This window comes from Natrinema sp. 1APR25-10V2 (assembly GCF_031626495.1).
GTDB lineage: Archaea > Halobacteriota > Halobacteria > Halobacteriales > Natrialbaceae > Natrinema.
Window position 1 is genome coordinate 112,276 of the sequence record NZ_JAMQOJ010000003.1, and the last position, 113,325, is coordinate 225,600.

Sequence of the window (113,325 nt, forward strand, 5' to 3'; positions counted from 1 at the left end):
ACTCACCATAATCATGAGAGATATGAGCCAAACCGTACGACTCGAACGGAATTCTACTTCCCGACGAGTCCATTCGTGTTTTCTGCCATCTCCAACTAGTCTCGAAGATCCATCGGTAGCACATCTGCGATCGGCGCCACTCGCTACCGACTGTAACTGCACACGTACTCGAGTAAGGGCTTACTCCGTGGGCTGTTCCTCGGGCGCTTCGAAGACGTCGTCTTCGTCCACGACGCGAAGCGAGGGATCCGCACACGAACAGTCGTTGTGCGGGCTGATCGGCCGAACCGTGCCGTCTCGAGTCACCCAGACGGGGAGCAGTTCCCCACAGTTTTCGCAGACGCCGGGGGCTTTCTCGCTGTCGTCGGAAGCTGTCATCGATTCGAACTCATTTGCGATATGTTACCAATGCTCTCTACACTGAAAGCACCTCGGGTTGGAAATCGACGGCTTCCTCGCCTCGTCGCGATAGTAACAACTGAACCGATGTACACACCGATCGCACAGTCAGCGGGTCTCGCTGCTCGCTGCTCGCTCCGAACCGCGCTTCCCTCGAGCGATCGGGTGTGCAGTGACGTTCAGTGGCTACTATCGTCCAAGATTCGGTATCTGCGCCAACGCGAGGGTGCATCGACTACGAGGCGGAGGAAGTGTCGATCGATCGAAGCGATGTGGACCAGAGACTCTGGCCAAGTTCCAGAATACACCGTACCACAGTGTATTTTGGTTTAAAATTTATGTTATGGCTTTGATCTGGCGATAGAGAGCTGATAAGATACCCTATTAGATGTTTGAGGGATAGAACATCATCTAGCCGATAGATTTTCTATAGTGGAAGAGAGCGCTATATAGAGAGCTAATAGGTACTGGCGCGAGGCAGTTGAAAAGCCAATCAACTCCGCTTGCGGCGGCTTCGACACACGATTCCCATGAGTTACCCAGCACACCCGATCCCCCACCGATCGACGAACCGGTCTCCGGTCGATCGTCCGATCTCGACCGATCGCGACGGTCTCTGTAATGAAGTGGTACGCGGTTTCGAGACCTGGATCGACAGGTACGACACGGGATCGCAGGAGTACGTCCGGTACAGCCTCCGGCGCTTCATCCGCCAGTACCTACGCGACACGTCCTACCAGCCGTTCGCGGAGACCATCTCGGTGCCCAAACGGACGGCGAAATGCGATCTCGTCATCGACGACAGCATCGGCGTCAAGATCATCCACAACCTCAACGCCGGCTCGAAGGAGTGGATTCACAAGCAACTGCGGTCGATCTTCCAGAACTACGATCACCTGATCATCTACGGTCACCAGATCGCGCCGGCGCATCTCGATATCTGGTATCAGATCAAGCGATCGCTCGGTCGCCGCTCGAGCCGTCGGGGATCGATCGCCGTCCTCCAGACGGTTCAGCGGATCGAGTACCGGACTCCGCTTACCAACAGGCGGGTACGGAAGGCCGTCGTTCACAAGACGTTCGTCTACCTGCTCTTTACCGCGTTCGTCCTCGCTGGTGGACAGTTCCTGTCGCTGACCGAGGGGTCGAACGTCATGGCACAGGCGTACGTTGGAGCGCTGATCGTCTTCAACGTCGTCGTCGTCCTCATGGGTGCGTTCCTCGTTCGTTCGCTGTAATCGCTATCGACGTCTGGCTGCGGTGCGAAACTGGTCGGCGGTCGTTACCGTCGTCAGGGCACGTCATAATCGACGGACTACCAAATAGGCGGCCCGTTCTGAAGGGGAACAATGGCACAAAAGACCGGCGGCAGTGCTCGCTCGAGTCTCCAACGGATCGGCTCGCTGTTCGCAAACCAGTACGGGCGATCCATCGGAAACGAAGGGTCGAACCTCGAGGTGCAGGTCGTCGACTCGGTCGACGCGGTCGGCAAGTCCGAGTGGAACGGGATCGTCGAACGATCGAGCCGTGGAAGCGTCTTCCACCGCTACGAGTGGGTCGACGCGATCGAGACGGGACTGGGGTATCCGGCCAGACATCAGGTGGTGAGGAAAGACGGGAACGCGATCGGCCTGCTGCCGAATTTCGTCGTGGGGATCGAGAAGACGCCGTTCAACCGGCTGTCATCGCTGTATCCCGGCTTCGGGGGACCGTTGCTCCCGACGGACACGAAAGCGTCCCTCGAGCGCGTGATCGAAACCGCTCCGGAACTCTGTCGCGGGCGGACGATCGTCCATCAGCTCCGCGGGCTCGATACGAGCTATCTCCGGTACAACGACGAACTGCAACGGCACGGCTATCGTCCGTATCGCCGCGAGTGTCGGTTCCTGCTCGATCTCACCAAGGGTCACGACCGGATCCGCGGGGAGATGAGCCGGAGTCGGCGGCGGGGGATCGAGCGCGGTCGAGAGACCGACTACGAAATCGTCGAGGAGGAACTCACGCGCGAGAACCTGCGTCGTTTCCATCGGACGTACGAGCGCGTGATGGACCGCGTCGGCGGGGACGTGTACCCGTTCTCGTTTTTCGAGGAACTGCAGGCGATGGACGATCGGCTCCTCTTGCTGACGGTCCGGATAGACGGCGAGTACGCGGGTGGCATGCTCGAGCTACTCGACGACGAGCGCGATGCGATCCACGGCTTTTTCGCCGCCGTTCCTCGAGAGTACTTCGACGATCACGCCTCGGAACTTCTCTACGATCACGTCTTTCAGTGGGGAATCGAGAACGGGTATGCGACCTACGACTTCGGGAGCACGAATACGGACTTCGAGGACGGCGTCTTCCGGTTTAAGGAGGGGTTCGGCGGGACGGCCGTTCCGGTCCTCGTGTGGGAGCGTGGTTGTAGCCCGCTCTGGAAACTGGTGAGAGCGGGTCGATCGTTCTATTGGCCCTACTACACGTAAGCCACCGTTCCTCGTCGCTCTGCGCCGGTAGTTCCCCTTCTACCCGACGAACGACGGTCACATGAGTATGCAGGTGATACCGTATCAGACTATATTTAAAACTGATATTCTGATATTCAATTAATTATAAACAGTCACAACTGTTTTCTATTAGCAGAGCATAATTAGGTAGCATGCGATACGTGACGTATGTTATCAAACCACCGCGGGGATACTTCGACCGGGGGGCGGAGCGTCTCCGTGAATCGGGGGTCACGTTCGAGTCTATCCAGAATATCGACCAACTGAGCGATGATACGATTATCACACACAAGGTCGTCCGTGGGGATGAATCGGCGGTCCGGGATACGCTCGAGGAGAGCGGGCCGGACGTCGTCGATTACCAACTCACCGACGCCGGCGAGATGACGATCCTTCAGTTGCACTACCGGCCCAGTGACCTCTCCCACGAGTTGCTGGCGGTCCACCGGCGACACGCGGCAGTCTTGGACTATCCGCTCAAGTACACGGGGCCTGAAAACCGGAGGCTTCGGGTTACGGAGATCGGCCGCGAGGAGTCGCTGCGACACATCATCGAGGAAACCGAGGCGCTCGTCGACGTCGAAATCGAGGCGCTCGGGAACTATGATCCGTCCGACAACCGTCCGTTCGCGGACCTGACGGACCGCCAGCGGGAGGTGCTCCGCGTCGCCGTCGAGGAAGGCTATTACGAGGAGCCGCGGCAGGTGACCTACGAGGACATCGCCGCCCGCCTCGATTGCTCTGCGGGGACCGTTGGACAGCACCTCCGCCGGATCGAGGCGCGTCTCATGTCGACGCTGATCACCGGTGAGGGAGCAGAGCAGTCCACCGAGGCCGAAGAGACTCGAGGGCCGACGCCGCCGAGTCCGTCACAGTAACGACCGGTTCCAGTCGACGGTGAGGTCGGGCGCACAGGGTGGACGCCCGATCCACCGATTCGACGCGACGACTCATCCGGCGGTGACGGCTCCGCAGCCGACAGCAGGACGGTCGTTTCGCTGCGGGTACCTTCTCGAGAGCGAGGTCGCCATCGGTCGCCGGCCCGCTCGGTTCGTCGTCACGTCCCGTCGATCGGGATTCTCGAGGCCGATCAGCGCGACTGTCGACGCCCGAGCGCGATCGGAACCGCGACGTGACTGGTATTCGGCTCGGGCACATAGCCGCTCTATGGCAACGGCCTACGTCGCACTCGACGACCGGTTGCTCGTCTGTACCGGCGACGGCTCCGAATCCGACGACTGGACGACGACAAGCCGTCTCGAGGGGGTCGACCTCGAGTGCGTCGCGACCGGTCCCGATGCGTCGGAACGGGTCTTCGTCGGCACCGTCGAAGACGGTCTGTTTCGAAGCACCGACGGCGGCGAAACGTTCGAGCACCTCGAGACCGAGTTCGCGGCAGCGGCTGGGACCGGCCGAGCGGACACGGACGAGGAACACGACAGCGACGCGGCTCCCCGAAACGACCGCATAACGTCAGTGACCGTCAGCCCGCACGATCCGCAGGTCGTCTACGTCGGCACCGAGCCCAGCCGAATCTATCGGTCGCGCGACGGCGGCGACTCGTGGACCCGCCTCGAGGGGCTGACCGACCTCCCGTCGGCCGACGAGTGGTCGTTTCCGCCCCGTCCCCATACCCACCACGTCCGCTGGCTCGCGGTCGATCCGTTCGATCCCGACCGCCTCTACGTCGGGATCGAGGCCGGCGCGTTCGTCTACACGCCCGACGGCGGCGAGACCTGGCGCGAGCGGCCCGACGGCTCCCGACGGGACAACCACAGCCTCGCGACCCATCCCGATCGGGAGGGCCGGGTCTACGCCGCGGCCGGCGACGGCTACGCCGAGAGCGACGACGGCGGCCGGTCGTGGCGACGACCGCAGGACGGCCTCGAGCACCGATACTGCTGGTCGGTCGTCTCCGATCCCGCTGACCCGGACCGGGTCATGGTCTCGAGCGCACGCGGCGCGTGGTCGGCCCACACCGCGAGTCGAGCGGATTCCCACGTCTATCGGCGCGACGGAGCGGGGAAGTGGGAACGGCTCGACGGCCGCGGGCTGCCGACCGGCGAGGGCGTCGTTCGAGCGACGTTCGCGACGACCGGCGAGTCAGGAGTCGTCTTCGCGGTGACCAACTGCGGACTGTTCGTCACGCGGGACTTCGGCGATTCGTGGGATCGAGTGGGAATCGACTGGGGCGAGGAACTCGAGGGACGGACGCCCCGTGGACTGGTCGTTGTGGACGACTAACGAACCGCATCGCGCATATCCGAGCACGGAGACGCGCAGACAGTGAGGGTGAGCGCTTCGAAATCCTTTTAGGCGCTACACGGGGATAGTAGGGTAACTGAGTGATATCATGGACGTCGACATCATCTCCGAGGAGGAGAACCCAATGTTGCATCGAACCGACGTGACCTTCGAACTGTCCCACGAGGACGCCACCCCCGAGCGACTGCAGGTTCGGGACAGCCTCGCCGCGAAGCTGAACAAGGACGCCGACGAGGTCGTCATCCGCAAACTCGACACCAAGTTCGGGATGCGCAAGACCGTCGGTCAGGCGAAGGTCTACGACACCGCCGACTACGCCCGCGAGGTCGAACAGGACCACATGCTCGAGCGCAACAAGATCGGTGCCGAGGAAGAGGCCGAAGCCGAGCCCGAAGCGGAGGAAGCCTAAATGGCGCACTACGACCTCTACGGCGACGACGGCAGCACCGAGGGCGAACTCTGCCCCCGCTGTGGCGACGCCTTCCTCGCCGACCACGGCGACCGCAAACACTGCGGGAAGTGCAGCTACACCGAGTGGGAGTAAGGCGATGTGCCGAGCGCAAGCGAGGCACATCGGAACAGCGAACGGTGGAAGTGAACCGTAAGCGAGGGGGCGAGCGAAGCGTCCACCCTCGAGAAATGCGAACGGTGACCGAAGTGAACCGTGAGCGAGCGATCGGCAACCGATCCGTTCTGACGCGGGCCGTGACCGTGCGGCCGCGGTAGCAAAAACGTGAGTTCCGACACCCGAATCCTCGGCATCGAAGGCACCGCCTGGGCGGCCAGCGCAGCGGTTTTCGACGCCGGAACCGACGACGTGTTCATCGAGAGCGACGCCTACCAGCCCGAAAGCGGCGGCATCCATCCCCGCGAGGCGTCCGAACACATGCACGACGCGATTCCGCAGGTCGTCGAGAGTGCCTTAGAGTACGCCCGCGAGACCCACGACGGGTCGACGACCGAGCCGCCGGCCGACGTCGACGAGCGGGGCTCGTCGGGCCAACAGACCGCGCCTGTTGACGCCGTCGCCTTCTCCCGCGGTCCCGGACTCGGCCCCTGCCTGCGCGTCGTCGGCACCGCCGCCCGAGCGCTGAGCCAGGCCCTCGAGGTGCCGCTGATCGGCGTCAACCACATGGTGGCCCACCTCGAGATCGGCCGCCACACCTCCGGGTTCGACTCCCCGGTCTGTCTCAACGCGAGCGGGGCGAACGCCCACCTCCTGGCCTATCGTGACGGGCGCTACCGCGTCCTCGGCGAGACGATGGACACCGGCGTCGGTAACGCGATCGACAAGTTCACTCGCCACGTCGGCTGGTCCCATCCCGGCGGCCCGAAGGTCGAGGCGGCCGCGGAGGACGGCGAGTACGTCGACTTGCCGTACGTCGTCAAGGGGATGGACTTCTCGTTTTCGGGCATCATGAGCGCTGCCAAACAGCAGTACGACGACGGCGTCCCGGTCGAGGACGTCTGTTACTCCCTCCAGGAGACGATCTTCGGGATGCTGACCGAGGTTTCGGAGCGCGCCCTCTCGCTGACCGGCAGCGACGAACTCGTCCTCGGCGGGGGCGTCGGACAGAACGCCCGCCTGCGAGAGATGCTCGAGGACATGTGCGACCAGCGCGGCGCCGCGTTCCACGCGCCCGAGCCTCGATTCCTGCGGGACAACGCCGGGATGATCGCCGTGTTGGGTGCGAAGATGTACGACGCCGGCGACACGCTCGCGCTCGAGGAGTCGCGGGTCGACCCCGACTTCCGACCCGACCAGGTTCCGGTAACGTGGCGCGCGAGGTCAGAGCGAAGCGAGGACCTCGGAACGGCGAGCGGTGACGGGAGGAACCGCGAGCAGACGGACGAGCCCGAACTCTCGGCCGGCCGCGGTGCCGGCGGAGACGACGAGAGCCACGTCCGCGGTGCCGAAGCCCTCGTCGACTTAGCGCCCGACGCCGGCCGCGTCACGAAACGCCGGGTGGCGAAACGCTACCGCCACTCCGAACTCGACGACCGACTCCGCCGCGAGCGGACGACCCTCGAGGCCCGCCTCACCAGCCTGGCTCGACGCGAGGGGGTCCCGACACCGGTTCTCGCGGACGTCGATCCGCACGAGGCGCGCCTCGAACTCGAGTACGTCGGCGACCGCGACCTCCGCGCGGGGCTGACCGCCGAGCGGGTCCGCGACGTGGGACGGCACCTCGCGCGGCTTCACCGCGCGGGGTTCGTCCACGGGGATCCGACGACGCGGAACGTCAGGGTGGGGCGTGCGGGACGCGACGACCCACCGGACGAGCGAGCGGCCGACGGCCGCGAGCACGACGACGAACGGACCTATCTCATCGACTTCGGCCTCGGATACCACACCGACCACGTCGAGGACTACGCGATGGATCTGCACGTTTTCGATCAGAGCCTCGTCGGGACCGCCGACGATCCGGAACCGCTCCGAACGGCGGTCCGGGAGGGCTACCGCGAGGTCGGCGAGGAGCGGGTCCTAGAGCGACTGCTCGAGGTCGAGGGGCGCGGCCGGTATCAGTCGGAGGCGTAACGGCTCTCTCCCGTGTCGATGGTCACGCCGCTCTCGGTCCCTCGCAGTCATCGTCACAGCACATAATACTCTTATCAGGGGAGGACGTATCACCTGTCATGGCAGACAAGCCGACTTCCGGTGAGATTCTCGGGGTACCGTACAACTTCGAACGACCGAGCATCGGTCGCATGCTCTCGTCGTACTGGCAGCCCGGCGAGGGGATGCTCGTCGAGAAACCGTTCGGCGTCGGCTACACCCTGAACCTCGCCAACTGGCGCTCGTGGATCGTCGTCCTCGTCGCCGGCGGCCTCCTCTGGCAGCAGGAGCAGGGATCGACCGACGGCGACGAGGACCGCGCCGACGAACCCGTCGAGGTCATCGTCGACGATACGGACGACTGAACGGCGTCCGATTCGATTTCTCGCGGCACCGACACCTCGATCAGCGATCGACTTCGCCCATGATACAGTCGAGACTACCGATCGCGGCGACGAGATCCGGGATGTACTCTCCCTCCGCGAGTTCGGGGAGTACGGAGAGATTCGAGAAACACGGGCTGCGGATCTTGAACCGGGCTGGCGTGTCAGAGCCGTCCGCGCGGATGTAGATCCCGAGTTCACCCTTCGCACCTTCGACGGCGCGATACGTTTCGGCGTCCGAGTCCGGCTTGAGCGTCCGCGGGACGTTGCTTTGCACCGTGCGCTCGTCTTCGGGCCAGTCCTCGAGCAGGTCGAGACACTGCTCGATGATCTTCGCGGACTCCTCGACCTCCTGCATGCGAACGAGCACGCGGCTGTAGTTGTCGCCGTCGGGTTCCGTGACGACGTCCCACTCGAGGTTCTCGTAGTAGCCGTACGGATCGTCGCGCCGGAGGTCGTAATCGATGCCGGAGGCCCGGGCGACCGGCCCGGTGCAGCCGTACGCTTTGGCCGTCTCGGGCTTCAGCACGCCGGTGTCGATACAGCGGCGCTGAAAGATCTCGTTGGTGACCAGCAGGTCGTGGTACTCGTCGATCTTGGCCGGGAGGCCGTCCAGAACGTCCCGCGTTTCCGCGATGAACTCCGCACGGGGTTCGGGCAGATCCCAGGCGACCCCGCCCAGCCGGAAGTAGTTGTACATCATCCGCTGCCCCGTCAGGTCCTCGAGCAGGTCGAGCACGAGTTCGCGGTCGCGGATGGCGTACTGGAAGGTGGCGGTGAACTCGCCGAAGACGTCCAGCGCGTAGGTGCCAAGCGAGATGAAGTGGGAGGCGAGCCGCGAGAGTTCGGCCCCCATCGTCCGGATGACCTGCGCGTACTCGGGGACCTCGAGGTCCGCCAGATCCTCGGCGGCGCGGGCGTAGGCCCACTCGTTGCACAGCCCCGACATCCAGTCCCAGCGGTCGGGGTAGGGCATGATCTGGTGGCGGTAGGTCCCCTGTTGGCACAGCTGCTCCTCGCAGCGGTGGATGTAGCCGATGTCGGGGTCGACGTCGACGACCGTCTCGCCGTCCAACACCGCTTTCACGTGCATGACGCCGTGGGTCGACGGGTGATGCGGGCCGATGTTGAGAAACATCGTGTCCGTGGCGGCGTCGCGTTCGTCGCCCGCGAGCGGGTTCGCGTGCTCGGAGAGGGTCACGATCTGCGATTTCTCCTGATCGTAGGCGGGCGAGAGCGGATGCCCTTGCCACGTTTCGGGCAACAGGATACGCCGGAGGTCCGGATGGTCCTCGTACTCGATACCGACGAGGTCGTAGGCCTCGCGCTCGTGCCACTCCGCGGTCCGGAAGACCGACTCGGCCGACTCGCTGACCGGTTCGTCGACCGGCGTCGGAACGACGACGCTCACCTCTCGCGTCGGATCGTCGTAGGATTTCAGGTGGTAGATCGTCTCGAACCGGTCGGGATACTGCTGGGCGGTGACACAGGAGCAGTGATCGAACCCGGCCTCGTCGCGCAGCGTCGCGAGCACCGCCTGCACTTCGTCCGGCCGGATCACGACGCCCGGCGCGTTCAGGTGGTCGTCGCGACCAAGGACGGCTTCGCCGAGCAACTCCTCGAGGTCCAGCATCCCCGCCGACTCTCCCGCGGCCGGTTCGGACTCGAGCGTCGAACGTGGCGACATACCGAGAGTGTTCGCACGCGGGGGCCGAATCGGTGCTGCGACAGCCGCTAGGCTATTTATATACCGACGCGAGAATTCCCGCTCGTGAAGACCGTTCGGCTCACCCTTCAGTACGACGCGGAGACGATCCATCCGATGCACCGGTTCGTCGCCGACAGCGACGCGTTCGACGCCTACCGGATGGTCCACGGGAACTTCACGGGCGACGACGGCGACAACGCCTTCATCTTTCACGTCGTCGGCGACCCCGACGTTTACGAAACCGCCCTCGAGGAGACAGGCCGGGTGAGCGACTACAAACTCACGCGGACCGGCGACCGGTCGTTCACCGTCTACGTGCGCGACGTCCCCGACGACGTGGACGACCGGCTCCTCGAGATCTTCTCCCGCGGGAGCCTCGTCGCCTTGCCGCCCCTCGAGTACCGCTCCGACTGGACGGTCCGTTTCTCCGTCGTCGGCGAACCGGCCGACCTCCGGCGCGCGCTCGAGGAGATCCCCGAGGGCATCGAGACGAGCGTCGACCGCGTCGGCGAGTACGACGGCAGCGACGCCGCGGTCGGGGCGTTGACCGCGCGCCAGCGCGAGGCCCTGCGGGTCGCTCGCGAACTGGGCTACTTCGACGTCCCGCGGTCGGCGAGCGTCGAAACCGTCGCCGCGGAACTCGACTGCGCGCCGGGGACGGCCGCCGAACACCTGCGGAAGGCGGAGTCGGCGATAATGGACAGTCTCGAGCTGTGAGCGGGCGCACCGATCGGTCTCGGACGCAACCGACGACGCTTTGCCGTCCCCGGTACGTCGCTCGAACATGGCCATCCGATTCGTCACCGGAAACGAGGGCAAGGTCCGCGAGGCGCGTGACTACCTCGAGGGAGTCGAGCCCGTCGAACAGCTCGAGTACGACTACACGGAGGTCCAGAGCGACTCGCTGGCCGAGATCGCGACCCACGGTGCGCGCGAAGCCTTCGAAGAACTGGGGAGTGACGAGCCGGTCCTCGTCGACGATGCGGGGCTGTTCGTCGATGCGCTGGGCGGGTTCCCGGGCCCGTACTCGGCGTACGTCGAGGACACCGTCGGCGTCGAGCGCCTCTGGCGGCTCGCGGAGACGGAGGAGAACCGCCGCGCGCACTTCCGGACCGTGCTCGCGTACGCGGACGCCGAGGGGACCGAGACGTTCGAGGGATCGGTCGCCGGCACGCTCGTCGCGCCCCGCGGCGAGGGCGGGTTCGGCTACGATCCTATCTTCGAGTACAACGGGGCGACGATGGCCGAGATGAGCACCGAAGAGAAGAACGCAATCTCCCACCGCGGACGGGCGCTCGAGCAGTTCGCGGAGTGGTACGCCGAGCGCGACCGGTGAGCGGACGGCCCGATCGAACGCGTCAGTCGCCCCAGCCGGAGGCGTGGCCGAGACAGTAGAGGAACGCCATCCAGCCGGTGAACAGCCCCGCGATGATCACCACGAAGTCGGCCAGTTTCGTCCCGACGACGAAGTCGTAGCCGATTCCGATCGTCAGGAGTACCAGCGCGACGCCGATGAGTACGTGACAGCGCCGTTCGCTCTCCGGTGAATCCATATTCCGACGGAAGACCACATCGAATAAATAATCCTGTCCCGGCGGTCCGTGAACCTACCCCGAGAGATCCCGGCGCTCGAAGTATTCGCTACTGACGACGACGAGAACGACGACGGCGACGAGGAGGACGGAGAGGTCGGCCCACGCGATTTCGCCCTCGACGAGTATCGCGCCGGGATCGAAGTACCGCGAGAGGGCGACGTCGCCGAGCCACTCGTAGTCGGTGTCGAACGTGAACGTGTCGAGGAGAAATAGCCCGAAGACCGCGCCGGCCCCTGCGGTCTGCGCTCGCCGGACGGAGTCGAACGCGACCGAGGCGAGCAGCCCGATCCCGGCACAGGCGAGCAGGTAGGCGATCGAGTACGCGTGGACCGCGAAGAGGTCGATTGTGTCGATCGACTCGTCGACGAGCGCGACGCCGAGGGAAACGCCGAGGAAGGTGATCGCGTTGACGAGGACGGCTCCCGGAACGAGCGAGAGGAACTTGCCGACGACGAACCGCGTCCGCGTCACCGGCAGCGAGAGCGTCAGCCCCACCGTTCCGCGTTCGACCTCCCCTGCAACCGTCGAGGCGGCCGCGTAGGCGTAGTAGATCGCGAGCAGCAACACCCAGCCGAACTGGTAGAGCTGCGAGACGAGATACCCTTCGATCGTCGTCAACGTGGTCACGTTGCCGACGAATGCGCGCGTCGCCTCCGGCGGCAGCGACTCGAGGTACGCGTCGAGGTCGGCGCCCGTCTCCCGAATCGACGGGAAGAGCCCGACGGTGAGGGCGATCAGCGCGAGCAGCGCACCCGAGAGTACCAGCGCGCCCCGCAGCCGACGGCCGGCCTCGAACGACGTGATCTCGAGCATAGCGTCTCGTCGAGGGGAGCGACGAGCGCCCGCGACTTATAGGCGGATCCCGATCCAGCGGGAACGTCCGGAGTAACTACCAGTTGTCCCGGAGACGGCCCGGTAAGCCGGTGATTTGAGCGCGGAACGGGGCCGTTGCTTTATTCCGTTCACCCCCGTCTCGGCGCGAGCATGACGGGACAGGCGGACGGCTCGAGTCGGAATCGGTCGCGTCGCGCCGTCCTCGTCGGCTGCTGCGTGCTCGTTGCGCTGGCGACGATTGGCGGGTCCGTGACAGTCTCAGGCTCCATCAGCACTCCGACAGCGGCGCTGCAGGACGAGCCGTCCGGCAACGAGACCGGCGGGGCGGGACCGACCGCGGCCGAAACCGCCGGTCAGCGCGCACCGTCGAACGAATCGCCTCCCGGAGCCGACGCCGAACCCCAGCCACCGACCGGCGGCGAACCGCCGGGCGGTGTGGGTGCAGACGCGGCCGCGACGGACGGGCCGATCGTGCAGGCGGCCGAGGCGAACGTCACCGTCGCCGTCGCGGACAACCAGTCCGTTCGGGCGGGCGACGCCGCGACCGTCGTCCTCGAGGTGACGAACGACGGCGACCAGCAGGCGACGGATATCGTCGTGACGCTACGAGCGCCGGCCGGCGCGCTGTCGTTCGGATCGGTCCCGCCACGGGCGACCCAGTCGGTCTATCTCGAGGAGGTCTGGCCCGGCGACACTGAGTCCATCGACGTCGATATCGCAGCGGCCGGGGTCGAACCGGGGCGATACCCGCTGTACGCGAGCGTCCAGTACGCGGTCGACGAGGACGCTGCCGACGAAACCGGCGCCGACGTGAACGAAACCGATGCGGACGACGCCGAAAACGACGACGAGGACGACGAGACCGTGGAAACCGGCGGTCCGACCGTGCTCGGGATTCCAGTCGCGGAATCCCGGTCGTTCGACGTCGAACCCGTAAACGGAGCGATTCCGGTCGACGGAACGGGGGTCTACGAGGTACGGATCACGAACGACGACGACGAGGCGGTTACGGGCGTCGTCGCCGCACTGAACGTCAGTCCACCGCTGTCGACCGAGTCGCCGACGGCGTACGTCGGAACGCTCGAGGCCGGCGAGTCGGAAACAGTCCGCTTCCCGCTCGAGTCGTCGACGGACGCGATCGAGACGACCGCCAGCGCCGCGATCACGGTCACCTACGACACCGGCACGGGCCAGCGGACGGGCGCTGATCCGGTTCCGGTCCCGGTCTCGATCGCCGAGACCGACGAGGAAGCCGACGTCGACTCCGTCGCTCCGTTCGCCGCCGTCGCGGTGGCTTTCGCCCTCGCGGCGGGCTGGTGGATCCGCAGGCGTTGATGGGAGTCAGTGGCTCCCTGCGGATCCGGTCAGGGATCGTCTTCGTCCGGCGCGGACGTGCCGTCCTCGGTGTCGGCATCGCCGTAGAAGTGCATGAACACGTCCTCGATGGATGCCTCGCGAACCTCCAGGTCGAGCACCGTGTACTCGTGGAGGTGGTCGATCAGCGCGTCGAACTCCCCCGCGAGGGCGAGCCGGTAGCGCCCGTCTCGGCGCTCGACGCGGGCGGTTCCCGGGAACTCGAGCGCCGACGGCGGCGGCTCCTCGGCCAGCCGCACGGTGACGATCGTCCCGCCCTCCGCGAGGATGTTCTCGACGGTATCGAGCTCGATCAATCGACCGTTCCTGATGATCCCGACGCGGTCGCAGACGCGGCGCACCTCGCTCAGGACGTGTGAGGAGAAGAAGTTCGTCCGTCCCCGCGCTCGCCGCTCCTCGAGCAGTTCGTAGAACTCGTTCTGGACGAGCGGGTCCAGTCCCGAGGTCGGCTCGTCCATGATCGCCAGTTCGGGATCGTGCATGAACGTGGCGACGATGGCCAGCTTCTGCCTGTTTCCGCTCGAGTAGGTCTTCACGTCTCGATCGAGGGGGGCGGGAAACCGTTCGACGAGTTCCGCGCGGCGCTCGTCACCCCGCAGTCGGCCGAAGTAGTCGAGGATCTCCGCGCCCGTGACGCGGTCGTAGAAGGTGACGTCGCTCGGCAGGTAGCCGATGTGTTCTTTCAGTTCGCGCAGTTCCTCCCGGTCGGTGACGTCGCGGCCCAGTAGAGTCGCCTCGCCGTCGGTCGGTTTCAGCAAGCCGAGTAGGACCTGTATCGCGGTCGACTTCCCCGCGCCGTTCGGGCCGAGGAAGCCGAAGATTTCCCCGGGATCGACGGCGAACGTGAGATCTTCGACGCCCCGAACGTCCCCGTAGTACTTCGTCAGGCCGTCGACCGCGATGGGGTGGGTACCGGCACCGCTCACGGCCGAGACGACGACGGCTCGAGGCTTATACCTGTCAGGGGCCGCGGCCGGCGCGGCGGATCGTTCGATCGCGCCCCGTCTCGTCGAGATTCGATCGCACGCCGGGAGAGTTTCGTTCCGGTGAACGTACCCCGCGAGACTTTGACTCTCGGCGTCGTCCGGGACGTATGCGATCGATACGGCGACTGTTGATCGGCGTCGGCGGCCTGCTGGCGGCGTGGATCGGCTGGGGCGTCTACGTCAGCCGGACGACCGAACGGGTGCCCTCGGAGACGCTCGAGCGATTCGACGGCGTCGAAATCCGACGGTATCCCCAACTCGTCCTCGTCGAGACGACGGCCGACGACGAGCGGGCGGCGTTCCAGCGGCTCTTTCGGTATATCTCCGGCTCGAACGCGCAAAGCGAGGACATCGCGATGACCACGCCGGTAGCGACGCGCGGCGAATCGATCTCGATGACCGCGCCCGTGCGGACGGAATCCGACGAGGGCGGCGTGACGATGTCGTTCTATCTCCCGGCGACGTACTCGCCCGCGACGGCGCCGACGCCGACCGATCCTGCGGTACAACTCGTCGTCGAGCCCCCGCGAACGGTCGGGGTGCGGCGCTTCTCGTGGTACGCGACCGACGACCGCGTCGACCGGCAGCGCGACCGCCTGCTCGAGACCCTCTCGAGGGAGGAGCTCGAAACGAGCGGCGAGCCGGTGTTGTTACAGTACAACGATCCGTGGACGCCGCCGTTTCTGCGAACCAACGAGGTGGAAGTCGAGATCGAGGTACCGAACGACCGCCCCTGGGGCGATCGACGACGGCTCGCCGTGGGGGACGAATCCGACCGATCTCCGTTCGGAAACTGACGGCGGTCCCGACGCGCCGGACACGCCGATCCGACCGCGCCGAAACCGCGGTTTCTTTTCACGTCCATCCCAGTACCGTTCAATACGATGGACCGAGATTCGAGGAAGGATATCGATCCGAACGACGCGGATCACCGCGAGATCGGACGCGGTCTCTTGGAGGAGGAGATGGGGCCGAGTTCGAGTCTGGCACACCTCTACCGGGGCGAGATACACCGGATGAAGTTCTGGCGAGAGCGCCTCGACCAGACCACCTACTGGGCGATCGTCATCATGAGCGCGGTCCTGACGTGGACGTTCTCGAGCCGGAACAACCCCCACTACATCCTCCTGTTCGGGACGGCCGCTCTGACCGCGTTTCTGGTCATCGAGGCGCGGCGCTTCCGCGGATACGACATCTGGCGCGGCCGCGTGCGAACGCTCCAGAAGAACGTCTTCGCCTACGGCCTCGACCCCTCGACCGGACTCGAGGATCCGCAGTGGCGCGAGCGGTTGAGTTACGACTACCGACGGCCGGTGATGAAGATCAGCACCGAGGAGTCGATCGCACACCGGCTCCGGCGGATCTATCTGATGTTGTTCACGATCTCGCTCGGCGCGTGGGTCGTCCGCATCGCGGCCTTCTCGACGAGGCCGTGGCCGGAAAGCGCCGCCATCGGCGATATCCCGGGGCTGGCCGTCATCGCGGTGGTCGCGGCGTTTTACCTCCTCGCGGCGTTCGTCGCCTTCCGTCCCCGGACGTGGAACGTCGAGGACGAACTCCGTACGGAATCCATCGGCCGTCACCGCTGAGCCGTTCACCGGTCGAGGTTACCGATCGTCGGCCGGGTTCTCGTCCCGGATGATCGTCACGGAACCGGGCGCTCGTTTCATCACTCGTTCGGCCACGCTGCCGAGCAGGAACCGCGAGAGGCCGCGACGCCCGTGACTCCCGAGGACGATGTGATCGATATCGTGTTCCTCGGCGTAGTCGATGACCGTCTCGGCCACCATCCCCACCTCGGCCGCCGTCGTGACCGCCGCGTCGTACTCCCGGGCGATTCCCTCGGCGTCCTCGAGCAGCGCCTCTGCGGACTCCTGAGACTGTTCGAACGCGTCCTGTGAGTAGAGGAACCCGTCCATTCCGTCCGCGGTGGACCACTCCCGCGGGTCGTTGACGTGGAGGACGTGAATCTCCGCGTCGTCGTAGGTCGAGAGCGCGTGGCGTAACGCGGCGGTTGCCTGTGGTGATTCGTCGAACGCGACGAGGATCTGCTGTGCCATACGGGTCCTATCGCATACCACGGATAAATCGGTACAGGTCGCTCCCACCGCGTGGCAGTCGGTCGTTCGGTCGATATCGCCCCGGAGTCCGTCCGGCGTCGTTCTGGCATTCGGCCCGAAATTCTCAATGTTGTGAAAAGGGCTTAAGCGCCACTCAATGGTACGAACCCCGCCATGACGGCAATAAAAGTCATCAAAGTACTGGGAACGTCCGAGGAATCGTGGGAGGCCGCGGCGGAAGAGGCGGTCAAGAACGCGAGCGAATCCGTAGAGGGAGTCCACGGTATCGAGGTCGAGGACTGGACCGCGGAGGTCGAGAACGGCGAGATCGTCGAATACCGCGCGACGACGGAGATCGCCTTCCCGGTGAAAGACGCCGAGGAGTGATCCAGTCGGTCCACTGGCGCGGCCGTCCTATCGCCATCGGTGAGCGCGGTGCCGACACTGGGCTCCGGGATCGCGAGCAGTCAGAGAGCTGAAACTCGCGGTATCGCCGCGAGAACTAATCGTGAGCGGCGCGTACGACCACCTATGCCGTCCGATTCCACGTCCGACGATCGGCTCCCCGCCGAAGCGATCGTCGAGTCGATCCGCACCGCCCCGATGCCGGTCGTGAACACGCGCTATCTGGCGGACGAGTACGGCGTTCCCCTCGACGAGATGGGCGATCGACTCGCCGAGCTGGCCGCCGACGGCGTCCTGGAAACGCACGAAATCGAGGGTCGCGGTCGCATCTGGTGGCTCTCGCTCGAGGCCGACCTCCGAGAGTGATCTGCTCGGCCCCCGGCCACCGCTAGTCGTCGCTCTCGACGGCGCCGTTCGCGCGGTCCTCGGCGAGGTCCGATTCGGTGACGGTAACGGCTTCGCTGTCCACGCTGACGCCTTCCCAGTCCTGGTCGGCGTGGTAGCCTTCGCGTTCCTTCGCGCTGGGAGCGACGCGGATGAACTCGGCCTCCTCGCGGGCGGCCGGGATCGTGTGGCCGCCGCAGTAGGAGAGGCCGGACTGAATTCCAGCGCAGAACTCCGCGACGACGTCGGCGACCGATCCCTTGTACGGCGTCAGCGCTTCGACGCCCTCGTCGGCGCGCACGTCGGCCTCCTTGTCGTCGCGCTTCTCGGCGGCGGTGGTGGTCGCCATCCCGCGGGAACGCTTGTACCGCGTCCCGTCGACTTCGACTACCGCACCCGGCGCTTCTTCGGTACCGGCGAAGAGGCTTCCGAGCATCACGGTGTCGGCCCCCGCCATCAGCGCCTTCACCGCGTCGCCGGAGGTGCGGATGCCGCCGTCAGCACAGATCGTTACGTCCAGCCCCTCGGCGGCCGTCGCACAGTCGTCGACGGCGGTCAGCTGGGGGACGCCAGCGCCGGCGACCTTTCGGGTCGTACAGTGTGATCCCGGGCCGATGCCGACCTTCACGCAGTCGGCCCCGGCGGCCGCGAGATCCTCGACGCCCGCCGGCGTCGCGACGTTGCCGGCGACGAGATCAGTCTCCGGAAACTCCTCGCCGAGCCGCCCGACGGCCTCGAGCGCGCTCTCGAGGTGACCGTGGGCGACGTCGACCACGAGCGCGTCGACCCCGGCGGCGACCAGCGCGTCGCTGCGAGCGACGTAGTCCTCGTTGATCCCGACGGCGGCGGCGACGCGTTCGTCGGCGGCTTTCACCCGTTCGGTCTGTGCGGCCTGCTCCTCGGGCGTGAGAAATCGGTGGAGGACGCCGATCCCGCCCGCGCGGGAGAGTTCGATCGCCAGCTCGGCCTCCGTGACGGTGTCCATCGCGGCGGAGACGAGCGGCGTCTCGAGGTCGACGCTCGGCGTGAACGCCGTCGAGAGGTCCACGTCGCTGCGGCTGTCGACCGGTGATCGATTCGGCACGAGGAGCACGTCCCCGTAGCTTAGTCCGGTGCGGAGTTGGTTCATTACCCCTCACTAGTCAGTGCTCGCGTCGCATAAGGCTCTCGGGATGCACTCACAGCGTGCGAGCCCACTCGTCCTGGGACAACCGAGAGTCTCGAGCCCAGCCTACGCTCGAGGGTCCCGATCCGGTCCCGGATATTCGCCGCCTTCGACGACTTCATAGAGGCTCTCGGGATCGAACAGCCGCGCGAACGCGTCCGGTGGGCGAATGCTGACGGACACGCGCGGCTGGAGCGTGAGGCCCGCTTTCGCCGATCGCAGCCGCTCGTCGTACGACAGCAGGTGCGCCGCCTCGCCCCGATAGGCCGACGCCAGCGCCGGGTGGTCGCCCTCGGGCTGGTCGACCGCGACGCGCTCGGCCGCGAGGCGTTCGCGGTGCTCGGCGGCGAGTTCGGCGTCTGCCAGTTCCGTCACCAGCCGTTCGGTCTGTGCGAGCAGCGGGTCGCTGGCGACGAGGTCGACCCACGAGTGTCGCCGGACGTGGTCCAGCGCCTCGCGGGCCTCGCCTCCGACGAGCAGATCCGCAGCGAGCACGTCGGCGTCGGCGACGACGCGGGCCGGATTCGGCCCCTCGTCCTCAGCCATTGCTCTCCTCCCGGATCGCCTCGAGTTCGGTTCGAATCGACTCGAGGTTGCCGTCGTACGCCGCCGCGCGGTCGAACAGGTCGCCCCAGCTCGCGGTCATCGGTGGCCGTTGGGTCGCCGGGATCAAAGGTCGTCCGACTCGAGCCGCCGACCGCTCACGCCCGCCGCGAGGCGAGCCAGAACGCGACGGCTCCGAAGACGAACGCGACGCCGACGTTGACCGCCAGCCCGACGACGCCGACGGCGGCGACGAGCGCGAGTGATCGGGCGTCGGAGACGGGGTCGAACGCCGCGCGGGCGAGCTCGAGCGCGACGACGACCAGCAGGACGCCGAGGACGGCCGTCGGAAACGCGGCGAGCAGCGCGCCGGTGGCGACGAGCGCGAGTGCGAGGTAGCCGATCCCGAGCAGGACGTTCGCGCCGCCGGTCCGCGCCCCGAAGGCGTACTTCCCGGCGAGGCCGCCGCTGCCGTGGCACATCGGCACGCCGCCGAACGGGATCGAAGCGAGGCAGGTGACGCCCATGCTCCGCGAGAGCGCGTCCGCCGAGACGTCTCGGCCGTAGAGGTCGCCACAGAGCAGCGCGGTCGCGATCGCCGCGTTCCCGACCGTCATGCCCAGCTGGGCGACGGTCCCCTCGAGCGCGGCTCCGCTGAACGTCGGCGAACCGGCGGGAAAGAGCGTCGGTTCGGGCACTGCCGGCGTCGGCACCCCGGTCGTCGCGACGGCGACGATCCCGCCGAGCCCGAGGACGACCAGCACGCTGGCCCGCCGGTAGCCGACGACCGCGAGCAGGCCGACGACGGCCAGTCCGGCCGCCGCCACGGGCGGGTTCCCGACCGAGAGACCGACCGCGGCCTCGAGCAAGAGCAGCGCGACCGCGAGCTGGACGCCGCGAATGACCGGCTCGCCGACGACCCGCTCGAGCCGACCGACGAGACCGAACTGGCCGACGACCAGCAACACGCCGCCGGCGAGCAGCCCGGCCGCGGCGAGTTCGGCGTACGAAAGCGTACCCACGATCGCCAGCCCGATCAGCGCCTTCATCGGCTCGACGGAGAGCGGCAGGCCGTAGTAGAGCCCCCAGACGATCTGGAAGACGCCGAATCCGACGAGGACGTGGGGAAGCGAGACGCTCGTCGTCGCGGCCAGCGCCACCAGTAGCGGGAGCACCGTAACCGAATCGCCTAGCGCGCCCGTGAGCTCGCTGGCGGAGAACTCGAGGTCGGTGTCGGTCCTCGAACTGACGGAGTACGCCATCTACACCGGCTAAGCGAGCCACATCCTTGACTCTTAGCGGTAACTGTCTTCGGGTTCATCGGGCGTCGAACGATGCCTGTTTCGGTTACGTCGATGGATCGGCGTCCGGCGCGCTCGCCGCTTCGAGCGCGTCCGCGAGGGTCGACTCGAGGTCACGTCGCGCCGCGTCCTCGAGGGGGCGGAGCGGTCGTCGGAGCGAGCCGGCCGGTCGATCCCGCGCCGAGAGAGCGGCCTTGATGCCCGGCACGCCGTAGCGCGTCGTCACCGCGTGGTTGAGGTCGACGAGCGCGGCGTTGCGCGATCGCGCCTCGTCGCTCTCGCCGTCCGCGTGCCGGCGATAGATCCCGTTCGCCCGTTCGGGGACGACGTTCGCCATCGCGAGCACGCCGCCGTCGGCACCCGCCGCGAGACCGGCCGCGTAGACGCTCCCGCTACCGACCAACACCGCGAACGACTCGTCGGCGGTCCGGTCGACGAGCCGTTGCAGCGATTCGAGGCTGCCGCTCGAGTCCTTGATCCCCGCGATGTTCTCGTGGCCCGCGAGCGACGCGACGGTGCGCGGCGAGAGCGCGTGACCGGTGAACTTCGGCACGCTGTAGAGGTAGATCGGGACCGGTGAGTCGTCCGCGAGATCCCGGTAGTAGGCTTCGAGGGCCGCGTCGTCGGACCTGTAGTACGACGGCGTCACCACGAGCGCCGCGTCGGCCCCGACCGCGGCGGCGCGTTCGGTCGTCTCGAGCGTGGGTTCGTACCCCTCGCAGCCGGTGCCCGCGAGCACCGGACGGTCGGTCGCGTCGGCGACCGATTCGACGACTCGGACGCGCTCGTCGGTCGTCAGCAGCGGTGCCTCGCCCGATGAGCCACAGGGAACCAGGAAATCGACGCCGCAATCCGTGACCCAGCGGACGAGTTCCTCGAGCCGGGCGTGATCGACGCGGCCGGACGTATCGAACGGCGTGACGAGTGGAACGCCGGTTCCGTGCATGACCGGACGAACGTTCGGCACGCTCCTAAACGCCGGCGGTTCCGGCGGCGGTCGACTCCCCGACGGCCCGTGCCGACGACCTGTGCCGACCCGACTGCCCGTACCGACGACCTCGTGCCAATCCGACGGCTCACACCGCCGTGACTCGAGCGAGCGCCCCGTTATCGGCTCTCGTTCCCGCCGCCGATCGTCTCCGTCGTCGGTTCGGCGGTCGAGACCGCTTCGGGATCCATGTCGCCCGCGGTCCGCGCCTCGGGGAGGTCGTAGCCGCTCTCGGTGTCGTATCGCTCGAGCTGGGCGTTCAGCTCGCCGGCCTGCTCGGTGAGGTCGGTCGCGCTGCGGGCGACGTGGGAGAGCGCGTCGGCCTGGGCGGACGCCCGCCGGGCCGCTCTGGCGGAGGTCCGGGCCGTCTCGGCGCTCGTCTCGGCGGCGTTTTCGACCAGTACGACGACCTCCTCGGTCGCGGCGGCCTGCTGTTCGGTCGCCGCGGAGATTTCCTGAACCCCGTCGTTGGTCCGCTCGGCGAGGTCGGCGATCCGCTCGAGCGCACCCGCGGCCGCCTCGACGTCGGCGACGCTGTCCTCGATGCGACCGCGACTCGTCCGGACCTCGTCGGCCGCCGCGATCGCCCGGTTCCTGAGCCCCTCGAGGCGCTCTTCGACGGCCTGGACCGACTCGTAGACCTCCTCGGAGAGGTTCTGGATCTCGTCGGCGACCGCGCCGAACCCCCGCTCGCCGCCGTTGCCGGACCGCGTCGCTTCGATGTTGGCGTTGAGCGCCAGCATGTTGGTCTGCTCGGCGATGTCGCTGATCGACTCGACGAGGTCGTCGATCCGCTCGGCCTCCGCCTCGAGCGCTTCGATCTCCTCGAGGGTGTGCTCGGTCTCCGCGTCGATCACGTCCATCCCCTCGATCGCGTCGTCCGCGGCACGGCTCCCTTCCTGGCCGACGCGGGCGGTCTCCTCGGCGGTGTCTGCGACCTCCGAGGCCGTCGCGGCGATCTCCTCGATCGTCGTCGAGAACGACTCCATCTCGGCCGCGACGCTCCGCAACTGCTCGTGTTGCTCCTCGTTGTCCCTGACGACCGCGGTCAGCGACTCGCTGGTCCGCTCGCCCTCCGCGCGGACCGTCTCCATGCTCGTGGTGAGCTCGCGGCTGTACGTGACGACCTCCCCGGAGAACGACTTCAGCGTCCCGAACTCGTCCTCGATCTCGGCGAGCATCGCGTTCGAGTTGTCGGCCAGTTCGCCGATCGCGTCGTGGCCGTCGGCCCCGTCGAACCGCCGGGTGAGATCCCCCTCCGCGACCGCCCGCGTCGTCTCCGCGTGGGCTTCGACCGTCCGCTCGAGGTCGTCGAGCGACCGACCGGTCCGCTCGCTCGCCGCGAGCCGTTTCTGTATCGAGGCGAGGGCCGTCTCGAGCGCCCCGAACTCGTCGTCCCGCTCGGTCGTGAAGGACACGTCCGGCTCGTCCTCGGCGAGTCGCGCCGTCCGGTCGGTCAGTTCCGCGACCCCGTCGCGCAGGTTGTCGCGCTCTCTCGGCGCGACTCGAGCGTCGGAGACCGCCGCGATGGCCCCAGCGCCGGTGCCCGTCGCGACGACGCCGACGAGGCCGACGCCGACGACCGCCGGCGAAACCGCTCCGAGCGCGACCGCGGCGGCGCTGACGGCGACTACGCCCAGACAGACGATCGCTACGGCGAACCCGAAGGGGCGCTGCGACTGGATCGACGCCGGTAGCGGCGACTCGCCGTCGGCGGCCGTCGCGGTCTCAGTCATGCTCGCCTCCGGTGGCACCGTCGACCGCCGATTCGAACTCGAAGCCGACGTCCGTCTCCGGGTCGGACTCCGGGTTCGATCTCGTCGCCACGCTCGCTCCCGCGTCCGCGGGCACGGTCCGCCGGATATCGAACCGGCAGGCGTCGTCCCCCTCGTGCATACACGTCCGCTCCTCGGCGACCAATTCCTCGTCGAACCGCTTTGCCACGCCCTGAATCGCTCCCCGGGCGATATCACAGAGCTTTCGGTCGGAGTCGTAGGTGATCCGAACGCGGTTCTCCTCGAGGCGCTCCGAGCGGATCCGCGGCGTCGTCAGCGTCGTCATATCGCGCGTCCGGAGCGACGTGTGGAACTGCTGGATGTTCGCGATCAGTTCGAGCCCCTGCCACTCGTCGTCGATGTGGAGGTCGTAGGTCTCGAGCAGCGCCGGAACGACCCACTCGCCGTACTGGGTCAGGATCGTTCGGGGACTCTGATCGGTGAGTTCGCCGGCCGTCCGGGCGATCTCGTAGACGTCGCCGTCCGGATAGACGGTGACCGGCACGTAGACTTTCTCCTCGACGTCGGCCTCGCGCTGGATCGACAGCCAGGCGTCCTCGCCGTAGGTGTCGACGACGAACGCCTGCAGCGTCTTCAGGATGATTCCGTGCATTCGACCCCTCTTCGCTCCGTCCCTTCGACGACGATCGGTGCGAAAATATCAGATTTCATTACAAACATGCCATTTTGTAACTCACTCGAGTTAGCCGTTCACCCTGCACTGTTGGGTACGGCACCGCCCGTGTTCCGCTATACCACACTTGTTGAAAGGTCTGGTAGCTTACATTGCTGCCGGAACGGATAGTCGCCGTCGGCTGTCGATTGCAGCGGTGGACCGCTACGGATAAGACGACCGGCCGGAATCGATCAACCGTGACCGACCTCGGAAAGATCGACCCCGCGTTCTTCGATCGCCACGTCGCGTCGAACCTCGGCGCCGACCGGGACGACGTCGCGATCGGCCCCACGCCCGGCGTCGACTTCGGCGTGCTGGACGTCGGCGGCCGGGCGCTCGTCACGGCGACCGATCCGCTCTCGATCCTGCCCGATCTGGGGTTCGAACGGGCCGCTCGGTTCGCCCTCGACCTCGTGCTCGCGGACGTGGCCGTCAGCGGCGTCGCACCGTCGCACCTCTCGCTGTGTTTTACGCTCCCCGAAAGCATCACGAACGACGAGTTCGCGACGATTCAGTCGACGATCCACGCTGAATGCGCCGCTCTCGGCGTCGCGGTCGTGACCGGCCACACGGCGCGCTACGCGGACTCGTCGTATCCGTGGGTCGGCGCGGCGACCGCCATGGGCGTCGGCGAGCACGACGAAATCGTCCGCCCCGACGGAGCCAGCCCCGGCGATCGACTGCTGCTGACGAACGGCCCCGCCGTCGAGGCGGTCGGGCTGTTGAGCACCCTCTTCGGCGAGCGAATCGACTGCCCCGACGACGTGATCGCCGACGCACAGGACCGCCTCGAGGAGGTGTTCGCCGTCCGGGACGCCCTCACCGCGGCCGCGGCGGGGCCGGTGACGGCGATGCACGACGTGACCGAAGGCGGTCTCGCCGGTGCGCTCTCCGAGATGGCCGAGGGCGCGGGCGTCCGGTTCGCTATCGACCGCGCTGCCGTGCCGCTTCGCCCCGGCGTCCGCGAGGTCTGTGATGCCCTCGCGATCGACCCGTGGGCGGCGACCAGTTGCGGCTCGCTCGTCGTCGCCGTCGATCCCGACGGCGTCGACGACGTGCGCGGGGCGCTCGAGGACCGCGACACGCCGGTCGCGGAAATCGGCACCGTCGAAGCCGCCGACGGCGAGGACGGTGCGGTGTTCGTCGACGGCGAAGCGCTCGAGCATCCGCGCGTCGATCCGTCGTGGGCGGCCTACGCGGCGCTGGCGGACGAGACGAATTCGTGACGCCGACCGCTACTGGCTCGCCGCGTCGACCCACGACGGCCGTTCGACCGCGATTTCGCCGAGTTCGGTGACCGTGCCCGACTGCTCGCGCGTGATCGCCGTTCCGTCGACGCTTCCCTCGAACGAGAGCGTCGCCTCGAAAACGACGCCGTCGTCGGTCGCGAGCACCGTGCCGCTCGCGGTCGAACTCGCTGCACCGGACTCCTGAAGCGAGACCGACTCGAGGTCGAACTGTCGGAGTTCCCGACCGTTTCGCGTCGTCGTCCCCGCTGAGACGTAGGTTCCGGCCTCGAGAACGCCACCGAGGCTCCTCCCCCGGGAGAGGTGGTCGGGCGTGTGGATCCGTTCGAACGATTCGTTCAGTTCTCGCGTCGACGACTCCGTTTCCCCGCCCTCCATCGTCTGCTCGTAGTAGGTCCCGCCGTCGACGTACGCCCGGCTCGTCGTCGACGCGGTCTCGAGGACGTATACCTGTCGCTCGTCCGTCAGGCTGCTCCGCGTCCGCTGCGAGCGGTCGGTCGTCTCGATACCCGTCGACGATAGCTCCTCGGCGAGTTCGTACCCCTGTGTCGTCAGCGCGCTCCGGGTCGCCGAGACGAGGGCCGATGCGTCCTCGATGCCGTCGTCGCTGAGGCCGGCCGAGTTACCGTTCGCTTCCGGGTCGTTCGTTCCGTCGCCGTTCCCTGATCTGTCCGCGTCGGTTTGGTCTTGACAGCCGGCCAGCGCGGTCGCACCGACTGCTCCGATGGCGGTCAAATAGTGCCGTCTCGTTCCCGATCGTTCGTTCACACCACTCCGTTCCGTTCTGAGATGATAATTATAATTTTTATAAACATTAAATTAGGTGGGGGCATAGTTTCGCTCGTCTCGCTGAAAACAGGGACCCGACGCGGCTACTCGGACCACCTATTGCCGCACGTGCTGATGTACTGCTCGACTGACCATTATCGCTTAGTACAACCGTGGAATACGATCCCGTATGAGAACACCTGCACCCGAACACCGGCCGGTCGGACTGACGATCGCGGGCAGCGACTCCGGCGGCGGTGCCGGGATTCAGGCCGACCTCGCGACGATGGCCGCCCACGGCGTCTTCGGCACGTCGGCGATCACCGCCGTCACCGCCCAGAACACCCGGGGCGTCGAGTCCTCGCACGTCCTCCCGATCGGGGAGATCGAGGCGCAACTCGAGGCCGTCACCGACGACTTCGCGGTCGGCGCGGCGAAGACGGGAATGCTCGCGACGACCGATGTCATCGAGACCGTCGCCGAGCGCGCCCGCGAGTTCGACTTTCCGCTAGTGGTCGACCCCGTGATGGTCGCGACCACCGGCGACCGCCTGCTCGAGGCCGAGGCCGAACGCGCCTACGAGGACCTCCTGAGCCGGGCGACCGTCGCGACGCCGAATGCCGACGAGGCCGAGGTGCTGACCGACGTCGCCGTCACCGACGAGGAGACGGTCCGCGAGGCCGGCGCGGCGATCCTCGAGACGGGCGTCGACGCGGTCCTCCTCAAGGGCGGCCACGTCCCCGGCGAGCGGGTTCGGGACGTGCTCGTCACCGAGGAGACGGTCCGGACGTTCGAACATCCCCGCGTCGGCACGGACGCCACCCACGGCTCCGGCTGTGCGCTCGCCGCCGCGATCGCGGCCCGCCTCGCGAAGGGCGAGGCGCTCGAGCCCGCGGTGGCGGGCGCGACCGATTTCCTCGCGCGGGCAGTCCGCTACTACTACGACGTGGGCGAGGGCCACGGCGCGGTCAACCACATGGCGCCGCTCCGAAACGAGGCCGCCCGCGAGGTGACCGCCGAGGAAGTGCAGGCGGTCGTCGAGCGGCTCGTCGACGCCGACGTGTCGGCGCTCGTTCCGGAGGTCGGGATGAACGTCGTCGGCGCGACGCCGTACGCCGAGTCCGTCGCCGAGACCGCCGCCGTCGAGGGCCGGATCACCCGCACCCTCTCGGGGATCCACCCGAATCGCGGGGTTCGGTTCGGGGCCTCGAGCCACGTCGCCCGATTCCTCCTTTCGGCGCGGGAGTTCGTCCCCGACCTGCGATTCGCCGTGAATTGCCGGTTCGACGCGGACGTGGAGGCGGCGCTTTCGGCCCTCGAGTGGCCGGTCGCGGAGTACGACCGCACCGACCAGCCGACCGAGGTCGAAGAGACCGAGGGCCGTACGATGGGGTGGGGCGCTCGACAGGCGTTCGCGGATCGTGACGAGCCGCCGGTGGCCGTCGTCGACCGCGGCGAGGTCGGGAAGGAGGCGCTCGTGAAACTGGTCGCCACGGACGCCGAGACCCTCGCCGATCGGACGCTGGCGCTCGACTCGGAGGTACGCGAATGAGCGCGACCGACCTCGACGTCGGGTACATCCTCCCGCAGTACGGGACCGACGCCCCGACGGTCCGAGCGGCCGCACTCGAGGCCGAGTCGATCGGCTACGACGCGGTCTGGCTCGAGGACCACTTCCAGTCGTGGATCGGCGACCCGCGCCGGCCGACTCAGGAGTGCTGGACGACGCTGAGCGCGGTCGCCGAGGCGACCGATCGCGTTCGCGTGGGTACGCTCGTGACGAGTCAGGACTACCGCCATCCGGCACTGCTCGCGAAGATGGCGGCGACGGTCGACGGCGTGAGCGACGGCCGGCTCGAGCTGGGGCTGGGCGGGGGGTGGTACGAGGACGAGTACGATCGCTTCGGCTACGAGTTTCGGGAGCCGCCCGCGAAACGGCTTCGGCGACTGGCGGAGACCGTCGAAATCCTGCGGGGACTCTGGACGAACGACACGTACAGCCACGAGGGCGAACACCTCGAGATCGACCTCGAGGAAGCCTTCTGCGAACCGCAGCCGGTACGGGATCCCCATCCTCCGATCTGGATCGGCGGCGGGGGCGAGGAGTTCACCCTGCGCTACACCGCCGAAATGGCCGACGGCTGGAACTACGGCACGCTCGAGCCCGAGGGCTTCGCGGAGAAGCTCGACGTGCTCCGCGATCACTGCGAGAACGAGGGACGGTACGACGAGATCCGCAAGTCTGCCGAGCTGTTCGCCTTCGTCGGCGAGACGACCGAGGCCGCCGAGGAGAAACGCGCGGCGTTCCGAAACGAGTTCCTGCCTGACGAGCCCAGCGAGCCCCGCGAGTTCTTCCTCTCGGGGTACGTGGAAACCGCTCCCACCGGAACGCCGACCGAGGTCCGCGACCGGCTCGCCGACTACGCCGACGCCGGCATCGAGGAGGTCATGCTCGCGGTTCCGGACGCGGCCGCCGACGGGGACGACAGCCTCGAGCTATTGGCCGGCGAACTGCTCGCGTAGCCGACTCGAGAGCCGGCAGTTGCGCTCGCCGGTGCGATACGTCGGGAGAGACTTCGTTCATCGTCCCGCTCGCGGTCGTCTGTGGGTATCGTGCCTGTGATCGTCGGTAGACATCGTCCCGACCGGCTGTAGTATGTTCCCGACGACGGATGTCCGAACGTAACAGTAGTACTAACACTCTGGCGGGCGTAGTACGACGGTATGGATGGCCCGCCGTCGTCGACCCAGGGTGCCAATATCGAGGGCGAATCGCCGCGGGTCGAGCCGACCATCGAGACAGACGAGGCGACGATCACCGACGACGCCGAACTCGAGCGAACGCTCGGGCTCTCCGGTGGGCTCGCCATCGGCATCGGGACGATGATCGGTGCCGGTATCTTCGTCTTTCCGGGGTTGGCGGCCGGACGGACCGGTCCCGCTGCGTCGGTGTCGTTCGCTATCGGCGCGCTCGTCGCCCTACTGGTCGCGCTGCCGGCGTCAGAACTGGCGACGGCGATGCCGAAAAGCGGCGGCGGGTACTACTACATCTCGCGCGGACTCGGGGCGCTCGCCGGAACCGTCGTCGGGCTGTCGCTGTGGTTCGGACTGGTGTTCGCGACGGCGTTTTACCTCGTCGGCTTCGGCTACTACGCCGTCGATACGCTCGCGGAACTCGGCGTCACGGTCGGCGACGGACTCGTCATCCCGCTGGCCCTGCTGTTCGGTGCGGGCTTTACGGTGCTGAACGTCACCGGAACGGAGAACGCGGCCAAACTCCAGAACGGGATCGTCGCGTTGCTGCTGTCGATCCTGATCGCCTTTCTGGGGTACGGCGGCCTCGACACGGTCGGCCTTTTCGGTGAGCCGACCGCACCCGAGCAGTTCGCGCCCTTCGGGTCGATGCCCGTGCTGACGACCGCGGCGCTCGTGTTCACCTCGTATCTCGGGTTCGCACAGGTTGCGACCGTCGCGGGGGAGATGAAAGCGCCCGGCCGGAACCTGCCCCTGGCGATGGTCGGCTCCGTACTCGTCGTCGGCGTCCTCTACGTGGTGACCATCTTCGTCGCGACGAGCGCGTTCGGGAGCGAGCAACTCTCCGAATTCGGAGAGACGGCGATGGTCGAAGTCGGCCGCCACTATCTCGGGCCGGCCGGCGCGTTCGCGATCGTCTTCGGCGGGCTGCTCGCGACGATGTCGAGTGCCAACGCGTCGGTTCTCAGCACCTCTCGAGCCATCTACGCCGTCTCGAAGGACGCGCTGTTGCCGCGGCGGGCGAGCCGCATCAACCTCCGATACGGCACGCCGCACGTCGCGCTGGGGTTGGCCGGCGGACCGATCCTCGTCCTGGTCGCGACCGGCCGCGTGGAGCTGCTCGCGGAAGTCGCCTCTTTCCTCCACCTCGTCATGTACGGGCTGCTCTGCGTGGCGCTGGTCGCCTTGCGCCGGGACGAACCGGAGTGGTACGATCCCGACTTTCGGGTCCCCGGCTACCCCGTCGTCCCGATACTGGGCGCGCTCGCCAGTTTCGCTCTGATCGGCTTCATGCAGCCCGTCTCGCAGATCGTCGGTGTCGCAATCATGATCGTGACTGCCGGGTGGTATGCCTACTACGCTCGAGACGTGACGCTCAAGGGGGTGCTCTGATGACGCGCGTCCTCGTTCCGCTGGCGATCTTGGAGGGGGAATCGGTGTCGACCGGACTGCCGACGCTGCTCGCGCCGATAGACGTGACCGTCCTCGGCTACCACGTCCTGCCCGAGCAGACGCCGCCGGATCAGGCGCGACTGCAGTACGAGGACCGGGCGACCGCCGCGCTCGACGACCTCGTCGCACAGTTCGAGGCGGCCGGCGCGAACGCCGATCACCGCCTCGTGTTCACTCACGACCGGGAGCAAACGATCGATCGCGTCGCGGCGGAAACGGCGGCTGACGCCGCCGCGATCACGGGCGTGACCGGCCCCGTCGATCGACTCCTCGTGTCGCTGACGGGCGACGTCGCCGTCGACCGGATCACCTCGTTCGTCGCGGAACTGGTCGGCGACCGCGATATCGGCGTCACGCTCTTTCTCGCGACCGACGACGAACCCGGCGGCCGGGAATCGCTCGAGGCGGCCGCTAGAACCCTCTCCGAGCGCGGCATCGACGCGGAGACCGAGCTCGCGGTCGACGGGTCCCCGTTCGAGGTGCTCGTCGACGCCGCGGCCGACCACGACGCCGTCGTCGTCGGCGAGCGGGCCCCGTCGCTGCAATCGTTCCTCTTCGGCGAGGAGCCCGAACGCGTCGCCGCCGAGTCGGTCGGGCCAGTACTCGTCGTCTACGAGGACCGCGGCGACGCGGCGGAACACGGTGATCGACCGTCGGACGTCACCTGAGGGGGTAGCAGTTCGGAACCGGATCCGGGGCCTCGGCGAGCGCCGGTCGACCGCTCGAGACGCGCTTGCCGGCCAACTGCGAACGAACGATCCGCGTTCGCCTCTCCCGCGGCAGTGACCTCCCGCTTTTGTAGCTCGATTGCTTAAAACGGTACTGTGACCGCGCGAGACAACGGTCGGAGCACGAGTGGTGAGGAGACGTCATTGGTCGGTGAGAGGACGGCTGAGGACCGCACCGACAGCGTCGCAGCCTCGGCTATCGATCGTACCGAGGGGACCACAGCCGCCGACACTCGCCCGGACAGCCTCGAGTCGTCGGCGGCGGACGACCGCGATATCGCCGTTTCGGTGACCGGGCTGTCGAAGCGGTTCGGTGACGGAGAAACGGCGGTCACCGCCGTGAACGACGTCAGCGTCGACGTGGAAACCGGATCCATCGTGGGGCTGCTGGGGCCGAACGGTGCCGGGAAGACGACGCTCATCAAATCCATTCTCGGCATGGTCGTCCCGGACGCTGGAACCGTCCGGATCCGCGGCGTCGACCTCTACGAGCGGCCGCGGGAGGCGTACGGCTTCGTCGACGCGATGTTGGAAGGAGCGCGCAACGACTACTGGCGACTGACGGTCCGCGAGAACCTCCGATACTTCGCCACGATCAGCGGCGTCGACCCGAACTCGGTCCGTGGCCGCCACGACCGGCTGCTGACGAAGCTCGATCTCGCGGAGAAGGCGGACGTTCCCGTTCGCGAACTGTCTCGCGGCATGAAACAGAAAGTGTCGCTGGCGAGCGCCCTCGCCGGCGGCGCGTCGGTCGTCTTTCTCGACGAACCCGCGCTGGGGCTGGACGTCGAGAGCTCGCGAACGCTTCAGCGGGAACTGCGGCGTCTCGCCGAGGAGGAAGCCCTCACCGTCGTCCTCAGCAGCCACGATATGGACGTCGTCGAGACGGTCTGTGACCGCGTCCTCATCATGTCCGAGGGGGAGATCATCGCGGACGACACGGTCGAGGCGCTCCTCTCCGGCACGGAGCGACACCGCGTTCGAATCACGAGCGGCGATCTCGACACTGCAGTCGTGTCGGCCCTGCGACGACGGTTCGACGCGATGACCGTCGAATCGGACGGTCCCAGCCCGCTGATCGAGGTCGCGACCGACAGCGACGGACTGTACGAACTGATGGCCCTCCTCCGGCGCAACGATGTGGCGCTCGAGCGCGTCCGGACGGTCGAGCCGGACCTCGAGGACGTCTTCGTCGATCTGACGACGGCCGACCGGGGTGACCGATGACCACGGGCGGGCCCGACGCCGGCGAGACGCCGCGGTCGGCCGGCTACCGGCACCTCGCGCGGGCCGTGCTCTACCGCGAATACCTGATATTCGTCCGCTATCCCGCGAACGCCGTCGGCGGGCTCGTCATCTCGGTGTTCTTCTTCGGGCTGCTCTTCTACGGCGGGCGGATGGTTGCCGGGCAGGCACTGACCGACTCGATCGAGGGGATCATCGTCGGTTACTTCCTGTGGTCGCTGTCCGTGGGCGCGTACTCCTCGATATCGAACGACATCGGGAGCGAAGTGCAGTGGGGGACCCTCGAGCGACACGTGATGTCGCCGTTCGGGTTCGCCCCCGTCGCGCTGTTGAAAGGCCTCGCGAAGATTGTCCGGTCGTTCGTCACATCGACGATACTGCTCGCGGTGATGCTCGTCATCACCGGGACGACCCTCGAGTTGAACCTGGTGACGATCGTCGTCGTCGCGACGCTCAGCATCGTCTCGGTGCTCGGCCTCGGGCTCGCGGCCGGCGGCGTCACCGTCCTCTACAAGCAGATCGGCAACTGGCTCAACCTGCTCCAGTTCGGGTTCATCGTGCTCGTCTCTGCACCCGCGTTCGACCTGGGCTGGCTGCGATGGCTCCCGCTCGCCCAGGGCAGCGCGCTCCTCCAGCGGACGATGATCGACGACGTCCGGCTCTGGGAGTTCCCGCCGGCCGACCTCGCGATTCTGCTCGGGGTCGCCGTCGGCTACTTCGCGTTCGGCTACGCGGTCTTCCAGTACGCGACCCGCCGGGCGAGACGGCTCGGCGTACTCGGGGACTACTGACGGTGCCCGACTGCGCCGAATCGAACCCGCTTCCGCTGACCCGTCACGCTCACCGTCGCGGCGCTCTTCCACTCCCGTATGCCCCACGATAGAATCCACGCACGACGGCCGACTCACGACCTCGAGCGGTGGTCCGTCGGGACTATCGAGGCCATCGACGAGCGGGACGGCCACTGCGTCTTCGAGGTGGCGACCGACGACGGGGACGTGATCGAACTCGTGGTGACGGTCGCGATCCGGGACCTAGTCCTGCGCAGACTGGACCTCGCGGCGGACGAGTCACCGATCGGCGCTCGCGTCTGGTACCGAAAACACGGCGAATGAGGCGGGTTCGGTGACTCGTCAGCCGTCGGTCTCGCCGTTCCCCGTCGCATCGTCACGCTGAGACTCGAGGTACTCGCCGCGGATCACGAGGACCGGATCGATCGTCCGCCGGGCCAGCCGCTCGGCGCGGTCCCGGAAGACGAACCGACGGATCGACGGCCGGCTCTCGCCCGCGACGAGGAGGTCGTGATCGGACGCGGCCTCGAGGATGGCCGCGGTCGGCGAGTCTTCGACGACGACCCTGCTGTCGATCCGATCCGCGTCGACGCCCGCGGTCGCCAGTTCCGATCGCGCCGCATCGAGCAGTTCCTCCCCCTCGTCTCGGCCCGTTTCGTCCGACGCGACGTGAAAGAGGGTCAGCTCGAGGTCCGTGTCGGTGAGGACCGTGGCGAGCAGCCGGGCGATGTGTTCGACGTTGACGTCGCTCCGGAGCGCGACGAGCGCCGTCTCGACGACGGGTGCCGGATTGAGCAACAGCACCGCGTCGCACGACTCGTCGACGGCGACGCGTTCGAACGTCTGCAACCGGTCGTGGGTGAACGCCCGTCGCGTCGTGACGTCGCAGCCGGCGTCTTCGAACACCGTCCGGAGTTCTTCGAGTTCGGCCCGCACACGGTCGCCGTACTGTTCGCGCGCCTGATCCGGGGCGGTCTGGTCGGGAAGCTCGCGATAGCCGAGCAGAACGACCGGAATCGACGCGAACGCGTCGACGATCGCCGCGGGGACGCTCTCCCCCTCGAGGACGTCGATCGGGACCAGCACGCGGTGATCTCGGGGTTCTGCCATGACAAGGGTGGTGTTGTCCTACCACGGTGAGCGTCATATACCCCCGGCGCCCGCGTCACCTCGCGAACCGACAGCTAATTTTCGGTCGCCGAGATATCGCGACGCATGGTCGAGAGTCCGTTCGACGTCGAGATCGAAGTCGGCGAAGTGATCGACGCCGAGCCGTTCCCCGAAGCCGAAAAGCCGAAGATGACGAAACTCCGGATCGACCTCGGCGGCGAAGAGATCCAGTCCGCGGGACAACTGGACCACCACTACGAGGCCGACGACCTCGTCGGTCGGCAGGTGCTGTGCGCGACGAACCTCGGCTCCGTTCGCATCGCGGGATTCAAATCGGAGGCGCTGACCGTCGGCGTTCCGAGCGATGAGGGGTATCCAGTGCTGGTTTCGCCCGACGAGGACGTGCCGCTCGGTGGAACGTTGTACTGACGCGAACGATCGAGCGCCCACGACTCGAGTGACTGCAACACGGTACCGGACGAATTTCTGCCGTTCGGACCGTTTTAACTGCCCAATAAGTTTACTCGCCGGTCCCGAAGGACTGCTTGGCGAGGGCGACTTGGTCGTTGCCTGAGGACCGTCCGACTCTCCGCGAGACCACCGCATCCCTCGCCGCGATCGGAGGCCGTTTCACCGCCAGCGAAACCGACTGGCCGTTCCGGTCCTCCCCCTACCCCTCATTGACACATCGCCGGAAGTCCGTCCACCGTGGCTTCCGGACTTTTCAGAACCGATAGCGTGCCGTCAGCGACCGCACGCCCTCGAGCCGCCAGTCGCCGACCACTTTCACCGCGGATCCCGCAGGGTTTTTGAGGTGGAACGACACTCACCGAGTATGACCGAGGCGACGGGGATCGTCGGCGAGTTCTTCTCGCTCAAAGAGGGGACCGACGCCGAGCTACTGGCGATGCAGTGCGGCGACTTCTACGAATTCTTCGGCGAGGACGCCGAAACCGTCAGCGAGGAACTCGACCTCAAAGTCTCGCAGAAGTCGTCCCACGGCTCGTCCTACCCCATGGCCGGCGTCCCGCTCGACGATCTGACGCCGTATCTCAAGGCCCTCGTCGAACGGGGCTACCGCGTCGCCGTCGCCGACCAGTACGAGACCGACTCCGGCCACGCCCGCGAGATCGTCCGCGTCGTCACGCCCGGCACCCTGCTCGAGACGAGCGACGCCGACGCCCAGTACCTCGCGGCGGTCGTCGACGGCTCGAGTACCGGGTCGACCGACGCGGGCTACGGCCTCGCCTTCGCGGACGTGACGACCGGCCGCTTCCTCGTCGCGGCGGCCGAGGACGCCGACGACGCACTGACCGAACTCTACCGGTTCGACCCGGTCGAGATCCTCCCGGGCCCGAACGTGCGGACCGACGACGACCTCCTGAGTCAGGTGCGCGAGCGCAGCGACGCGACGCTGACGCTCCACGAGACCGAAGCGTTCGCGCCCAAGCGGGCGGATCATCAGGTACGCGACCAGTTCGGGACCGAGACCGTCGAGCGACTGTCGGTCGCCGAACCGGCCATCGCGGCCGCCGGGGCGGTCCTCTCGTACGTCGAGGAGACCGGCGCGGGCGTGCTGGCCTCGATGACCCGCATTCAGGCCCACCACGGCGACGATCACGTCACGCTGGACGCGACCACCCAGCGCAACCTCGAGCTCACGGAGACCATGCAGGGCGAGCGCGACGGCTCGCTGTTCGCGACGATCGACCACACCGAGACCAGCGCTGGCGGCCGGCTCTTGAAGGAGTGGCTCCAACGGCCCAGACGCTCGCTCGAGGACCTCGAGCGGCGTCAGGAGAGCGTCGCCGCGCTCTCGTCGGCCGCGCTGGCACGCGACGAGATTCAGGAGACGCTCGGCGAAGCCTACGATCTGGCGCGGCTCGCGTCGAAGGCGACCCACGGCAGCGCGGACGCCCGCGATCTGGTCGCCGTACGGGAGACGCTGGCCGTGCTCCCCGCGCTGGCCGAGGCGATCGCCGCGAAGCCGGAACTGGCCGAGTCACCGCTCTCGGGGATCGTCGACCGGCCGGACCGGGACGCCGCCCGCGACCTGCGAGAGACGCTCGAGGACGCCGTCGCCGACGACCCGCCGTCGACGGTGACCCAGGGCGAACTCCTCCAGCGGGGGTACGACGACGACCTCGACGAAGTGATCGAACGCCACGAGGCGATCAAGGAGTGGCTCGACACGCTGGCCGACCGCGAGAAGCGCCAGTACGGCCTCTCTCACGTGACCGTCGACCGGAACAAGACCGACGGCTACTACATCCAGGTCGGCAAGTCGGCCGCCGACGGCGTCCCGGACCACTACGAGCAGATCAAGACGCTGAAGAACTCCAAGCGCTTCACGACCGACGAACTCGAGGAGAAAGAACGCGAGATCCTCCGGCTCGAGGAACGGCGCGGCGACCTCGAGTACGAACTCTTCGAGGAACTTCGCGACGAGGTAGCCGCGAACGCCGAACTCCTGCAGGACGTGGGCCGGGCGCTGGCGACGGTCGACGCGCTCGCGAGCCTGGCGACCCACGCGGCCGAAAACCGCTGGGTCCAGCCCGCGTTGCATCGAGGGGATCGCCTCGAGATCGAGCAGGGACGGCACCCGGTCGTCGAGCAGACGACGGAGTTCGTGCCGAACGACGTGCGACTCGACGAGGACCGGGGCTTCCTCGTCGTCACCGGACCCAACATGTCCGGAAAGTCGACCTACATGCGACAGGTCGCCTGTATCGTCCTGCTGGCGCAGGTCGGCAGCTTCGTCCCAGCCAAGCACGCCGAGATCGGGCTGGTCGACGGCATCTTCACCCGTGTCGGCGCGTTAGACGAACTCGCGCAGGGTCGCTCGACGTTCATGGTCGAGATGAGCGAGCTCTCGAACATCCTCCACACCGCGACCGAGGAATCGCTGGTCATCTTGGACGAGGTGGGGCGGGGTACCGCGACCTACGACGGCATCTCGATCGCGTGGGCTGCGACGGAGTACCTGCACAACGAGGTCAAGGCCAAGACGCTCTTCGCGACCCACTACCACGAACTCACCGGCCTCGCGGAGAACCTCCCCCGCGTCGCCAACGTCCACGTCGCCGCGGACGAACGGGACGGTGACGTCACCTTCCTCCGGACGGTACGGGACGGCCCCACGGACCGCTCCTACGGCATCCACGTCGCCGACCTCGCGGGGGTTCCCGACCCCGTCGTCGACCGCTCGAGAGATGTTCTCGAGCGCCTGCGCGAGGAGAAGGCGATCGAGGCCAAGGGCGGCGGCTCGAGCGACCCCGTCCAGGCCGTCTTCGACCTCGGCAGCGGAACGATGCAAACGAGTGGCCAGGAACAATCGCAGGCCGCGTCGACGGACGGCGGGCCGACGGCGGCCGACGACTCCGCGATCGACCCCGAGACCGAGGCCGTCCTCGAGGACCTCGAGTCGATCGACGTCAACACGACGCCGCCGATCGAACTCGTCTCGAAAGTTCAGAAGTTACAGGAGCGACTCGAGGACTGACCGCCCGCCACGGTCGCGTAGTGGGCTCGTTTCGGCCGTTCGGAGCGAGTCAGAAGTCCGGCTCGAGCGCCTCCAGGGTGTCCGTGTACGTTCGAAGCGCCGCCAGCAGCACCGCGACGAGCAGTAGCGGACCGGCGTACAGTAGTTGCGTGAGGGGGTCGGGCGGGGACAGTATCCCCGACAGTACTACTGCCAGCGTGCCGAGGATCCCGACTGTCCGCAGAAACCGGTAGTGCGTAGTTCTCGGCATACATTATTTCGTACAGAAAAAGACATAATCTTTCCTCTCGTTCGGTGGCGAACGTCGCCGACGCGACGCTCGAGTCCGATAGCGACGCCGCCGCTCTCGGTCCGGTCGACGCGCCGTCAGCACATCTCGCCGAGGTCGCGCCACTCGAGGAGGTCGTGGAGGGTGACCTCGAGCTCGTAACCACACCCTTCACAGTGGAAGGCGACCGTCCGATAGCCGGGCTGGAACTCCTCGGATTCGCCGTGTTCGTCGCAAGCGATTCGGATACCGCGCTCTTGCCCGTCGGGGACCTCGACAGTGTAGTTGTGCATCGTGATGAACACCCGTCTGCGCGTCCGCCGGTGGTACCGAAGGCCGGGTCGGACTTAGCCTTTTCACCGACTCGCGGGCCGGGCCGGCGTCGACTCCGGTCAGCGATCGGACGGCGTGACGCGCGCCGGTTCACGTTCGAAGGGACGTGGTCGATTGCTGTTCGTCGCCTGCAGCGGACCCCGCGTCGGGAGTTCGATCGCCGACGACGACGTTGACCGCCGCACCGACCAGGAGGACGAACGCGGTGGCGTAGAGCCAGATGAGGAGGAGAATGATCGCTCCGAAAGTGTCGAACGTCCCGACGGTGTTGACGAGATCCGCGTAGATCCCGAAGACGGCCTCGAGGACGACCCAGCCCGCGGCGGCGATGACGGTTCCCGGCAGGGCTTCGCGCGACGACACGTCCGGTGACGGAAAGACGTAGTAGACGGGAAAGAAGGCGACGGTCAGCCCGACGAAGAGGACGAGCGGCGTTAGCGCCAGGACGACGGGATGGTCGATAGACGCAAGCACCGCAGTCGCGAAGCCGACGCCGACGGTCGCGAGCAGGATAACGACGAAGACGACGCCGCCGTCGACGAGTTTCTCGCGAAGCCTGTTCTCACCCTCGCCGTACAGTTCGTCGAACGCGGTTTTCAGGCCCCGAAAGACGCGAAACATCCCCCACAGCAGCGAGACGAGACCGATGAGCGACGCGCCCGAGCGGTCGGACGCCCTCGTCAGCGCCTCGTACACCAGCCCCTGGCCCGCGGGGCTGACGTACGTCTGCGACAGCGAGACGAGCTGGTCCGTCAGATACTCGTTGCCGACCGCCCCGGCGACGAGCAACAGCACGAGCAAGAGCGGGAGCAGGGAGAGGAACGCGGCGTGCGCGATGCTGCCGGCCATGAACGTCACGTTGCGATCGCGGATCACGGCGACGACGTCTCGAGCGACGGAGCCGGCCCGTCGCAGGTCCATATCCGGTGGACGGCCGTGGAGCCGAAAAGGCCGACGCTGGCAGTCGCCGTCCCGCTGCGGCGGACCGGCAGTGCGGCCGGACTCGACTCGCGGCGCTCCCGTAGCGCACCGCCCTACTACAGGACGGTGATCGGGTCACCGACCGCGATCTCCCCCGAGGAGACGATGCGAACGTTCAGACCGCCTCGGTGGACGAGCGCGCTGAGAACGCCCTCTTCGGTGAGCGACTCGAGGTACGCGCACGGCTCGCAGATCTCGACGCCCTCGCAGACCGCGTCCCCGATCCGGAACCGCTCGTCGAGGAGGTGGTCGACGGCGACGTTCCTCGTGGTGACGTTCCGTCTGTGGTCGGCCGGCTCGAGGTCGATCCCGGCGTCCCGCTCGAGGACGTCGAGCGTCTCCGCCTCGAAGAGCGTTAGCGCCCTGTCCTCCGGCGGGAGGTCGCGTCCCTTCTCGCCGGACCACGATCCCGCCTGGTCGAAGTACCGATCGCCCTCGAGCCCCTTGCCGGCGACGGCTCGCGCCTCCTCGAGCGCTCGCATCTCGGCGCCGGCCTCCGGGGCGACGTGGATCGCGTCGACTGCACCCGCTGTATCCATGCCATTCTATAACACGGGGTCTACCAAAGCGTTTCCCGTGGGTATGCGCCGCTGAAAATCGAGGACGGTCGACCGACGCGACGTGCCTCTCGAGAGAGTCGCGGAACGGAGGCGGTCGCCACGAATCAGTCGCCCGGCGAGGCCCCCTCTGCCACGACGCGCTTCGCGTGGGCGCGCCGGGCGGTTACCACGAAGCCGGTGGTGGCGACGACGATGAAGCCGGCGGCGAGGTAGAAGCCGGCCTCCGTGGAGACGAAATCCATCGTCGTGCCGACGAGGACGGGGCCGGTGACCTGCCCGACCTTCCAGGCCAGCGAGCGCAGCGACATGGCGCTGGCGACGGAGTCATACTCCTCGCCCTCGTCGACGAACAGCGACATGCTGGCGGGCAGGCGGATGGAGTCGGCGACGCCGAGCAGGGAGTAGGCCGCAAAGAGCGCGAAGAAGGCCCCGCCGAGGAGTTGCGTGTCGCCGTGGAACGTCACCGCGACGGGGTCGATCCGCCCCTCGGCGTACGCGGCCAGCGGGATCGCCGCGGTCCCGAGGCCGTACAGGATCGCACCGGTGGCGACGAAGTAGTGGCGCCGGCCGTAGCTATCGGTGAGGTTCCCGACGAACCCCTGGCTCAGCGCCTTGGTGAGCTTGCCCCCGGCCATGATCCAGCCGATGGCGAACGCGGAGATGCCGAAACTCGTCCGCGCGTAGATCGGGAGGAAGAGGATCACCGCCATCTTGCCGAAGCTGAAGAAAAAGCGGAAGCCGACCAGCGCCCGGAGCATCGGGAGGCCGAGTAGCGATCGGAACGTCTCCGCGCCGCCCGCCTCTTCCGGATCTTTCCGGCCGCCGGGGTTGTCCCGGAGGAACGCGAAGACGAGGACGAACGCGCCGAGTGTGATCGCCGAGAGGACGGCGTACGTCGCGGTGAAGCCGTAGGCGTAGAGGAGGTAGCCGCCGATCAGATCGCCGGCCAGCGACGAGACCGACGCGAACTGGTTGTAGGAGCCCAGCCACCGGCCCTGCTCGTCGTCGGGGCTGATCTCGCCGACGATCGTCGCGCCGGTAATCCAGAGGACGCTCGCGCCGAGCCCCTGGACCATCCGAATCAGGATGACGTGGGCCGGGCTACTCGCGAAGACGAACCCGACGAAGACGCCGACGTTGATCAGGAAACCGACGAGCAGGTACCGCTTCGCGTTCCCCGTATCGACGTTTCGACCGAGCGGCAGGACGATGAGCAACTGGACGACCGCGAACATCGCGCCGAACAGCCCCTCGACGAATCCCGACGTGCCGAACAGGTCGGCGTACAGCGCCAGCGCGATCAGGATCGTCGAGTACGCTTGACTCCTGGCGAAGGCGGTCCCGGCCAGTGCCGCGAACTCCCGATCCCGCAGGAGCGCGACCGAAGTAAACCGTGTCACGCGTCCGGCAGTAGACGCTACCAAACGAACGCGGTTCAAAAACCCCTCGAACGGGGAAATCCGGACGGAGTGGCCTGCACACTCCGGGGCGCCCTCGAGTCGCGGACCACGATCGGAATCGCGGCCGCGTTCGAACCGTGACGCGGGCCGCGATCGAAAGACGGCGAGCCCGTCGCCCATCGGTAGAACTTTGATCCGCTAGGGCACTCGGTAGCACGATGCACGAAGCTGACTTCGACGTTGCGGGGAAGACCGCAATCGTCACCGGAGCGAGCCAGGGAATCGGCCAGGCGATCGCGGAGACGCTCGCGGCCGGCGGCGCGAACGTCGCGATCTGCTCGCGGTCGATGGACCGCGTCGGCCCGGTCGCCGAGGGGATCAACGAGGCCGACGATGCGGCCGACGCCCTCGCGGTCGAGTGTAACGTCCGCGAGCGCGATCAGGTCCAGAACCTTGTCGACGAGACGGTCGACGAGTTCGGCGACGTCGACATCCTGGTCAACAACGCCGGCGGCGAGTTCGTCGCGCCGTTCGAGGAGATTTCGGAGAACGGCTGGAAGACGATCGTCGACCTCAACCTCCACAGCACCGTCCACTGCACGCAACTGGCCGGCGAGGTGATGCGCGAGGGCGACGGCGGCGTCATCATCAACCTCTCCTCGGTCAACGGCCAGCACGCCGCGCCCGGCGAGAGCCACTACGGCGCGTCGAAGGCCGCGATCATCCGCCTGACCGAGACGCTGGCCGTCGAGTGGGCCGAACACGGCATCCGCGTCAACTGCATCGCGCCCGGCCTCATCCAGACCCCCGGCGTCGCCGAGACGCTCGGCATCGACAGCGAGGACATGCCGCCCCGCGAGCGGGCCGACCGCCGCATCGGCCACGGCGAGGAGATCGCCGACGTGGCCCAGTTCCTCTCGAGTCCCGCCGCTTCCTTCATGAACGGCGAGACCGTGACGGTCAAGGGCGTTCCGCGCGCCGGCAACTCGATGTCGCAGGATCTCGGGCTCGAGGACTGAGCGCGACTCGAGACGACTCTCGTTTTCCGCCGATCGGGACGTAAGACCTAACCAGCCGCCGTCTGTAGGGATATCCAGTCAATCGAGTGCGTCGGATCCGGTCGCCGGGCCGGCGCCGTATTACCATGAGCGACGAACGTACTCCATCCCAGAACGACACCGACATCCACCGGCTCGACGACGACACCGTCGCCCGCATCGCCGCCGGCGAGGTGGTCGAGCGGCCCGCCAGCGCGGTGAAGGAGCTGGTCGAGAACAGTCTCGACGCCGATGCGGACAGCGTCGACGTCACCGTCGAGTCGGGCGGCACCGACCTGATCCGGGTCGCCGACGACGGCCACGGCATGACCGAGGCGGATCTCCGGGCTGCCGTCCGCGAGCACACGACGAGCAAGATCGACGGGCTCGAGGACCTCGAGTCGGGCGTCGCGACCCTGGGATTCCGGGGCGAAGCCCTGCACACGATCGGCTCGGTGTCGCGGCTGACCATCCGCTCGCGACCGCGCAACGCCGACGGCGCGGGGACGGAACTCGTCTACGAGGGCGGCGACGTAACCAGCGTCGAGCCGACCGGCTGTCCGGCGGGGACGATCGTCGAGGTCGAGGACCTCTTCTACAACACGCCCGCCCGTCGGAAGTTCCTCAAGACGACGGCGACGGAGTTCGCCCACGTCAACCGCGTCGTCACGCGCTACGCGCTGGCAAACCCCGACGTGGCCGTCTCGCTGACCCACGACGGCCGCGAAGTGTTCTCGACGACCGGACAGGGCGACCTGCAGGCCGCTCTGCTGGCCGTCTACGGCCGCGAGGTCGCCTCGACGATGATCCCCGTCGAGGCCGACGGCGACGAGCTCCCACCGGGGCCGCTCGACTCCGTCTCAGGGCTCGTCTCCCATCCCGAGACCAACCGCTCGAGCCGGGACTACCTCGCGACGTACGTCAACGGTCGCGCCGTTACGGCCGACGCCGTCCGCGAGGGGATCATGGGTGCCTACGGTACGCAACTCGGCGGCGACCGCTACCCGTTCGTCACCCTCTTCCTCGAGGTGCCCGGCGACGCGGTCGACGTGAACGTCCACCCGCGAAAGCGCGAGGTGCGCTTCGACGACGACGATGCGGTCCGCCGACAGGTCGATGCCGCCGTCGAGTCGGCGCTGCTCGACCACGGCCTGCTCCGCTCGCGTGCACCCCGCGGCCGGTCGGCACCGGGTGAGGCTCCAGTCGAGCCCGGCGAGGGCCGCGGGGCCGACACCGGCACGCCCGACCACGAGGCGACGACGCTCGAGGGGAGTAGCGAAATCGCCGGATCGCCGTCCGAGGCGTCCGACGGCGATTCCGGGTCCGCGGCCTCGAGATCGGAGACTGAGACGGGCGACGCGGCGTCGGCCGACGGTTCGTCGACCGCGAGCGCCGAGACGGAAGCCGACTCGAGTTCGCCGGTCAACGGGGGTCGATCGTCGCCGACCGACAGGCCGACGGCGACGCCGCGGTCCGAACGGACGACGGAACCGGCGGAGCCGAACGCGGACCCGCTTCCTGACGCGGATCGCGAGAGCGCGTCGGATCCGACGGAAACGGGAGCCGGCTCGAGCGGGTCCGATTCCGCTCACGAGCGGGGGTCGGCGTCGGACCACGGCTCGGACTCCCGCGCTTCCGGTCGCGAGCGCAAATTCGACCCCGCCACCGAACAGCGGACGCTGACCGGCGAGACCGCGACGGGCGGCGAAACCGAGTTCGACTCGCTGCCGTCGCTGCGGGTGCTGGGCCAGCTTCACGACACCTACCTCGTCTGCGAAACGCCCGACGGGCTCGTCCTGATCGACCAGCACGCCGCCGACGAGCGGGTCAACTACGAGCGCCTGCAGGGGGCGTTCGCCGACGACCCGAGCGCGCAGGCGCTCGCCGAGCCGGTCGAACTCGAGCTGACCGCGGCGGAGGCCGAGGCATTCGAGCACTACCGCGAGGCGCTCTCGCGGCTGGGCTTCTACGCAGATCGGACCAACGACCGGACGGTCGCGGTGACGACCGTCCCTGCCGTATTCGCCGAAACCCTCGAGCCGGATCGCCTGCGAGACGTGCTGGCGTCGTTTCTCGAGGGCGACCGCGAGAAGGGTGCGGAGACGGTCGACGCGCTGGCCGACGAGTTCCTCGGTGATTTGGCCTGTTACCCGTCGATCACCGGAAACACGTCGCTGACTGAGGGGTCGGTGGTCGACCTGCTCGAGGCCTTAGACGACTGCGAGAACCCCTACGCCTGCCCGCACGGCCGGCCGGTGATCGTGCAGTTCGACGAGGCGGAGATCGAGGACCGGTTCGAGCGGGACTATCCCGGTCACGACGGGTAGTCGGCTCGAGAAAAGCGTCGCGGCGGAGCGTCGGCTGAGTCGTCACTCGCCGCCGAGACCGTCGGCGGTCGCGTCCGTCGCGTCGGCGCTCGAGCGCGTCGCTCGTTCGTGACGGTAGAGCCAGATCGTACAGCCGAAGGCGATCGCGCCGGCGGCGGTGGCGATGCCGAACGCGATCCGGTAGCCAAGCGGCGTGTAGACGCGGACGCCGCCGACGAGCGTTCCGGTCCAGTAGGCGTCGAGCGCCCAGCCCATCGCCGTCGGCAGGATCGCCGCGCCGACGAACGCGCCGGCGTTGACTGTCCCGGTCGAAATCCCGCTCGCGCTGCTGGGGTGGCGATCCTTGACGACGGCGTAGCCCAGCAGGAACGCGCCCAGCAAGAAACCGGCCAGGAGGAAGACGAGACCGACGACGGGCAGCGGCGGCTTTCCGACGACCGCGATCAGCCCGAGGCAGGCGACGAAACAGCCGCCCCCGGTCACCATCAGCTCCATCCGGCGCTCGAGGCGGTCCGACAGCCAGCCGATCGTCGGGGGGCCGGTCATGATGCCGATCCCCCCGAGCAGGGTGATCGTCGACGCCGTCGTGACCGATACGTCGTAGGTCTGGACGACGTACGGAACGCCCCAGAGCCCGAACAGAGTGAGGTTGACGCCGCTCGAGCAGAACAGCATCAGCGCGACGACCCAGACCAGCGGGTCGCGGAGCACGTCCTCGAGAGACGATCGGAGCCGCGCGTTCGTGAGCGTTACCTGTTCCGGGACGCCCTCGATCGGCTCGAAACCGGCCTTCTCCGGGGTATCGCGGACGAGCGCGAACACGGCCACGGCGACGACGAATCCGACGACACCGAGCGAGCCGATCGCCGCCCGCCAGCCGACGCGGCCGACGACGACCGCGAGCGGCGTCGTCGCGAAGACGCCGCCGAGACCGGAGAGGGTGAACGTGAGGCCGTTCAGCGTCGCGAACTCGTCGGCGCGAAACCAGCTAGCACAGAAGCGGAGGATGCAGACGAAGATCACGCTCCCGCCCAGCCCGATCAGCCCGCGGGCGACCACCGCCACGAGGTAGGTGTTCGCCGCCGCGAAGCCGAGCGTGCCGACGCTCATCACCGCCGCGCCGGTCGCTGCCGTCCGACGGGGGCCGACGCGATCGGCCAGCACGCCCGTCGGAATCTGCATGGCGGCGTACACCCAGAAGAAGAAGGCGTGAAGCGTCCCCAGTTGCGCGCCCGTCGTGTCGAACGCGGCCATGAGGTCCTCTGCGAGGACTGCCGTCGAGAGCCGGTTCGCGTTGACCAGCAGGAAGGCGATACCCATCGTCAGCCAGAGAATCCACCGCCGTTTGAAGGGATCGCGCCAGAGTCGCATTGGCTCCCATCTCTACCCCGGAACACCGAAAAGATTCGTCAATCGGAACCCGATGCTTGGAAGACGCGTAAATACGGCCGGTCCCGTCGCTGCGATCGCACCCCTGTGAGAAGTCGACCGATGTATCGACCGGAGAAGTATACACACACTGTCAGGATCGCTAGGGAGGCGCTGACTGTCACTTCGACGAGAACGAAAGGTCCGAAAAGAGCAGTGTTACGAGCAGAGAGCGGCATCGAGAACCGATGCAAGCGTCTGACCGCTGATGAGAATTTCAAGGGCCAGCAACGGAAAGCCAGTCACTATTCCGCTTCTAGAAGGAATGATTACATATGCGACGCAATCAAACGACCGAGGAAACCGACGACGAATCCGGAAGCTTGTTGGATCGAGTGAGAGGAGGGTCGGAAGACCAACCGACGGACGAATCGGACAGCCTGTTCGAGCGAGCGAGAGGCGGTTCAGCGGACGCGACGACCGATTCCGGCGGCTTGCTGGATCGGGGGAGAGGCGATTCAGCGGACACGACGACGAACGATTCGGGAAGCTGGTTCGACCGAGCGAAAGCCGAATACGGGCTCGGGACGCTGCTCGTCGCCGCGGGTGCCGTCCTCTTTCTCTTCCCCGAGCCGATCACCTCGACCGCAGGTATCGTCCTGATCGGGGTCGGGGTCCTGGTCTGGCTCCTCGGCTGACGGCCGAAGCGGCCCCGCCGATCGAACCGAACCGAGCCGCCTCGAGTTCTTCTCCTCGAACGCACCGGAAAGAGACACCCGAGACAGCGGATACCGGACGCGAATCGGTCCGAGCAACGTCGCCAGCGGTAGGTATCTCGAGCCCGAACCATCGCCCATGACCAGCACGCTCGACGGCTCGAGCGCCGGCGGCCAGTTCCTCCGAACGGCGCTCGCGCTGTCGGTCCTCCGGAACGAGCCGGTCCGCCTCGAGGGCGTCCGCGGCGACCGGCCGACGCCCGGCCTGGCCCACCAGCACCTGGCAGTGCTCGAGACGATGGCCGATCTCTGCGACGCCGACGTCTCGGGAGCCGAACTCGGCGCGGAGACGATCGAATTCGATCCGGGACTCGAGGGAGGTGACGGACGACTCGAGGGCGGCGAATACGCCGTCGACATCGGCACCGCCGGCAGCGTCACGCTGCTGTTCGACGCCGTCTTGCCGCTGGCGACGATCCTCGAGTCGCCGCTGTCGGTGACGGTCACCGGCGGGACGGACGTGGCGTGGTCGCCGCCGCTGGACTATTTCCGGCGCGTCAAATTCCCGCTGATCCGCCGATTCGGCGTCGAAACGACCTGCGAGGTCGACCGTCGCGGGTTCTACCCCGACGGCGGCGGGCGGGCGACGCTCCGGCTCGAGCCCTCGACCCTCGAGTCGATCGCTATTCTCGAGCGTGGCTCGTTCGAGGGCGTCCGGCTCTACTCGACGGAGTCGGAATCGCTGGCGGACCGCGACGTGGCCCACCGGCAGGCAGAAGGGGCGCTCGAGCGGCTGGATCCCGGGGCTGGCGAGGTGCTCGAGCGCCGCGAGACGACCACCGAGAGCCTGTCGCCGGGCTCCGCGCTGGTGATTCGCGTCGATCACGGGACCGGAATCGCCGGCTTCTCGGCGCTGGGCGAGCGCGGCAAGCCCGCCGAGCGCGTCGGCGAGGACGCTGCGGACGCGGCGAACCGCTTCCTCGAGGGCGTGGCGCCCGTCGACCGGCACATGGCGGATCAGTTGCTCGTCTTGCTCGCCGTTGCTGGTGGCCGGGTCCGGGTGCCGGCCGTGACCGACCACCTCCAGGCCGGGTGTGAGTTGCTCGCGGAATTCGGGGTGGACGTGAGACTCGAGCGGGCGGACGAGACGGCGGCGGTTTCGGTCGCGTCGCCGCTGGACGGGGTTCAGTAATACATCCCCTCCCGACAACTTTTCAGCACATTTTCAGCAGATATAAGTTCCTATCAGTCAACAATTCAACCGGAAGCCGGTCTCCGCGACGAGGGCTGTATCGAAACGCCCCGGGTGTAGTGGCACCCGAGACTTGGCTTCCAACCCCCTGGAGGGTTACAAGCCGTGTTTGCGTTAATTCTACCGGGATATAAACGTCCCGCACGACCGCGGAATCGCCCGCCACGAGGAGCATCGAGTCCGACTTCGGCCTCGAGACGGAACAGAGGTTGCGGCGGATGAGTGGTCCCGGCGAGGCGAGCGAAGACGACGAGTCACAGCTTCCCGACTGCCCCCGGTGCGGCGAACGGGTGGTGATCTCGGTCGCGTTCGGCCCCGAGGCGGGGCTGGTCAGCCCCTGTGGCTGTTCCGTGCCGCCGGCGCTCTTTCCGGAGGTTCACGGGGACTAATCGGGGCTCGCACTCGAGTCCCGGCGGACAGCCGGCCGGTCGGCGCGGTGAGCGTCCACACCGCCGAAACCATCCGTCGACAGCGCGTCGGCCGGTCGGCCCGGAAGCGGACTCGAGTGCGTCTCGTTCTCGATTCGGAGTAGATCCACGAGCGTCCTGCTCTCGTGGCAACAGGGGATTTCCACGCCCTCCCCAGCCGATTCGTTCGCGGGCGAGGGAATTCACTCCGTTCATCCCTCCTCGCTCACTCATCCCTCGCACGCGGTCGAATCGCGGTTCGCCAACGGCTCACCGCGATCCAGCGTGCGCCACCGCTGCCGGCTGGCCGCTACGAACCGAACCGTGGTCCCTCGTCGTCGATCGAGCATGATTTCGCGTTGACAGACCGCCATAACTTATAGCACCGCCGTTCGTTGACTGGGGTATGACCGATGGCCACACCGCAGTTCACGGCCGCACGACCTGGAGGGTCGAGCCGTGACCGACATCGTCACCTTCGGAGAAACGATGCTCCGGCTGTCGCCGCCGGGGAACGAACGCCTTGAGAACGCCGGCGAGTTCGAGGTCCGCGCCGCGGGGGCAGAGAGCAACGTCGCCATCGCGGCCAGTCGGCTGGGCGCGTCGGCGACCTGGATGTCGAAGGTCCCAGAGACGGCGCTGGGTCGACGCGTCGTCGGCGAACTCCGGGGTCACGGCATCGAGACCGACGTCGTCTGGAGCCACCGCGGCCGACAGGGGACCTACTACCTCGAGCACGCGGGCAAACCCCGCGGGACGAACGTGATCTACGACCGGGAGAACACCGCGGTCTCGACGGCAGAGACTCGTGAATTCGACCTCGATCGGATCCGAGACGCCAAGGTTTTCTTCACCACCGGTATCACGCCCGCGCTCTCCTCGACGCTCCGGGACACGACGCTGAACCTGCTCAAGGCGGCCCGCAAGGGCGGCACCTCGACGGCGTTCGATTTCAACTACCGGCGCAAGCTCTGGTCGCCGGACGAGGCTCGAGAGACGCTGACCCGACTGTTCCCGGGAATCGACATCCTCGTGATCGCCGCCCGCGACGCGCGGACCGTCCTCGGCTTCGAGGGCGACCCGCGCCAGCTCGCACACAAGCTCGGCTCCCAGTACGACTTCACGACGGTCGTCGTCACCCGCGGCGCCGACGGCGCGGTCGGCTGGCACGACAGCGTCGTCCACGACCACGACGCCTACGAGACCGACACCGTCGATCCGATCGGCACCGGCGACGCCTTCACCGGCGCGTTCATCGCCCGCCGACTCGACGGCGACGACGTCCCCACCGCCCTCGAGTACGCCGCGGCGACGGCGTCGTTGAAGCGCACGATCCCCGGCGACGTCGCGCTCGTCACCGCCGAGGAGGTCGAGACCGTCGTCAAAGAAAAAGGCGAGGACATCTCGCGGTAGCGCGGCCCGAGAATCGACCGGTACGCAGTCGAATCGACGGTCGAGCGGCGGATTGCGGGACGGGGACGCGGCCGGCGGACCCGCGACGTTTGGACGGATTTGCCAGAACGGGTTTTATGGGCGCGATGAAAGTCACGGCGTACAATGAACCGTGGCGCTGCACTACTGGTTGCACTGCTCGTGGCCACGAGCACCGTGACGATGGCCGCGGCCGGTGCAGCCGCGACGACTGCGGACGGATCGAGTACGACCATCGAGACCGACGCCGAGGTCGACGGCGGGACCAGCCTCGAGGCCGACGCCGACGCCAGTACCGAGACCGATGCGACCCTCACGGCGCAATCCAGTTCCGACGCCGGTGCCGATAGCTCGGCCTACGCCGGTGCGAACGTCGCGTTCGACGTGCAGGGCGACGCGATCACCGACTACCGCGTCGGCGGCGAGCGGACCTTCGCGTCTGTCGCCGTCCAGTCCCAGAGCGAGGCCGACTCGAGTTCGAGCGGCGGGCTCGACGGCTCCCTCGGACTCGAGGCGGCGACGAACCTGAACGGCGCGGGCCTGTCGGTGGCGAGCCAGACGCAGGCCAGCGCGCAGATCACGGCCGATAGCGGCGCGACACTGTCGGCTCACGACACCCAACGCGGCACCTTAGTCGTCGAAAGCGGCGGCGAGGCCCAGTACGTCGAGGCCGATCTCGCGGCCGAGGCACAGGCCAGCGAGACGGAGAACCGCGTCCTCGTCGAGACCGGCGACCGGAAGGGCGTCTTCCTCGTGGTCGGAAACGGTGAGGTCGGCGTCACCGACGGCAACGTGACCGCCGACCTCGGCGCGAACGCGACCCTGACGTTCCGTTCCTACGCCGAGGGCGAGCGCGACGAAGGGGCGAAGTACGAGGAATCGCTGATCGCCGAAGGCAACGCGGCCGTCGAAGTGACCGCCGAGCAGCGCAGCGGCGAACTGGTGACCGACGCCGTCACCTACGGTCAGGAGACCTCCGCGAACGTGAGCCAGACGGCGAAAAACCGGGTCGACGTGACCATCGATCGCGCCGTCCACGAGGGGACGGTCGTGATGACGACCGTCTCCGAGGAGGCCGTCGGCAGCTTCGAGAACCTCTCGGTGCGCATCGACGGCGAGGCCGCGGTAAAGGCGTCCTCGCGGAGCGAACTCGAGAGCGCGATCGGAAGCGATCAGTCCCGCTACATGGTGGTCCAGGACGCCCAGGCGGAGGGGCAGGCGACGGTCTACATCGCGGTCAACCACTTCTCGACGCGGACCGCGACGATCGACGGCGGTAACGGTGGCTCCGACGACGGAACGAGCGGCGACGACGGCGGGTCCGGTGACGGTTCGACCGGCAGTAGCGGCGACAGCACGCCCGGATTCGGCGTCGGCGGTGCACTGGTCGCCCTCGTGATCGGCACCGGCGCGCGGATCCGACGATAACGATCGCTCCCCGCCTTCTGTATTGCTGACCGCTGCAGTACGCACGTTCCGAGGGAACCCCTTTTTGCGTCGCGGCCGAACGGCCGCTATGGTACACGTTGCGATCGTCGGTGCCTACGGCAGCGCCGGCGTCGCCGTCGCGGACGAACTACTCGAGCGACGCGACGCGCTGCCCGCCGACCTCGAACTGACGCTGATCGACGACGGCGACCCCGGCGGCGGCCTCTGCATCCTCCGCGGCTGTATGCCCTCGAAGGAACTGCTCTCGGCCGGCGAACACCGGTATCTGGCGCGTCACGACGACCGACTCGAGGGCGCGCCCGACCCCGATCCCGAGCAAATCGTTACCCGGAAGGACGAACACGTCTCGGACTTTGCCGAACACCGCCGCGGTCACGTCCACGACCTCGCCGACCGGGCGGGCGTCGAACTGATCCGCGACACCGCTCGGTTCGTCGATGATCGCGTCCTCGCGGTCGACGGGCGACGGCTCGAGACCGACTACGTCGTCGTCGCGACCGGTTCCGTGCCGAATATTCCGGATCTGCCGGTGATCGACGAGGTGCCCGTTCGAACGAGCGACGATGTCCTCGACGCGACGGCGTTCCCTGATTCCGGGATCGTCATGGGTCACGGCTACATCAGCCTCGAGCTCGGGCCCTACCTGAGCGAGATCGGCGGCGTCGACCTCACCGTGATCGAGCACGACGAGCGGCCGCTCGAGGAAATAGAACCCGAGTACGGCGACGCCCTCCTCGAGCTCTACCGCGACCACTTCGGGATCGAGGTGCTGACGACCACCGACGAGAAACGCCTCGAGCCGACCGACGACGGCGGCGTCCGATTGATCGCCGAACGGACGCGCGACGGCGAGCGAGACGAGGCCAGCGAACGGGGGTGCGGCGAGGAACTGATCGTCGAGGCCGACGCCCTCTACGCGTTCACCGGTCGCCAGCCGAACCTCGACGGGCTCGGGCTCGAGCACACTCGTCTCGAGCCCAGCGAGGGATGGGTCTCCTCGACGATGCAGACGGACAGCGACGACCGCGTCTTCGTCGTCGGCGACGCCAACGGCCGCGAGCCGATCCTCCACGTCGCGAAAGAGCAGGGATTCGCCGCGGGAGAGAACATCGTCCGTCTCGAGCGGGGCGACGATCCCGAACCCTACGCCAACGTCCCCCATCACGTTATCTTCTCGGGACTGGCCGTCTATCCCTTCGTCCGCATCGGGCACACCCCCGCGACCGCCGCGGAGACGCAGATGGACGAAATCGTTGTGACCCGCGAGGCCTCCTCGGACGGCGTCTTCGCGACGAAGGGCCACCCCGAGGGCCGCGCGACGCTGATCGTCAACGCGGCCGACGGGACCGTGCTGGGCTATCAGGGACTGCACCGCCACGCCGACGTGATGGCCAAGACGATGCAACTCGCCGTCGAGATGAAACTCGACGTTCGCGAGGTCCCCAAGCGGGCCTACCACCCGACGACGCCCGAAATCATAGACGGACTCCTCCGAGACGCGTGTTCGCAACTCGCCGAGCGCGAGGACTGCGTCGCGGAGCCCGATTCCGAGGAGACGATTCCGTAGGCGGAGTTCGCCCGACCTGGCCGCGCTCGAGGCCGCGGCGGTATCTGTCGGTCCGATGCCGAACGACGAGCCGAACGAGTTGCCGAAATGAAACGAACAATTCACATTGGATGAATGACTAGTCCGCCGTATGCGAGAGTACCTCTATTTGGGGATCGCGATCGCGGCCGAGGTGACCGGGACGACGGCGCTGAAATACTCGGACGGCTTTACGAACGTCGTCCCCACGATCGTCGTTCTCGCGGGGTATATCGGCTCCTTCTACTTTCTCAGTCTGACGCTGCAGGAGTTTCCGATCGGACTCGTGTACGCGACGTGGTCCGCGCTGGGGATCATCGCCGCCGCCCTCATCGGCATCGCGCTATTCGACGAGTCGGTCGACGTCGCCGGATTCGTCGGCATCGCGCTCATCATCGGCGGCGTCGTCTGTCTCAACGTCTTTTCGGAGACGTACGCCCCTGCGCACTGACGGTACGACGTCGACCATCGCCGGTTCACCGCTCCGTGATGGTACGGATCCGGTAGTTGTCGGGCACTGCTTTTTGGCGGCCGCGCTGGTACGCCCCGCCGTGACGCGAACCGTCCGACGGGCGACGGTCGACGACTGCTGGGCGATCCACGAGGTCGCCCGCGAGAGCTGGCACGCCACCTACGACGACGTTCTCGGAGCCGACAGGGTCGACGACGTCGTCTCCGACTGGTACGCGATCGGCGACCTCGAGGCGGCGATTACGGGAACGAACGGCCGCGAGAACGCCGTCTTCCTCGTCGTCGAGGCGCCCACCGAAGACGCCGGGGACGGCTCTCGGACCGACTCCGAACTCGACGGCTTCGCCCACGCCGTCCCCTGGCCCGAGGATACGTCGGTGGCCTTTCTCGCGCGCCTCTACGTTCGCCCGGATCGCTGGAACGAGGGCCTCGGCACCGCGCTGCTCGAGCGCCTCGAGACGCTGCTCTCGCGGGAGTTCGACCGCCTCCGGCTGGCCGTCCTCGCGAGCAACGATGTCGGCGTTTCGTTCTACGAATCGCACGATTTCGAGCGCCTCGAGACGCGCGAGTCCGATCTGGGACCGGGCCTCGAGGAACACGTTTACGAGAAGCCGCTCCCGGACGGGTGAGTGACGGACGCCGTTTCGGAGCTCCTCGAGATACCGGAAGCCGAACTGTTACGTATCGCCGCATGTTTCTCCCTTTCATGCCAACGGGTGACACATTTAATTCCGGCGGCGTTCGGCTCGCGTACGACGATCTGGTCCCCGAAGACGACGGCTCCGCCGCGCCGATCGTCCTCGTCCACGGCTTCGCCTCGAGCCGACGCGAAAACTGGCGCGATCGCGACTGGGACGACACGCTGCTCGAGGCCGGTCGGCGAGTCATAGCGCTCGACTGTCGGGGCCACGGGGAGAGCGAGAAACCACACGACCCGGCGGCCTACGAGACGGATATCATGGCCGCGGACGTGGTCCGCCTGCTCGACCACCTCGGGATCGATCGGGCCGATTTCCTCGGCTACTCGATGGGGGGCCGCATCGGTACCGAGGCGCTGTACCGCCATCCGGCGCGGTTCAACGCCGGCGTGCTGGCCGGCATCGGCGCGGCGACGCTCGAGCCCAGCGACGCCGGCGACCGGATCGCCGACGGACTGTTGGCAGACGACCCCGACGACGTGACGGACCCGGTCGGCAAGCGGTTCCGCGTCTTCGCGGAGACGACGGACAACGACCTCGAGGCGCTCGCGGCCTGCGCCCGGACGCGAACCGCGCCCGCGGACTGGGACGAGATTGCGCAGGTCGAGCACCCAGTATCGATCGTCGCGGGCGAGCACGACGATATTACGGGCGATCCCGAACCGCTCGCGGACGGTTTTCCCAACAGCGAGGTCGTCGTCGTCGACGACGCCGACCACCTGACGACCGTCCCCGACGAGCGGTTTACGGAGGCGGTGCTGACGTTCCTCGAGCGCGAGGGACTGTAGCGAAAACGAGTGTGATCGCGTCTACAGCGTTTTTTCTGCCTCTTCCTCGTTCTGCTCGCGGCTCGCTACGCTCTCCGCTCGCTGTGCCGAGGTCCTCGAAAATCGGCAATTTTCGGGATCACGAGACGGCTTTGCCGTCTCGGACGACCTCCCTCACAGCGTTCGGTCGGCCTCGCTCTCGTCGACGACTTCGATCCCGCGGTTGTTGACCGCCATCGGGTCGAGGCCGACCTCCTGGAGGAAGGTCTTGTACTCGCGCTCGCACTGCTCGGCGTCTTTCTGTTTGTCGCTGGCGCGATCACAGAGTTCGACGAGGTTCTCGGGCACGTCGTTCTGGTAGACGATCCAGTGGTTGATCAGGTCCGACAGACGGCGGATGGGGCTGGTGAAGTGGCCGTAGATCTCGAAGTTCAGCGCGTGGTGACCGCCGAACGGGTCGTTCATGTATCGCGCCCGGGGCATCACCTTCATCACGGCCCACTGGATCTTGTCCAGTTGACGGCCGGGGGCCTCTTCGAGCGTCGCGTTGACCGCTTTCCGGGGGTCGTCCCACGTACTGCCGGGGATCGAGACGCCGTCCAGATCCTGAATCTCCTGGAGGGCTTCGGACCACTCGTCGGGGCTGGGCTGGGGGTGGACCCGGTACATGGCCTCGACGCCACGGTTCCACATGAGCTCGTGCGTGACGGCCTTGTTGGCCTTCAGCATGCACTCCTCGATGATGGTGTGGGCGCGGTCCCGCGAGGGATTCAAGACGAGCGAGCCGTCCTCCTTGCGCTGCTCGTGCATCCGGTCGGCCAGTTCGTAGACCAGCGTGTTCTCCTCGTGGAGGGGCGCGTCGGGGTCCTCGAGCCGGTTTTCGGCCTGCGAGTAGGTGAGCCGCTCGTCGGACTCGATGACGGACTTGTAGATCTCGATGTTCTCGTAGCTCAGATGCTCCTTGTCGAGGTGCATCTCGACGGTGTGGGCCAGCCGGTCCTCGTTGGGGACCAGCGAGCAGACCGTCTCGGCCAGCACCGGCGGCAGCATGTGGACCGTGTAACCGGGGAGATAGACCGTGTTGCCCCGTTCGACGGCCTCGTCCCACATCGCCGTGTCGGGGTTGACGTAGTGGGTCACGTCGGCGATGTGGACCCAGAGGACGTACTCGTCCTCGCGCTCCTCGATCGAGATGGCGTCGTCGAAGTCCTGGGCGTCGATCGGGTCCGTCGTCCAGGTCGTCAGGTCGCGCAGGTCCGTTCGATCGTCGATCTCGTCCTCGATTTCGGCCGTCACGCCCTCCGTTCGGGCTTCGGCCTCATCGAGGACCTCCGGCGGAAACTCGTCGCGTAGCTCGAACTTCTCGAACAGCTCCTCGCGCTTGTTCTCGAGGTGGCGCGCGAGGTCCTCCGAGATCTCCACGGGACCCTGCCCTTCGGCCGTACCGGCGTCGGCCTGTGCGTCGTCGCTCATAACGTCGCCTACGGACGTAAGGGTGAAAGTCGTGTCGGGACGGGGACGAGGAAGCCCGGACCGCTCGCGGCCCCACGAGGGCGCTATTCGCCGTCCGATCGCCCGTATTGGCGGAGTAACTGTTCTCTGCTTCGGAGCAGCGCGGTCAGATGGCCCGCCCCCTCGAGCACCGTCAGATCGGCGTTCGGCAGGTCGTCTGCGAGCCGCCGAGCGCCCTCGAGGGGCGCGTTCGCATCGCCGTCGCCGTGCCAGAGCCGGACCGGTCGGTCGACCGCAGCGAGCGAAATCTCCCACGGCGTCGCGAACAGGCGAGTTTCGGTTACGAACCCCTCCCGGTGAGTCGCGAGCGCCTCGCAAAAGTCGCGACGAACGCAGGCCGCCGCGTCAGCCGGGATCTCGGCTCGCTCCGCCGCCGTCGTATACTGTGCGAGGACGAACGACGGTGGCAACTGGCCGGCGGCCCACGTCTGCCCCCTGAGCAGCCCCTTCAGAAGCGACGGCGTCTTCGTCGCCAGTAGTCCGAGGAACCGATGGACGGCGGGTTTCTCGGAGACGCGCGACCAGGGCGGCGCGCCGGAGACGACGTCGACCCGCTCGACGAGGTCGCCGTGCGTCGCGGCGACCGCGAGCGCGTGCGGCCCGCCGCCGGAGAAGCCGATCAGGCCGGCGCGGTCGACCCCGGCGTCCGCGAGCACCGCGGCGACGATCGACCCGGTATCGGCGAGGTCCCGGTCGGGCCACGGCGGTGATCGGCCGTAGCCCGGTCGCTCCGGTGCGAGGATTCGAACGCCCTGCTCCTGTGCGCAGTCGTCGAACAACTGTCCGAAGATAAGCGAGCCGGGGGTACCGTGGAGGGCGACGACCGGCGTTCCGTCCGGATCGCCGTACGCCGCGTACGCAACCTCTCCCCGGTCGTCGACCGTGACGGTCGATACCGAATTCCTCTCCCCCGCATCCATCTCCGTCGACTCCGCCTCGAGCGACGATCGATCGCTCGCCCGCTCGGAGAGCCTGTGTGCCATCGGACAGTACTTCTCCCCGAACGACAGTGGGAATTCTCCCGGATAGATGCGGAGCTTTAAGTAGTGGTGCGGAGATCGTCGGACGATGAAGCGAGCGTCGTTTCGCGTCACGTATCCGGATACGATCGCACACCCGTTGCACCGCCGGCTCGCGAGGGTAGACGGCGTATCGATCGCGGAGCTCCTGATGTGGGGGCCGATGGGGACCGTGACGACGCTACTCTGGTTCGACTGCGGGCAGGACACCGCCGCCGAGGTGCTGACCTCCGTCGACAGCGTCGAGACGACCGATTTCGTCGCTGGTGACGACGGAACCTACGTCTTCGTCCACCAGACGACCTACGAGTTCGAGGAGGCAGTGCTGACGCTCGTCTCGGACTCGAGGGTCGTCTTCCTGCCGCCGATCGCGTTCCACGGCGACGGAACGGTGCGGTTCGAAGCCGTCGGCCGGGCCGAGGCGCTGACCGCGTTCTACGACGAACTGACCCGTCTGGCCGACGGCACTCTCGAGCGGGTCGGCGATTTCGACCGTCGCTCGCCGCCGGCGGCGGTGACCGATCGCCAGCGGGAGGCGCTCGAGGCCGCCGCCGCCGTCGGGTACTACGAGGTGCCCCGGACCGGCAGCGTCGCCGACGTCGCCGACGAACTCGGCTGCGCCAGTAGCACGGCCGGCGAACTGCTGCGGAAGGCAGAGTCGGCGCTCGTCGCATCGACGGTGGACGGACGGTAGGGGCGGCCGGGCACGGAACTCGGCCACCTGGAGGTAATTCGGCTCGAATCAGCCGGTTCGGCGGTCAGTACTCCTCCTCGAGCGTGCCGTAGCGCTCCTCGACCGCCGCGAGATAACTCGCGAGAAAGGCCTCCCGACTCCGCTCGCCGGCCTCGAGATCGACGAGTAGCGCCTCGAGTTCGTCGCGCGGGTGGTGACAGAGCTCGCGGTGGCAGGACTTACACAGGTGTTCGAACGTCTTGTCCGCGCGGTCCCAGCGGTCGCCGTACTTGTCGTACTCGCGGGCCTCGTCGCGCGGGCGCTCGGTGCCACAGGCGAGGCAGGTCACCGTCTCCGTGCGGTTCCGGGAGAACCACATATACGCGCTATAGACGTAGGACTACTTAGCGATTGGCACATTTCGTCGTCGCGCTGACGCGGACGATCGATCAGTCGATCCGCCTCGTCCGAGCGAACAGGTGCGCTCCGTCGCGTCCCGGAGTCCGTCGGCGCAATTCACGGTCGGTCGCGCTCGTCGTCCCCACGTTCTCCCGCGCTCGAGCCCGCGGCAGCGTCGGTGTTGCTGGCAGCGACTCGCTGCTCGAGGTCGGCATCGCGACCCGATTCCGCGGCGGGTAGCTCGAGCGGCCCGTCCGGATCGATCACGGTACGCGTCGGAATGGAGGTCGGTTCCGGCGGCCGGCGCGCGACCAGTCGCTGGAAGCGGGTGAGATCGATCGACTGCTCGGCGTCGATCTCCTCGTACTCGACGACGACTCGATCGCCGTCGGCGAAGATCCGAACGTAGTTCAGTCGAAATGAGGGGTAGTACACGCCGGGGAGGCGCGAGAACCACGTTTCGACGTGCCGGAGCTTCTTCAGCCAGGTACCCGTGTTGACGACGACCCGATCGCCCCACTCGGTGACCGACGCGCGATGGGTGTGCCCGTAGACGAAGACCGCGACGTCGGGGTTCGCTTCGAAGACCGCTCTGGCCGCGTTCAGGAAGGGTTCGTCGCCCTGACCGACGCGGACGCCGGAGAGCAAGACGCCGAAGCGCTCGAGGGTGCGCTTCAGATCCCGTCTGAAGAACCACAGCGGGATCGCGAGCAACAGCAGGATCGCGATGATTACGAGGTTGATCGCGACGATGAGCTCGAGGACGTACGCGGCGACCCCGAGCGCGTTGACCACCGGATTGTCGGTGAAAAACTGCGCCGGGAGGATCCCGACCGTCTCGAGGACGGTGCCGAACAGGTAGACGAGCGTGAGGTTGAAAAAGAGCAGCAGCGGGACGACCACCGCGCGCAGATAGGGGCTCATCTCCCGGTAGAAGTAGTTCGAGAGGAGCCAGCGCGGAATCTCCTCCATCGGGGCGACCGACTGGATGTCGCGCAGCCAGTCGCCTCTCGCCCGGCCGGAGTAGCGGCCGGCCGCGGCGACGATCCGCTGGACGACGAAGTAGCCGACCGGGAGCGCGTCGGGGTTCCCCCAGTCGGGCAGCCGATTGTTCGCGTCGTGTTGCTGACCGTGTTCGATCCAGATCCGGGCGTCGCCCACCTCGCGGGTGATCGCGACCTCTTGCTCGAGCGAGACGTTGAACTCCGCGAGGCGATCGACGTGTGCGTCGTAACAGGCGAGATCGTAGTCGTGGTTGCCCGGAATGAGCGTGACGTCGATCTCCGACCCGGTCGCACGGAGCTGCTCGAACACGCGCGGGTGGTCGTCGATCACCCGCTCGAGCTTTGCCGGCCCCGTCACCTCGGCGTACTCCCACAGGCCGAACGCGTCGCCGTTGACAATCAGTTCGACGTCTCCCCCGCGTGCTTCGAGGTCCGCGAGAAAGTCGCAGAGTTCGTCCTCGAAGTCAAGCGCCGTGAGCTGTTCGTCGCCGCCCATGTGGAGGTCGCTGATGAAGACGTACTCGCTGGCCATCGGGCGAAGCCCGTCGTCCTACCAGCCCCGACGGAATAGTGGTTTCCCCGTGATCGCCTGTGGCCGGCATCTCGAGTCAGACCGCAGTGCTCTCTCGCCGATCCGCAACTCGCATCGAATCTAACCTATTAAATGCGTCCGGGCGGTAGCGCGAGTATGCAGGTCAAATCGCGACACCATCTTCGCAGTGACGCCGTCTCCGACCTCGAGACGGCGCTCGAGGACCATCTCGGCGTCTCGCCCGAAGGCGACACGTACGAGCGCGTCGAGTTCGAGGACACCGACTGGGAGGTCGTTCTTATCGACGGCGAACCGCAGGTCGCGTACTTCGACGAGGAGCCGTTTCTCACGGTTCGCGGGGCGAATGCCTACGAACCCGAGAAGCGGCTGGTCACCGTCGACGCGGGAGCTATTTCGTTCGTCAGCGACGGGGCCGACGTGATGCGTCCGGGCATCACGGAGGCGACCGACGACATCTCCCCCGACGATCTGGTCGTGATCGCCGAGGAATCCCACGGAAAGGTGCTCGCGGTCGGCCGCGCCCGCGTCGACGGCGCGGACATGGTCGGCGACGAGGGGAAGGTCGTCGACTCGCTGCACCACGTCGGCGACGAACTCTACGAGTTCACCGGGTAGCTCGCGCCGTCGAGACACCCCTTCCAAAATACGTCCGTTTTGGAAACAGTTACAATTGAATACGAATGTTGCGTAATAGCCTATTACTGGACACAGTATCCTAGCAATACTAGGTCTTGTGTGGCACTTGTCCACTAGCGTTATATGGTATGGTCTGGAATCACGGATCGACCATGATCGAAACCACTGTCGAAACCGTCTCCCTCGAGTCGGCGCGGACGATTTCGCCTGAAACGCCCCTGACCGAGGCAGCCCAACAGCTCCGTCGAACCGAGGTGCCGGCGCTCGTGGTTCTCAGCGACGAGTCGATCGTCGGTATCGTCACCGAGTCCGACATCGTCGCACTGGTCGCGGAAACGGACGAGCAGCCCCCGGTTCGGCAGTTCATGTCGACGCCGGTGACGACGATCACGCCGGACGCGACGCTCTCCGAAGCCGCCGAAACGATGCGCACCGCCGGCGTCAAACACCTCCCCGTCATCGACGACGGCGTCTACCGCGGGCTGTTGTCGGCGGCGACGCTCGCTCCCTACCTCTCGCGACACCGCCTCGAGATCGAGTGGGAAGACGAGCCGATGTCCCTCGAGTCAGTTGAAGGCCGGGAGATCACTGCGGACGACTGATCTCGACCTCGCTCGCGAGACGGACGCTGCCCGCGTTCAGTCCTCGCTGTTTCTACTGTTCTCCGGCTTCGTCCAGCGAATCCGCCTCGAACGCGCCCTCGTACTGGGCGAGCATGTCGCGATAGCCCCGCACTGCGAGGTCGTAGGTCTCCCGGAGGTCCGCGATCGGCGTCTCGGTCGCGTCGATCCGCAGGTCGTTATACGGCGCCGCGACGGCGTGTGACTCCGTCGATGCAACGACCACCGCCGCGCTCTGAACCGGCAGTTCCTCGCGCTTGTCCCCTCCCTCGCGATCGCCGGCCGCCAGCGCGTCGATCAGCCGCTTCGCGAGCGGGTCGGCGTCGACGTCTTCGGTCACGGCGCTCGAGCCGGTCGACGGATCCACCGCGCCGTGGACCGCGCTCGCCTCGTAGGCCTCGGCGGCCGCCTCGAGCACCGCCTCGCCGGTCAGCATGTTTCCCGCGACGGTGTAGTGGTCGCCCTCGCGGCGGCCGTACCAGTCGACGCAGCCCTCGCCGGAGAAGGCGAATGTCGTCTCGCCGTCGACCCCGTGGACCTGGCGCTGGGACGCCCCGTCGTCGGCGTTGAGCAGCGCCTCGAGCGCATCGTCGACGGCGAGCCCGTCGTCGACGTACGCGAGGCCGCGCTCGCCGAGGTCGACGTTGACCAGGCTCTGGGTCGCGATGGCTCCACGCTCGCTGACGAACGGGCAGAGCGTACCCACACCCGGCAGTCGCGTCGTCACTGCGACGCCGAACCGGCAGTGTGATTCCCCGTCGCCGGTCTCGTAATCCTCGCGCACGCAGATGCTGAAGGTCATAAACTACGCTTCGATAATGTCGTAATTAAATGCCTCGGTGTGGACGACCGTCATCTCGAGGAGCCGAATCGAGCGGCTGCCGGCCGTTCGGTGACGAGGGCGACCAACGCCGATTTCGTCGTCTCGACTACCGGATCGCTCGCGAAGTACAGCGATCACGCATCAGCGACCGTGACGGTTCCACCGAGGGGAGTGTGTCTGACGTAAGAACTATACTGGCGGCGGCGGTGGATACCGTCAATGGGACTCATGAGCAAAATTCTCGGCGGCAGTCAGTCGCGGACCGTCGAGGATTACGCCGAACTGGACCTCGAGGACATCTCGACGGAGTCGGCAGCGGCGACGATGCAAGTCCACATCGCGGAGGTCAACAGCAAGGCCGACGCGATCGATATCAAAGACGCCGTCTACGACGGCGACATCGTCATCGCGGACATCACGCGCCTGCGAACCGAGGACAGCACCGTCGAACACATCGTCGACGAACTCCGGCAGGTCGCTCAGGAGGTCGACGGCGACATCGTCCGCAAGGGCGACGACCAGATGATCATCACGCCGACCGGCATCCGCATCAGCCGCGAGAAACTGGGCCAGAAGCTCTAGATCGCCGAACCGCGCTTGTTCTCGTCAGTTTGCCGCTCGAGCGGGACGTTCTCCACTCGAGTACGTATCGACCGCGAGCCGAACCGCTGGCGATCCGCTCGGAGTCAGTCGGCGCTTCTCGTCCAGCGATCGCTCTCTTCGGGCGGGTTCGAGAAAATGAAAGACAGTCCACGTCGCCGTCACCGGCGGTTCGTACTGTGCTTAGACGCGGACGACGTTCGTCGCGCGGGGGCCCTTGGGAGCCTGTTCGATGTCGAATTCGATCTCCTCGCCTTCTTCGAGGTCGGGGCCGCCGACATCTTCCATGTGGAAGAACACGTCGTCGTCCGCGTCGTCAGTCGAGATGAAACCGTAGCCGCCAGTGTCGTTGAAGAAATCAACGTTACCGTTTGCCATTACGACTAAAGGGAGGCCCGAGACCCCGATAACACTTCCGAGAGCCGTGGTACCACGACCGTCGTTGCGTTCGAACGCCACTCGTCTATCGGGCGGTCGGCGGTAACAGCCGGATATTCTTGCCGGGTCCGGCGACGATCGGTTTGGAACCGACTCCGCCGCGACGGGGTCCGAGCGGCGTAGTCCGTCTCGGCCGCCGAATAAAGTCGGGTCGTACGACGGATAACAGAGCTGTCACGAGTGACGACGGCCCGCTGCCGTCGTCCGGGAGCGGCGGTACCGCTTACCCGAACGGGTAGCTGAAAGAGGGCCCCGAAGCTACCGCCAGACACACATGAATGCGACAGTATCGAAGAACCGACATATCTGGCGGTTGCCGGCCGCGCTCGAGCCCGGCGCTCGACGCTCGGACCCGACCGTCCCCCGGACGACCGGCGCTGGACCAGTGGGTGATCGTCCGTGAGCATCGACCTCTCGATCGTCCCGCCGTCGTGGCTCGAGACCAACCTGGAGTCGGACTCGGTCGTCGTCGTGGACGTCCGCGAGCGGCGGGCCTACGAGGAACTGGGCCACGTTCCGGGCGCAGTCAACGTTCCGGCCGATCAGTTCCGGGATCCGAGCAGCGTCGCGGAGGGGAAGCTACCGACAGCGGACGAGTTCGCGGCCCTCCTCTCCGCGGTCGGGATCGACCGTGCGGACACCGTCGTCGCCTACGGTAACGCGGGCCCGCTCGCGGCCCGATTCTTGCTGACCGCCCTCGTCTACGGCCACGAGGGTCCCCTCCGCCTGCTCGACGGCGGACTCGAGGCGTGGCGCGACGGTGAAGACCGGACGCTCGCGACCGAGACGCTCGACCTCGAGCCGACCGAGTACGACGCCACGCGGCGGGGCGACGCGCCGATCGCCGACCGCGAGGACGTGGAAGCCGCGGTGGAGGGCGACGGCGTCGTCGTCGACACCCGCACCGCAGCCGAGTACGACCGGTCCCGAGTTCCGGGTGCCATCCACCTCGGCTGGGAGGAATTTCTCGAGGACGGGCGACTCAAACCTGAGGGCGAACTCGAGGACCTGCTGGCCGACGCGGGGATCGCGCCCGACGATCGGGTCGTCCTCTACTGTAACACGGCCCGGCGGCTGAGCCACACCTACGTCGCGCTCCGCCATCTCGGCTACGAGGACGTCGTGTTCTACGAGGGGAGTCTGACCGACTGGGTGCGTGCGGAAGCGCCCGAGTGGGATCCCGTCGAGCTGCAGGCGCAGGTCCGCCACTACGCCGCGAACGGCGGCTTCGAGGCCATGGTCGACGAGCTGGGGGAGGACGTGCTCAACAGGCTGAAGCTGATTGGCCTCTACCACCAGAAACAGGAAGGGTACTTCATGCTCCGAACGCGGGCCCCCGGCGGCGTGTTGACCGCCGAGCAGGCCCGCGTCGTCGGCGAGGTGGCAGACGAGTTCGCACGGGCTCCCGAGGCCTATGGCGGCCCCGACCAGAATCCCGTCTTCGGCGACGGCTACCTCGACGTCACGACGCGTCAGGACGTCCAGATGCACTGGATCGAGATCGAGGACATCGCGGAGATCTGGGACCGCTACGACGCAGTCGGCCTCTCGACGATGCAGGCCTGCGGCAACTCCGTGCGCAACGTGGTCGGCTGCCCCGCTGCCGGGCTCGATCCCGACGAGACCGTCGATACCCGACCCGTCGTCGAGCGGGTGAGTCAGCGGTTCCTCGGCGACCGCCGCTACGCCAACTTGCCGCGGAAGTTCAAGGTCAGCGTCACGAGCTGTCACGAGGACTGCGCCCGATCGGGCATTCAGGACCTCGGGTTGACGCCTGCCCGCAAGGACGGCCGCGAGGGCTTCGCCGCCCATGTCGGCGGCGGGCTCTCGGACGGGCCCCGCGTCGCCAGCGACATCGATCTGTTCGTCGAACCGGAGCGAGTCGACGACCTCGTCGCCGCGATGGCCGACCTGTTCGCGGAACGGGGCAGCTACCTCGACACCGCGGTCAACCGCTTGCGCTTCCTCGTCGCCGAACTCGGTCCCGAGCGGTTCCGCGAGGAGCTCGAGTCCTACGCCGACTTCGAGTTCGAGGAGCCGGACGAGGTCCTGACGACGGGCTACCGCAGCGATCACGTCGGCGTCCACGAGCAGGCCGACGGCCGCTCGTACGTCGGGCTGAACGTCCCGACGGGCCGGATGGGCGGCGACGAGTTCGCGGCCCTCGCCGAACTGGCCGCCGATCTGGGCGACGGCGAACTCCGACTGACGCCCAACCAGAACGTCCTCGTGCCCCATCTCGACGACGCGGAACTCGAGGCGCTCCTGGCGGATCCCCTGCTCGAGCGGTACAGTCCCGATCCGGGCCCCTTCACGCGCGGGATCGTCACCTGCACCGGCCGGGAGTTCTGCACGTACGGGATCATCGAGACGAAGAACCGGGCGATCAGGTGGGCACGCGAGTTAGACGAGTGGGCCGCGGCGGCCGGTATCGCCGACGAGCACGACGCGATCCGGCTCCACATGTCCGGCTGCTCGGCCTCCTGTGCTCAACCCCAGCTCGGCGATTTCGGGCTGCGCGGCGAGGTCTATCGCGACGACTACGAGTCGGGCCGTGCGGCCGACCTCGGGCTGGGTGGGGACCTCGGGAACGACGAGTTCATCGACTGGCTCGTCGGGAAGATTCCGATCGACGACGTGCCGGCGGTCGTCCGGGCGACGATGCGCGCATACGAGGCCGACCGCCAGCCCGACGAGTCCTTCGCCGAGTGGACCCGCCGAACGCCGGACGCGGCCCTGCGCGAGATTCTCACCGAAACGCCGGCACGCGAGTCGTCCGCCGCCGAACCGGAGGTGAGCTAGATGTCCGGGACGAACCCCTCCAGCGCGGCCGAGAATCGGCCGGGCGTGCCGCGGAAAGGCGTCGGTAACGATCCGCGCGAGCAGCACCGCGACGTGGCCGAGGCACCCGGCAAGATCTGGTTCCGCGATCTGGACGAGGCCGTCATCGAGGCCGACCGCTGCGTGCAGTGTGCCTCCTGCGTCGCCGCCTGTCCGTCCGACTCTATCGGCATCGACGCCGAGGAGGGCCGGCCCACCCTCGTCCGGATGTGTACCGGCTGCTCGCGGTGCTGGGACTTCTGTCCCCGCAGCGGGCTGCGTTACGAGCGCCACCTCGAACTCGCGCGGGAAGAGCGCGCGCTCGAGGAGCCGGCGACCTACGCCGCGCGGGCGGACGACGCGGCCGCCGCGGCCGGGCAGGACGGCGGCGTCGTAACGGCGCTGCTGGCCGAACTGCTCGAGGCCGGCGAGATCGACGGGGCGATCGTCGCGCGAGAGCGCGAGGACGAGCCGCTCCGGGGCGAGGCCGTGCTGGCGACCTCCCGCGAGGAGTTACTCGAGGCCGGCGGCAGCATCTACAATCAGACGATGGGACTGGGGCGGATCGACGAGCTACTGGCCGACGCCGAACTCGGTGACGACCCCGACCTCGCGCTCGTCGGCACGCCCTGTACGATTCAGGGCGCGACCGCACTCGACCGCTACGACCACGCGCCCGCCGATCCGATCGCGCTCACGATCGCGTTGCTGTGCACCCGGAGCTTCGAGCACGACCGACTGGTGTCGCGCCTCGAATCGTTCGGCGTCGACCCCGCAGCGGTCGATCGGCTCGACGTCAGCGACGGCCGGCTCCGCGCGGTCGACGAGAGCGGCGACACGTTGCTCGAGACGCCCGTCGACGAGTTCGACGCGGCGGGACTGCGCGGCTGCGACGAATGTGCGGATTTCGTTGGCGACGCGGCCGATATCAGCGCCGGTAGTGTGGGTAGTGCGGACGGCTACACCACCGTCGTCGTCCGGTCCGATACCGGTGACTCGGCCTGGGAGCAGGCCGCCCCCGCCCTCGAGACGACTGCAATCGATCGGCCGAGCGTGCTCGAGCGCCTGGCCGACTGGAACCGGCGACGAGCCGAATCGACCCTCCCACGGGAGTTCGACCCCGAGGGGAGCGTCGGGATCAGCTACGACCGACACCGCGAGGCGTACGACGGGACCGACCGCGAGCCCGAGGCGCTGAACCCGGCCCGCGTCCACCAGTACGAGGAGTGGTGTTGAGGCGGCTGTCCGATGCAGAACGGCAGTGAAAGCGTCGTTCGATCCGTGGCAAGAATTTCCACGGCGCGGGAATTGCCGGGGCCGGTTATGACGCCTGGGACCGGACTAGCGCATATGACGGGTTTTCGTGCAACGGTCGTCATCCGCGATCCGGACGGCTGCCCGGTCGCCGACGTCTCGGCACACGCCGACGAGCCGGTCGACTCCGTCTCCCGGTCGTCGCAGGTGACGGCCGACGGGACGGTCGTCGAGGAGTTCGGCGTCGCCGCGGACGCCGCGGTCGACGGCGGAGCCGACGTCGAGATAACGCCAGTCCAGGAAAACGAACAGGAAGCGATCTACCGATTCGAGCGCGACGGGGCCGCCGACTGCGCCTGCGAGATCGTCGAGACGACGGGGACGCCGGTCTCGTCGGTCCGGGCTCAAGACGGTGCGCTACTGGTCTCGTTTCGCACCCTCGAGCTCGCCGAGGTCGCCGAGATCGTCGACGAACTCCGGGCGTACTTCGACGGGGTCCTCGTCGAGGAGCTCTCGCAGGACCACGAGGACGTCTCCGCCGATCCGGTCGTCGTCGATCGGGAGGAGCTCACGGCCCGCCAGCGGGAAATTCTGGATACGGCCCACGAGATGGGCTACTTCGACTATCCCAAGGGCGCGAACGCGACCGACGTGGCCGAGGAACTCGGCGTCGCCCGGTCGACCTTCACCGAGCACCTCGCGGCCGCCCAGACGAAGCTCATGGACGCGATCCTCGAGAAGTGAGCCGGAAGCGGTAACGCACGTCCCAGTAACGCTTTCATCGGCGGCGCCCTCCTCGCGGATATGGACGTCATTCACACTGCGCTGTGGGTATCGAACATCGAGCAGACGCGGAACTTCTACGTCGACGCCCTCGGCCTGACTGAGAACTGGTCGTTCACCGGCGACGACGGCGTCGAGAACGTCTACATCGGCGGCGAGAACGCCGAGTTCCAGTTCAAGCACGACCCCGACGACGAACCCGAAATCGATTCCGGGTCGATGGCCCACGTCGCGGTCGGCGTCGACAGCACCGACGAGACGTTCGAGCGGTTGCTCGAGCGCGCGGATCCGTCGGTCGAGATGGAGCCGACGACGATGGACGAGATCGGCGTCCGCGTGGCGTTCGTCGCGGACCCAGACGGCTACGTCGTCGAACTGGTCGAAGAACTCGAGTGACGGCCGGGGATCGGAGCCCGATGAATCCGTGCTCGTCGGCTACGCGTCGGTCGCGGCGGGTTCCGCGACGGCCGGCTGGGTCCGGATGACCTGCACGACGAGGACGGAAGCGACGACCGCAGTGCCGGCGAGAAAGAGCCAGGCGGTCCGGTAGCCGACGGTATCCGCCACGTAGCCGAACGCGGGTGGGGCGACCAGTGCGCCGCAGGTGAGCGCGAGTTGACCGCCGGCGGTGGCACCGCCCATCTCCTCGGCTCGGACGAGCGTCGCCATGGCCGAGTAGTAGACGCCGGTGTAGCCGAGCACGAAGAAACCGAGGAGGGCGAACGAAATCGCAGCGCCGCGCGCGGTGGTCGTCGACGTGACGACGACGAACATAACCGCGCTGCCCAGCGCCTGAACGACGAGGAGTCCGCCGATCCTGACGCGCGGCTCGCCGGGGAGAACGTCGCTTAGCCAGCCCGCCAGCACGCGCCCGACGCTACCGAACAGCTGGACCAGCGCGAGGACGACGCCGCCGACGGCGACGGACGCGCCGATCGCTTCGTCGACGTAGAGAACAGTGTAGCCGGTCGTCGTGAACAGCGCCGCACCGAGGAAGAAGCCGGCGGTCAGCAACACCACGTACGGCCGGTTCGCACGCAGCGCGCCGAAGTCGGGGTAGCCGCCGCTGGCCCCGCCGTCGGCGCTCGAGTAGCGCCACGCGAAGCCGACGGCGACGACTACGCCGAAGGCCGCGGCGACGAGGAAGCCGGCCCGCCAGAACAGCGCGCCCGCGAGGCCGGTGATCAGTAACGCGCTGATGCCGCTGCCGCCGGTGACGCCGACCTGCTTGATCCCCATCGCGAGGTTCTGGCGGCCCGGTTCGATGGCGTCGAAGATCGCCTTGTTCGTGCCCGGCATCGCGGTTCCGTAGGTCGAACCGAGGACGAACACTGCCGCGAGCAACAGCGGGTACGTCGGCGCGCCCGCGACCAGCAACACGCCGCCGGCCAGTCCGATGAGGCCCAGCGTCAGTGCCGTCCGCACGCCGAACCGGTCCGTTAGCGCACCGAGCGGGAGCAGGAAGACCGCGTAGCCGAGCGTGAGCGTGGTGACCACGATGCCGACCCGAAACCGCGAGAGGCCGAACGCGTCCCTGAAGAACGGCGTCGCGGCGAAGATCGTGTAGTAGCAGATGCTCGCCGAAATCTGCCACGTCGTGACGAGCAGGACTGTTCGCCAGTACGACCGATCCATTAGACGGTGGCTCTTCGAAAACCGCTTAAAAAAGAGTGCCGTTATCGATTCTCACGATCAGAATTTTGCCCTATTTATAATACTATTATTATAATCATACACTATACTGGCTGTTCCAAGATATGTCTAGAGAACCCTTCTAGAGACGGTTTCACAAGGTATTGTTAGTGAAAGACAGACATAAACTCCCAGTATATGTCATCTAAAAAACTACACGGACATTTTCGAGGATAACAATAGATTTTTATAGTGATGATCGAAAGTGGAGCGGTAATGTGTGCCAAAAGAGATCACAGTAGGCGAAACGTTCTGAAAGGCGCGGCGACGGCCGGGGTCATCAGCATGGCCGGCTGTCTCAGCGGTGGCGACGACAAGATCACCGTGACGATCGGCGGCACGTCGACCGGCAGTTCGACGCAGGCAGCCGGACAGGCGCTCGCCCGCGCCGCACAGAAGCACAGCGACGTCATCAACGTGTCCGTCCAGGAGACGGAGGGATGGACGGCGAACCTCCGCGAGTTCGACAGCGGCAATATCCCCGCGATGGGCGTCGACAACAACTCGATCTCCAAGGCGATGAACGACGAGGGGCCGTTCGCCGACAATCCCGTCGACTCGCTCCCCCACCAGGGATTCATGTTCACGTCGCTACAGATCCACATCCTCGGTCTCGAGGGCAGCGGCCTCGAGTCGACCGCGGACCTCAAAGAAGGCGGCTATACGATCTACCCGATCCAGCCCGGCTTCGGGACCCGCCTCCTGACCGAGGAGATTCTCAAGGGGGCCGGCGTCTGGGAGCCCAACGAGATCAACAACGCGAGCACCGGCGACATCCCCGGTCAGGTCGAGCAGGGCAGCATCGACGCGATCTGTATGTACGGCGCGAACGGCGTCGAACTCTCCGGCTGGTGTCAGAACGTCGACGTCCGGAGCGGCGACGGACTCTATCTGCTCGAGGTCGACGACGACTTCCGCCAGGTCATCGAGGACCATCCCGGCGCGCTGCTCGAGGAGTTCGAGCCCTACGGCTACGAGCAGGACGTAAACAAGGTCACCGACACCGTCACGTCGTGGTCGCTCGCCGCCCAGTGGGCGTTCGGTCCCGACGTGCCCGCCGAGGCGACCAAGGAGATCGCTCGGCTCTCGAACGAACACCACGACACGCTTCGCGAGGCCGACTCGACGACCCTGGAGTTCACGCCCGAACTGATGACCCAGACTGTCATGGAGGACCTCGAGGTTCACGAGGGCGTCGCCGAATTCTTCGAGGAGAACGACGTCTGGGACGACTCCTGGACGCGCGGCGAAGCCGAATCCAGCGAGTAACGTTATCGAACAGCCGATTTCTTTCAGTAACCCCTGAAAATGGTAGAAAACGACGACAACGACCGCACTGACGGGGCCAGCGCCGTCGACGATGAGCCGGACGTGTCCGCCGTCGACGAAAGCGGTGTCCTCGAGACGGACAACCCGCTGTCCGTCGCCGACGGCCTCCGGGGGAAGTTCGAGTGGGCGGTTATCCTCGGATCGATCCCGTTCTGGCTGCTGGTCTTCTGGTACTCGGGAACGCAGATGATGGACCGAAGTCGGTACGCCGTCCTCTTCCTGGGCGGGGTCCTCCTGCTGTATCTGCTGATCGAACTCCCGGAAACGATCGAAGAGAACAATCACATCGAGACGGTGCTGCTGACCCTTTCGGGAATCGTAGTTCTCGTTGCGACGGTGTATCTGTTCACCGTTTTCAACGACCTGGTCTACGACCGCGCTGGTCAGGCCTACGGGTACGAACTCGCGCTCGGGCTCGCGATCACGCTTACGATGATTTATCTCACGTGGCGATCGTTCGGCGCGACCTTCCTGATCGTCGTCCTCGGCGGCATCGGGTACGGGTTCGCCGGCCCGTACCTCGGGGGCACGCTCAGCCACGGGGGACTCACCGTCGAGCGGACGCTACGGATCCTCGCGATCAGCGGCGACGGGTTCTACGGCTTCCTGACCAAGCTCGTCGCGGCCTGGATCGCCCTGTTCCTGCTGTACGCGGGGCTGTTGAAGGCCTACGGTGCGTTCGATCTCATCCTCCGGATCGCCGTTCGATCCGCGAAGTACATCGACTCCGGGATCGCACAGACCGCCGTCCTCTCGAGCGCCGTCATCGGCTCGGTCAACGGGAGTCAGACCGCGAACGCCGGCATGACCGGCTCCTTCACGATCCCGCTGATGAAAAAGAGCGGGATCAAGTCCGAGACCGCCGGCGGTATCGAGGCGGTCGCGTCGACGTCCGGCCAGGTGTTGCCACCGGTCATGGGCGCCGGCGCCTTCATTATGGCCTCGCTGGTCACCGGAATCACGTACGGGGACGTCATTATCGCGGGCCTCATTCCCGCGGCGATTCTCGTCGTCTCGATCTTCGTCGCCGTCCACTACGTCGCGAAGCCGCAGATCACCGATCCCTCGATGAGCGGCGTCTTCGACGAGAAGCTGAGTCGCCGGGAGGGCTTGCTCGAGTCGATCAAGTACGGCGTGCCGATCTTCATCCTGGTCTACCAGCTCGGCTACGTTCAGGTGACGGTGATGACTGCGGCGCTGCAGACGGCCGCCTCCATGATCTTCCTCGGGATCACGATCCCGCTGATCAATGCGAAACTCGAGGGCGACGACCTCGGATCGACGCTGACCCACACGTTCAAGCAGACGATAGAGGGGTTCCGCGAGGGCGTCATCGTGGTCGCGCCGATCACGATCATCCTGGCGGCGATAAACGGTGTCGTCGACATCCTGATGGCTACCGGCGTACCGACGGCCATCTCGCTGACGCTGATGGATCTCTCGGGCGGCGTTCCGCTCATCGCGTTCTTCCTCGCGATGGTCATCTGCATCCTGCTGGGTCTGGGCATGCCGACGACCGCGTCCTACACCGTGGTCGCCCTGCTGATCGCGCCGACGCTGATCAACCAGTTCCTCGTGCCCGACCTGGCCGCGCACTTCTTCGTGTTCTACGCGGCGATTCTGGCAGGACTGACGCCCCCGATCGCTACGTGCGTCGCGGTCGCGACGGGAATCGCCGGCGGCAACTTCTGGCGAACCTGCGTCGAGGCGATCAAGATCTCCGCGCCGCTGTTCGTCCTCCCCTTCGCGTTCGTCTACCACCCGGAGATCATCACCGGCGGGTTCGGCGCCGACGCGCTGATCACCGGTGGTATCGCCCTGCTGGGCGCCATCGCCATCATTCACGGGATCAATTACCAGTTCCCGTACAACCGCGGCGCGACGACCGGACTCCGCGTCGTGTTCTTCGGGGCCGGTATCGTGGCGATGGTGTACCCCGACCAGATGGTCCAGTTCGCCGCGCTCGGCCTCGTCGTCATCCTCTACGGCATCCAGATGACGCTCGGCCAGTCGAAGCCGGCCGAAACGATCTCCGAAGCCGGCGACTGACGGCCCTGACGGAATCGACTTGATTTCACTGCGGCCTTTCGATCTGTTTTTCCGCGCACCTTGCGCTCGACGGCGCCGTCGAGCGAAGCGTCCCCCGCGATCGAACCGAGACGAAAAATGATTACAGTGTGCTGTCCGCGGTATCGACTGACTGTCTGTTCGTTCGATCACGAAACTAGCTTTCGTCTGTAGTCGTAAAAGCGGCAAAACGAGGACAATCGAGGTGTCGACAGCCGTCACTGGGCAAACGATAATACTTTTCCATTGGGGTCCGAAATCCCTGAGTATGTCTGACGACCTCAAGAAAGGGCTCGAGGGTGTGTTGGTTGCCGAATCGGAACTCAGTTCGATCGACGGCGACGCCGGCCGGCTGATCTACCGCGGCTACACGATCGAGGACCTGGCCCGCGGCGCGAGCTACGAGGAAGTCCTCTATCTCCTCTGGAACGGTCATCTCCCCTCCGAGGACGAACTCGAGCCGTTTACCGACGCGCTGATGGACGAACGTGAGGTCGACGACGACGTTCTCGAGACGATGGAGAAACTCGCTGCCGCCGACGAGCAGCCGATGGCCGCGCTGCGAACTGCCGTCTCGATGTTCTCCGCCTACGAGCCCGAAGACGACGCCGATCCCGAAGACCTCGAGGCGACGCTTCGGAAGGGGCGTCGGATCACGGCCAAGATTCCGACCGCGCTCGCGGCTTTCGAGCGATACCGCCTCGGCGAGGAGCCGGTCGACCCCCACCCTGATCTCGGACTGGCGGCGAATTTCCTCTACATGCTCTCCGGCGAGGTGCCCGACGACATCGCGGCCGAGACGTTCGACCAGGCGTTGATCCTCCACGCCGACCACGGTCTGAACGCCTCGACCTTTACCTCGATGGTCATCGGCTCGACGATGGCCGACATCTACAGTGCCGTCACGGGCGGTATCAGTGCCCTGTCGGGGCCGCTCCACGGCGGCGCGAACCAGGACGTCATGGAGGTCCTCATCGAGATCGACGAGAGCGACCTCGACCACCGCGAGTGGGTCGAGCAGGCGACCGAGGAGGGCCGGCGTATCCCCGGTTTCGGCCACCGCGTCTACAACGTCAAAGACCCGCGCGCGAAGATCCTGCAGGAACGCAGCGAGGAACTCGCCGAGACCGGCGAGAGCAAGTGGTACGACTACACGACAACCATCGAGAAGTACCTCACCGACGAGAAAGGGCTCGGTGACAAAGGCATCGCCCCCAACGTCGACTTCTATTCGGGCTCCGTCTACTACCAGCTCGGCATCCCGATCGACATGTACACCCCCATCTTCGCGATGAGTCGCGTCGGCGGCTGGATCGCCCACGTCCTCGAGTACCAGGAGGACAACCGCCTCATCCGCCCGCGCGCCCGCTACACCGGGCCGCAGGATCAGGAGTTCGTCCCGCTCGCGGAGCGATAACGCCGGGACCGCTCTCGAGACGAACGCGCCCACGTTTTAGGACCGGCAGACAACAGTTAACAATTCTCACACCGACGTCCACGTATGGCCCTCGTCGACTCGCAGCCGCCGGTCCGGCGACGGCTCGAGCGGCACCGCGTGGACGAGCGAACGGCGCTTGCGACGCCGACTGACGCGCCCGAAACGAAGGGTCGAGAGACGGCCGCCGTCTCCGGGGGCGAGCGATGAGCTTCATCGCGGAGTTCACGGTCTCGAATCCGATCATGCAGTCGGCCCGACGAGCGGCCCCCGAGGTCACGGTCGAGGTCGAAGACGAACAGCCGGGGCTAACGGGGAATTCGAAGTTGATCTTCTGGGCATCGGGGACGGAGGACGACCTCGAGCGCTTCTTTCGCGAACTGGCGACCGATCCCACCGTCGCGTCGTTCGAGATCCTCTCGAGGCTCCCCGAGCGACGACTCTTCCGCGTCACGCTGTCCGCCGAGGGCGAACGCGGGCTGACGTACGTCGACGCGATCGACATCGGCGTCACGCTCCTCGATATCGAGGCGAGCGGAGGCGAAACGAGGTACCGCGCGCAGGTTCCGAGCCGCGACGCGCTCTCGCAGTACCGCAAGCGGTGTAACGAACGCGGTCTCTCGTTCGACCTCCGTCGCATCTATCGGAGCGAGGCGGGGGAGACGGAACGATACGGTCTCACCCCTCGCCAGCGGGACGTGTTACGTCGTGCGCTGGAAGCGGGCTACTTCGAAGTCCCGCGCGAGGTATCCACGGCAGAACTGGCCGACGAGTTCGACATCTCGAGTCAGGCGCTCTCCGCACTCCTCCGGCGCGGACACAGAACGATCTTACGGAGCGTATTTCCCGACGACGAGTCCTAACACATCGATCGGTACCACGGACGAACTCCCGTCGACGGACAGTCAGTTCAGTTCGCGGACGACCAGCGACACGCCGATCAGCGACGACAGCAGGACGGCGAGGTTGAACGCGGCGCGGATCGGCGGCTGGTACTTCGGATCGACCCAGAGATCGATCGTGTCCGTCACGCTGCCGTAGAACTGCGTCAGCGCGTAGATGGCCAGCAGCGAACAGACGGCGAGCGCGCCCCAGGCGAGGTAGCGTCGGACCGTCTCGGAGCCGGGGTCGAATCCGGCGGTCGCGCTCGAGTCGGTCTGCGCTCGAGACGCGTTCTCCTGATTCGGCTCGTCGGTTAGCTGGTCTGCGTTGCTGTCGATCGATGGTTCCGTCGTCGGTTGTGTCGGTGTGTCAGTCATTGGTTCCTCCGTGCGAGTGCGATCGTTGCGAGCAGTGCGACGATGGCGATGCCCATCCCGAAGCCGGGCGTTCCGCTGGAACCATCGTCGGTGTGGGTATCCGAGCCGTCCGTTTCGCTGCCGTCTCCCCCGCTGCTGTCGCCCGTTCTGCTGAAGTCGCTGACCTCGAGCCCACCCTCGGCCGTCGTCTCGTCGACCGAGAGGTTGCCCGGCCCGAGGTTCGCGGCCGCGCGGTCCGTGCCGACGATGGTGCCGTCCCGCCAGAGCACCGCGTCGAGGTAGTAGTCGTACCCCTGAGGGACGGTCAGATCGACGGACGGCGACGCGGTCTTGCCGGACTCGATCGCCGAGAGTTCGACGGTCGCCGTGTCGGCGACGACGTTCGAGTCGGCCTGGCGTGCCTTCACCTCGAGTTCGAGGTCGGATTCGGTGCCGTCGCCCGTGTTGGTGAGATAGCTGCGGACCGCCAGGGTCGCGGTGTCGGCGGTCGACGACTCGATCGAGTAGCCGATCGCGGGGACGTCCGCGAGGCTCCCGCCGCCGAAGCGGTGGAACTCGACGTCCGTAGCCGCATACGCGGGGATCAGCGAGCCAACGCCTTCGACGGTGTGGCTTGCCGAATCGATCCGCCGGCCGTCCCGGTAGACGTACGTCTCGATTTCGTAGCCGCTCTTTCTGGGTACGTCGACCGTACTCGAGACGACGACTTCGCCGTCGTCTGTCAGCGTCTCGACGCGTCGTTCGGTGGTGTCCTCGACGAGGCCGGTCTTCGTGTCGATCGCCCGGTGGACGACGGTGACGTTCGAGACTGGATCGCCGCGGTGCTCGAGGTACGTATCGACGGCGAGCGTAGCGGTGCCGCCAGTAACCTCGTCCGTGCTGATCGTGAGTTCGACCAGCGACACCCGACCGGTGTTCTCGACAGCGCCGGCCGTCTTCGACTGGTCGGGATCGGAGACCGCGCCGGCGAGCGCGAGTGTCGTGAGCGCTCCGACCACGACCACGAGCGCCGCAACGGCCAGGAGGGACTCGCGGTTCATATCAACACGCTTAGATCAGTTGTATAAATGCTTTGTGTAGTTGGTTACGAAGAAAACCGGCGCCGCGATCCGGAGCAGTACGCGCAAGAGGGTGGAGCCGGAACCCCCTCTCGTGCTCGTCTTCGTGTATGGTACGCTGACCGAACCGGAGCGAGTCGCGACCGTCCTCGGGCACGGTCCCGCCGACGCAGCGGAGGCGTTCGTCGGCCGCGCGACGCTCGAGGGGCTGCACCGGGTCGAGGGCCGGTATCCGACGCTCGCGCCGGCCGGCAGCGTCGCCGGCCGACTGCTCGCGGTCGACGAGGCGGGACTGTCCACGCTCGACGAGTACGAGGGGGTCGAGGCCGGGCTGTACGCCCGCGTCGAGGTCCCGGTGGAGGGCGTATTCGACGGTTTTGACGAGCGATGCTGGGTGTACGTCGGCGACCCGGATCGGCTTGATGCCGACGTAACGTGGCCCGGAGACGGATCGTTTCGCGATCGCGTTCGACGAGTCGTTTCCGAGCGCGATGCCGTGGTACGAAGTCACGAATGACGCTCGTCTGCTCACCGTCTGACACGGCTCGGAACCCGACGCTGTCGTGCGATTCCACTTTCGCCGCGGGTGCATGAGATTTATATGGTATGGGTCCCCTTCTCCAGTTGCACGTCACACGCCGTGCATTCCCTGTATTCCCTGTCGTGCTGTCTCAGTGTGACAGCACGTTTCTGTGGGGCGACGGTGCGGGCCCGCGACGGCTCCCCCGTCCTCCGACAGTAATCCTTACACCGCACGCCGAGTAGACGGGCGTATGCTCGAACTCTCGGACATTCTCGAGGCGCGCGAGCGGGTGCGCGAGACCTCCCGCCAGACCCCGCTCGAGCGCTCGCACACCTACTGCGCGATGACCGGGGCCGACGTTCGGCTCAAACTGGAGAACTTCCAGCGGACGGGCGCGTTCAAGATCCGCGGGGCGACGAACCGGATCGCGACGCTCTCCGAGTCACAGAAAGAGGCAGGCGTCGTCACGGCGAGCGCGGGGAACCACGCGCAGGGGGTCGCGCTCGCAGCCACGCGCTCGGGCGTTGATTCGAAAATCGTCATGCCCGAGCACGCGCCGATCTCGAAGGTCAAGGCCACGAAAAGCTACGGCGCGGAGGTCGTCCTCGCGGGTCGGGACTACGACGCGGCCGCGGAGCGCGCCCACGAGATCGAACGCGAGGAAGGCCGGACCTACGTCCACGCCTTCGACGACGAGTACGTGATGGCTGGGCAGGGGACGATCGGTCTCGAGATAATCGAGGACTGTCCCGACGTCGAGACGGTCGTGGTTCCCATCGGTGGCGGCGGGCTCATCAGCGGTATCGCGGTCGCGATCAAGGAACAGAACCCCGACGTGCGCGTGATCGGCGTCCAGGCCGAGGGCGCCTCGAGCGCCGCCGAATCCCTCGCGAAGGGCGAGCGCGTCTCGATCGACGAGGTCGACACGATCGCGGACGGCATCGCCACCCGCAGTATCGGCGAACAGACGTTCCCGTACATCGAGGAGTACGTCGACGAGGTCGTCACCGTCTCTGACCCCGAGATCGCCGTCGCACTGGTCTACCTCCTCGAGCGCTCGAAGACCCTCGTCGAGGGCGCGGGCGCGGTGCCGCTGGCCGCGCTCCTCTTCGAGGCGTTCGACTACGCCGAGGACGAGGTCATCGTTCCCACGCTCTGTGGCGGCAACATCGATCTCAACACGCTCACCAACGTCATCATCCGCGGGTTAGTCGAGACCGGCCGTTATCTGAAGATTCGGACCGTCCTCAAAGATCGGCCGGGCGCGCTCGAGGACCTGCTCGAGATCTTCACCGCTCACCGGGCGAACATCTACGCGATCCACCACGATCGGACCTCCCGGGAGGTCGAGATGAGCGACACCGAAGTCGAGATCGAACTCGAGATGCGTGGCCCCGACCACGTCGATGCCTTCCTCTCGGACCTGCGGGACGCGGGCTATGCGGTCGACGTGCTCGCCTAGCGACGAGTGTCGGCGCGGCCCCTAGGGATCGGATGCGCTTCAGGGCGGACCTTGCGTCGCCGCTGGTACCGCTCTCGCCCGACCGTTTCCGGTCGAAACGGTTTATAGACCGGTCGTATCGCCGACCTCGAACGTTCGTGTTCGAGTACCTAGCTATTGTTAATTATCTATCAACAGGGATACCGCGGTCATGGAGCGTCGAAAACTCCTCGGCAGCATCGCAGCCGCGGCAATCGGATCGACGGTATCGACATCGGCAGCGGCGGGCTCGGAAAAAGGCGAAAAGACCTCTCACCCGCCGTCGGACACGGAACCGACGTGGAAGTCGGACATCCTCCCGACCGGGACCGAGCGGATCGCGGAGACGTTCTACGACCAACTCGAGCGGGAACTTCACCACGGCGCACAGCTCGCCGTCTACCACGAGGACGAACTCGTGGTGAATCTCGCCGGTGGCACGACCGGTCCCGACGGGGGCGCGGAGCGGACCGACACCCGCCACATTCTCTTCTCGACGACGAAGCCGTACACGGCGGCCTGCGTCCACCATCTGGTCGACCAGGGACTCGTCGACTACGACGACTACGTCGTCGAGCACTGGCCGGCGTTCGCGAAGGGGGACAAGCGGAAGAAACACGTGACGATTCGGCACGTCCTCTCGCACCAGTCCGGCCTGCACGCGATTCCGGCAATCGACGACAATCCGGCGGTCTGGGGCGACCCCAAAAAGAAAGAAAACCTCGTCGAGGAGGCCGAGCTCCTGTATCCACCGGGGACGCGCACGGACTACCACCTGCTGAGTTACGGGTGGATCATCGACGGGCTCACCCGAAACGTCGTCGGGAAGCAGATCGACGAGATCGCCGAGGACGCGATCTTCGACCCGCTCGGGATAGACGATACGGGCATCGGGCTCGAGGGCGACCACGGCGACGTCGCGACCCTCGTCGGGTTCGAGCCGCACGACCAGATCACCGAGCCCGAGTCACCGGGATACAACGCTTACGTCGCCGATCTGTTCAACAGCGCGAGCGTCCAGCACAGCGTCGTCGGTGCCGCCACCGGGATCGGAACGGCCCGTGATCTGGCGCGGTTCTATAACTGTCTCCTGAACGACGGTGAAGACGTACTTAGCGAGCGGGTGACTCGCGCGTTCACCTCGCTCGAGGTCGAACAGGCGGAGGACGGCGAGTACGTTCGTCGCGGTCTCGGCGTTCGCTTCGGCGGTAAACCCGGCGACGACTTCGGCGTGACCGCCTCTCAGGCCGTCTACGGACACGGCGGTCTCGGTAGCATCATGACGTGGGCCGATCCCCACAACGACATCGCGTTCGCGTACGTCACGAACGGAATCCGGGACGGGTACGAACACAGCCAGCGCGTCGCCCGACTCGGTGACACGGTGCGCCACGAACTCTCGTAACGGCGACTGGCGGCGTCACGTCTTTTAAATCATACCGGTGCGAACCACTGGCTATGAAGCGAATCATCGAGACCGACGACGCACCCGCCGCGGTCGGCGCCTACAGCCAGGCGACCACCGACGGCTCACTGCTGTTCACCGCCGGGCAGATCCCGCTGACGGCCGACGGTGACCTGCTGGACGACGAATCGATCGAAGCACAGACCGAGCAGGCCCTCTACAACCTCGACGCCGTCCTCGACGAGGCTGATGCCACGTCCGCGGACATCCTCAAGGTGACCGTCTTCCTCGACGACATCGACGACTTCGAGGCGATGAACGAGGCTTACGCCGACTACTTCGACGACGAACCGCCGGCCAGAAGCGCCGTCGAGGTCGCGGCGCTGCCGAAGGGCGTCGGCGTCGAGATCGAGGCCGTCGCGAGCCTCGAGTGAGTGCCGTGCCGGTCGTGACGGCGGAGGTTCGCCCGTGAGCGGCTATCCGGCTGGAAAGCGGGGTATCGATCCGCGCCTCAAATCGGCCCTGCTGTGGGGGATCGTCGGCGCCCTCTCGTTTCTGGTGCTCGTCCAGGGGTACGCGCTGGCGGTCGAGCCAATCGTGTCGATCGCCGGTACAGCCGCGCTCGAGTTGCTGATCGGCGTCGGAGCCGGAATCGGCGCGTACCTGCTCGAGCCGCGATTCGCGGCGTGGGCGGCGGATCGCACGACGGAGTGACTGCATCTCGTAAGGGTTAAACGACGGACCCGGCTAAGATCACCTGAGCCAGGATGGCCGAACGGTAAGGCGCACGCCTGGAAAGCGTGTTCCCTTTCGGGATTCAGGGTTCAAATCCCTGTCCTGGCGTTTTTTGTCGCGAGCGACTCGCGAGCGACGAAAACCTAATGAAGGGGTTTGAACACGCGGGTCGCACGCTGTCGAGCGAAACGAGACCGATCGTCTCGCATCTGTTCAAATCCCTGTCCTGGCGTTTTCCGTCGCAACCGAATTCGTGAACGACAAGAACCGAATGTGAACACGCGAGTCGCACGCGGCCACGACGTCGGACTGATGATCTCTCGATTCGGGCGATTTTGCGATGTGATCCCCGCACCGGTTCGAACGTCTCTCTGATTTCGGGGACAGTAACTATTCTCCGCCTCCGTAGACGAGAACTCGGGTCGGCTCTTCGATGCGGATACGATAGCCGTAGATTGTAAACTCGACCACGAGATCGTTAGATACGGTTCCTTTTTGCACGAGCGTGTCGAACCCACTGGGATCGATGCGATCGAACAGTGTTTGACCGTGTTTCGTGGAGAGGGCCGTCGGATCGACTTCCTCGAGGGTAGCGATTGCCCGAATGACGGCGACGCTGGGCGGCGTATCGGCGTCGTAATCGTACTCGAGGAGCGGTCGTCGATCGGAGTCACTGCTCATCGCAGACTACGTAGGTGATTGAATCGAACGCACTTCACAGTTTACCTCGCTGGAACCGACATTTGAATTTCGGCCTCCGTGCCTGGTCATTTGTACTCCTTATGGCGCACGGTTATTTTACGTCCGATCCAGTTCTGCCGTCTTCGCTTCCTCGATCCAGTCCTCTTCCGAGAGGTCGTCCCAGTATCGGATCATCCGGCTCCGGGGATCGTAGTCGACGATACCGTGTTCTTCCAGCCTCGGGAGGTGGTGATGCTGTAACGCGATTTCGACTTCCTCTCGATGATCGTCCGGTGGTTCGTCACCGGGTGGTGTTTCCCAGTTCGCAATCGCCTCTATCAGGTCGCTGTATTCGACGGCGTCTCCGGACGCCTCGTGGAGATAGTAGAGGACGTATCGCCGTCGCCGGTCGGCCATGACCGCGAACAATTTATCGATTTTCGATCCGCTTCCGTCTACTATCGGTCGACAGCCGTCGGAAACGGATAATCTCTTAGACATTCTACCGGTTCCTTTGGCAAGTTTAGCTAAGTAGGTTACACATGTTATCACATGCCGATTGGACGGTGTACTGACGACGGATCTGAATTTGGGGACGTAACGGCGTACTGGCACCGCTAGGGGTCGCGAGCGCGGTGCCCGCTGGAGGGTGTCGAGAGGGAGGACCAACGGGGCGAGCAGCGTCGGTGACTCGAACGAGACGGCCTCTGACGGACGCTCCTGAATTCGTGTGGTGAAGCCCACCCCTTCGGTTTAGCTCGCTCCCGATCCGGGTGTACCACCGACAGTAGTGCCGACGAGCACCACTGCTACTGGCGATCGAACGCGAGCGTCGGGTGAACGGGTACGGAAGGAGGCGCTGGATTAGCGCGTGATCTCTGCGGGAGAATCGGTCGCGATCCAGCAATCGGGATCATCCGGATCTCTGAGCCGCAGACTGCCGCTTTGACACACCACCAGTTCGTATCGAGGGTCCATGATGATCCCGTCGACGACTGCATCGGGATCGGATATCGTAACGTGGCTCGTACCGGGCGATCGGACCGGAGTAGGGACCCCATACTACCCGAATAGCGCCGTCGCGAACCGACCGCCGAAACGTCCGATCGGGGAGGGAGCCACGCAGTGGCGTTGGATGGACCGACCGCCGCCGCTGGTGGCAGAATACCTGCAGTCAAAGGATAGTATAAAGGCCGACGGGTTCATCGTGAGGGACATGACGACGACGCTCGGAACGGCGAGCGCGGGGCCCGGCGAGATGGATACGGGCCGTCTCGAGGTCGGCGAAACGCGGGACGGAAGCCCGTTCGGGCTCCCAGTCGCCGTGATCAACGGCGCATCTCGCGGGAAGACCCTCTACATGCAGGCGGCGAGCGATGGCGACGAACTCAACGGCGTTGGCGTCCTCCAGCGCGTCGTGCCACAGCTCGATCCGGCCGACATCTCGGGGACGATCCTGATCGTGGGGATCGTCAACTACCACGCGTTTCAGGTCGCCGAACACCGAAATCCGATCGACGATACGAAGATGAACCGGGCCTATCCGGGCAACGAGAACGGCACCTCGAGCGAGCGGATCGCGGCCGCCACGTTCGACGCCGCGACCCGGGCCGATCTGGTCCTCGACCTCCATCAGGGGTCGACCAGTCGGATGTTAGACGAGGTCCGCGTGCGCTGTGGCACACGCCATCGGCTCCACGATCAGTGCCTCGAGCTCGCGAAGGCCTTCGGCTGCGGCTACGTCCTCGATCAGAAGGGACCGGACGGTCAGCTGGCTCGCGCGGCTCCCGACGAGGGAGTCCCGACCGTCGACCCCGAACTCGGCGGGGCCGTCGGCTGGGACGAGACGAGCATTCGGAAAGGCGTCGAGGGTGTCTTCAACGTCCTCCGGTACTACGGCTTCCTCGACGGTGAGCAGCGCCTCGAGACGCAGACTCGCGCCAGCGGCTTCGAGCAGTACGGCGCACCCGCGGGCGGGCTCGTCACGCTCCAGAAGGACCTCGGCGACCGGATCCGGCCCGGCGAGCCGCTGTTCGAGGTGACGACGCCCTTCGGCGAGCCGAAAGCCGAAGTGACGGCCGATAGCAACGGGATCCTCTGGCGGGCGCGTCGACTACCACAGGTCGCGACCGGCGAGTACGTCTGCTCGGTCGGCACCGACATCGGGGAGTACTGACATGGCCTCGAATCTCACCTGTCCCGACTGCGGGACCGTCTACGAGGCCGGGCCCGACGAACCGTGGCGCTGTGGCTGCGGTCATGCACTGGAGTTCACCGAACGACCGCATCCGCAGGGCGATCCCCTGCCGCTACACAGTCTCGACACCAGCGAGGGACTGTGGACGTTCTTCGAATTCCTCCCGATCGAACAGCACGTCACGTTCTACGAGGGGTTTACGCCGATGGTCGACGCCCCCGACTGGGATGCCAAGTTCAAACTCGAGTACGTCTTCCCTACGGGCTCGTTCAAGGACCGCGGCGCGACGACGACTCTCTCGCGGGCCGTCGAACTCGGCGTCGAGAAGGTCATCGAGGACTCCTCGGGCAACGCGGGTGCGTCGATCGCGACCTACGCCGCGCGGGCGGGGCTCGAGGCGGACATCTACGTCCCGGCCGACGTCAAGCAGTCGAAGCTGATGACGATCCAGCGGGCGGACGCGCGCCCCGTTCGCATCGAGGGGAGCCGCGGCGACGTGACGGCAGCCTGCCTCGAAGCGGTCGAGGGCGACTCGAGCGGTGACGAGGCGGCGGCCGGCGAGCGCAACGCCCCGTACCAGACGGGCGAGGGCTGGTACGCCAGCCACGCCTGGAATCCGGCCTTTTACGCCGGCACGATGACGTTCGCGTTCGAGTTGGCTGCCCAGCAGGGGTGGTCAGTCCCCGCCGCCGTCGTCCTCCCGATCGGCCACGGCACGCTCTTTCTCGGCGCGTACCGCGGCTTCTCGCTGCTCAACGAGGCCGGCATCGTCGACGGTATGCCCCGACTACTCGGCGCACAGGCCGCCGGCTACGCACCGATCGTCGCCGCGCTCGGCGGCGGTACGACCGACGAGGACGGCGAAGGAACCACTATCGCCGACGGCATTCAGATCAGCGAACCTGCCCGCGGTACCCAGATCCTCGAGGCGATCGAGGAGACCGGCGGCGGCGCGATCGCGGTCGGCGGCGATCCGATCGAAACCGCGCTCGATCGACTCCACCGCAACGGGTTCTACGTCGAGCCCACCTGTGCGGTCGCGCCGGCCGCCCTCGAGCAGTACCGCGAGCGCGGCGTCGTCGACGACGACGAGGACGTCGTCGTGCCGCTGACCGGCAGCGGACTGAAAACGCTTTGAACCGTCGGTCCCAGAACCCGATAGATGGTCAGCCGTCCGCCGACGTTTTGCCCTGATTGTGGAACTCGACTCGAGCCAGCGACGGTCGACGATCGCGAGCGGATGCGCTGTCCGGCCTGCGACGCGGTCGTCTGGCACAACCCGGTCCCCTGCGCCGGCGTCGCGGTAGTCGACCGCGCCGGCCGAGAGCCGGCCGTTCTCTGCGTCGAACGCGGCGTCCCGCCGGGCGTCGGCGAGTGGACGATCCCCGGCGGCCACATCGAGACCGGCGAGGAACCGCCCGAAGCGGCCGCTCGCGAACTCCGCGAGGAGACCGGCGTCGCCGTCGACCCCGCCGACCTCGAGATCCTGGCCGCGTCGGCGATGCCGCCTCGAGGCGGCAAACACGTGGTGACGGTCCACTACGTGGCCGACCGCGCCGACGCCGAGGGCGAGCCGGTCGCGGGCAGCGACGCGACGGACGCCCGGTTCTGGACGCCCGCGGCGTTCGACGCCTCCGGGGAGACGTTTCGGCCGGTCCACGAAGACCGGTTTCGGGAGGCCGCCGCTCTGTTCGAGTGAAATGTGGAAACGCGGAGTCGTCGGTTCTGACCGGGGGCGCTCGAGACGGACGGACAGCCAGAGCGGAAGCGACGCCCGTCAGTAGTAGCCACCGTCGTCGGAGTCGCTTCCGAGCGGGCGTTCGATGGTGGCGTCGCCGATCCCCACCTTCATGCTCATTCCCGAAAGATCGGTATCGCCGTGGACGCGGCAGTACACGTCGTACACCCCGCTCTCTTGGAACGTGTGGGTCGTCTCCTCTCCGCCGTCGACTTCGGCGTCTTCGGTCCAGTTGTCCGAGGCCGACGTGACCGTATGGCGGGTTTCGTCCTCGTTCGTCCAGGTGATCGTCGCTCCCGCGTCGGCGCGGATGTTCCGCGGATCGAACTGCCTATCCACCATGACGACGTCTGTGGTCTCCTCGGCGGTCGGACTGTCGCCGCCCGTACATCCCGTCGCTACCAGCGCCGATGCGCTCCCCGCGGTCGCGAGGAATATTCGACGCTTCATAGCTCCAAATCGGGGCTCGATCGCAATAGCTGTTCGGAGCTATCCCGCTGCCCGACTGTTATCGTCTCTGACCGGACCGATCACGCTTCCGGCGACCGACGCTGTCGAAACGAGTCGCGCGGCTCGTTCCGAACCCCGTCTCGAGACGGAACCCGACATTCCTTTACTCGAGCCCTGAATACGGGCGGGTATGTTCCTCTCCCTACGCGCGGAGGTCGAGGACGCCCTCGAAGGGGCGCTCTCGGCGCAGGACTTTCCGACGGACGACCTCGGGATCGAAGAACCGCCGGACGACGTGGACAGCGTGCTGGCCTCGAGCGTCGCCTTTCGACTCGCGAGCGAGGCGGGCGCGCCGCCGCCGCAGGTCGCCGGACAGGTCGCCGACGAGATCGACGCCGACGATCTGACCTACGTCTCCGAGGTGCAGACCCAGGGGCCGTACCTCAATTTCCTGCCGAGCGACGCCTACTTCGCGGCGACGCTCGAGGACGCGACCGACGAGTCCTACGGTGCCCTGCCGGACCGCGACACCAGCGTCGTCGTCGAGCACACGAGCGCGAACCCGACGGGGCCGGTCCACGTCGGCCGCGCCCGGAACCCAATCATCGGGGACGCCGTCGCGAACGTTCTCGATTTCTCGGGGTACGACGTCGATCGCCACTACTACGTCAACGACGCCGGCAGACAGATGGCCGTCTTCACCTGGGCCTACGAGACCTTCGACGAGGCGGATTTGGAGGAGGAACCGGAGCGAGACCGCATCGAGTACGACCTCGTCCGCTACTACCGCAAGGGGAACGCCTTCCTCGAGAACGCTCCCGAAGACGAGGTCGAGGCGGCCGAGGCTGAGATCGAGTCGATCATGCAGGGCCTCGAGAACGGCGACGACGAGGCCTACGAGCGGGTCAGCGAGGTCGTCGATCAGGTGCTCGGCGGGATGACGGAGTGTCTCGCGCGCCTGCCCGCCGAGTTCGACGAGTTCGTCAAGGAGACGCGGTTCATGCGCAACGGCGACACCGACGACCTCGTCTCGCGGCTACAGGACCTGGACGAGGCCGTCTACGAGGAAGACGCCTGGCAACTCGAGCTCGACGATCACGGGATCGACAAGAACCTCGTCTTTCTGCGCTCGGACGGCACCTCGCTGTACGCCACCCGTGATCTGGCCCACCACGAGTGGAAGTTCGACGAGTACGACCGCGCGGTAACGGTGCTCGGCGAGGACCACAAGCTGCAGGCGAAGCAGGTTCAAACGACCCTCGAACTGCTCGGAAACGACACGGCGGGGCTCGAGCAGGTGCTCTACTCGTACGTTAACCTCCCCGAGGGGAAGATGAGTACGCGCCGGGGGACCGGCGTCGACCTCGACGACCTGCTCGACGAGGCGATCGACCGCGCCCGCGAGGAGGTCGAAGACCGGCTGGACGACCGCATCCGCGACGACGATCTCGACGACGAGGACATCGAGCGCATCGCCCATCAGGTCGGCATCGGCGCGGTCCGCTACGACATCGTCTCCAAACAGCCGACGAAGGCGATCACCTTCGAGTGGGACCGCGCGCTGGACTTCGAGGCCCAGTCGGCGCCCTACGTCCAGTACGTCCACGCGCGCTGTTGTGGTATTCTCGAGGAGGCGGGGATCGACCCCGAAACCGGCATGGAAGACGTCGAGACGGCAGTCGACGCCGACCTGCTCGAGACCGACGCGGAACGGAATCTCCTCGAGACCATCGCGCGGTTCCCGGCGGTCGTCGACGAGGCCGCGGACGACCTCGAGCCCCATCAGGTCGCGACTTACACCCGCGAGTTCGCCGACCGGTTCAACGCCTTCTACCGGGAGTGTCCGGTGCTGGCCGACGACGTCGACCCCGATGTCCGCGAGGCGCGGCTAGCGCTCGTCGCGGCCTCGAAACACGCGGTCGCGAACGCGCTCTCGATTCTGGGCGTGGCCGCGCCGCGCTCGATGTGAGCGGTCGATCGGCTGCTACCCGCACGATCGGCTGCTACCCGCACGATCGGCTGTACTCACCGCTCGTCACGTCCGCCCCGCTAAAAGAACGACTTGAGCCGTCGAACACCGACGCTACTGGGTTTCGTCCGTCGTCTCGAGGACGCGCTCGACGAAGGCGTCCTGACTCATCTCGTCGTTCATGTACTTGATCGCCCACTTCACGTCGACGTAGAACGACATCACCTTCGCGCCGTCTTTCTCGAGGATCCACGTGACGCTGTCGACCGCGGCCGCGAACGCTTCGGGATCGGTGATCGCCGCGCTCATATCGTCGCCCAGCGAGTCCAGTTCCGCGAACAGCGTTTCGGGGTCGCTCGTCGTCGTCGTGGCGACGACGTCGACCGTTTTGCCGTCCTTGTTGACGTCCTCGATGGTCAGCTTCCCGCTGTCGATTTTCAGCTTATCGCGATCGAGCCCGGGGATCTCCGCCTTGTCGTCGGACCCGTCGTTTTCGCCGTTATCGTCACCGTTGAGCGAATCGTCGGAATCGTCGTCGTTCGAATTCGAGTCGTCGCCGGTCTCGTCGCTCGAGCAACCCGCGAGGACGGTTGCGATCGCTGCGCCACTGCCGAGGAGGATCTTTCGTCGCTCCATGGACGAGCCATCGAGAAACGCCATGATTAGTAATCAGTTCGTTACCGTTTCTCTCGGAAACGACGGTGAATTCGGACTGTAAGCAGTCACAACCGACGGTCAGAAATGGCCGGCAAACCCTCCGAGACCGACCGATCGTCGGCGCGTACCGATCTGTACTGCGAACACGACGGTCACGGTCGGATGAACCTTATCGACGGCCGGTAATCACTGCATTCGAACGGTCAGCAAGCGATGAACGATGGTGGGACGGGAGAATGTACCCCTTACCGGCGGCGTAACGGATCAGATCTGCTGCCGTCGACTGGTCGGCCGATCAGCCGTCGGTTTCGGCTTCCGTAATCGCGTTCGAGACGTCGTCGTGTGCCGCCTCGAGTCCGTCGGCGTTCTCGCCGGTCTCGTCGGTTGCCGCGTCGGACGACTGGTTTCGCGTGGCGGTGCGGGCTTCGATCCCACCGCTCGTGCCGCCGTCGCCGGCAGGCGGCGACCCGACCTCGACGCCGGTCAGGTCGGTCGCCAGCCGACGGTACGCGAGGGCGGCCGGCCCTCTGGGTTCGAAAACGACCAGCGGCGTCCCGGCGTAGACGCTCTCCCGGGCCGTGGGATCTTCCGGAATCGTACCGAGCAGGGGTACCTCGAGGCGGTCTGCGATCTCCTCGGGTGAGACATCGCCGTCGGGACGCGTTCGGGTGAGGACGATGCCGGCGACCTCGCCGCCGGCGCGGTCGGTCAACTCGATCGTCTTCCGCGTGTCGTGGACGGCCGCGGGTTCGGGCGTCGAGACGAGGACGACGGCGTCGGCCAGCCCCAGCGGGAGGACGGTCTCGTGGCTGATGCCCGCGCCGACGTCGAGAAAGACGTAGTCGAACTGCGAGCGGAGCTCCGAGACGACCTCGCGGAGCCCTTCGGGGGAGGTTTCGGCGTAATCGTCGAGACTGGTCCCGCTCGGGACCGCCACGATGTTGTCCGCCAGTCGGTAGGTGGCGTCGTCGATCGATGCGTCGCCGGTTAATACGTCGTATAGTGTGGTCGAGTCGGGATTGAGGCTGACGAACCCGGCGAGGTTCGCCATGCCGAGGTCGGTGTCGACGATGGCGACGCGCTCCCCGGCCTCCGCGAGGGCGGTGCCGAGGTTTACCGTCGTCGTCGTCTTTCCGACGCCGCCCTTCCCGCTCGCGATGGCGTAGACCGTCTCGTGAGACATACTCGGATACTGTCCGGACTCTAGAACGGCATCACCTTAAATCGTGACCTCGCTTCCCGGCTCGTGGTTTCTGTCCGACACGTCGGGGTACCGGACGCCGCTCGAGGGGGCGGCGCAGGTCCGCGCCCGCTCTCGGTGCGGACCGCATCGGCAATCGATGCCACGTCGCCGGGTGTGTCAAAGGATTCTTACCCACAGCCCCGCTTTTTACGGCTAATGAGCCAGGAGGGCGAGCAGGAGCAATCCGACCGGAAAAAGTACGAGTTCCGGAAGGTTATCGAGGATCTCAAGGATTACGACGGCTCCGGGACGCAACTCGTGACGATCTACGTCCCCGACGACCGTCAGATCAGTGACGTCGTCCAGCACGTCACCCAGGAACACAGCGAAGCGGCCAACATCAAGTCCAAGCAGACCCGGACGGCCGTCCAGGACGCGCTGACGAGCATCAAAGACCGGCTGCGCTACTACGACACCTTTCCGCCGGAGAACGGCATCGTCCTCTTCTCCGGTGCCGTCGACTCCGGCGGCGGCCGCACCGACATGGTCACCAAAGTCCTCGAGAGTCCGCCACAGCCGATCGAGTCCTTCCGCTATCACTGCGACTCCGACTTCCTGACCGAGCCGCTAGAGGAGATGCTCGCCGACAAGGGTCTCTACGGCCTGATCGTCCTAGACCGGCGCGAGGCCAACGTCGGCTGGCTGAAGGGCAAACGCATCGAACCGGTCAAGTCAGCCTCCTCGCTCGTCCCCGGCAAGCAGCGCAAAGGTGGCCAGTCCGCCCAGCGATTCGCCCGCCTTCGGCTCGAGGCCATCGACAACTTCTATCAGGAGGTCGCGGGGATGGCCAACGACCTGTTCGTCCCGAAGCGCCACGAACTCGACGGTATCCTCGTCGGCGGTCCCTCGCCGACCAAAGACGAGTTCTTGGACGGCGACTACCTCCACCACGAGATTCAGGACAACGTCATCGGGAAGTTCGACGTGGCCTACACCGACGAGTCCGGCCTGAAGGATCTGGTCGACAACGCCGAAGACGCGCTGGCCGACGCCGAGGTGATGAAGGACAAGAAGGTGATGGAGGAGTTCTTCAAGGAACTCAACGCGGGCGACAAGGCCACGTACGGCTTCGAGCAGACCCGCCGCAATCTCATGATGGGCGCGGTCGACCGTCTGCTGATCAGCGAGGACCTCCGGAAGGACGTCATCACCTACGATTGCCCCGAGTGTGGCACCACCGAGCGGGAAGTCATCGACCGGCGCAAGTCGACGCCGACTCACACCTGCACCGAGTGCGACACCGAGGTCGAGGCGACCGAGGAGGACCGCGAGGACGCCATCGACCACCTCATCGAGATCGCCGAACAGCGCGGTACCGAGACGAAGTTCATCTCGACGGACTTCGAGAAGGGCGAACAGCTCCTCAACGCCTTCGGTGGCTTCGCCGGGATTCTGCGGTACTCGACCGGCGTTTAAACCGATACCTCTCTGATGACACCGGGTCGTTTTCGTGCTACTGCCGGAGGGCGGGACGGCCAGCGATCGTAACTGTTCGGTGAGGTATAGCCCCGAACAACTATTGCTAGTGCAGTCCCGTCTAGGCCGTATGAATCGTCCAACGTTCCTCACGACGGCGGAGGCTTCGACGGCGGTGTGGCTACTATTGACGGGGAGCGCTCCTTCTCGAGCGGTGGATGCGACCACGGACGTACCACGCCTGTCCCCCGAATGATGTGGAGAGAGCGAGGGACGAGCCCTAGAACCATACCTTTCGAAGTGGGTCTACTGTGACCCTCCTCATACATTTGTGCCAAGTGAAGAATGATAGCTATATGCCAATTGGTAACGTAGAACATGACACTCTCTACCGATGCGGCGGTTAGATCGGCCATCGGGGAGAGTGTGAGGGGAGCAAAATGACCAGCGGGATCAAGCCAATCGATAACGTATTTCGCCGAACGGTATTGAAAGCTGGCGCGGTCACGATGGGCCTGCTCAGCATGGGTGAAGCGACTGGCAGCGGTGCGGAGGACGAGGCGGCCGCGGAAGAGAGCGATGTCGACGAACCCGAGGGCTTCAGCGCCGAGGTACTCGCGCCGCATGCGACCTTCCCCGACGAGGTAGCCGCGTCGTTTGGTATCGATTTCGAGAGAGACGGTGAAGAGACTGTTAGTCTATCCGACGCGTCGAACGTCGTCGTCGCCAAGTTCACCGTAGAGCCGGGAGGAACGTCCGGCTGGCACGCCCATCCCGGACCGGTCATCGTTAACGTCGCCGAAGGCGAAGCGGAGATCACGTTTTCGGACGACTGCGTCACCCACACCTACACGGCGGGCGAAGCCTTCATCGATTCCGGAAACCACGCCGAAAAGGCAACCAACCCGAGCGAGACCGAACGTGCAGTGCTCTTAGCGACGTTCATCGGCGTACCCGATGGGGAACCACCGACGGAGTGGGTCGAGCCACCGGACTGCTAGGTCCGAGCTCCTGTGGTCTGCTTCCCCGCGGGACGTCCCGCGGGGATTTTGCGGCGCAGGTCGTTCGAGACTTTTCCGCCGTCGACTCCCCTCCCTTCTACGACGAATCCATGACGTCGACGGCACGGGATCCGAGCCCATCGGAACGCACGTCGGGTCTAACTCTCACTCGGTACTCACACGGTCCGCTATGCGAAAGAGCGCAGCGCCGACTGCAGGGAACGAAGTTAAAACGGGCAGACGGGCCTGTTCGGATATCCTAACGCGCGTCCGACGATTCGGAGAGGGTCGGCCGAAACCCAACAGGATTAACACGCCGTCGGTGAACCATCGGGCATGACCCTCTCGAACTCACGCGTTCTCGTGACGGGCGGAGCGGGCTTCATCGGTTCTCATCTCACCGAGCGCCTGCTCGCCGACGGCGCAGATGTCCTCGCTGTCGACGATCTTTCGAACGGTGACCGCGACCGCGTCCCCGACGACGCCGACTTCCTCGAGGCCGATCTCACCGACTCCGACGCCCTCGAGGGGCACCTCGACGACATCGATCTCGTCTTCCACCTCGCGGCGTCGAAACACGTCGATACGGACCGGCCCCACGGCCAGTTCGACGACAACACGCGGATGACCCGTACCATCCTCGAGGCGATGGCAGACGCGGACGTCACCGAGATCGCCTACACGTCGACTTCGACGGTCTACGGCGAGGCCCCGCGACCGACGCCGGAGGACTACGCGCCGCTCGAGCCGATCAGCGCCTACGGGGCGAGTAAACTCGCGGACGAGGGGCTGCTCTCGGCGCGGGCACACAGCCACGATCTGACCGTCTGGAACTTCCGCTTCGCGAACGTGGTCGGCCCGCGGCTGCGCGGCGCGGTGATCCCCGACTTCATCGAGAAGCTCCGGGACGATCCCGAGACGCTGACGATTCTGGGCGACGGCCGTCAGGAGAAGTCCTACCTCCACGTCGAGGACTGTCTCGACGCCATGTTTCACGTCGTCGAGCACGCCGACGACTCGATGAACACGTACAATCTCGGGACGCGCACGACGACCTCGGTCGACCGGATCGCGACGATCGTCGCCGAGGAACTCGGCGTCGATCCCGAGCGCGAGTACACCGGCGGCGAGCGCGGCTGGACCGGCGACGTGCCGAAGATGCGCCTCTCGATCGAGAAGCTCTCGGCGCTGGGCTGGGAGCCCCGACTCTCGAGCGACGAGGCGGTTCGACGTGCGACGCGCGAGATTATAGACGAGCTTCGCTGACCGGGACGACGGCGGCGGTTCGATTCGACTGAAAGACGCTCGAGAGCGACCGTCGGACCCGTTCGACCGTGTTTTAGGTGGGCTTAAATATCTGGCCCCGAGAGAACAGCAATGTGAACGACGAGGGCGAGCGATCGGATTCACGGGACGGCAACGATGGCGGCTCGTCGAGCCGCGGGATCGCTGCCGTCCTGACCCGGCGCCGGCTGACGGTCGCCGGGACGGCCCTCGTGCTACTCGGACTGATCATCGCGCTCCGGGAGATCGACGTTCGGACTGTCGTCGCCGAGGTCTCGAGCGCCGATCCCTGGTTGCTGGGGGCCGCGATCGCCGTCTACACCGTCTCGTGGCCCCTCCGGGGCCGTCGGTACCGCGACGTGCTGGCTGCGATGGACCAGCGCAGTGACACCGCCGTTGCAACGGCGGCCGTCTTCGTCAGTCAGACGGCGAACCTCGCGATTCCGGCGCGTGCCGGTGACGCGGTTCGCGCACACGTGATGCGGACTCGCCGAGACGTTCCCTACGCGGCAGGCTTCGCGTCGCTGGCCGTCGAACGGGTGTTCGATCTGGCGACCATCGCCGTCCTCGCGGGGCTCGCGATCGCGTGGCTCGCGCTAGGGGGCACGGCCGGCGCGCTCGAGACCGCGTTCTCGGGCGACGGTGCGCGAACCGCCGCGCTGGCCGCGGCGGCCGTGAGCGCGACGACCGCGGGCGTCGGTCTCGCGGTCGTTACCTCGGCTCGAGCGGACCACGGACTCGGCGCGCGACTCCGGACGCTGGTCGCGGGACGACCGCGGCTCGCGGGGGCGCTCGAGACCGCGCTTCGCTTCGCGACTGACGTACAGACGGTCGCTCGCCAGCCGCGGGCGCTCGGACGGATCGGTGCCGGAAGCCTCCTCGTCTGGTCGCTCGACGTGCTGACGGCGATTCTCGTCCTCGCGGCGCTCGGAAGCGGTCTCGCGTTCGCGACCCTGTTGACGGTCGGAACGCTGGCGGTCAGTGTCGGGAATCTCGCGAAGGTGTTGCCCCTCTCGCAGGGCGGGGTCGGACTCTACGAGGCCGCCTTTACCGCTCTGGTCGTCGGGCTCACGCCCGTCGGCGCGAGCACGGCGCTGGCGGCCGCTATCGTCGATCACGCGCTCAAAAACGGCGTGACGCTGGCCGGCGGTGCCGGCTCCGTCGCCGCGCTCGGTATCTCACTTTCGGACGGGCCCGAATCGACGCCGGACGCGACGCGGGAAACCGGCAGTCTTTTAGGCCAACCTAAAAAATAGCGAGGCAATGAGTCAGGACATCTGCGTGATCGTGCCGACGATCAGGGAGTACGAGTGCATGCGCTCGTACTTCGGAAACGCGCGCGAGCACGGTTTCGACCTCTCGCGGCTCCACGTCGTACTGGTCACCGAGGACTTCTGTGAGACCGAGGAAATGGAAGCGATGCTCGAAGACGAGGGCGTATCGGGGGAAGTCTTCGACGGCAGTCGCCGTGAAGAGTGGTACGACGCCCACGACGTGGCGGAGTACGGCCACGTCGTCCCGGCGGCGAGCCACGCCGAGACGAGCTTCGGGCTGCTCTACATGTGGGCCCACGACGAGTTCGACTACGGCTTCTTCATCGACGACGACACCCTGCCACATCCCGACGAGGACTTCTTCGGTACGCACATGGACAATCTCGCGTTCGAGGGCGAGATCGAATCGGTCTCCTCCGACGAGCAATGGGTCAACGTCCTCTACCAGAACGCCGACGAGCACGGGCTCTACCCCCGTGGATATCCGTATTCGGCGATGAACGAGACCGTCGAGACCGGCACGACCGAGATCGACGGCGGCGAGGTCGTCGCCTCGCAGGGGCTGTGGACGAACGTTCCCGACCTCGACGCCGTTCGCATCCTGATGGACGGCGACCTCGAGGGGCAGGCCCAGACCCGCACGACCGAGGACGACTTCGGCGACGACTTCGTCGCCGAGCGCGGCAACTACCTCACCGTCTGCTCGATGAACCTCGCCTTCCGGCGCGAGGTGATCCCCGCGTTCTACCAGCTCCCGATGGACGACAACGAGTGGGACGTCGGCCGGTTCGACGACATCTGGTCGGGCGTCTTCCTCAAGCGGGCCTGCGACGTGCTCGGCAAGCGCATCTACAACGGCGCGCCGCTGTGTGAGCACAACAAGGCCCCGCGCAGCACCTTCGACGATCTCAACAACGAGGTGCCCGGCCTCGAGCTCAACGAACACCTCTGGCGCATAATCGACGATGCGGGCTCGGACGCCGACTCCTACGCGGCGGTCTTCGAGGCGATGGCCGACGAACTCGCCGACGGCGACTGGTCGGACTACAACAACGGCGCGTTCTTCAACTACGTCGGCGAGCACATGCGCGACTGGCTCGAGTGCCTGACGGAACTCCGTCCCCAGGCCGGCCTCGAGGTCGAACGCGGTCGCGTCGTCGCCGACGACTGAATCGTCAACTATAAGGATTTAGGTTGGCCTAAACCGACTATGAACGACGACGGCGGACGACGTGCGATTTCGCGCAGGACTGCGTTGGGGGCCGGGACGGCGTTGGGCGTTACCTCGCTCGCGGGCTGTCTCGGGTTCTTCGGCAACGACGAGCAGAACGCCGAGATCCCGTCACTCTCGGAGTTCCGGGGTTCCGGTTCGCTGGTCGAGGGGCGGTCCGCGCCCGGCGGGACTTCCATCGAGGAACTGCCGAACCTGTCGGGCGATCTCGCGCTCTACATCGGCGGCGGCGAAGGGGGCATTTACTACCAGTTCGTCGAGATGCTGGAGCAGATCTATCCCGACTTCGAGGTCCACCCGAGCGACAACAGTTCGGCGTCGCTGGCCCAGACCATCGTCGAGGAGGTCGACGCGGGTGCGGCCCAGGCGGACGTGTTCTGGTCGATCGACGCCAGTTCGCTCGGGTTCGTCGCGGACAACGACGCCTACGAACCGCTGTCGGACGCGGCGGTCGAGCCCGTCGCCAACAGTCAGTACGTCGGCGGCGACAAGGCGTGGGCCGGCGTCGCCGGCCGTGCACGCGCCGTCCCGTACAACACCAACGAACTGAGCGCGTCGGATATCCCGAACACAGTCCAGGAGTTCCCGAACACTGATGCGCTGCAGGGAACGATGGGCTGGGCGCCGACCTACGGCGCGTTCAAATCGTTCGTGACGGCCATGCGGCTGCTCGAGGGCGAGGAGACGACTCGAGACTGGCTGGTCTCCATGCGGGAAGCCGGCACCGAGCGGTACGGCAACGAATACGCCGTCTCGCAGGCGGTCGCCGACGGTGCCCTGACGGCCGGCTTCGCCAACCACTACTACGCGATGCGGGTCAAGAACGGGCGGCCGGACGCGCCGATCGATCTGGCCTTTACGAACGGCGACGCCGGAGCCCTGATCAACGTCGCCGGCGCGCTGAAAGTCAAGGGAACCCAGCGCGGTGAGCTGGTCGACGACTTCGTCCGCCACCTGCTCTCCGCGGAGGCCCAGGAGTTCTTCGCGACGCAGAGTTTCGCCTACCCGATGATCGAGGGCGTCGCCCCGGTCGGCGGCCTGCCGACGATCGACGAACTGAGCCCGCCGGAGATCGACCTCTCGAAGCTCTCGAACATCGAGCCGACCCTCGAGCTGATGGACGAGGCTGGCGTCTCGGGATGAGCCTTCGAGAGCAGGTTGCTCGCACGATCGCGCGAGGGGCGGACGGAGACGACTCCGCCGCCGATGTGGGACTCACCCTGCTCGCCGCGGCCATCGCGGCCGCACTCGTTCTTCCGCTAGTCTGGCTGGTCGTCGACGCCGCCGGGCTCGGCGCGCGGGCGCTCGAACTCTCCGTCGCCTCTCAGACCCTCGAGGTGCTGGTTCGGAGCGTCGCCCTCGTCGCGGTCGTCACCGGCGCGAGCGTCCTGCTCGGCGTCCCGCTCGCGCTATTGACGGTTCAGGGTGGGATTCCGTTTCCCCGGTTCTGGACCGTTCTGGCCGCGTTGCCGCTCGCGGTCCCGAGCTACCTCGGGGCCTTCGCGTTCGTCTCGGCGTTCGGACCGCGCGGCGAACTCGCCGACCTCCTCGCGCCGCTGGGCGTCGAGTCGATCCCGTCCGTCTACGGGTTCGCCGGGGCTGCGTTCGTGCTGACGCTGTACACGTATCCGTACGTCTTTCTGACGACTCGAGCGTCGCTGCTCTCGCTCGACGGTTCGCTGGTGGAGGCGGCGCGGACGCTCAACGCCGGTCGCTGGGAGGCGTTTCGCCGGATTACGCTCCCACAGATCCTCCCCGGAATCACCGCTGGGGCGCTGCTCGTGGCGCTGTACGCGCTGGCGGACTTCGGAACGCCGAACATCATGCGCGTCGAGGTGTTCACGCAGTTCATCTACGCCCGGTACAACGCGTTCGCCCGCGATTACGCCGCGTTGCTGTCGCTGCAGTTGCTGACCGTGACGGCGATTATCCTCGCGATCGAGTCCCGAATCGGCGTCGACGAGTCGGGGGCCTACGAGAGCGGCGGCCATCGCGGCAGCGCCGACCTCGGACTCGGGCGCTGGCGGTATGCGGCTCTGTTACTCCCGACCGTCGTCTCCCTGCTAGCGATCGCACTCCCGATCGGCATTTTCGCGATGTGGCTGACCGCGGGCGGCCCCGGCTACGAGGCCGGCCAGTTGGCGTTCGAGTGGGAGTACGGGTTCAACTCGGCGTACGTCGCGTTACTGGCGGCCGGGGCGTCCGTCCTCGTGGCGCTGCCGATCGCGATCGCGTCGGCGACCTCGAGTTCGCGGCTGGCGGCGCTGGCCGATCGCGCGCCGTACGTCGGGTACGCGACGCCGGGGATCGTCCTCGCGATCGCGTTGCTCAGCTTCACCCTCGACGTGCTGCCGGCGGTCTACAAGACGATCCCGCTGCTGGTGTTCGCCTACGTCGTCCGGTTCATGCCCCAGGCGATCGGTTCGATCCGGACCTCGACGCTGCAGGTGGATCGGGAACTCGTCGAAGCCTCTCGCACGCTCGGCCGGTCTCGGCTGGCTACCTTCCGAAAAGTGACCCTGCCGCTGATCCTGCCGGGCGTGGCGGCCGGCGCCGCGCTCGTCTTCCTCACGACCATGAAGGAGCTACCCGCGACGCTGATGCTTCGCCCGCTCGGATTCGAGACGCTGGTGACCTACATCTGGAGCGTCGAGGAAGCCGGGATGTACGGACAGGCGGCGGTACCGGCGCTCGTACTGATCGGGATTTCCGGGCTGTCGATGGCCGTGATACTCGTACAGGAGGGACGGTGAGCCGACCGTGACTGGCAGCGGTTCCACAACGCTGATCGACCGATGAAACGCCGAACGTGGCGGGCGGCGGTCGCCGTCGTGGCCCTCACTGGTGCCGTCGTCGTCTGGCTACTCGCGACGCGGGCCTTTCCGTTCCTCTCGCTCAACCACGACGAGGGCGTCTACCTCCAGCAGGCGGCGATGCTGCTCGACGGGCAACTGTTCGTTCGGCCGCCCGTCGAGGACGCCTTCCGCCCGTGGTTCTTCGTCGAGGACGGCGACCGGCTCTACCCGAAGTACGCCCCCGTCCCCGCGGCGATCTTCGCCCTCGGCGAACTCGCCGGCGGGTATCGACTCGCGCTGCCGGGCATCGCCGCCGCGATACTCGCGCTCGTGGCGCTGGTCGTCCGCGAGACCTTCGACCGACGGACCGGCCTCGTCGCCGCCGTAATCGTGCTCTGTTCGCCGCTGTTCCTCATCGAGTCGGCCGTCTTCCTCCCCTACGCGCCGACGACGATGCTCAACCTGGCCTTCGCCTACGGCTATCTACGCGCCGACCGGACGGACGATCGACGCTGGGCCGCGGTAGCCGGCGCGGCGATCGGTCTGGCGTTCTTCTCCCGGCCCTACACCGCGGTGCTGTTCGCCGCGCCGTTCATCGTTCACGCGTGCTGGACGCTCTACCGGGACCCGCGGCGGACGCTTCCCAGACAGACCGCGACGGCGACGTTCGGGCTCGCCGGCGTCGCGCTCGCGCTGGCCTACAACGCCACCGTGACCGGCTCGGCGCTGGTGTTTCCCTACGAAGCGTTCGCCCCGCTGGACGGGCTCGGCTTCGGCCACCGGCGGCTCCTCGCCCACGACGTCGAGTACACCGTCGGGCTGGCGCTGCGATCGAACGCGCTGGTGCTGTCCACGTTCATCACGGACTGGATCGCGGGCGGACTCGTCGGCGCGGCGGTGGCTGCGGTCGGATTCGCCGTCGCCGTCCGGCGCGGACTCTCGCCCCGGCAGGGCATCCTCGCCGGACAGTTCGCCACCATCGCCGTCGGTAACGTCTACTTCTGGGGGAACTACAACCTCCTCGGCGACCTCGAGCGCGCCGGCGACGGCCTGATCGCCACCCACGGCCCCTACTACCACTTCGATCTCCTGGTGCCGTTCGCGGTCTTCGCCGCAGTCGGGGCGCTCGCGCTGGCCGACGCCGCTCGGCGGACCGCCGACCGGAAGCTCTCGCCTGGGGCCGCACGCGCGACGCTCGTCGCGGCGCTGCTCGTGAGCGCGCTCGCGGTGGGCGGCGTGACGGCGACGAATTTCGACGAGAAACTCGACCGGAACATGGCGGCGACCGACACCTACGAGCGGGTCTACGAGCCGCTCGAGGACCGCCCCGCCGAGCCGGCAGTCGTCTTCCTCCCGACGCCGTACGGCGACTGGCTCGCGCATCCGTTTCAGGCGTTTCGTAACGGCCCCGACTTCGACGATCGGACGGTGTACGCGCTCGACGAGCGCCCGTTCGCCGTCGTCGACGCGTATCCCGACCGCGCTCTCTACCGGTTCGCGTACCGGGGCGCGTGGGCGCCCCACGCCGGTTCGCCGCAGGCGTCTCGACTCCAGCGGGTCGAGCACGTCGCCGGTTCCGCGGTCGAACTGAACGCCACCGTCGGCGTTCCGGCGGCGGCCGACGGCGTCGCCGCGACCGTCACGACCGACGAGGCCAGCGCGACGTACGTCGCGCGAAACGCCTCGAGCGAGACGCCCGTTCGGTTGACCGTCACCGACGGCGTCGCGCGATTACACGGCGCGAACTGGGCCGCCAACGAATCGCTCCCCGTCGACGACCGGGACGAGGTAGTCGTGACGGTGTTCGTCGACCGCGGACCCGGCGGGAGCTTCAGCTATCGGCTCGAGCTCCCCACCCGAACCGAGGACGGGACCGTCCGTGCACTGACACCTCGCGTCGAACGCTGCAGCGGGATCCGCGACTGTGGTGGCGCAGCGGCGTACGTCCCCGACCGCGCACCCAGCGGCGTCTCCATCCGGACCGAGCTCGCTACGGTAAACGGGACGGAGCGGTCCTGAGAACTGATACTGACGCTGAACCGCGGCCGGCGGCTATCGGGAGTGCCTCGAGTGCGAGCCGACGCCCGTTCGATCGCCCGGTTCCGGCATCCCCCTCTTACTGCGTCGGTTCGTGTGGCAGTTCCCGGAGTCGTTCCTCGAGACAGACCTTCACGATCGATTTCGCGATCTCGGCCCCGCCCTGGATCGGATCGAGCTTCGTCTCGCCGGCGCGCTCGCGATAGGCGATCGGGTGTTCGCGAACGTCGTAGTTCCGCAACAGCGGCCGAATCAGGAGTTCGGCCGAGAGGCCGGTGTTCTCCGTCCACTCGATCGACTCGACGACCTCCCGTCGGTAGGCGCGCATCCCGGTCGTCGTGTCGTGGACGCGAGTCCCCATCAGGACGCTCGCGAGTGCGGCGAAAGCGTGGTTGCCGAAGCGATTGAACGCCGGCATCGCGTCCGCGCCGTGGTAGAGCCGATCGCCGCTGACCACGTCGTAGCCGGCGTTGATCAGCTCGAGGAACTCCGGCAGCTGCTCCATCGGATACGTATCGTCGCAGTCGGTGGTGACGACGATCGGGCGGTCGGGCGCGAGGATCGCTGCGCGGACGGCGACGCCGTACCCCTGCGGTTCCTGTTCGATCACCGTCGCGCCGTGCTCGCGGGCGATCTCGGGCGTGCGGTCCGACGAGCCGTCGACGCAGACGACCTCGGCCTTCCCGTCGGTCACGTCTTCGATGTCCGAGACGACTTTTCCGATTGCTTCTTCCTCGTTGTAAGTCCCCATGACGACGCTGACGTCGTCGAACGTGTACTCGTCGGCGTCGTCCGTCCTCGTCTGTTGCTCCCCGGTGGTCATTGGCGGTACTCGCCGCCCGTCGCACTTATTCTTTTAGGTTTGCCTAAAAAGCGGACAGGGTCGTTACAGCGCCTCGCGCACGTGATCGGCCGCCTTCAGCGCGAGCGCCGCAATCGTCAGCGTCGGATTCATCGCGCCGCCGGTCGGGAAGACGCTGCTCGAGGCGATCCAGCAGTTCTCGAGGTCGTGGGTCTGCAGGTCGGGGCCGACGACGCTCTCGCCTGGGTCGTCGCCCATCCGGGTCGTCCCCATGTGGTGGTAGGCGGGCCCGGTGGTGTCCGGGCCGACCTGCCAGGTTATCTCCGCGCCGAGTTCCGCGAGGATTCGCTCCTGAATCTCGTTGACGCGCTCGATGGTGCGAAGCGCCCGATCGCCGACAGTCCAGTGGACGTCGGGCACGGGATTACCCTGATCGTCGGTCCGCTCGGGATCGAGCCCGACGTAGCTGTCCTCGCGCGGGAGCTGTTCGACCAGCCCGCCCATGCCGATGTGGTTGCCGTACGACGAGCGCAGCCGCTCGAGCAGGTCGTCGCCCCAGTCGTTGCCGGTCAAGGCCATCCTCACGGGCGAGGGGCCGTCGTAGTTGAAGAACTCGAGTTTGAACGGCGCGTACTCGTCGTCGGCGTCGTCGTAGAACTGGTGGGACTCGCTCGTGAGGAAGCCGACGTGGTTCTGCCGCGTCGGCACGTCTACGACGCCGCCCGTGCCCGCGAAGAGGTGATCCATGAAGAACGTCCCGACGAGACCGCTCGAGTTGGCCAGCCCGTCGGGGTATCGGCTCGAGTCGGAGAGCAACAGGAGGCGCGGCGTCTCGACGCCGCCGCAGGCGATGACGAAGGCGTCCGCTTCCTGTCGGTGCTCCTCGCCGTCGGGGGTGGCGTAGACGGCCGCCGTGATCTCGTCGGCGGTGTGCTCGAGCCGTTGGACCGGTACGCGATCGATCACCGTCGCGCCCTGCTGTTCGGCTCGCTCGACGTGGACCGTCGCGTCGTACTTCGCGCCGGAGGGACAGACCGGCTGACAGGTGCCGTAGCCGACGCAGGCGCTCCGGCCGTCGTACCCCTCCGAGTTGCGCGCGTTCGGCACTGAGTGCATCGCGATCTCCAAATCGTCGCAGGCCTCGGCGAACAGCGAGTCGCTGTAGGAGGGCGGAAACGCCGGCATCGGATGGGGTTCCTCGCGGGGCGGCGCGAAGGGGTTGTCCTGAGCGCCGGCGACACCGAGTTCCCGCTCCGCGGCGGCGTAGTACGGCCGGAGGTCGTCGTAGTCGATCGGCCAGTCAGCGCCGACGCCGCGGACACTTCGGGAGTCGAAATCGGCCTCGTGAAGCCGCATCACCATCCCCTGCCAGTGTAGCGTCGAGCCGCCGACGCCCCTCGCGCGAGCGTGATTCAGCGGATAGAACCGCTCTCCCGTCGACGAGTAGGCGTCGCGCTCGGGGTCGCCGTCCCAGACGGCCGGTCGGTCGTAATACGGGCGAATCGCCCGCTCCTGTCTGGCGAGCCTGTCGGCCGGTTCGAACCGCGGTCCCGCCTCGAGGATCACGACCTCGCGGCCGGCCGCGGCGAGTCGATCGGCGACGATCCCGCCCGCGGGACCCGCGCCGATCACGCAGACGTCGGCGTCCGCGACCGGCGTGCGATCGTCGGCGAGGTCGGTCGCGGGTCCGGCAGACTCGGCCGGCGACCGACTCCCGCTCACGCGTCGGGCCCCCGCTGGTAGCTCCCGATCCCGCCGGGATGGCCCTGCGGGTTCTCGATCCCGACCAGCTCCCCGCCGGTCGGCGAGGCGTACAGCGCGAGCAGGAGTTCGTTCACCACGTAGTACCGCACCCGCTCGGACATCGTTCCCTCGGGGTTTTCGTCGGCAGTGTCGGCGTTTACGTTCCGGAGGACCTGCTCCCGCTCCGCAACCGACAACGCTGGGAACGGATCGTCGTACCACGCCGCCGCGTTGTCGTCCAATTCCGCGACCGCCGTTTCCATTCCCTCCGCGTGCGACCGGTCCGTGAGCCGCCCCTCGAGGAACGCCTCGACGAACGTCGCCGTCCCGGAGACTTCGCTCGGATAGACGACCTCGGCGGCCGCGACCAGCCCCTCGCGGATCCGCTCGGTGTCGATCGGCTCGGCGCCCGGCGGGGCGACGCATCCCGCCAGCGTCCCGCCGACGCCGAGGGCCCCCAGCGCGGCGACCGCGTCCCGTCTGGTCAGCTCCATGCGGCGGGATTAGGTAGACCTAAACCATATATTCGTTGGAACGGGACGGTCGCTCGCGCGCGACGGACGCTCACTCTCTGGTCTCGATCGGCTCGAGCAGTCCCGGTTCGTCGACCGACGGGTCGTTCACCGCCGTCGATACCGGGTACGCCCGCATCTCGTCGGCCGGGTGCGGCTCGAGCAACGTGTGCGGATCGTCGGCCGTCAGCCACTGCTGCTCGTTCGCTGGCTCGAGGATCACCGCCATCCGATGGTGGAGGTCCGCAACGAGGTCGTTTGGCTCCGTCGTCACGATGGTAAAGGTCTCGAGTGGGCCGCTCTCGGTTTCGTCCTCGACCCCGCCGCCGAAGGCGTCCAGCCCGGTCTGGGTCGTTTCCGGCTCCCAGCGCTCCCAGAGACCGGCCAGCGCGAACGCGCGCTCGTCCTCGAATGCCACTCGATAGGGCTGTTTCCCGTCTTCGGTCTCGACCCACTCGTAGAAGCCGTCGGCGGGGACGAGACATCTGCGCCGCTCGTAGGCCTCCCGGAAGCTCGGCTTGTCGGCGACGGACTCCGCCCGCGCGTTGATCAGTCCGCCCGTATCGTCGTCGGCCCACGACGGCACCAGCCCCCACTCGAGGCGCTGAATCGTCTCCGGGTCGGCGTCCGTGATCACCGGCAGCTCCTGACCGGGGGCCATGTTGTAGCGGGGGGCGAACGCCGGGTTCGAGGCCGGATCGGCCTCGGAGTCGCCGTTCCGAAACCGGGCGTCGAACCGCGCCTCGAGGTCGTCCGCGTCGACGGTGAGCGTGTAGCGACCGCACATAGCCGTCAGGTCGGGCCGGACGGGCAAATGTCCGTCGTCCGCTTTGCTCACCCGGTCAGGACGGCCCGCAGCGCGAAGCGGAGGTTGTCCGTCCGCTCGGTGACCCGTCGGTAGAAGTACGACTTCCACCGGTCGCCGTAGGGGACGTACTGCCAGACCTCGTACTCCGCGGCCAGGTCCTCCTGTGCGTCCTCGCGCACGCCCATGAGTAACTGAAACTCGAAGTCGGTTCCGTACCGATCGTGGAGCGCTGTCGCGTGCTCGATCATCGCCGGATCGTGACTCCCCACCGCGATCCCACCGTCGTAGTGTTCGAACGCGTACTCGAGCAGGTCACGGTACTCCCGATCGACCCGTTCCCCGTCCGTGTAGGCCACGTCGGCCGGCGGATCGTAGGCCCCCTTGACGAACCGGACCTTGCCAGGTACGTCTGCCAGCCGGCGCACGTCAGCGCGCGTGCGCCTGAGGTTCGCCTGTACGCAGATTCCGACGCCTCCCTCGTGCTCGCGGGCGACGTTTTCGAACGCGTCGAGCGTCGCGTCGGTCGTCGTGTGGTCTTCCATGTCGATCCAGACGAAGACGTCGCGGGCGGCCGCGGCGTCGACGATATCGGTCAGTTCCGAACGGAAGACGTCCTCGCCCAGATCCAGCCCGAGTTGCGAGGGTTTGACGGAGATACAGGCCTCGAGGTCCGAGCCGGCGATGTCGTCGACCAGTCGCCGATATTCGGCGGCGTCGGCGGCCGCGTCGTCGCGGTCGTCGTAGTGTTCGCCCAGCAGGTTGAGGATCGCCTTCACGTCGCGATCGTTCAACTGACGGACGTGATCGAGTGCCGTTGCAGGAGATTCCCCCGCGACGAACCGGCTCGCGATCGGCGGGATCATAGCACGTACTGTGGTCGCGACTGACAAGAGGGTTCCTCCGTTTCTCGAGTGACTGTGCGACGGCCGGGGCAGCGTCGCGGCGTCGCTATCGAGGCGGATCAGGTCGGGTGTCCGGCGCCGGCCCTGTATCGGCCGCCGTCGGAGCCACCGGCGCCGATGCGTTCGTCGCGCGGTGAGCGGGGTTACTCTCCCTTGCGCCCCAGCAAGCGCTCGCGCATGGAGCGCTCGCGGGCACGCTCGGCGAGCAACACCGAACACTCGATATCGTCGAGGACGTCGAGTACCAGCGATCCCCGGACGACCCGCGAGAGCAGCCCCTTCCCGGTCGCACCGATCACGAGGAGAGTCGCATCGGTCGCCGCCCCGGCAATAGCGGTCTCGATGTCGCCGTCCTCGATGCGCAGGTCGGCGTCTTCGAGGCCGTTCTCGGCGGCCCACTCCGCGAGGAACTGCTCGCCCTCCTCGCGGGATTCGCCGTCGGAGAGGACGTGCAGCAGCGTCACCCGGGAGTCGAACTCCTCGCGGAGCAGTCGGGCGACCTCGGCGCCGAGCACCGAGTCGGGACCGCCCGCGGTCGGGACGAGGATGTGGGAGGGATCGAAGCCCCGGTCTTTCAACACCAGGAAGTCACAGGGGAGGTCGTGGGTGAGCTCGTCGATGCGGGACTCGGCGCGGCCGTGAGCGGTCGGTCCCCAGCCCATAACGACCTGATCGGCCTCGAAGGTGCGGGCGGCGTCGAAGACCTCCTCGAACGAGCGGTGGGAGAGGACGGTGTGGGTCTCGACGGGCACACCGAACGTCTCGGCGTCGGTCCGGGCTTTCTCGAGGAGTTTCTGGGACTCGGCGTCGATGCTGTCGTTCTCCTCGGCCCGCTTCAGCGGCGTCTGATCGGGGACCTGAACGATGTGGACCGCGTGAACGGTCCCGCCGCGTTGCTTCGCGATGGCTCCCGCGAGCGTGATGAGTTCCTTCTCGGTCCGGGGGTTGGCCAGCGGGACCATCACGCGGAAGTCGTCGCCGGTCGCGCCCGCGTCCGCCGCCTTGGCGGCGTCGGGACGGACGGTGTCGGCCGCGGCCACCGCGGCGTCGGGCATCTCTTCGGATCGATCGAGGATCCAGCCGGCGAAGACGCCGGCACTCTCGACGCGCTGGCGGGCGTACAGCAGGTACCAGACCGCCGCGAAGACGACCAGTGCCGCCGAGAGGACGATTACGAACGGTTCGATGTACGCGATCAGCGCGAACGACGATATCGTGCCGACGATCGGGACGAACGGGTACAGCGGGACCTCGAAGTCGGGATCGTAGTCGGCCGGTTCGGCCTCCCGCATGACGATCAGCGCGATGTTCAGGAGACCGTAGACGATCAGGTGCAACACCGAGCCGGCCGTCGAGAGGATCTCGAGGTTACCGAAGAGCAGGAAGACGATGATGAGCGAGCCGGTGATCAGGATCGACTTGTACGGCGTACCGAAGCGGGGGTGAATCTCGTTGACCGACGGAGAGATGATCTTCTCCCGCCCCATCGCGAAGTTGATCCGCGACGACGAGAGGATCGACGCGTTCGCGCTCGAGGCCGTCGCGAGCAAGCCGCCCAGCAAGAGCAGCCCCCAGCCGAGCACGCCCATACTGAACCCGAAGACGCTGTATTGACCGAAGAGCAGTTCGGCGGCCTCGACGACGGCCGTATCGTTGTTCGCTACGAGGTCGTTCGGAACCGCTGCGAGCAAGACGAGCAGGAACAGCGCGTAGACGACCGTGACGATGACGACCGAGCCGATGACCGCGAGCGGGAGATTCCGCCCGGGATCCTTGATCTCCTCGGCGACGGAGGTGATCTGGACGAAGCCGAGATAGGAGACGAAGACGATCGCGGTCACCGGAAGCACCTCGCCGGGCGTCCCCTCGGGGGCGAGCGGTCGCAGCGACTCGAGGTCGGCGTTCATCAGGCCGATGACCGTGAAGGTGCCGAGGATGGCGAGCAGCGTCAGGACGATCCCGATCTGGAGGCCGCCGGTCTCCTTCGCGCCCATGTAGTTGACGGCGATAAAGAGCGCCGCGCCGACGAGGCCGATCGTCTGGGCCGCCGAAATCGTGACGGGACCGAGCCCGATCGCCGGCGCGCCGACGAGCTGGTTGACGTACTCCCCGAAGCCGTACATGTAGAACGCGGACGCGAAGGCCAGTCCCAGCCAGTTGGCCCACCCGCTGATCGAGCCGAACAGCGGGCCCAGCGCGCGGTTGACGTAGAAGTACGCGCCGCCGGACTTGGGCATCGCCGTTCCCAGTTCGGAGGCCGACAGGGCCGTAAACAGGGCGGTGACGCCGCCGATGACGAAGGTCAGCGCCGCGAGCGGCCCGGCTCGAGCGACGGCGGTGCCGGGCAACACGAAGATGCCGGCTCCGATCATCGTCCCGATCCCGATCGCGATCGCAGAGAGCAGGCCGAGGTCCTTCGCGAGTTCCTCGTCGGCGCTCATACGGGGCTACCTCCCCCCGCCCTGGCCCGTTTCGATCGGCGTCTCTGTCGGCGGATCCCGTTCGATATCGACCGTCTCGGCGGACCGTGCGCACGACTTCGGTCGTTCATTGACCGGGGCTGTGTCGGAGAGGGTGATAAACCTCCTGATTACGGAAACGGTCGATAACGCCCCTCACGGTTCGCTATAGCTGAATGCATCAACCGGGGATTCGCCGTTGTGCGGTCCCGATACCGCGGGTCCGCCGCGACGAACCCTGGACATCTCTCGATCCACCGAGCGCCAACTATGTTCAGTAACTGTATACAGCCTTCATGGATACTGTGGACAAGCTATTTATGACTGTTCCACCTTCCCATACGTATGACGGCAGGACCGCCGATCGACGAACTCCATTTCGAGGATGCACCGACTGTCGACTCCGTTCCCGGCCCGAACACTCGGGCCTTGCTCGAGAAACAGCGCGAAATCGACAGTAGCGCGGTCGCCTACCCCGAGGACATCCCGATCGCCTTCGAGGAGGGGCAAGGCGCGACGGTCCGCGACGCAGACGGCAACACCTACATCGACCTCTTCGGGGGTATCGGCGTGATGAACGTCGGTCACTCGAACCCCTACGTGCTCGAGGCCGTCCACGAACAGGCCGACAAGTTCGTCCACACGGTCGACTTCCCGACGGAGGCCCGCCTCGAACTGATCGAGAAACTGGACGAGATCGCTCCCGACGGCCTGCAGGGCCAGAACAAGGTCGTCTTCGGCGGGCCGACCGGCAGCGACGCGATCGAGGCGTCGATCAAGCTCGCGAAGTACAACACCGGCGGGGACGGCCTCATCGCGTTCCGCGGGGCCTACCACGGCGCGACGACCGGCGCGATGAGCGTCACGTCGAACAAGAAGTTCAAGGGCCACTACACGCCGCTGCTCCCGGACGTCGTTCACGCGCCCTACCCCCATCCCTTCCGACAGGACAAGTCGCCCGAGGAAGCGGTCGATCACGCGCTCGAGGAAGTTCAGGCCATCGTCGAGGACCCCTACGGCGGCCTCGCCAATCCGGCGGGCATCATCGTCGAGCCGATCCAGGGTGAGGGCGGGATCGTCACGCCACCGGAGGGCTTCCTCCAGGGGCTGCGCGATATCGCCGACGACAACGACGTGACGCTCGTCTTCGACGAGATCCAGAGCGGGCTCGGACGCTCCGGCCAGTGGTGGGCCAGCGACTGGGAGGGCGTCACGCCCGATGCCATGACCTCCGCGAAGGCGCTCGGCGGCGTCGGGTTCCCGCTTTCCGCGACGATGTACCACGAGGACCTGGACACGTGGGGATCGGGCGACCACGCCGGTACCTACCGCGGCCACGTCGTCGGCATGCGCGCCGGCACCCGCGCCATCGAGTACATTCAGGACCACGACCTCCTCGCCCACGCTCGCGACCTCGGCGAGTACATTCAGGGCCGCCTCCGCGAAGCCGCCGACGAGACCGACCGGCTCGCCGACATCCGCGGCAAGGGGCTGTTCATCGGCGCGGAGTTCGTCGACGCCGATGGAAAGCCCGACGGCGACCTCGTCGACGCGATCCAGCAGTACTGTTTCGAACGCGGCGTCCTCGTCTGGACGGCCGGTCGCCACGGCAACGTGCTCCGGTTCCTGCCCCCGCTCGTGCTCACCCACGACCTGGCCGAGACCGCGCTCGATATCGTCGTCGAAGCGATCGAGGACGTGACCGCCGAAGCGGCCCAGACGGCCTGACTCGAGCCAGCCATGTCCGATACCGACCCCATCGAGACCGACGGCGCACCGAGCAACGACAACCCCTACTCGCAGGGCGTCCGCGCCGGCGACACGCTGTACGTCTCCGGCTACGGCCCGGTGGATCCCGACACCGGCGAGGCCGTCGACGGCGACATTCAGGTCCAGACCGACCGCGTCCTCGACAACATTGCCGCCGTCGTCGACGAAGCCGGCGGCGACGGGCTCGCAGATGTCGTCAAAGTCACCGTCTATCTGACCGACCTCGAGGACTACGAGCGCGTCAACGAGGCTTACGGCGCGCGGTTCGGCGAGGAGCCGCCTGCGAGGGTCTGCGTCGAAGTGTCGCGGCTGCCCGACGACGTCCGGGTTGAGATGGACGCGGTCGCATACCTCGGCTGAATCGCCCGCAGCGAACGCCCGCCGGTCGCCGACTGCGGCGACACCGGCGATCTGAAACGCCCGATCCTCGAGTCGGACCGGGCGCCCGTCCGATCCGCGGGGTTTTTACACCGATCTCGAGTAGACTATGTACGATTATTGACTACCGTTAAGTAGTTCCTCGCCCTAATTTCTGGGAGAGAATGTCTCACGAGGCACGTACCAGACTGAGCGAGTTACGGCGGGCGTTCCACCGCCATCCCGAACCCGGCTGGCGCGAGTTCCGGACGACGGCCCGCGTCGTCGAGGAACTCGAGCGGATCGGCGTCGACGAGATCGCCGTCGGCCGCGAGGCGCTGGCGACCGACGAGCGCATGGCCGTCCCCCCGGAGTCGGAACTAGAGCCGTGGATCGAGCGGGCTCGCGAGGCCGGCGTCCGGTCGGACATCTTAGAGCGCACCGCCGGCGGTCACACGGGCGTCGTCGCGGTGCTCGAGCAAGGCGAGGGGCCGTGTCTCGGCCTGCGCGTCGATCTCGACGCGATCTCGATGCGGGAGTCGACCGAGGGCGATCACCGGCCGGCCGCTGAGGGCTTTCGCTCCGAACACGACGGCTACATGCACGCCTGCGGCCACGACGCCCACCTCGCGATGGCGCTCGGCGCGCTCGAGGCGGTGAAAGACAGCGCGTTCGAGGGGACGCTGAAGGTGTTCTTCCAGCCCGCCGAGGAGATCTCCGGCGGGGGGAAGGCGATGGCCGAGAGCGGTTACCTCGACGACGTGGACTACTTGCTCGCGCTTCACATCGGCCTCGACCACCCGACCGGCGAGGTGGTCGCAGGGATCGAGAAACCGCTGGCGATGGCTCACCTGACCGCGACGTTCGAGGGGGCGAGTGCCCACGCCGGCAAGGCACCGAACGAGGGGGCCAACGCGATGCAGGCGGCGGCCACCGCGATTCAGAACGCCTACGGCATCCCCCGGCACAGCGACGGCCTGACGCGAGTGAACGTCGGCCACATCGAGGGCGGGACCGCGAGCAACGTCATCGCCGAGGAGGTCACGATGGAGGCCGAGGTCCGCGGCGAGACGACGGCCCTGATGGAGTACATGCGAACCGAACTCGAGCGCATCTGCTACGCCGCCGCCGAGATGCACGACTGCGACGTCACGCCGCGCGTAATCAGCGAGTCGCCCCGCGTCGACAGCCATCCGGCGCTGCGGGACCTCGTCGGCAACGTCGCGTGGGAGATCGATGGTGTCGACCGAGTCGTTCCGAGCGAGGAGTTCGGCGTGAGCGAGGACGTCACCTACCTCATGCAGCGTGTCCAGGACAACGGGGGACTCGCGTCGTACGTCCTCGTCGGCACGGACCACCCGACGAGCCACCACACGCCCACCTTCGACGTGGACGAGGCGAGCCTCGCGATCGGCGTCGCGTTGCTGTCCGAGACCGCCATCGAACTCTCGCGACGGCGACCGTAATCTCGGTATCCGCCCGCCGAATTGTTCGAACGGAATCACGTTCGCCGGATCAGAAACGTTAATTCACACGCTACCCGTGTACACTGTATGAGTCAGGACGACGTGCCGGAGTCGCTCCAGACGGCGGCGGACTCGGATCGCCCGCGCGGTATTCTCACACCCTCCGACCGCGACTTCCTGCTCGGCCGGAAGACCGACTACACCGATCACTCGAAAAAGCAGAAGCGAAACCGGATCCGGCGACGGGTCCGGAACGCGATCCTCGATTTCAGCATCCTCTTCGAGTACATGGAGGAACGCGACCGCGAGACGGTCTTCGATCCCGACGCCGAGGACCGCGACGCCTACACGCAGGGGATCACCGATATGCTCGCCTTTCTCCATCTCGGGACGATGGGCTATCACACCCCGTTCAAGGATATGCTCTCGGAAGGCGTCGGCAAGGCCGAACAGCGACTGGCCGGCTCGAACTACCGGATGGTCAACGTCGAGTTCAACGTCGAACCGGTCGGTCAGATCGACGTCGACGAGGTCATCGAAAAGCTCGAGAACGAGCAGTTCGCCCAGCTCACCGACGAGGAACTCCGCGCGTTCGTTCGGCTGCTGACGATGTCCGACGGCTTCTCGCCGGACGACACCCGCGAGGAGATCAAGGACCGCGTCGACGAGTTCTCCGAGCGAGTGGCAGAGAGCGCCATCGATCGGGACCGCACGCTCGAGGAACTGACGAACTGAGACGGTCGCCTTCGGATTCCGTTTTCGGCCGCCGGGGAACGGCCCTCGACGCTGATCCTGTTGCCGGGTCTCTACACCGCGCGGAGTGGCGGTTGTCAGTAATTGATCGACCGTTTAATTTCGCAAGCAGGATACTACGCCCCCATAATTTGAGAATTTTGATTAATAGAGACTATACAGATGCATATGGTCAGGCAAATTTCGAATAATAGTATTCTCTGGCCATATGTGCGATCAACACAATCCGTTGATTATCTCGGCGAGTGAGAAACACTTATTGTATACGCCGTCAATGGTGGAGGTATGCCATCATGCAGCATGGCGAATGGTAGGTGGAGACTCGGGCAAGCATCGACTTGCGGCTCGACTGGGGAGGTGAGACGATGAGCAGCGCCGACGCCGACCAGGGAATGGTCGACGAGTTCCTGGAGGAGATCGACGCGGTGGTCTTCCTGTTCGGCGCGCTGTTGACCGTCGGGGTGATCGCGGCGTTCTTCATCAGCCCGAGTACGGTCGAGAGCGGTATCTCGACGCTGAATGATCAGATGCTCGGCGCGTTCAACTGGGCACTGCTGTCGATCGTGTTCCTGATCGTCATCTTCCTCTTGTTCCTAATCATCGGGCCGTGGGGCAAGATCAAGATGGGAGACGAGGATCCGGAGTACAGCTTCCTGTCGTTCTTCGCGATGCTGTACTCGGCCGGGTTCGCCGCCGGCGTCGTGTTCTGGGGCCCGACCGAGGCGCTGTTCTACTACGCGAACCCCTCGCCGCTGTTCGAAGGCGTCGAGGGCAGTACAGCCGAAGCGATGACGATCGCGACGCAACAGACGCTGTTCCACTGGGCGCTGCCCCAGCTGGCGGTGTTCACCATCATGGGCATCGCGATCGGCTACTTCGCGTACAACTACGAGAACGTCCCGCTGCGGGTGTCGTCGGCACTGACGCCGATCATCGGCGCGGAGAACTTGGACGGTCCGTTCGCGAAGATCGTCGACATCCTCGCGGTCTTCGCGACGATTGGCGGCGTGGCAACTTCGCTGGGCTTCATCGGCAGCCAGTTCGTCACCGGCCTGGACTACCAGTGGGGGATCAGCATGGGGAACATCGGTATCCTCCTCGTGGTGACCTTCATGACGTTGTTGTTTACGAC

Annotated in this window: 112 protein-coding genes and 1 tRNA gene (2 of these 113 cut by a window edge); 73 read left to right on the forward strand and 40 right to left on the reverse strand. The window is 66.6% G+C overall.

Features of this window, described 5'->3' with window-relative positions:
• Position 1: a 1-nt sliver of a tyrosine-type recombinase/integrase gene (locus tag NDO75_RS09890; protein WP_310906005.1), read on the forward strand. Its footprint begins 1,010 nt before the window's first position; a 1-nt sliver of its 1,011-nt coding sequence is all that appears in the window; its start codon lies off the left edge, out of view; the stop codon is cut by the window's left edge — 1 of its three bases falls inside, at position 1.
• 179 nt (positions 2-180) lie between these two features.
• On the opposite strand, the gene NDO75_RS09895 is transcribed toward NDO75_RS09890, so the two are convergent.
• The gene (locus tag NDO75_RS09895) at positions 181-378 is read right to left on the reverse strand and encodes a hypothetical protein (RefSeq protein ID WP_310906006.1); all 198 of its coding nucleotides are present in this window, start codon (positions 376-378) and stop codon (positions 181-183) included.
• Between the two features lie 551 nt (positions 379-929).
• Here NDO75_RS09895 and NDO75_RS09900 point away from each other — a divergent pair.
• The 8 genes from NDO75_RS09900 to NDO75_RS09935 all read left to right on the forward strand — a co-directional run bounded on the left by NDO75_RS09900 (position 930) and on the right by NDO75_RS09935 (position 8,072).
• Positions 930-1,637 carry a hypothetical protein gene (locus NDO75_RS09900; RefSeq protein WP_310906007.1) on the forward strand — a complete coding sequence of 236 codons (708 nt, stop codon included), beginning with the start codon at positions 930-932 and terminating at the stop codon, positions 1,635-1,637.
• Positions 1,638-1,748: 111 nt separating this feature from the next.
• On the forward strand, positions 1,749-2,864 hold the full coding sequence (locus tag NDO75_RS09905) for a GNAT family N-acetyltransferase (protein ID WP_310906008.1): 1,116 nt from the start codon (positions 1,749-1,751) through the stop codon (positions 2,862-2,864).
• Between the two features lie 173 nt (positions 2,865-3,037).
• Positions 3,038-3,763 (forward strand): helix-turn-helix domain-containing protein, encoded by a 726-nt coding sequence (locus NDO75_RS09910; RefSeq protein WP_310906009.1) that lies wholly within the window; start codon positions 3,038-3,040, stop codon positions 3,761-3,763.
• A gap of 289 nt (positions 3,764-4,052) precedes the next feature.
• Entirely contained in the window at positions 4,053-5,129 is a 1,077-nt protein-coding gene (locus NDO75_RS09915; RefSeq protein WP_310906010.1) for a hypothetical protein, read from the forward strand.
• Between the two features lie 109 nt (positions 5,130-5,238).
• Complete coding sequence (locus tag NDO75_RS09920) at positions 5,239-5,559, forward strand: 30S ribosomal protein S24e (RefSeq protein ID WP_254761849.1); 321 nt, start codon at positions 5,239-5,241, stop codon at positions 5,557-5,559.
• Complete coding sequence (locus NDO75_RS09925) at positions 5,560-5,694, forward strand: 30S ribosomal protein S27ae (RefSeq protein ID WP_310906012.1); 135 nt, start codon at positions 5,560-5,562, stop codon at positions 5,692-5,694.
• 189 nt (positions 5,695-5,883) lie between these two features.
• Positions 5,884-7,689 (forward strand): bifunctional N(6)-L-threonylcarbamoyladenine synthase/serine/threonine protein kinase, encoded by a 1,806-nt coding sequence (locus NDO75_RS09930; protein ID WP_310906013.1) that lies wholly within the window; start codon positions 5,884-5,886, stop codon positions 7,687-7,689.
• A gap of 98 nt (positions 7,690-7,787) precedes the next feature.
• The gene (locus NDO75_RS09935; RefSeq protein ID WP_310906015.1) at positions 7,788-8,072 is read left to right on the forward strand and encodes a DUF5808 domain-containing protein; all 285 of its coding nucleotides are present in this window, start codon (positions 7,788-7,790) and stop codon (positions 8,070-8,072) included.
• Positions 8,073-8,112: 40 nt separating this feature from the next.
• Here the strand turns inward: NDO75_RS09935 and NDO75_RS09940 are convergent, their stop codons facing one another.
• On the reverse strand, positions 8,113-9,777 hold the full coding sequence (locus tag NDO75_RS09940) for an NADH-quinone oxidoreductase subunit D (protein ID WP_310906016.1): 1,665 nt from the start codon (positions 9,775-9,777) through the stop codon (positions 8,113-8,115).
• A gap of 84 nt (positions 9,778-9,861) precedes the next feature.
• On the opposite strand from NDO75_RS09940, the gene NDO75_RS09945 reads away from it, so the two are divergent.
• The gene (locus tag NDO75_RS09945; RefSeq protein ID WP_310906017.1) at positions 9,862-10,515 is read left to right on the forward strand and encodes a helix-turn-helix domain-containing protein; all 654 of its coding nucleotides are present in this window, start codon (positions 9,862-9,864) and stop codon (positions 10,513-10,515) included.
• Between the two features lie 67 nt (positions 10,516-10,582).
• Entirely contained in the window at positions 10,583-11,134 is a 552-nt protein-coding gene (locus tag NDO75_RS09950; protein WP_310906018.1) for an XTP/dITP diphosphatase, read from the forward strand.
• A 22-nt stretch (positions 11,135-11,156) separates the two neighbouring features.
• On the opposite strand, the gene NDO75_RS09955 is transcribed toward NDO75_RS09950, so the two are convergent.
• Positions 11,157-11,351: a hypothetical protein gene (locus tag NDO75_RS09955; protein ID WP_310906019.1), complete on the reverse strand. Its 195-nt coding sequence runs from the start codon at positions 11,349-11,351 to the stop codon at positions 11,157-11,159.
• A gap of 54 nt (positions 11,352-11,405) precedes the next feature.
• A complete protein-coding gene (locus NDO75_RS09960; protein WP_310906020.1) occupies positions 11,406-12,206 on the reverse strand; it encodes an ABC transporter permease subunit in 801 nt (266 codons plus the stop codon).
• A 171-nt stretch (positions 12,207-12,377) separates the two neighbouring features.
• Here NDO75_RS09960 and NDO75_RS09965 point away from each other — a divergent pair, with 171 nt between their 5' ends.
• Entirely contained in the window at positions 12,378-13,562 is a 1,185-nt protein-coding gene (locus tag NDO75_RS09965) for a hypothetical protein (protein WP_310906022.1), read from the forward strand.
• Between the two features lie 29 nt (positions 13,563-13,591).
• Here the strand turns inward: NDO75_RS09965 and NDO75_RS09970 are convergent, their stop codons facing one another.
• Positions 13,592-14,527: an ABC transporter ATP-binding protein gene (locus NDO75_RS09970; protein ID WP_310906023.1), complete on the reverse strand. Its 936-nt coding sequence runs from the start codon at positions 14,525-14,527 to the stop codon at positions 13,592-13,594.
• A 167-nt stretch (positions 14,528-14,694) separates the two neighbouring features.
• Between NDO75_RS09970 and NDO75_RS09975 the strand changes: the two genes are divergently transcribed.
• Complete coding sequence (locus NDO75_RS09975) at positions 14,695-15,384, forward strand: heme-binding protein (protein ID WP_310906024.1); 690 nt, start codon at positions 14,695-14,697, stop codon at positions 15,382-15,384.
• 87 nt (positions 15,385-15,471) lie between these two features.
• The gene (locus NDO75_RS09980) at positions 15,472-16,176 is read left to right on the forward strand and encodes a DUF2270 domain-containing protein (protein WP_310906025.1); all 705 of its coding nucleotides are present in this window, start codon (positions 15,472-15,474) and stop codon (positions 16,174-16,176) included.
• A gap of 18 nt (positions 16,177-16,194) precedes the next feature.
• Here the strand turns inward: NDO75_RS09980 and NDO75_RS09985 are convergent, their stop codons facing one another.
• Positions 16,195-16,647, reverse strand: coding sequence for a universal stress protein (locus NDO75_RS09985; protein ID WP_310906026.1), 453 nt, complete (start codon positions 16,645-16,647; stop codon positions 16,195-16,197).
• Between the two features lie 174 nt (positions 16,648-16,821).
• Here NDO75_RS09985 and NDO75_RS09990 point away from each other — a divergent pair, with 174 nt between their 5' ends.
• Together NDO75_RS09990 and NDO75_RS09995 are read left to right on the forward strand one after the other, a co-directional pair.
• Positions 16,822-17,034, forward strand: coding sequence for a dodecin domain-containing protein (locus NDO75_RS09990; protein WP_310906027.1), 213 nt, complete (start codon positions 16,822-16,824; stop codon positions 17,032-17,034).
• A gap of 144 nt (positions 17,035-17,178) precedes the next feature.
• The gene (locus tag NDO75_RS09995; RefSeq protein WP_310906028.1) at positions 17,179-17,418 is read left to right on the forward strand and encodes a hypothetical protein; all 240 of its coding nucleotides are present in this window, start codon (positions 17,179-17,181) and stop codon (positions 17,416-17,418) included.
• Positions 17,419-17,440: 22 nt separating this feature from the next.
• Here NDO75_RS09995 and NDO75_RS10000 read toward each other — a convergent pair whose 3' ends face one another.
• The 6 genes from NDO75_RS10000 to NDO75_RS10025 form a co-directional block, all read right to left on the reverse strand.
• Entirely contained in the window at positions 17,441-18,565 is a 1,125-nt protein-coding gene (locus NDO75_RS10000; RefSeq protein WP_310906029.1) for a guanosine monophosphate reductase, read from the reverse strand.
• Between the two features lie 102 nt (positions 18,566-18,667).
• Positions 18,668-19,147, reverse strand: a complete 480-nt coding sequence (locus NDO75_RS10005; protein WP_310906030.1) for a hypothetical protein — start codon at positions 19,145-19,147, stop codon at positions 18,668-18,670.
• A 155-nt stretch (positions 19,148-19,302) separates the two neighbouring features.
• Complete coding sequence (locus NDO75_RS10010; protein ID WP_310906031.1) at positions 19,303-20,406, reverse strand: putative sulfate/molybdate transporter; 1,104 nt, start codon at positions 20,404-20,406, stop codon at positions 19,303-19,305.
• 85 nt (positions 20,407-20,491) lie between these two features.
• The gene (locus NDO75_RS10015) at positions 20,492-21,391 is read right to left on the reverse strand and encodes a dihydrodipicolinate synthase family protein (protein WP_310906032.1); all 900 of its coding nucleotides are present in this window, start codon (positions 21,389-21,391) and stop codon (positions 20,492-20,494) included.
• Positions 21,392-21,552: 161 nt separating this feature from the next.
• Complete coding sequence (locus tag NDO75_RS10020) at positions 21,553-23,169, reverse strand: HAMP domain-containing methyl-accepting chemotaxis protein (RefSeq protein ID WP_310906034.1); 1,617 nt, start codon at positions 23,167-23,169, stop codon at positions 21,553-21,555.
• The gene (locus NDO75_RS10025; protein WP_310906035.1) at positions 23,162-23,821 is read right to left on the reverse strand and encodes a heme NO-binding domain-containing protein; all 660 of its coding nucleotides are present in this window, start codon (positions 23,819-23,821) and stop codon (positions 23,162-23,164) included. The genes NDO75_RS10020 and NDO75_RS10025 overlap by 8 nt, the downstream gene beginning before the upstream one ends.
• A 260-nt stretch (positions 23,822-24,081) precedes the next feature.
• On the opposite strand from NDO75_RS10025, the gene NDO75_RS10030 reads away from it, so the two are divergent.
• On the forward strand, positions 24,082-25,110 hold the full coding sequence (locus NDO75_RS10030) for an AIR synthase family protein (protein WP_310906036.1): 1,029 nt from the start codon (positions 24,082-24,084) through the stop codon (positions 25,108-25,110).
• A gap of 9 nt (positions 25,111-25,119) precedes the next feature.
• On the opposite strand, the gene NDO75_RS10035 is transcribed toward NDO75_RS10030, so the two are convergent.
• The gene (locus tag NDO75_RS10035; protein ID WP_310906037.1) at positions 25,120-25,899 is read right to left on the reverse strand and encodes a hypothetical protein; all 780 of its coding nucleotides are present in this window, start codon (positions 25,897-25,899) and stop codon (positions 25,120-25,122) included.
• A gap of 190 nt (positions 25,900-26,089) precedes the next feature.
• On the opposite strand from NDO75_RS10035, the gene thiD reads away from it, so the two are divergent.
• From thiD to NDO75_RS10070, 7 genes are all read left to right on the forward strand, one after another.
• Positions 26,090-27,451 carry a bifunctional hydroxymethylpyrimidine kinase/phosphomethylpyrimidine kinase gene (gene thiD / locus NDO75_RS10040; RefSeq protein WP_310906039.1) on the forward strand — a complete coding sequence of 454 codons (1,362 nt, stop codon included), beginning with the start codon at positions 26,090-26,092 and terminating at the stop codon, positions 27,449-27,451.
• Positions 27,448-28,422, forward strand: a complete 975-nt coding sequence (locus tag NDO75_RS10045) for a TIGR03560 family F420-dependent LLM class oxidoreductase (RefSeq protein ID WP_310906041.1) — start codon at positions 27,448-27,450, stop codon at positions 28,420-28,422. Before thiD ends, NDO75_RS10045 begins: the two co-directional genes overlap by 4 nt.
• A gap of 201 nt (positions 28,423-28,623) precedes the next feature.
• Entirely contained in the window at positions 28,624-30,045 is a 1,422-nt protein-coding gene (locus NDO75_RS10050) for an APC family permease (RefSeq protein ID WP_310906042.1), read from the forward strand.
• Positions 30,045-30,773 carry a universal stress protein gene (locus tag NDO75_RS10055; RefSeq protein WP_310906043.1) on the forward strand — a complete coding sequence of 243 codons (729 nt, stop codon included), beginning with the start codon at positions 30,045-30,047 and terminating at the stop codon, positions 30,771-30,773. Before NDO75_RS10050 ends, NDO75_RS10055 begins: the two co-directional genes overlap by 1 nt.
• 156 nt (positions 30,774-30,929) lie before the next feature.
• Positions 30,930-32,060: an ABC transporter ATP-binding protein gene (locus tag NDO75_RS10060; RefSeq protein ID WP_310906044.1), complete on the forward strand. Its 1,131-nt coding sequence runs from the start codon at positions 30,930-30,932 to the stop codon at positions 32,058-32,060.
• On the forward strand, positions 32,057-32,869 hold the full coding sequence (locus NDO75_RS10065; RefSeq protein ID WP_310906046.1) for an ABC transporter permease: 813 nt from the start codon (positions 32,057-32,059) through the stop codon (positions 32,867-32,869). Before NDO75_RS10060 ends, NDO75_RS10065 begins: the two co-directional genes overlap by 4 nt.
• A 78-nt stretch (positions 32,870-32,947) precedes the next feature.
• A complete protein-coding gene (locus NDO75_RS10070) occupies positions 32,948-33,193 on the forward strand; it encodes a hypothetical protein (RefSeq protein WP_310906048.1) in 246 nt (81 codons plus the stop codon).
• An 18-nt stretch (positions 33,194-33,211) separates the two neighbouring features.
• On the opposite strand, the gene NDO75_RS10075 is transcribed toward NDO75_RS10070, so the two are convergent.
• On the reverse strand, positions 33,212-33,979 hold the full coding sequence (locus NDO75_RS10075; RefSeq protein ID WP_310906049.1) for a universal stress protein: 768 nt from the start codon (positions 33,977-33,979) through the stop codon (positions 33,212-33,214).
• A gap of 105 nt (positions 33,980-34,084) precedes the next feature.
• Between NDO75_RS10075 and NDO75_RS10080 the strand changes: the two genes are divergently transcribed.
• Together NDO75_RS10080 and mutS are read left to right on the forward strand one after the other, a co-directional pair.
• Positions 34,085-34,408, forward strand: a complete 324-nt coding sequence (locus tag NDO75_RS10080) for a tRNA-binding protein (RefSeq protein ID WP_310906050.1) — start codon at positions 34,085-34,087, stop codon at positions 34,406-34,408.
• Between the two features lie 406 nt (positions 34,409-34,814).
• On the forward strand, positions 34,815-37,481 hold the full coding sequence (gene mutS / locus NDO75_RS10085; RefSeq protein WP_310906052.1) for a DNA mismatch repair protein MutS: 2,667 nt from the start codon (positions 34,815-34,817) through the stop codon (positions 37,479-37,481).
• 49 nt (positions 37,482-37,530) lie between these two features.
• On the opposite strand, the gene NDO75_RS10090 is transcribed toward mutS, so the two are convergent.
• The 5 genes from NDO75_RS10090 to NDO75_RS10110 form a co-directional block, all read right to left on the reverse strand.
• Positions 37,531-37,731, reverse strand: a complete 201-nt coding sequence (locus NDO75_RS10090; protein WP_310906054.1) for a hypothetical protein — start codon at positions 37,729-37,731, stop codon at positions 37,531-37,533.
• Between the two features lie 116 nt (positions 37,732-37,847).
• Entirely contained in the window at positions 37,848-38,042 is a 195-nt protein-coding gene (locus NDO75_RS10095) for a hypothetical protein (protein ID WP_310906055.1), read from the reverse strand.
• A gap of 130 nt (positions 38,043-38,172) precedes the next feature.
• Positions 38,173-39,003, reverse strand: coding sequence for a YihY/virulence factor BrkB family protein (locus NDO75_RS10100; protein ID WP_310906057.1), 831 nt, complete (start codon positions 39,001-39,003; stop codon positions 38,173-38,175).
• Between the two features lie 116 nt (positions 39,004-39,119).
• On the reverse strand, positions 39,120-39,602 hold the full coding sequence (locus NDO75_RS10105; RefSeq protein ID WP_310906058.1) for an MOSC domain-containing protein: 483 nt from the start codon (positions 39,600-39,602) through the stop codon (positions 39,120-39,122).
• A gap of 125 nt (positions 39,603-39,727) precedes the next feature.
• The gene (locus NDO75_RS10110) at positions 39,728-41,023 is read right to left on the reverse strand and encodes an MFS transporter (RefSeq protein ID WP_310906060.1); all 1,296 of its coding nucleotides are present in this window, start codon (positions 41,021-41,023) and stop codon (positions 39,728-39,730) included.
• Between the two features lie 218 nt (positions 41,024-41,241).
• On the opposite strand from NDO75_RS10110, the gene NDO75_RS10115 reads away from it, so the two are divergent.
• Together NDO75_RS10115 and mutL are read left to right on the forward strand one after the other, a co-directional pair.
• Positions 41,242-42,042, forward strand: coding sequence for a glucose 1-dehydrogenase (locus NDO75_RS10115; RefSeq protein ID WP_310906061.1), 801 nt, complete (start codon positions 41,242-41,244; stop codon positions 42,040-42,042).
• 125 nt (positions 42,043-42,167) lie between these two features.
• Positions 42,168-44,387 (forward strand): DNA mismatch repair endonuclease MutL, encoded by a 2,220-nt coding sequence (gene mutL, locus NDO75_RS10120; protein ID WP_310906062.1) that lies wholly within the window; start codon positions 42,168-42,170, stop codon positions 44,385-44,387.
• A 42-nt stretch (positions 44,388-44,429) separates the two neighbouring features.
• Here mutL and NDO75_RS10125 read toward each other — a convergent pair whose 3' ends face one another.
• A complete protein-coding gene (locus NDO75_RS10125; protein ID WP_310906064.1) occupies positions 44,430-45,758 on the reverse strand; it encodes an MFS transporter in 1,329 nt (442 codons plus the stop codon).
• A gap of 332 nt (positions 45,759-46,090) precedes the next feature.
• Here NDO75_RS10125 and NDO75_RS10130 point away from each other — a divergent pair, with 332 nt between their 5' ends.
• From NDO75_RS10130 to NDO75_RS10170, 9 genes are all read left to right on the forward strand, one after another.
• Complete coding sequence (locus NDO75_RS10130) at positions 46,091-46,453, forward strand: hypothetical protein (protein ID WP_310906065.1); 363 nt, start codon at positions 46,091-46,093, stop codon at positions 46,451-46,453.
• A gap of 157 nt (positions 46,454-46,610) precedes the next feature.
• A complete protein-coding gene (gene rtcA / locus NDO75_RS10135) occupies positions 46,611-47,663 on the forward strand; it encodes an RNA 3'-terminal phosphate cyclase (RefSeq protein WP_310906066.1) in 1,053 nt (350 codons plus the stop codon).
• Between the two features lie 278 nt (positions 47,664-47,941).
• Positions 47,942-48,112, forward strand: coding sequence for a hypothetical protein (locus NDO75_RS10140; protein WP_310906067.1), 171 nt, complete (start codon positions 47,942-47,944; stop codon positions 48,110-48,112).
• Between the two features lie 477 nt (positions 48,113-48,589).
• A complete protein-coding gene (gene kdgK1 / locus NDO75_RS10145) occupies positions 48,590-49,543 on the forward strand; it encodes a bifunctional 2-dehydro-3-deoxygluconokinase/2-dehydro-3-deoxygalactonokinase (protein WP_310906069.1) in 954 nt (317 codons plus the stop codon).
• A gap of 144 nt (positions 49,544-49,687) precedes the next feature.
• On the forward strand, positions 49,688-50,989 hold the full coding sequence (locus NDO75_RS10150; RefSeq protein WP_310906071.1) for a PGF-CTERM sorting domain-containing protein: 1,302 nt from the start codon (positions 49,688-49,690) through the stop codon (positions 50,987-50,989).
• Positions 50,990-51,077: 88 nt separating this feature from the next.
• On the forward strand, positions 51,078-52,577 hold the full coding sequence (locus tag NDO75_RS10155) for an NAD(P)/FAD-dependent oxidoreductase (RefSeq protein WP_310906072.1): 1,500 nt from the start codon (positions 51,078-51,080) through the stop codon (positions 52,575-52,577).
• Between the two features lie 130 nt (positions 52,578-52,707).
• The gene (locus tag NDO75_RS10160; RefSeq protein WP_310906074.1) at positions 52,708-53,046 is read left to right on the forward strand and encodes a multidrug efflux SMR transporter; all 339 of its coding nucleotides are present in this window, start codon (positions 52,708-52,710) and stop codon (positions 53,044-53,046) included.
• A 100-nt stretch (positions 53,047-53,146) separates the two neighbouring features.
• Positions 53,147-53,695: a GNAT family N-acetyltransferase gene (locus tag NDO75_RS10165; RefSeq protein ID WP_310906075.1), complete on the forward strand. Its 549-nt coding sequence runs from the start codon at positions 53,147-53,149 to the stop codon at positions 53,693-53,695.
• Between the two features lie 77 nt (positions 53,696-53,772).
• Positions 53,773-54,552 (forward strand): alpha/beta hydrolase, encoded by a 780-nt coding sequence (locus NDO75_RS10170; protein ID WP_310906076.1) that lies wholly within the window; start codon positions 53,773-53,775, stop codon positions 54,550-54,552.
• 153 nt (positions 54,553-54,705) lie between these two features.
• Here the strand turns inward: NDO75_RS10170 and NDO75_RS10175 are convergent, their stop codons facing one another.
• Positions 54,706-56,004 carry a ribonuclease R gene (locus NDO75_RS10175; RefSeq protein WP_310906078.1) on the reverse strand — a complete coding sequence of 433 codons (1,299 nt, stop codon included), beginning with the start codon at positions 56,002-56,004 and terminating at the stop codon, positions 54,706-54,708.
• Positions 56,005-56,087: 83 nt separating this feature from the next.
• Complete coding sequence (locus NDO75_RS10180; protein ID WP_310906080.1) at positions 56,088-57,026, reverse strand: alpha/beta hydrolase; 939 nt, start codon at positions 57,024-57,026, stop codon at positions 56,088-56,090.
• An 85-nt stretch (positions 57,027-57,111) separates the two neighbouring features.
• On the opposite strand from NDO75_RS10180, the gene NDO75_RS10185 reads away from it, so the two are divergent.
• The gene (locus NDO75_RS10185; protein ID WP_310906082.1) at positions 57,112-57,756 is read left to right on the forward strand and encodes a helix-turn-helix domain-containing protein; all 645 of its coding nucleotides are present in this window, start codon (positions 57,112-57,114) and stop codon (positions 57,754-57,756) included.
• 64 nt (positions 57,757-57,820) lie between these two features.
• On the opposite strand, the gene NDO75_RS10190 is transcribed toward NDO75_RS10185, so the two are convergent.
• Positions 57,821-58,114, reverse strand: coding sequence for a hypothetical protein (locus NDO75_RS10190; protein WP_310906083.1), 294 nt, complete (start codon positions 58,112-58,114; stop codon positions 57,821-57,823).
• A 137-nt stretch (positions 58,115-58,251) separates the two neighbouring features.
• Complete coding sequence (locus tag NDO75_RS10195) at positions 58,252-59,670, reverse strand: metallophosphoesterase (protein ID WP_310906084.1); 1,419 nt, start codon at positions 59,668-59,670, stop codon at positions 58,252-58,254.
• A gap of 156 nt (positions 59,671-59,826) precedes the next feature.
• Here NDO75_RS10195 and NDO75_RS10200 point away from each other — a divergent pair, with 156 nt between their 5' ends.
• Entirely contained in the window at positions 59,827-60,306 is a 480-nt protein-coding gene (locus NDO75_RS10200) for an RNA-binding protein (RefSeq protein WP_310906085.1), read from the forward strand.
• Between the two features lie 173 nt (positions 60,307-60,479).
• A complete protein-coding gene (locus NDO75_RS10205) occupies positions 60,480-60,929 on the forward strand; it encodes a CBS domain-containing protein (protein ID WP_310906087.1) in 450 nt (149 codons plus the stop codon).
• A gap of 52 nt (positions 60,930-60,981) precedes the next feature.
• On the opposite strand, the gene NDO75_RS10210 is transcribed toward NDO75_RS10205, so the two are convergent.
• Positions 60,982-61,749 carry a DUF1028 domain-containing protein gene (locus NDO75_RS10210; RefSeq protein WP_310906089.1) on the reverse strand — a complete coding sequence of 256 codons (768 nt, stop codon included), beginning with the start codon at positions 61,747-61,749 and terminating at the stop codon, positions 60,982-60,984.
• Positions 61,750-61,989: 240 nt separating this feature from the next.
• On the opposite strand from NDO75_RS10210, the gene sepF reads away from it, so the two are divergent.
• A complete protein-coding gene (gene sepF, locus NDO75_RS10215) occupies positions 61,990-62,352 on the forward strand; it encodes a cell division protein SepF (RefSeq protein ID WP_310906090.1) in 363 nt (120 codons plus the stop codon).
• Positions 62,353-62,553: 201 nt separating this feature from the next.
• Here sepF and NDO75_RS10220 read toward each other — a convergent pair whose 3' ends face one another.
• On the reverse strand, positions 62,554-62,748 hold the full coding sequence (locus NDO75_RS10220) for a cold shock domain-containing protein (protein ID WP_310906091.1): 195 nt from the start codon (positions 62,746-62,748) through the stop codon (positions 62,554-62,556).
• A gap of 459 nt (positions 62,749-63,207) precedes the next feature.
• Between NDO75_RS10220 and NDO75_RS10225 the strand changes: the two genes are divergently transcribed.
• The 4 genes from NDO75_RS10225 to NDO75_RS10240 all read left to right on the forward strand — a co-directional run bounded on the left by NDO75_RS10225 (position 63,208) and on the right by NDO75_RS10240 (position 68,061).
• Positions 63,208-65,610, forward strand: a complete 2,403-nt coding sequence (locus NDO75_RS10225; RefSeq protein ID WP_310906093.1) for a rhodanese-like domain-containing protein — start codon at positions 63,208-63,210, stop codon at positions 65,608-65,610.
• Positions 65,611-66,864, forward strand: a complete 1,254-nt coding sequence (locus NDO75_RS10230; RefSeq protein WP_310906095.1) for a Coenzyme F420 hydrogenase/dehydrogenase, beta subunit C-terminal domain — start codon at positions 65,611-65,613, stop codon at positions 66,862-66,864. It abuts the gene before it with no gap.
• Positions 66,865-66,978: 114 nt separating this feature from the next.
• Positions 66,979-67,626, forward strand: coding sequence for a helix-turn-helix domain-containing protein (locus tag NDO75_RS10235; RefSeq protein WP_310906097.1), 648 nt, complete (start codon positions 66,979-66,981; stop codon positions 67,624-67,626).
• 60 nt (positions 67,627-67,686) lie between these two features.
• Positions 67,687-68,061 carry a VOC family protein gene (locus NDO75_RS10240; RefSeq protein ID WP_310906098.1) on the forward strand — a complete coding sequence of 125 codons (375 nt, stop codon included), beginning with the start codon at positions 67,687-67,689 and terminating at the stop codon, positions 68,059-68,061.
• 39 nt (positions 68,062-68,100) lie between these two features.
• Here NDO75_RS10240 and NDO75_RS10245 read toward each other — a convergent pair whose 3' ends face one another.
• On the reverse strand, positions 68,101-69,300 hold the full coding sequence (locus tag NDO75_RS10245; RefSeq protein WP_310906100.1) for an MFS transporter: 1,200 nt from the start codon (positions 69,298-69,300) through the stop codon (positions 68,101-68,103).
• 309 nt (positions 69,301-69,609) lie between these two features.
• Between NDO75_RS10245 and NDO75_RS10250 the strand changes: the two genes are divergently transcribed.
• From NDO75_RS10250 to NDO75_RS10270, 5 genes are all read left to right on the forward strand, one after another.
• Positions 69,610-70,626 carry a TAXI family TRAP transporter solute-binding subunit gene (locus tag NDO75_RS10250; protein ID WP_345784902.1) on the forward strand — a complete coding sequence of 339 codons (1,017 nt, stop codon included), beginning with the start codon at positions 69,610-69,612 and terminating at the stop codon, positions 70,624-70,626.
• Between the two features lie 39 nt (positions 70,627-70,665).
• Entirely contained in the window at positions 70,666-72,735 is a 2,070-nt protein-coding gene (locus NDO75_RS10255) for a TRAP transporter fused permease subunit (protein WP_310906103.1), read from the forward strand.
• Between the two features lie 286 nt (positions 72,736-73,021).
• Positions 73,022-74,170 carry a citrate synthase gene (citZ, locus tag NDO75_RS10260; protein ID WP_310906105.1) on the forward strand — a complete coding sequence of 383 codons (1,149 nt, stop codon included), beginning with the start codon at positions 73,022-73,024 and terminating at the stop codon, positions 74,168-74,170.
• Positions 74,171-74,254: 84 nt separating this feature from the next.
• A complete protein-coding gene (locus NDO75_RS10265) occupies positions 74,255-74,398 on the forward strand; it encodes a hypothetical protein (RefSeq protein WP_310906106.1) in 144 nt (47 codons plus the stop codon).
• On the forward strand, positions 74,395-75,051 hold the full coding sequence (locus NDO75_RS10270) for a helix-turn-helix domain-containing protein (protein ID WP_310906107.1): 657 nt from the start codon (positions 74,395-74,397) through the stop codon (positions 75,049-75,051). Before NDO75_RS10265 ends, NDO75_RS10270 begins: the two co-directional genes overlap by 4 nt.
• 42 nt (positions 75,052-75,093) lie before the next feature.
• On the opposite strand, the gene NDO75_RS10275 is transcribed toward NDO75_RS10270, so the two are convergent.
• Both NDO75_RS10275 and NDO75_RS10280 read right to left on the reverse strand, forming a co-directional pair.
• Positions 75,094-75,447 (reverse strand): hypothetical protein, encoded by a 354-nt coding sequence (locus NDO75_RS10275; protein WP_310906108.1) that lies wholly within the window; start codon positions 75,445-75,447, stop codon positions 75,094-75,096.
• Positions 75,444-76,487: a PGF-CTERM sorting domain-containing protein gene (locus NDO75_RS10280; protein WP_310906109.1), complete on the reverse strand. Its 1,044-nt coding sequence runs from the start codon at positions 76,485-76,487 to the stop codon at positions 75,444-75,446. Before NDO75_RS10280 ends, NDO75_RS10275 begins: the two co-directional genes overlap by 4 nt.
• Positions 76,488-76,599: 112 nt before the next feature.
• Here NDO75_RS10280 and NDO75_RS10285 point away from each other — a divergent pair, with 112 nt between their 5' ends.
• The 6 genes from NDO75_RS10285 (at position 76,600) to NDO75_RS10310 (ending at position 80,756) form a co-directional block, all read left to right on the forward strand.
• A complete protein-coding gene (locus tag NDO75_RS10285) occupies positions 76,600-77,022 on the forward strand; it encodes a gamma-glutamylcyclotransferase family protein (protein ID WP_310906110.1) in 423 nt (140 codons plus the stop codon).
• 256 nt (positions 77,023-77,278) lie between these two features.
• A complete protein-coding gene (ilvA, locus tag NDO75_RS10290; RefSeq protein ID WP_310906111.1) occupies positions 77,279-78,490 on the forward strand; it encodes a threonine ammonia-lyase in 1,212 nt (403 codons plus the stop codon).
• 190 nt (positions 78,491-78,680) lie between these two features.
• Positions 78,681-79,913, forward strand: coding sequence for a serine hydrolase domain-containing protein (locus NDO75_RS10295; RefSeq protein WP_310906112.1), 1,233 nt, complete (start codon positions 78,681-78,683; stop codon positions 79,911-79,913).
• A 53-nt stretch (positions 79,914-79,966) separates the two neighbouring features.
• The gene (locus NDO75_RS10300; RefSeq protein ID WP_310906113.1) at positions 79,967-80,347 is read left to right on the forward strand and encodes a Rid family detoxifying hydrolase; all 381 of its coding nucleotides are present in this window, start codon (positions 79,967-79,969) and stop codon (positions 80,345-80,347) included.
• Positions 80,348-80,381: 34 nt separating this feature from the next.
• Positions 80,382-80,627 (forward strand): hypothetical protein, encoded by a 246-nt coding sequence (locus tag NDO75_RS10305; RefSeq protein WP_310906115.1) that lies wholly within the window; start codon positions 80,382-80,384, stop codon positions 80,625-80,627.
• A gap of 47 nt (positions 80,628-80,674) precedes the next feature.
• Positions 80,675-80,756: transfer RNA gene (locus tag NDO75_RS10310), tRNA-Ser, on the forward strand.
• Between the two features lie 282 nt (positions 80,757-81,038).
• Here the strand turns inward: NDO75_RS10310 and NDO75_RS10315 are convergent.
• Complete coding sequence (locus NDO75_RS10315) at positions 81,039-81,329, reverse strand: HalOD1 output domain-containing protein (protein WP_310906116.1); 291 nt, start codon at positions 81,327-81,329, stop codon at positions 81,039-81,041.
• Positions 81,330-81,446: 117 nt separating this feature from the next.
• Positions 81,447-81,746: a hypothetical protein gene (locus NDO75_RS10320; RefSeq protein WP_310906117.1), complete on the reverse strand. Its 300-nt coding sequence runs from the start codon at positions 81,744-81,746 to the stop codon at positions 81,447-81,449.
• A gap of 799 nt (positions 81,747-82,545) precedes the next feature.
• Here NDO75_RS10320 and NDO75_RS10325 point away from each other — a divergent pair.
• The 3 genes from NDO75_RS10325 to NDO75_RS10335 are packed head-to-tail and all read left to right on the forward strand — an operon-like array spanning position 82,546 to position 85,225.
• A complete protein-coding gene (locus NDO75_RS10325) occupies positions 82,546-83,505 on the forward strand; it encodes a succinylglutamate desuccinylase/aspartoacylase family protein (RefSeq protein WP_310906118.1) in 960 nt (319 codons plus the stop codon).
• Between the two features lies 1 nt (position 83,506).
• Positions 83,507-84,664 carry a threonine synthase gene (locus NDO75_RS10330; protein ID WP_310906119.1) on the forward strand — a complete coding sequence of 386 codons (1,158 nt, stop codon included), beginning with the start codon at positions 83,507-83,509 and terminating at the stop codon, positions 84,662-84,664.
• A 24-nt stretch (positions 84,665-84,688) separates the two neighbouring features.
• Positions 84,689-85,225, forward strand: coding sequence for an NUDIX hydrolase (locus NDO75_RS10335; RefSeq protein WP_310906120.1), 537 nt, complete (start codon positions 84,689-84,691; stop codon positions 85,223-85,225).
• Between the two features lie 78 nt (positions 85,226-85,303).
• Here the strand turns inward: NDO75_RS10335 and NDO75_RS10340 are convergent, their stop codons facing one another.
• Complete coding sequence (locus NDO75_RS10340; protein ID WP_310906121.1) at positions 85,304-85,714, reverse strand: cupredoxin domain-containing protein; 411 nt, start codon at positions 85,712-85,714, stop codon at positions 85,304-85,306.
• A gap of 190 nt (positions 85,715-85,904) precedes the next feature.
• On the opposite strand from NDO75_RS10340, the gene argS reads away from it, so the two are divergent.
• The gene (gene argS, locus NDO75_RS10345; RefSeq protein ID WP_310906122.1) at positions 85,905-87,683 is read left to right on the forward strand and encodes an arginine--tRNA ligase; all 1,779 of its coding nucleotides are present in this window, start codon (positions 85,905-85,907) and stop codon (positions 87,681-87,683) included.
• A gap of 114 nt (positions 87,684-87,797) precedes the next feature.
• Here argS and NDO75_RS10350 read toward each other — a convergent pair whose 3' ends face one another.
• Positions 87,798-88,319, reverse strand: a complete 522-nt coding sequence (locus tag NDO75_RS10350) for a hypothetical protein (RefSeq protein WP_310906123.1) — start codon at positions 88,317-88,319, stop codon at positions 87,798-87,800.
• 316 nt (positions 88,320-88,635) lie between these two features.
• Positions 88,636-89,523, reverse strand: coding sequence for a cell division ATPase MinD (gene minD / locus NDO75_RS10355; protein WP_310906124.1), 888 nt, complete (start codon positions 89,521-89,523; stop codon positions 88,636-88,638).
• Positions 89,524-89,739: 216 nt separating this feature from the next.
• Here minD and prf1 point away from each other — a divergent pair, with 216 nt between their 5' ends.
• From prf1 to NDO75_RS10395, 8 genes are all read left to right on the forward strand, one after another.
• Complete coding sequence (prf1, locus tag NDO75_RS10360; RefSeq protein ID WP_310906125.1) at positions 89,740-90,999, forward strand: peptide chain release factor aRF-1; 1,260 nt, start codon at positions 89,740-89,742, stop codon at positions 90,997-90,999.
• A 509-nt stretch (positions 91,000-91,508) separates the two neighbouring features.
• On the forward strand, positions 91,509-92,000 hold the full coding sequence (locus NDO75_RS10365; RefSeq protein ID WP_310906127.1) for a cupin domain-containing protein: 492 nt from the start codon (positions 91,509-91,511) through the stop codon (positions 91,998-92,000).
• 336 nt (positions 92,001-92,336) lie between these two features.
• Positions 92,337-93,266, forward strand: coding sequence for an NAD-dependent epimerase/dehydratase family protein (locus tag NDO75_RS10370; RefSeq protein ID WP_310906129.1), 930 nt, complete (start codon positions 92,337-92,339; stop codon positions 93,264-93,266).
• A gap of 113 nt (positions 93,267-93,379) precedes the next feature.
• Positions 93,380-94,540 (forward strand): lysylphosphatidylglycerol synthase transmembrane domain-containing protein, encoded by a 1,161-nt coding sequence (locus NDO75_RS10375; protein ID WP_310906131.1) that lies wholly within the window; start codon positions 93,380-93,382, stop codon positions 94,538-94,540.
• 7 nt (positions 94,541-94,547) lie between these two features.
• Complete coding sequence (locus tag NDO75_RS10380; protein WP_310906133.1) at positions 94,548-95,729, forward strand: alpha-1 4-glucan-protein synthase; 1,182 nt, start codon at positions 94,548-94,550, stop codon at positions 95,727-95,729.
• Between the two features lie 39 nt (positions 95,730-95,768).
• Complete coding sequence (locus tag NDO75_RS10385; protein ID WP_310906135.1) at positions 95,769-96,932, forward strand: extracellular solute-binding protein; 1,164 nt, start codon at positions 95,769-95,771, stop codon at positions 96,930-96,932.
• Positions 96,929-98,542 carry an iron ABC transporter permease gene (locus NDO75_RS10390; protein WP_310906136.1) on the forward strand — a complete coding sequence of 538 codons (1,614 nt, stop codon included), beginning with the start codon at positions 96,929-96,931 and terminating at the stop codon, positions 98,540-98,542. The genes NDO75_RS10385 and NDO75_RS10390 overlap by 4 nt, the downstream gene beginning before the upstream one ends.
• Before the next feature lie 42 nt (positions 98,543-98,584).
• Entirely contained in the window at positions 98,585-100,603 is a 2,019-nt protein-coding gene (locus tag NDO75_RS10395; protein WP_310906137.1) for a glycosyltransferase family 39 protein, read from the forward strand.
• Between the two features lie 97 nt (positions 100,604-100,700).
• Here the strand turns inward: NDO75_RS10395 and NDO75_RS10400 are convergent, their stop codons facing one another.
• The 6 genes from NDO75_RS10400 to NDO75_RS10425 all read right to left on the reverse strand — a co-directional run bounded on the left by NDO75_RS10400 (position 100,701) and on the right by NDO75_RS10425 (position 107,829).
• Positions 100,701-101,444, reverse strand: coding sequence for a dolichyl-phosphate hexose transferase (locus NDO75_RS10400; RefSeq protein ID WP_310906138.1), 744 nt, complete (start codon positions 101,442-101,444; stop codon positions 100,701-100,703).
• A gap of 63 nt (positions 101,445-101,507) precedes the next feature.
• Complete coding sequence (locus tag NDO75_RS10405; protein ID WP_310906139.1) at positions 101,508-103,145, reverse strand: GMC family oxidoreductase; 1,638 nt, start codon at positions 103,143-103,145, stop codon at positions 101,508-101,510.
• On the reverse strand, positions 103,142-103,660 hold the full coding sequence (locus tag NDO75_RS10410; protein WP_310906141.1) for a gluconate 2-dehydrogenase subunit 3 family protein: 519 nt from the start codon (positions 103,658-103,660) through the stop codon (positions 103,142-103,144). The genes NDO75_RS10405 and NDO75_RS10410 overlap by 4 nt, the downstream gene beginning before the upstream one ends.
• 70 nt (positions 103,661-103,730) lie before the next feature.
• Positions 103,731-104,465 (reverse strand): SOS response-associated peptidase, encoded by a 735-nt coding sequence (locus NDO75_RS10415; RefSeq protein ID WP_310906142.1) that lies wholly within the window; start codon positions 104,463-104,465, stop codon positions 103,731-103,733.
• Positions 104,466-104,512: 47 nt separating this feature from the next.
• Complete coding sequence (locus tag NDO75_RS10420; protein WP_310906143.1) at positions 104,513-105,349, reverse strand: proline dehydrogenase family protein; 837 nt, start codon at positions 105,347-105,349, stop codon at positions 104,513-104,515.
• Positions 105,350-105,531: 182 nt separating this feature from the next.
• Positions 105,532-107,829, reverse strand: a complete 2,298-nt coding sequence (locus tag NDO75_RS10425; RefSeq protein WP_310906144.1) for an amino acid permease — start codon at positions 107,827-107,829, stop codon at positions 105,532-105,534.
• A 363-nt stretch (positions 107,830-108,192) separates the two neighbouring features.
• Here NDO75_RS10425 and NDO75_RS10430 point away from each other — a divergent pair, with 363 nt between their 5' ends.
• The 5 genes from NDO75_RS10430 to NDO75_RS10450 all read left to right on the forward strand — a co-directional run.
• Complete coding sequence (locus NDO75_RS10430) at positions 108,193-109,575, forward strand: aspartate aminotransferase family protein (protein ID WP_310906145.1); 1,383 nt, start codon at positions 108,193-108,195, stop codon at positions 109,573-109,575.
• A 12-nt stretch (positions 109,576-109,587) separates the two neighbouring features.
• Positions 109,588-109,977 (forward strand): Rid family detoxifying hydrolase, encoded by a 390-nt coding sequence (locus NDO75_RS10435; RefSeq protein ID WP_310906147.1) that lies wholly within the window; start codon positions 109,588-109,590, stop codon positions 109,975-109,977.
• Positions 109,978-110,159: 182 nt separating this feature from the next.
• Positions 110,160-111,440, forward strand: coding sequence for an amidohydrolase (locus NDO75_RS10440; protein WP_310906148.1), 1,281 nt, complete (start codon positions 110,160-110,162; stop codon positions 111,438-111,440).
• An 87-nt stretch (positions 111,441-111,527) separates the two neighbouring features.
• A complete protein-coding gene (locus NDO75_RS10445; RefSeq protein ID WP_310906149.1) occupies positions 111,528-112,175 on the forward strand; it encodes a hypothetical protein in 648 nt (215 codons plus the stop codon).
• A gap of 383 nt (positions 112,176-112,558) precedes the next feature.
• A protein-coding gene (locus NDO75_RS10450) for a BCCT family transporter (protein WP_310906150.1) crosses the window boundary here: on the forward strand, positions 112,559-113,325 show its 5' portion. 901 nt of this gene lie beyond the right edge of the window; the window shows 767 of its 1,668 coding nt (coding positions 1-767); it begins with the start codon at positions 112,559-112,561; the stop codon falls past the right edge of the window.

Excerpts from the sequence above, each read along its gene's own strand:
- NDO75_RS09895 (WP_310906006.1), bottom strand. The coding sequence starts at position 378 with ATGACAGCTTCCGACGACAGCGAGAAAGCCCCCGGCGTCTGCGAAAAC.
- NDO75_RS09900 (WP_310906007.1), top strand. The coding sequence starts at position 930 with ATGAGTTACCCAGCACACCCGATCCCCCACCGATCGACGAACCGGTCT.
- NDO75_RS09905 (WP_310906008.1), top strand. The coding sequence starts at position 1,749 with ATGGCACAAAAGACCGGCGGCAGTGCTCGCTCGAGTCTCCAACGGATC.
- NDO75_RS09910 (WP_310906009.1), top strand. The coding sequence starts at position 3,038 with ATGCGATACGTGACGTATGTTATCAAACCACCGCGGGGATACTTCGAC.
- NDO75_RS09915 (WP_310906010.1), top strand. The coding sequence starts at position 4,053 with ATGGCAACGGCCTACGTCGCACTCGACGACCGGTTGCTCGTCTGTACC.
- NDO75_RS09920 (WP_254761849.1), top strand. The coding sequence starts at position 5,239 with ATGGACGTCGACATCATCTCCGAGGAGGAGAACCCAATGTTGCATCGA.
- NDO75_RS09925 (WP_310906012.1), top strand. The coding sequence starts at position 5,560 with ATGGCGCACTACGACCTCTACGGCGACGACGGCAGCACCGAGGGCGAA.
- NDO75_RS09935 (WP_310906015.1), top strand. The coding sequence starts at position 7,788 with ATGGCAGACAAGCCGACTTCCGGTGAGATTCTCGGGGTACCGTACAAC.
- NDO75_RS09940 (WP_310906016.1), bottom strand. The coding sequence starts at position 9,777 with ATGTCGCCACGTTCGACGCTCGAGTCCGAACCGGCCGCGGGAGAGTCG.
- NDO75_RS09950 (WP_310906018.1), top strand. The coding sequence starts at position 10,583 with ATGGCCATCCGATTCGTCACCGGAAACGAGGGCAAGGTCCGCGAGGCG.
- NDO75_RS09955 (WP_310906019.1), bottom strand. The coding sequence starts at position 11,351 with ATGGATTCACCGGAGAGCGAACGGCGCTGTCACGTACTCATCGGCGTC.
- NDO75_RS09960 (WP_310906020.1), bottom strand. The coding sequence starts at position 12,206 with ATGCTCGAGATCACGTCGTTCGAGGCCGGCCGTCGGCTGCGGGGCGCG.
- NDO75_RS09965 (WP_310906022.1), top strand. The coding sequence starts at position 12,378 with ATGACGGGACAGGCGGACGGCTCGAGTCGGAATCGGTCGCGTCGCGCC.
- NDO75_RS09975 (WP_310906024.1), top strand. The coding sequence starts at position 14,695 with ATGCGATCGATACGGCGACTGTTGATCGGCGTCGGCGGCCTGCTGGCG.
- NDO75_RS09980 (WP_310906025.1), top strand. The coding sequence starts at position 15,472 with ATGGACCGAGATTCGAGGAAGGATATCGATCCGAACGACGCGGATCAC.
- NDO75_RS09985 (WP_310906026.1), bottom strand. The coding sequence starts at position 16,647 with ATGGCACAGCAGATCCTCGTCGCGTTCGACGAATCACCACAGGCAACC.
- NDO75_RS09990 (WP_310906027.1), top strand. The coding sequence starts at position 16,822 with ATGACGGCAATAAAAGTCATCAAAGTACTGGGAACGTCCGAGGAATCG.
- NDO75_RS09995 (WP_310906028.1), top strand. The coding sequence starts at position 17,179 with ATGCCGTCCGATTCCACGTCCGACGATCGGCTCCCCGCCGAAGCGATC.
- NDO75_RS10000 (WP_310906029.1), bottom strand. The coding sequence starts at position 18,565 with ATGAACCAACTCCGCACCGGACTAAGCTACGGGGACGTGCTCCTCGTG.
- NDO75_RS10005 (WP_310906030.1), bottom strand. The coding sequence starts at position 19,147 with ATGGCTGAGGACGAGGGGCCGAATCCGGCCCGCGTCGTCGCCGACGCC.
- NDO75_RS10010 (WP_310906031.1), bottom strand. The coding sequence starts at position 20,406 with ATGGCGTACTCCGTCAGTTCGAGGACCGACACCGACCTCGAGTTCTCC.
- NDO75_RS10015 (WP_310906032.1), bottom strand. The coding sequence starts at position 21,391 with ATGCACGGAACCGGCGTTCCACTCGTCACGCCGTTCGATACGTCCGGC.
- NDO75_RS10020 (WP_310906034.1), bottom strand. The coding sequence starts at position 23,169 with ATGACTGAGACCGCGACGGCCGCCGACGGCGAGTCGCCGCTACCGGCG.
- NDO75_RS10025 (WP_310906035.1), bottom strand. The coding sequence starts at position 23,821 with ATGCACGGAATCATCCTGAAGACGCTGCAGGCGTTCGTCGTCGACACC.
- thiD (WP_310906039.1), top strand. The coding sequence starts at position 26,090 with ATGAGAACACCTGCACCCGAACACCGGCCGGTCGGACTGACGATCGCG.
- NDO75_RS10045 (WP_310906041.1), top strand. The coding sequence starts at position 27,448 with ATGAGCGCGACCGACCTCGACGTCGGGTACATCCTCCCGCAGTACGGG.
- NDO75_RS10050 (WP_310906042.1), top strand. The coding sequence starts at position 28,624 with ATGGATGGCCCGCCGTCGTCGACCCAGGGTGCCAATATCGAGGGCGAA.
- NDO75_RS10055 (WP_310906043.1), top strand. The coding sequence starts at position 30,045 with ATGACGCGCGTCCTCGTTCCGCTGGCGATCTTGGAGGGGGAATCGGTG.
- NDO75_RS10065 (WP_310906046.1), top strand. The coding sequence starts at position 32,057 with ATGACCACGGGCGGGCCCGACGCCGGCGAGACGCCGCGGTCGGCCGGC.
- NDO75_RS10070 (WP_310906048.1), top strand. The coding sequence starts at position 32,948 with ATGCCCCACGATAGAATCCACGCACGACGGCCGACTCACGACCTCGAG.
- NDO75_RS10075 (WP_310906049.1), bottom strand. The coding sequence starts at position 33,979 with ATGGCAGAACCCCGAGATCACCGCGTGCTGGTCCCGATCGACGTCCTC.
- NDO75_RS10080 (WP_310906050.1), top strand. The coding sequence starts at position 34,085 with ATGGTCGAGAGTCCGTTCGACGTCGAGATCGAAGTCGGCGAAGTGATC.
- mutS (WP_310906052.1), top strand. The coding sequence starts at position 34,815 with ATGACCGAGGCGACGGGGATCGTCGGCGAGTTCTTCTCGCTCAAAGAG.
- NDO75_RS10090 (WP_310906054.1), bottom strand. The coding sequence starts at position 37,731 with ATGCCGAGAACTACGCACTACCGGTTTCTGCGGACAGTCGGGATCCTC.
- NDO75_RS10095 (WP_310906055.1), bottom strand. The coding sequence starts at position 38,042 with ATGCACAACTACACTGTCGAGGTCCCCGACGGGCAAGAGCGCGGTATC.
- NDO75_RS10100 (WP_310906057.1), bottom strand. The coding sequence starts at position 39,003 with ATGGACCTGCGACGGGCCGGCTCCGTCGCTCGAGACGTCGTCGCCGTG.
- NDO75_RS10105 (WP_310906058.1), bottom strand. The coding sequence starts at position 39,602 with ATGGATACAGCGGGTGCAGTCGACGCGATCCACGTCGCCCCGGAGGCC.
- NDO75_RS10115 (WP_310906061.1), top strand. The coding sequence starts at position 41,242 with ATGCACGAAGCTGACTTCGACGTTGCGGGGAAGACCGCAATCGTCACC.
- mutL (WP_310906062.1), top strand. The coding sequence starts at position 42,168 with ATGAGCGACGAACGTACTCCATCCCAGAACGACACCGACATCCACCGG.
- NDO75_RS10125 (WP_310906064.1), bottom strand. The coding sequence starts at position 45,758 with ATGCGACTCTGGCGCGATCCCTTCAAACGGCGGTGGATTCTCTGGCTG.
- NDO75_RS10130 (WP_310906065.1), top strand. The coding sequence starts at position 46,091 with ATGCGACGCAATCAAACGACCGAGGAAACCGACGACGAATCCGGAAGC.
- rtcA (WP_310906066.1), top strand. The coding sequence starts at position 46,611 with ATGACCAGCACGCTCGACGGCTCGAGCGCCGGCGGCCAGTTCCTCCGA.
- NDO75_RS10140 (WP_310906067.1), top strand. The coding sequence starts at position 47,942 with ATGAGTGGTCCCGGCGAGGCGAGCGAAGACGACGAGTCACAGCTTCCC.
- NDO75_RS10150 (WP_310906071.1), top strand. The coding sequence starts at position 49,688 with ATGAACCGTGGCGCTGCACTACTGGTTGCACTGCTCGTGGCCACGAGC.
- NDO75_RS10155 (WP_310906072.1), top strand. The coding sequence starts at position 51,078 with ATGGTACACGTTGCGATCGTCGGTGCCTACGGCAGCGCCGGCGTCGCC.
- NDO75_RS10160 (WP_310906074.1), top strand. The coding sequence starts at position 52,708 with ATGCGAGAGTACCTCTATTTGGGGATCGCGATCGCGGCCGAGGTGACC.
- NDO75_RS10170 (WP_310906076.1), top strand. The coding sequence starts at position 53,773 with ATGCCAACGGGTGACACATTTAATTCCGGCGGCGTTCGGCTCGCGTAC.
- NDO75_RS10175 (WP_310906078.1), bottom strand. The coding sequence starts at position 56,004 with ATGAGCGACGACGCACAGGCCGACGCCGGTACGGCCGAAGGGCAGGGT.
- NDO75_RS10180 (WP_310906080.1), bottom strand. The coding sequence starts at position 57,026 with ATGGCACACAGGCTCTCCGAGCGGGCGAGCGATCGATCGTCGCTCGAG.
- NDO75_RS10185 (WP_310906082.1), top strand. The coding sequence starts at position 57,112 with ATGAAGCGAGCGTCGTTTCGCGTCACGTATCCGGATACGATCGCACAC.
- NDO75_RS10190 (WP_310906083.1), bottom strand. The coding sequence starts at position 58,114 with ATGTGGTTCTCCCGGAACCGCACGGAGACGGTGACCTGCCTCGCCTGT.
- NDO75_RS10195 (WP_310906084.1), bottom strand. The coding sequence starts at position 59,670 with ATGGCCAGCGAGTACGTCTTCATCAGCGACCTCCACATGGGCGGCGAC.
- NDO75_RS10200 (WP_310906085.1), top strand. The coding sequence starts at position 59,827 with ATGCAGGTCAAATCGCGACACCATCTTCGCAGTGACGCCGTCTCCGAC.
- NDO75_RS10205 (WP_310906087.1), top strand. The coding sequence starts at position 60,480 with ATGATCGAAACCACTGTCGAAACCGTCTCCCTCGAGTCGGCGCGGACG.
- NDO75_RS10210 (WP_310906089.1), bottom strand. The coding sequence starts at position 61,749 with ATGACCTTCAGCATCTGCGTGCGCGAGGATTACGAGACCGGCGACGGG.
- sepF (WP_310906090.1), top strand. The coding sequence starts at position 61,990 with ATGGGACTCATGAGCAAAATTCTCGGCGGCAGTCAGTCGCGGACCGTC.
- NDO75_RS10220 (WP_310906091.1), bottom strand. The coding sequence starts at position 62,748 with ATGGCAAACGGTAACGTTGATTTCTTCAACGACACTGGCGGCTACGGT.
- NDO75_RS10230 (WP_310906095.1), top strand. The coding sequence starts at position 65,611 with ATGTCCGGGACGAACCCCTCCAGCGCGGCCGAGAATCGGCCGGGCGTG.
- NDO75_RS10235 (WP_310906097.1), top strand. The coding sequence starts at position 66,979 with ATGACGGGTTTTCGTGCAACGGTCGTCATCCGCGATCCGGACGGCTGC.
- NDO75_RS10240 (WP_310906098.1), top strand. The coding sequence starts at position 67,687 with ATGGACGTCATTCACACTGCGCTGTGGGTATCGAACATCGAGCAGACG.
- NDO75_RS10245 (WP_310906100.1), bottom strand. The coding sequence starts at position 69,300 with ATGGATCGGTCGTACTGGCGAACAGTCCTGCTCGTCACGACGTGGCAG.
- NDO75_RS10255 (WP_310906103.1), top strand. The coding sequence starts at position 70,666 with ATGGTAGAAAACGACGACAACGACCGCACTGACGGGGCCAGCGCCGTC.
- citZ (WP_310906105.1), top strand. The coding sequence starts at position 73,022 with ATGTCTGACGACCTCAAGAAAGGGCTCGAGGGTGTGTTGGTTGCCGAA.
- NDO75_RS10265 (WP_310906106.1), top strand. The coding sequence starts at position 74,255 with ATGGCCCTCGTCGACTCGCAGCCGCCGGTCCGGCGACGGCTCGAGCGG.
- NDO75_RS10270 (WP_310906107.1), top strand. The coding sequence starts at position 74,395 with ATGAGCTTCATCGCGGAGTTCACGGTCTCGAATCCGATCATGCAGTCG.
- NDO75_RS10275 (WP_310906108.1), bottom strand. The coding sequence starts at position 75,447 with ATGACTGACACACCGACACAACCGACGACGGAACCATCGATCGACAGC.
- NDO75_RS10280 (WP_310906109.1), bottom strand. The coding sequence starts at position 76,487 with ATGAACCGCGAGTCCCTCCTGGCCGTTGCGGCGCTCGTGGTCGTGGTC.
- ilvA (WP_310906111.1), top strand. The coding sequence starts at position 77,279 with ATGCTCGAACTCTCGGACATTCTCGAGGCGCGCGAGCGGGTGCGCGAG.
- NDO75_RS10295 (WP_310906112.1), top strand. The coding sequence starts at position 78,681 with ATGGAGCGTCGAAAACTCCTCGGCAGCATCGCAGCCGCGGCAATCGGA.
- NDO75_RS10300 (WP_310906113.1), top strand. The coding sequence starts at position 79,967 with ATGAAGCGAATCATCGAGACCGACGACGCACCCGCCGCGGTCGGCGCC.
- NDO75_RS10315 (WP_310906116.1), bottom strand. The coding sequence starts at position 81,329 with ATGAGCAGTGACTCCGATCGACGACCGCTCCTCGAGTACGATTACGAC.
- NDO75_RS10320 (WP_310906117.1), bottom strand. The coding sequence starts at position 81,746 with ATGGCCGACCGGCGACGGCGATACGTCCTCTACTATCTCCACGAGGCG.
- NDO75_RS10325 (WP_310906118.1), top strand. The coding sequence starts at position 82,546 with ATGACGACGACGCTCGGAACGGCGAGCGCGGGGCCCGGCGAGATGGAT.
- NDO75_RS10330 (WP_310906119.1), top strand. The coding sequence starts at position 83,507 with ATGGCCTCGAATCTCACCTGTCCCGACTGCGGGACCGTCTACGAGGCC.
- NDO75_RS10335 (WP_310906120.1), top strand. The coding sequence starts at position 84,689 with ATGGTCAGCCGTCCGCCGACGTTTTGCCCTGATTGTGGAACTCGACTC.
- NDO75_RS10340 (WP_310906121.1), bottom strand. The coding sequence starts at position 85,714 with ATGAAGCGTCGAATATTCCTCGCGACCGCGGGGAGCGCATCGGCGCTG.
- argS (WP_310906122.1), top strand. The coding sequence starts at position 85,905 with ATGTTCCTCTCCCTACGCGCGGAGGTCGAGGACGCCCTCGAAGGGGCG.
- NDO75_RS10350 (WP_310906123.1), bottom strand. The coding sequence starts at position 88,319 with ATGGAGCGACGAAAGATCCTCCTCGGCAGTGGCGCAGCGATCGCAACC.
- minD (WP_310906124.1), bottom strand. The coding sequence starts at position 89,523 with ATGTCTCACGAGACGGTCTACGCCATCGCGAGCGGGAAGGGCGGCGTC.
- prf1 (WP_310906125.1), top strand. The coding sequence starts at position 89,740 with ATGAGCCAGGAGGGCGAGCAGGAGCAATCCGACCGGAAAAAGTACGAG.
- NDO75_RS10365 (WP_310906127.1), top strand. The coding sequence starts at position 91,509 with ATGGGCCTGCTCAGCATGGGTGAAGCGACTGGCAGCGGTGCGGAGGAC.
- NDO75_RS10370 (WP_310906129.1), top strand. The coding sequence starts at position 92,337 with ATGACCCTCTCGAACTCACGCGTTCTCGTGACGGGCGGAGCGGGCTTC.
- NDO75_RS10380 (WP_310906133.1), top strand. The coding sequence starts at position 94,548 with ATGAGTCAGGACATCTGCGTGATCGTGCCGACGATCAGGGAGTACGAG.
- NDO75_RS10385 (WP_310906135.1), top strand. The coding sequence starts at position 95,769 with ATGAACGACGACGGCGGACGACGTGCGATTTCGCGCAGGACTGCGTTG.
- NDO75_RS10390 (WP_310906136.1), top strand. The coding sequence starts at position 96,929 with ATGAGCCTTCGAGAGCAGGTTGCTCGCACGATCGCGCGAGGGGCGGAC.
- NDO75_RS10395 (WP_310906137.1), top strand. The coding sequence starts at position 98,585 with ATGAAACGCCGAACGTGGCGGGCGGCGGTCGCCGTCGTGGCCCTCACT.
- NDO75_RS10400 (WP_310906138.1), bottom strand. The coding sequence starts at position 101,444 with ATGACCACCGGGGAGCAACAGACGAGGACGGACGACGCCGACGAGTAC.
- NDO75_RS10410 (WP_310906141.1), bottom strand. The coding sequence starts at position 103,660 with ATGGAGCTGACCAGACGGGACGCGGTCGCCGCGCTGGGGGCCCTCGGC.
- NDO75_RS10415 (WP_310906142.1), bottom strand. The coding sequence starts at position 104,465 with ATGTGCGGTCGCTACACGCTCACCGTCGACGCGGACGACCTCGAGGCG.
- NDO75_RS10420 (WP_310906143.1), bottom strand. The coding sequence starts at position 105,349 with ATGATCCCGCCGATCGCGAGCCGGTTCGTCGCGGGGGAATCTCCTGCA.
- NDO75_RS10425 (WP_310906144.1), bottom strand. The coding sequence starts at position 107,829 with ATGAGCGCCGACGAGGAACTCGCGAAGGACCTCGGCCTGCTCTCTGCG.
- NDO75_RS10430 (WP_310906145.1), top strand. The coding sequence starts at position 108,193 with ATGACGGCAGGACCGCCGATCGACGAACTCCATTTCGAGGATGCACCG.
- NDO75_RS10435 (WP_310906147.1), top strand. The coding sequence starts at position 109,588 with ATGTCCGATACCGACCCCATCGAGACCGACGGCGCACCGAGCAACGAC.
- NDO75_RS10440 (WP_310906148.1), top strand. The coding sequence starts at position 110,160 with ATGTCTCACGAGGCACGTACCAGACTGAGCGAGTTACGGCGGGCGTTC.
- NDO75_RS10445 (WP_310906149.1), top strand. The coding sequence starts at position 111,528 with ATGAGTCAGGACGACGTGCCGGAGTCGCTCCAGACGGCGGCGGACTCG.